At 62.9% G+C, this 113651-nt stretch carries 104 protein-coding genes (1 of these 104 running past the window's edge); 37 read left to right on the top strand and 67 right to left on the bottom strand.

Annotated features, from left to right (window positions below; genetic code table 11):
- Positions 1–843, bottom strand: the 5' portion of a protein-coding gene (locus tag M5G17_RS04660) for a hypothetical protein (RefSeq protein ID WP_273891855.1). Its footprint begins 81 nt before the window's first position; 843 of the gene's 924 nt are visible here — the first part of the coding sequence; it begins with the start codon at positions 841–843; the stop codon falls past the left edge of the window.
- A gap of 219 nt (positions 844–1062) precedes the next feature.
- On the opposite strand from M5G17_RS04660, the gene M5G17_RS04655 reads away from it, so the two are divergent.
- Positions 1063–2070, top strand: coding sequence for an AI-2E family transporter (locus M5G17_RS04655; protein WP_273891853.1), 1008 nt, complete (start codon positions 1063–1065; stop codon positions 2068–2070).
- A 109-nt stretch (positions 2071–2179) separates the two neighbouring features.
- On the opposite strand, the gene M5G17_RS04650 is transcribed toward M5G17_RS04655, so the two are convergent.
- On the bottom strand, positions 2180–3445 hold the full coding sequence (locus M5G17_RS04650) for an Hsp70 family protein (protein ID WP_273891852.1): 1266 nt from the start codon (positions 3443–3445) through the stop codon (positions 2180–2182).
- 160 nt (positions 3446–3605) lie between these two features.
- Here M5G17_RS04650 and cbpA point away from each other — a divergent pair, with 160 nt between their 5' ends.
- Complete coding sequence (gene cbpA / locus M5G17_RS04645) at positions 3606–4565, top strand: curved DNA-binding protein (RefSeq protein ID WP_273891851.1); 960 nt, start codon at positions 3606–3608, stop codon at positions 4563–4565.
- 2 nt (positions 4566–4567) lie between these two features.
- The gene (locus M5G17_RS04640) at positions 4568–4873 is read left to right on the top strand and encodes a chaperone modulator CbpM (RefSeq protein WP_273891848.1); all 306 of its coding nucleotides are present in this window, start codon (positions 4568–4570) and stop codon (positions 4871–4873) included.
- Between the two features lie 45 nt (positions 4874–4918).
- Here M5G17_RS04640 and M5G17_RS04635 read toward each other — a convergent pair whose 3' ends face one another.
- The 7 genes from M5G17_RS04635 to urtA form a co-directional block, all read right to left on the bottom strand.
- On the bottom strand, positions 4919–5446 hold the full coding sequence (locus tag M5G17_RS04635) for a GNAT family N-acetyltransferase (RefSeq protein WP_273891847.1): 528 nt from the start codon (positions 5444–5446) through the stop codon (positions 4919–4921).
- A gap of 5 nt (positions 5447–5451) precedes the next feature.
- Positions 5452–5979 (bottom strand): GNAT family N-acetyltransferase, encoded by a 528-nt coding sequence (locus M5G17_RS04630; RefSeq protein ID WP_273891846.1) that lies wholly within the window; start codon positions 5977–5979, stop codon positions 5452–5454.
- A gap of 37 nt (positions 5980–6016) precedes the next feature.
- Positions 6017–6715, bottom strand: a complete 699-nt coding sequence (gene urtE, locus M5G17_RS04625) for an urea ABC transporter ATP-binding subunit UrtE (protein ID WP_273891845.1) — start codon at positions 6713–6715, stop codon at positions 6017–6019.
- 20 nt (positions 6716–6735) lie between these two features.
- Positions 6736–7596: an urea ABC transporter ATP-binding protein UrtD gene (urtD, locus tag M5G17_RS04620; protein WP_273891844.1), complete on the bottom strand. Its 861-nt coding sequence runs from the start codon at positions 7594–7596 to the stop codon at positions 6736–6738.
- On the bottom strand, positions 7593–8672 hold the full coding sequence (gene urtC, locus M5G17_RS04615) for an urea ABC transporter permease subunit UrtC (protein WP_273891843.1): 1080 nt from the start codon (positions 8670–8672) through the stop codon (positions 7593–7595). Before urtC ends, urtD begins: the two co-directional genes overlap by 4 nt.
- Positions 8672–10171 carry an urea ABC transporter permease subunit UrtB gene (gene urtB / locus M5G17_RS04610; protein ID WP_273891841.1) on the bottom strand — a complete coding sequence of 500 codons (1500 nt, stop codon included), beginning with the start codon at positions 10169–10171 and terminating at the stop codon, positions 8672–8674. Before urtB ends, urtC begins: the two co-directional genes overlap by 1 nt.
- A gap of 144 nt (positions 10172–10315) precedes the next feature.
- Positions 10316–11581 (bottom strand): urea ABC transporter substrate-binding protein, encoded by a 1266-nt coding sequence (gene urtA, locus M5G17_RS04605; protein WP_273891839.1) that lies wholly within the window; start codon positions 11579–11581, stop codon positions 10316–10318.
- Between the two features lie 239 nt (positions 11582–11820).
- On the opposite strand from urtA, the gene M5G17_RS04600 reads away from it, so the two are divergent.
- A complete protein-coding gene (locus tag M5G17_RS04600; RefSeq protein WP_273891838.1) occupies positions 11821–12396 on the top strand; it encodes a hypothetical protein in 576 nt (191 codons plus the stop codon).
- Here M5G17_RS04600 and cycA read toward each other — a convergent pair whose 3' ends face one another.
- The 16 genes from cycA to cbiE form a co-directional block, all read right to left on the bottom strand.
- Entirely contained in the window at positions 12397–13824 is a 1428-nt protein-coding gene (cycA, locus tag M5G17_RS04595) for a D-serine/D-alanine/glycine transporter (RefSeq protein WP_273891837.1), read from the bottom strand.
- A 110-nt stretch (positions 13825–13934) separates the two neighbouring features.
- Entirely contained in the window at positions 13935–14957 is a 1023-nt protein-coding gene (locus M5G17_RS04590) for a FecCD family ABC transporter permease (RefSeq protein ID WP_273891836.1), read from the bottom strand.
- Entirely contained in the window at positions 14954–15904 is a 951-nt protein-coding gene (locus tag M5G17_RS04585) for an ABC transporter substrate-binding protein (protein WP_273891835.1), read from the bottom strand. Before M5G17_RS04585 ends, M5G17_RS04590 begins: the two co-directional genes overlap by 4 nt.
- Entirely contained in the window at positions 15901–16689 is a 789-nt protein-coding gene (locus M5G17_RS04580) for an ABC transporter ATP-binding protein (RefSeq protein WP_273891834.1), read from the bottom strand. Before M5G17_RS04580 ends, M5G17_RS04585 begins: the two co-directional genes overlap by 4 nt.
- Positions 16690–16713: 24 nt before the next feature.
- A complete protein-coding gene (locus M5G17_RS04575) occupies positions 16714–18090 on the bottom strand; it encodes a PepSY-associated TM helix domain-containing protein (protein WP_273891833.1) in 1377 nt (458 codons plus the stop codon).
- Positions 18091–18146: 56 nt separating this feature from the next.
- Positions 18147–20213, bottom strand: coding sequence for a TonB-dependent copper receptor (locus tag M5G17_RS04570; protein WP_273891832.1), 2067 nt, complete (start codon positions 20211–20213; stop codon positions 18147–18149).
- A gap of 78 nt (positions 20214–20291) precedes the next feature.
- Positions 20292–20714 (bottom strand): DUF2946 domain-containing protein, encoded by a 423-nt coding sequence (locus M5G17_RS04565; RefSeq protein ID WP_273891830.1) that lies wholly within the window; start codon positions 20712–20714, stop codon positions 20292–20294.
- 19 nt (positions 20715–20733) lie between these two features.
- Positions 20734–21204 (bottom strand): copper chaperone PCu(A)C, encoded by a 471-nt coding sequence (locus M5G17_RS04560; RefSeq protein ID WP_273891828.1) that lies wholly within the window; start codon positions 21202–21204, stop codon positions 20734–20736.
- A gap of 47 nt (positions 21205–21251) precedes the next feature.
- Positions 21252–21644: a DUF2946 domain-containing protein gene (locus tag M5G17_RS04555; protein ID WP_273891827.1), complete on the bottom strand. Its 393-nt coding sequence runs from the start codon at positions 21642–21644 to the stop codon at positions 21252–21254.
- A 96-nt stretch (positions 21645–21740) separates the two neighbouring features.
- A complete protein-coding gene (locus M5G17_RS04550; RefSeq protein ID WP_273891825.1) occupies positions 21741–22598 on the bottom strand; it encodes an SPFH domain-containing protein in 858 nt (285 codons plus the stop codon).
- A gap of 23 nt (positions 22599–22621) precedes the next feature.
- A complete protein-coding gene (locus M5G17_RS04545; protein ID WP_130262917.1) occupies positions 22622–23059 on the bottom strand; it encodes an NfeD family protein in 438 nt (145 codons plus the stop codon).
- A gap of 58 nt (positions 23060–23117) precedes the next feature.
- A complete protein-coding gene (gene vapC, locus M5G17_RS04540) occupies positions 23118–23528 on the bottom strand; it encodes a type II toxin-antitoxin system tRNA(fMet)-specific endonuclease VapC (RefSeq protein ID WP_273891824.1) in 411 nt (136 codons plus the stop codon).
- Positions 23528–23758, bottom strand: coding sequence for a type II toxin-antitoxin system VapB family antitoxin (vapB, locus tag M5G17_RS04535; RefSeq protein WP_130262919.1), 231 nt, complete (start codon positions 23756–23758; stop codon positions 23528–23530). Before vapB ends, vapC begins: the two co-directional genes overlap by 1 nt.
- 59 nt (positions 23759–23817) lie before the next feature.
- Entirely contained in the window at positions 23818–24564 is a 747-nt protein-coding gene (locus M5G17_RS04530; RefSeq protein ID WP_273891823.1) for a cobalt-precorrin-6A reductase, read from the bottom strand.
- The gene (locus M5G17_RS04525) at positions 24561–25658 is read right to left on the bottom strand and encodes a cobalt-precorrin-5B (C(1))-methyltransferase (RefSeq protein WP_273891822.1); all 1098 of its coding nucleotides are present in this window, start codon (positions 25656–25658) and stop codon (positions 24561–24563) included. Before M5G17_RS04525 ends, M5G17_RS04530 begins: the two co-directional genes overlap by 4 nt.
- Positions 25651–26862, bottom strand: a complete 1212-nt coding sequence (gene cbiE, locus M5G17_RS04520; RefSeq protein WP_273891821.1) for a precorrin-6y C5,15-methyltransferase (decarboxylating) subunit CbiE — start codon at positions 26860–26862, stop codon at positions 25651–25653. Before cbiE ends, M5G17_RS04525 begins: the two co-directional genes overlap by 8 nt.
- A 116-nt stretch (positions 26863–26978) precedes the next feature.
- Between cbiE and cobG the strand changes: the two genes are divergently transcribed.
- The 7 genes from cobG (at position 26979) to M5G17_RS04485 (ending at position 33516) form a co-directional block, all read left to right on the top strand.
- Positions 26979–28313, top strand: coding sequence for a precorrin-3B synthase (gene cobG, locus M5G17_RS04515; RefSeq protein ID WP_273891820.1), 1335 nt, complete (start codon positions 26979–26981; stop codon positions 28311–28313).
- Entirely contained in the window at positions 28306–28932 is a 627-nt protein-coding gene (locus tag M5G17_RS04510) for a precorrin-8X methylmutase (RefSeq protein WP_123565000.1), read from the top strand. Before cobG ends, M5G17_RS04510 begins: the two co-directional genes overlap by 8 nt.
- Entirely contained in the window at positions 28932–29663 is a 732-nt protein-coding gene (locus tag M5G17_RS04505; RefSeq protein ID WP_273891890.1) for a precorrin-2 C(20)-methyltransferase, read from the top strand. Before M5G17_RS04510 ends, M5G17_RS04505 begins: the two co-directional genes overlap by 1 nt.
- Positions 29663–31363, top strand: a complete 1701-nt coding sequence (gene cobJ / locus M5G17_RS04500; RefSeq protein WP_273891818.1) for a precorrin-3B C(17)-methyltransferase — start codon at positions 29663–29665, stop codon at positions 31361–31363. Before M5G17_RS04505 ends, cobJ begins: the two co-directional genes overlap by 1 nt.
- Positions 31364–31466: 103 nt before the next feature.
- Positions 31467–32156 (top strand): hypothetical protein, encoded by a 690-nt coding sequence (locus M5G17_RS04495; RefSeq protein WP_273891816.1) that lies wholly within the window; start codon positions 31467–31469, stop codon positions 32154–32156.
- 60 nt (positions 32157–32216) lie between these two features.
- A complete protein-coding gene (locus M5G17_RS04490) occupies positions 32217–32900 on the top strand; it encodes a hypothetical protein (RefSeq protein WP_273891815.1) in 684 nt (227 codons plus the stop codon).
- Positions 32893–33516 (top strand): hypothetical protein, encoded by a 624-nt coding sequence (locus M5G17_RS04485; RefSeq protein WP_273891814.1) that lies wholly within the window; start codon positions 32893–32895, stop codon positions 33514–33516. The genes M5G17_RS04490 and M5G17_RS04485 overlap by 8 nt, the downstream gene beginning before the upstream one ends.
- On the opposite strand, the gene M5G17_RS04480 is transcribed toward M5G17_RS04485, so the two are convergent.
- From M5G17_RS04480 to M5G17_RS04415, 14 genes are all read right to left on the bottom strand, one after another.
- Positions 33513–34109, bottom strand: coding sequence for a MarC family protein (locus M5G17_RS04480; RefSeq protein WP_130262929.1), 597 nt, complete (start codon positions 34107–34109; stop codon positions 33513–33515). The genes M5G17_RS04485 and M5G17_RS04480 overlap by 4 nt on opposite strands.
- A 44-nt stretch (positions 34110–34153) precedes the next feature.
- Positions 34154–36925 (bottom strand): hybrid sensor histidine kinase/response regulator, encoded by a 2772-nt coding sequence (locus M5G17_RS04475; protein ID WP_273891812.1) that lies wholly within the window; start codon positions 36923–36925, stop codon positions 34154–34156.
- Positions 36926–37060: 135 nt separating this feature from the next.
- Positions 37061–38356, bottom strand: coding sequence for a phosphoribosylamine--glycine ligase (gene purD, locus M5G17_RS04470; RefSeq protein WP_273891811.1), 1296 nt, complete (start codon positions 38354–38356; stop codon positions 37061–37063).
- A 145-nt stretch (positions 38357–38501) separates the two neighbouring features.
- The gene (gene purH, locus M5G17_RS04465; RefSeq protein ID WP_273891810.1) at positions 38502–40109 is read right to left on the bottom strand and encodes a bifunctional phosphoribosylaminoimidazolecarboxamide formyltransferase/IMP cyclohydrolase; all 1608 of its coding nucleotides are present in this window, start codon (positions 40107–40109) and stop codon (positions 38502–38504) included.
- A gap of 79 nt (positions 40110–40188) precedes the next feature.
- Positions 40189–40509 (bottom strand): DNA-binding transcriptional regulator Fis, encoded by a 321-nt coding sequence (gene fis, locus M5G17_RS04460; RefSeq protein WP_003186237.1) that lies wholly within the window; start codon positions 40507–40509, stop codon positions 40189–40191.
- Positions 40506–41519, bottom strand: coding sequence for a tRNA dihydrouridine synthase DusB (gene dusB / locus M5G17_RS04455; RefSeq protein ID WP_130262933.1), 1014 nt, complete (start codon positions 41517–41519; stop codon positions 40506–40508). Before dusB ends, fis begins: the two co-directional genes overlap by 4 nt.
- A 188-nt stretch (positions 41520–41707) precedes the next feature.
- Positions 41708–42973, bottom strand: a complete 1266-nt coding sequence (locus M5G17_RS04450; RefSeq protein ID WP_273891809.1) for a DUF3426 domain-containing protein — start codon at positions 42971–42973, stop codon at positions 41708–41710.
- Positions 42974–43013: 40 nt separating this feature from the next.
- Positions 43014–43892: a 50S ribosomal protein L11 methyltransferase gene (gene prmA, locus M5G17_RS04445; RefSeq protein ID WP_273891807.1), complete on the bottom strand. Its 879-nt coding sequence runs from the start codon at positions 43890–43892 to the stop codon at positions 43014–43016.
- A gap of 152 nt (positions 43893–44044) precedes the next feature.
- A complete protein-coding gene (accC, locus tag M5G17_RS04440) occupies positions 44045–45400 on the bottom strand; it encodes an acetyl-CoA carboxylase biotin carboxylase subunit (protein WP_130262936.1) in 1356 nt (451 codons plus the stop codon).
- Positions 45401–45417: 17 nt separating this feature from the next.
- Complete coding sequence (gene accB, locus M5G17_RS04435) at positions 45418–45876, bottom strand: acetyl-CoA carboxylase biotin carboxyl carrier protein (RefSeq protein ID WP_273891806.1); 459 nt, start codon at positions 45874–45876, stop codon at positions 45418–45420.
- A gap of 99 nt (positions 45877–45975) precedes the next feature.
- Positions 45976–46428, bottom strand: a complete 453-nt coding sequence (gene aroQ, locus M5G17_RS04430; RefSeq protein ID WP_273891805.1) for a type II 3-dehydroquinate dehydratase — start codon at positions 46426–46428, stop codon at positions 45976–45978.
- 171 nt (positions 46429–46599) lie between these two features.
- Entirely contained in the window at positions 46600–48378 is a 1779-nt protein-coding gene (locus tag M5G17_RS04425; protein WP_273891889.1) for a protein-disulfide reductase DsbD, read from the bottom strand.
- 126 nt (positions 48379–48504) lie between these two features.
- Complete coding sequence (locus M5G17_RS27535; RefSeq protein WP_420793607.1) at positions 48505–49284, bottom strand: methyl-accepting chemotaxis protein; 780 nt, start codon at positions 49282–49284, stop codon at positions 48505–48507.
- A gap of 1290 nt (positions 49285–50574) precedes the next feature.
- Positions 50575–52191 (bottom strand): response regulator, encoded by a 1617-nt coding sequence (locus tag M5G17_RS04415; protein ID WP_273891802.1) that lies wholly within the window; start codon positions 52189–52191, stop codon positions 50575–50577.
- Between the two features lie 283 nt (positions 52192–52474).
- Here M5G17_RS04415 and M5G17_RS04410 point away from each other — a divergent pair, with 283 nt between their 5' ends.
- From M5G17_RS04410 to speA, 4 genes are all read left to right on the top strand, one after another.
- On the top strand, positions 52475–53548 hold the full coding sequence (locus tag M5G17_RS04410; protein WP_273891801.1) for a DUF2333 family protein: 1074 nt from the start codon (positions 52475–52477) through the stop codon (positions 53546–53548).
- A gap of 4 nt (positions 53549–53552) precedes the next feature.
- Positions 53553–54089 carry an NUDIX hydrolase gene (locus tag M5G17_RS04405; RefSeq protein WP_273891800.1) on the top strand — a complete coding sequence of 179 codons (537 nt, stop codon included), beginning with the start codon at positions 53553–53555 and terminating at the stop codon, positions 54087–54089.
- A gap of 193 nt (positions 54090–54282) precedes the next feature.
- Positions 54283–54654, top strand: a complete 372-nt coding sequence (locus M5G17_RS04400) for a translation initiation factor Sui1 (protein WP_130262942.1) — start codon at positions 54283–54285, stop codon at positions 54652–54654.
- A 153-nt stretch (positions 54655–54807) separates the two neighbouring features.
- Entirely contained in the window at positions 54808–56721 is a 1914-nt protein-coding gene (gene speA, locus M5G17_RS04395; RefSeq protein ID WP_130262943.1) for an arginine decarboxylase, read from the top strand.
- A 64-nt stretch (positions 56722–56785) separates the two neighbouring features.
- Here the strand turns inward: speA and M5G17_RS04390 are convergent, their stop codons facing one another.
- On the bottom strand, positions 56786–58129 hold the full coding sequence (locus M5G17_RS04390) for an MATE family efflux transporter (protein ID WP_273891799.1): 1344 nt from the start codon (positions 58127–58129) through the stop codon (positions 56786–56788).
- Positions 58130–58276: 147 nt separating this feature from the next.
- Here M5G17_RS04390 and M5G17_RS04385 point away from each other — a divergent pair, with 147 nt between their 5' ends.
- Entirely contained in the window at positions 58277–63241 is a 4965-nt protein-coding gene (locus tag M5G17_RS04385; protein WP_273891798.1) for an alpha-2-macroglobulin family protein, read from the top strand.
- An 82-nt stretch (positions 63242–63323) separates the two neighbouring features.
- On the opposite strand, the gene M5G17_RS04380 is transcribed toward M5G17_RS04385, so the two are convergent.
- Complete coding sequence (locus M5G17_RS04380) at positions 63324–63617, bottom strand: hypothetical protein (RefSeq protein WP_038997361.1); 294 nt, start codon at positions 63615–63617, stop codon at positions 63324–63326.
- A 104-nt stretch (positions 63618–63721) separates the two neighbouring features.
- Between M5G17_RS04380 and pbpC the strand changes: the two genes are divergently transcribed.
- Positions 63722–66076: a peptidoglycan glycosyltransferase PbpC gene (pbpC, locus tag M5G17_RS04375; RefSeq protein ID WP_273891797.1), complete on the top strand. Its 2355-nt coding sequence runs from the start codon at positions 63722–63724 to the stop codon at positions 66074–66076.
- Between the two features lie 98 nt (positions 66077–66174).
- A complete protein-coding gene (locus tag M5G17_RS04370; RefSeq protein WP_273891796.1) occupies positions 66175–67842 on the top strand; it encodes a ShlB/FhaC/HecB family hemolysin secretion/activation protein in 1668 nt (555 codons plus the stop codon).
- A 45-nt stretch (positions 67843–67887) separates the two neighbouring features.
- Here the strand turns inward: M5G17_RS04370 and M5G17_RS04365 are convergent, their stop codons facing one another.
- Together M5G17_RS04365 and M5G17_RS04360 are read right to left on the bottom strand one after the other, a co-directional pair.
- Positions 67888–68295, bottom strand: coding sequence for a response regulator (locus tag M5G17_RS04365; protein ID WP_130262948.1), 408 nt, complete (start codon positions 68293–68295; stop codon positions 67888–67890).
- A 63-nt stretch (positions 68296–68358) separates the two neighbouring features.
- A complete protein-coding gene (locus M5G17_RS04360; RefSeq protein ID WP_273891795.1) occupies positions 68359–68559 on the bottom strand; it encodes a Flp family type IVb pilin in 201 nt (66 codons plus the stop codon).
- Positions 68560–68875: 316 nt separating this feature from the next.
- On the opposite strand from M5G17_RS04360, the gene cpaB reads away from it, so the two are divergent.
- The 8 genes from cpaB to M5G17_RS04320 are packed head-to-tail and all read left to right on the top strand — an operon-like array spanning position 68876 to position 76299.
- The gene (cpaB, locus tag M5G17_RS04355) at positions 68876–69805 is read left to right on the top strand and encodes a Flp pilus assembly protein CpaB (protein ID WP_273891794.1); all 930 of its coding nucleotides are present in this window, start codon (positions 68876–68878) and stop codon (positions 69803–69805) included.
- A gap of 20 nt (positions 69806–69825) precedes the next feature.
- Entirely contained in the window at positions 69826–71082 is a 1257-nt protein-coding gene (locus M5G17_RS04350) for a type II and III secretion system protein family protein (protein WP_273891793.1), read from the top strand.
- Positions 71079–72269: a CpaE/TadZ family protein gene (locus M5G17_RS04345; RefSeq protein WP_273891792.1), complete on the top strand. Its 1191-nt coding sequence runs from the start codon at positions 71079–71081 to the stop codon at positions 72267–72269. The genes M5G17_RS04350 and M5G17_RS04345 overlap by 4 nt, the downstream gene beginning before the upstream one ends.
- Positions 72266–73534 carry a TadA family conjugal transfer-associated ATPase gene (locus tag M5G17_RS04340; RefSeq protein WP_273891791.1) on the top strand — a complete coding sequence of 423 codons (1269 nt, stop codon included), beginning with the start codon at positions 72266–72268 and terminating at the stop codon, positions 73532–73534. The genes M5G17_RS04345 and M5G17_RS04340 overlap by 4 nt, the downstream gene beginning before the upstream one ends.
- Positions 73531–74412, top strand: coding sequence for a type II secretion system F family protein (locus M5G17_RS04335; RefSeq protein WP_273891790.1), 882 nt, complete (start codon positions 73531–73533; stop codon positions 74410–74412). The genes M5G17_RS04340 and M5G17_RS04335 overlap by 4 nt, the downstream gene beginning before the upstream one ends.
- 1 nt (position 74413) lies before the next feature.
- Positions 74414–75301, top strand: coding sequence for a type II secretion system F family protein (locus M5G17_RS04330; protein ID WP_273891788.1), 888 nt, complete (start codon positions 74414–74416; stop codon positions 75299–75301).
- A gap of 13 nt (positions 75302–75314) precedes the next feature.
- Positions 75315–76031, top strand: coding sequence for a tetratricopeptide repeat protein (locus tag M5G17_RS04325; protein WP_273891786.1), 717 nt, complete (start codon positions 75315–75317; stop codon positions 76029–76031).
- Positions 76032–76038: 7 nt separating this feature from the next.
- On the top strand, positions 76039–76299 hold the full coding sequence (locus M5G17_RS04320) for a DUF3613 domain-containing protein (protein WP_273891785.1): 261 nt from the start codon (positions 76039–76041) through the stop codon (positions 76297–76299).
- 10 nt (positions 76300–76309) lie between these two features.
- On the opposite strand, the gene M5G17_RS04315 is transcribed toward M5G17_RS04320, so the two are convergent.
- Complete coding sequence (locus M5G17_RS04315) at positions 76310–77092, bottom strand: response regulator transcription factor (protein ID WP_273891784.1); 783 nt, start codon at positions 77090–77092, stop codon at positions 76310–76312.
- Between the two features lie 136 nt (positions 77093–77228).
- Entirely contained in the window at positions 77229–77699 is a 471-nt protein-coding gene (locus tag M5G17_RS04310) for an A24 family peptidase (RefSeq protein WP_273891783.1), read from the bottom strand.
- A 75-nt stretch (positions 77700–77774) separates the two neighbouring features.
- Here M5G17_RS04310 and M5G17_RS04305 point away from each other — a divergent pair, with 75 nt between their 5' ends.
- Together M5G17_RS04305 and M5G17_RS04300 are read left to right on the top strand one after the other, a co-directional pair.
- Positions 77775–78218 (top strand): TadE/TadG family type IV pilus assembly protein, encoded by a 444-nt coding sequence (locus tag M5G17_RS04305; protein ID WP_273891782.1) that lies wholly within the window; start codon positions 77775–77777, stop codon positions 78216–78218.
- Positions 78215–80914, top strand: a complete 2700-nt coding sequence (locus tag M5G17_RS04300) for a PAS domain-containing sensor histidine kinase (protein WP_273891781.1) — start codon at positions 78215–78217, stop codon at positions 80912–80914. The genes M5G17_RS04305 and M5G17_RS04300 overlap by 4 nt, the downstream gene beginning before the upstream one ends.
- On the opposite strand, the gene M5G17_RS04295 is transcribed toward M5G17_RS04300, so the two are convergent.
- The 7 genes from M5G17_RS04295 to M5G17_RS04265 all read right to left on the bottom strand — a co-directional run bounded on the left by M5G17_RS04295 (position 80899) and on the right by M5G17_RS04265 (position 87287).
- Positions 80899–82623, bottom strand: a complete 1725-nt coding sequence (locus tag M5G17_RS04295) for a TadG family pilus assembly protein (RefSeq protein ID WP_273891780.1) — start codon at positions 82621–82623, stop codon at positions 80899–80901. The genes M5G17_RS04300 and M5G17_RS04295 overlap by 16 nt on opposite strands.
- A gap of 103 nt (positions 82624–82726) precedes the next feature.
- Positions 82727–83287, bottom strand: coding sequence for a DUF4136 domain-containing protein (locus M5G17_RS04290; protein WP_130262961.1), 561 nt, complete (start codon positions 83285–83287; stop codon positions 82727–82729).
- A gap of 19 nt (positions 83288–83306) precedes the next feature.
- Positions 83307–83942, bottom strand: a complete 636-nt coding sequence (locus M5G17_RS04285; protein ID WP_273891779.1) for a DUF4136 domain-containing protein — start codon at positions 83940–83942, stop codon at positions 83307–83309.
- 23 nt (positions 83943–83965) lie between these two features.
- Positions 83966–84715, bottom strand: coding sequence for a methyltransferase domain-containing protein (locus tag M5G17_RS04280; RefSeq protein ID WP_273891778.1), 750 nt, complete (start codon positions 84713–84715; stop codon positions 83966–83968).
- A complete protein-coding gene (locus tag M5G17_RS04275) occupies positions 84712–85017 on the bottom strand; it encodes a MazG-like family protein (RefSeq protein ID WP_273891777.1) in 306 nt (101 codons plus the stop codon). The genes M5G17_RS04280 and M5G17_RS04275 overlap by 4 nt, the downstream gene beginning before the upstream one ends.
- Before the next feature lie 61 nt (positions 85018–85078).
- Positions 85079–85933 carry a MaoC family dehydratase gene (locus M5G17_RS04270; protein ID WP_273891776.1) on the bottom strand — a complete coding sequence of 285 codons (855 nt, stop codon included), beginning with the start codon at positions 85931–85933 and terminating at the stop codon, positions 85079–85081.
- 1 nt (position 85934) lies between these two features.
- Entirely contained in the window at positions 85935–87287 is a 1353-nt protein-coding gene (locus M5G17_RS04265) for a 3-oxoacyl-ACP reductase (protein WP_273891775.1), read from the bottom strand.
- 116 nt (positions 87288–87403) lie between these two features.
- Here M5G17_RS04265 and M5G17_RS04260 point away from each other — a divergent pair, with 116 nt between their 5' ends.
- Positions 87404–88681 (top strand): acetyl-CoA C-acetyltransferase, encoded by a 1278-nt coding sequence (locus M5G17_RS04260; protein WP_273891774.1) that lies wholly within the window; start codon positions 87404–87406, stop codon positions 88679–88681.
- On the opposite strand, the gene M5G17_RS04255 is transcribed toward M5G17_RS04260, so the two are convergent.
- Complete coding sequence (locus M5G17_RS04255; protein ID WP_273891773.1) at positions 88668–89690, bottom strand: bile acid:sodium symporter family protein; 1023 nt, start codon at positions 89688–89690, stop codon at positions 88668–88670. The genes M5G17_RS04260 and M5G17_RS04255 overlap by 14 nt on opposite strands.
- 87 nt (positions 89691–89777) lie before the next feature.
- Between M5G17_RS04255 and M5G17_RS04250 the strand changes: the two genes are divergently transcribed.
- Positions 89778–90566: an AraC family transcriptional regulator gene (locus tag M5G17_RS04250; protein WP_273891772.1), complete on the top strand. Its 789-nt coding sequence runs from the start codon at positions 89778–89780 to the stop codon at positions 90564–90566.
- Positions 90567–91010: 444 nt separating this feature from the next.
- Positions 91011–91904: a PA4780 family RIO1-like protein kinase gene (locus M5G17_RS04245; RefSeq protein WP_273891771.1), complete on the top strand. Its 894-nt coding sequence runs from the start codon at positions 91011–91013 to the stop codon at positions 91902–91904.
- A 6-nt stretch (positions 91905–91910) separates the two neighbouring features.
- Here the strand turns inward: M5G17_RS04245 and cueR are convergent, their stop codons facing one another.
- Genes cueR through M5G17_RS04230 form a run of 3 tightly spaced genes read right to left on the bottom strand, consistent with a single transcriptional unit; the run spans position 91911 to position 95155 of the window.
- Positions 91911–92315, bottom strand: coding sequence for a Cu(I)-responsive transcriptional regulator (gene cueR / locus M5G17_RS04240; protein ID WP_038997336.1), 405 nt, complete (start codon positions 92313–92315; stop codon positions 91911–91913).
- Positions 92312–94714: a heavy metal translocating P-type ATPase gene (locus M5G17_RS04235; RefSeq protein ID WP_273891768.1), complete on the bottom strand. Its 2403-nt coding sequence runs from the start codon at positions 94712–94714 to the stop codon at positions 92312–92314. The genes cueR and M5G17_RS04235 overlap by 4 nt, the downstream gene beginning before the upstream one ends.
- Before the next feature lie 54 nt (positions 94715–94768).
- A complete protein-coding gene (locus M5G17_RS04230; protein WP_130262973.1) occupies positions 94769–95155 on the bottom strand; it encodes a hypothetical protein in 387 nt (128 codons plus the stop codon).
- 147 nt (positions 95156–95302) lie between these two features.
- Between M5G17_RS04230 and M5G17_RS04225 the strand changes: the two genes are divergently transcribed.
- Entirely contained in the window at positions 95303–95500 is a 198-nt protein-coding gene (locus tag M5G17_RS04225) for a heavy-metal-associated domain-containing protein (protein ID WP_273891766.1), read from the top strand.
- Between the two features lie 114 nt (positions 95501–95614).
- Positions 95615–96796, top strand: a complete 1182-nt coding sequence (locus tag M5G17_RS04220; protein WP_273891764.1) for a multidrug effflux MFS transporter — start codon at positions 95615–95617, stop codon at positions 96794–96796.
- Here the strand turns inward: M5G17_RS04220 and M5G17_RS04215 are convergent.
- Both M5G17_RS04215 and M5G17_RS04210 read right to left on the bottom strand, forming a co-directional pair.
- Positions 96780–96944, bottom strand: coding sequence for a hypothetical protein (locus M5G17_RS04215; RefSeq protein ID WP_273891763.1), 165 nt, complete (start codon positions 96942–96944; stop codon positions 96780–96782). The two genes, M5G17_RS04220 and M5G17_RS04215, sit on opposite strands and share 17 nt — an antisense overlap.
- 125 nt (positions 96945–97069) lie before the next feature.
- Positions 97070–98083 carry a zinc-binding alcohol dehydrogenase family protein gene (locus M5G17_RS04210; protein ID WP_273891888.1) on the bottom strand — a complete coding sequence of 338 codons (1014 nt, stop codon included), beginning with the start codon at positions 98081–98083 and terminating at the stop codon, positions 97070–97072.
- A 111-nt stretch (positions 98084–98194) separates the two neighbouring features.
- On the opposite strand from M5G17_RS04210, the gene M5G17_RS04205 reads away from it, so the two are divergent.
- Positions 98195–99106 carry a LysR family transcriptional regulator gene (locus M5G17_RS04205; RefSeq protein ID WP_273891887.1) on the top strand — a complete coding sequence of 304 codons (912 nt, stop codon included), beginning with the start codon at positions 98195–98197 and terminating at the stop codon, positions 99104–99106.
- A gap of 537 nt (positions 99107–99643) precedes the next feature.
- Positions 99644–100360 (top strand): ArsR/SmtB family transcription factor, encoded by a 717-nt coding sequence (locus tag M5G17_RS04200; RefSeq protein ID WP_273891762.1) that lies wholly within the window; start codon positions 99644–99646, stop codon positions 100358–100360.
- A gap of 64 nt (positions 100361–100424) precedes the next feature.
- Here M5G17_RS04200 and M5G17_RS04195 read toward each other — a convergent pair whose 3' ends face one another.
- The 9 genes from M5G17_RS04195 to M5G17_RS04155 all read right to left on the bottom strand — a co-directional run bounded on the left by M5G17_RS04195 (position 100425) and on the right by M5G17_RS04155 (position 110001).
- Positions 100425–101378 carry an adenosine deaminase gene (locus M5G17_RS04195; protein ID WP_273891761.1) on the bottom strand — a complete coding sequence of 318 codons (954 nt, stop codon included), beginning with the start codon at positions 101376–101378 and terminating at the stop codon, positions 100425–100427.
- A 104-nt stretch (positions 101379–101482) separates the two neighbouring features.
- Complete coding sequence (locus tag M5G17_RS04190; protein ID WP_273891760.1) at positions 101483–102838, bottom strand: 8-oxoguanine deaminase; 1356 nt, start codon at positions 102836–102838, stop codon at positions 101483–101485.
- A gap of 115 nt (positions 102839–102953) precedes the next feature.
- On the bottom strand, positions 102954–103634 hold the full coding sequence (locus tag M5G17_RS04185; protein WP_273891759.1) for an SDR family oxidoreductase: 681 nt from the start codon (positions 103632–103634) through the stop codon (positions 102954–102956).
- Positions 103635–103971: 337 nt separating this feature from the next.
- A complete protein-coding gene (locus M5G17_RS04180) occupies positions 103972–104556 on the bottom strand; it encodes an IMPACT family protein (protein WP_273891758.1) in 585 nt (194 codons plus the stop codon).
- A gap of 9 nt (positions 104557–104565) precedes the next feature.
- Positions 104566–105228 (bottom strand): TetR/AcrR family transcriptional regulator, encoded by a 663-nt coding sequence (locus M5G17_RS04175; protein ID WP_273891757.1) that lies wholly within the window; start codon positions 105226–105228, stop codon positions 104566–104568.
- Positions 105229–105290: 62 nt separating this feature from the next.
- Complete coding sequence (locus tag M5G17_RS04170; protein ID WP_273891756.1) at positions 105291–106220, bottom strand: LysR family transcriptional regulator; 930 nt, start codon at positions 106218–106220, stop codon at positions 105291–105293.
- 33 nt (positions 106221–106253) lie between these two features.
- Positions 106254–107273 (bottom strand): AbrB family transcriptional regulator, encoded by a 1020-nt coding sequence (locus M5G17_RS04165; protein WP_273891755.1) that lies wholly within the window; start codon positions 107271–107273, stop codon positions 106254–106256.
- 4 nt (positions 107274–107277) lie between these two features.
- Positions 107278–108642, bottom strand: a complete 1365-nt coding sequence (locus M5G17_RS04160) for an FAD/NAD(P)-binding protein (RefSeq protein ID WP_273891754.1) — start codon at positions 108640–108642, stop codon at positions 107278–107280.
- A gap of 132 nt (positions 108643–108774) precedes the next feature.
- Entirely contained in the window at positions 108775–110001 is a 1227-nt protein-coding gene (locus tag M5G17_RS04155; protein ID WP_273891753.1) for an ATP-grasp domain-containing protein, read from the bottom strand.
- Positions 110002–110459: 458 nt separating this feature from the next.
- Between M5G17_RS04155 and aptA the strand changes: the two genes are divergently transcribed.
- Both aptA and M5G17_RS04145 read left to right on the top strand, forming a co-directional pair.
- The gene (aptA, locus tag M5G17_RS04150; protein ID WP_273891752.1) at positions 110460–111806 is read left to right on the top strand and encodes an omega-aminotransferase AptA; all 1347 of its coding nucleotides are present in this window, start codon (positions 110460–110462) and stop codon (positions 111804–111806) included.
- Positions 111807–111877: 71 nt separating this feature from the next.
- A complete protein-coding gene (locus M5G17_RS04145) occupies positions 111878–113371 on the top strand; it encodes a CoA-acylating methylmalonate-semialdehyde dehydrogenase (RefSeq protein ID WP_273891751.1) in 1494 nt (497 codons plus the stop codon).
- Positions 113372–113651 lie beyond the last annotated feature (280 nt).

Genomic DNA, 113651 nt, shown 5'->3' with positions numbered 1-113651 from the left:
GGCCAGTTCCCGGCAGTCGTCCTGGACCATCCCTATGCGCTGGTCCGTGCCTGAGTTGAGGTTAAGGCTCTGTTTGCCCAGTGAACCGATCTCGAAGGCCATTTCGAAGGGGCCGTAAGGGTTGCGCTGCAACGTCCTCTCGGCTTGCCAGGCCTTGATCTGGCCGTTGCGGATTCTCTCCTTGAGCGTCGGGTCCTTGAAATCAAAGCGGGCCGGCACCGTGGCGTAACGCATCTGGTCGTACTCAAGGACCACCTGCGCACGTTCCGATGGGCCATCCTCGAGCTGCACGATCGACCTGAGCTTGAACGGCCCGCCCGAGACTTTGGCCAGCACGTGGCAGGTGATGATGCTCGACACTTCGCTCTTGTTTGATGCCGCAAGCATGCGATCCTGGAGCGAGGCGGTGGAAAGCGCCTCGATACGATCGCCAAGCTCAAGCTTGAGGGTGACCGGCCCCTTGATCTTTTCCAGCGGCTCCTTCCAGACCTGGAATTGGGGTTCCAGTGCCTGCGGCTCGAGGGTGACATCGACGTCCCAGGAGGTGGCGGCGCGCGCCCGGGGAATTTCGTCGAGAAAGTCGCGCAAGGCTTTGCGCTTGGTGACATCGAGTGAGCGTGAGACGCTGATGACAATGGTCTGCGGGTGGTCGTGATCCAGCTCGACTTCAATGTCCTTGGGGTCGATATGGAGTGCCAAAATGGCGTTGTACAGGTCGTCGCCGTATTGCGGGGCGAGATCACCGTAGAAGGCTCTTACCGACTGCGCAAAGTGCAGGGTGGCGAAATCCTCCGAACAGCCGCCAAGCAGCATCAGGGGGAGCAGGACAAGCAGTTTGCGCATGGTCTGGAACTCTTTGCCTTGAAGGTGGGAAGGCACAGAGGGACTTCTGTTTCGCTTACCTGCGAATGCACCTCAAGGGCGCCGCCATTCCATCGGGGGCGGCAATCATAGAAACATCGCGAGTGCATTGCCAGCCGCAGTGCTGCTGCGTGCCACTATGCCTGCCGGGCGAAGGCTGGCAGACTGCCGGTTTTCCATGCCGTCGCCTTTCGAGGTTGTATGACCTTTACTCAGCGCCAGATCACCCTGGCCAGTTGGATCATCGTCTTCACCGGCTTGTTGCTGGTGTTGCCGCTCAAGTTGTTGCCGAGCCTGCTGGCCGGGCTGCTGGTGTTCGAACTGGTCAACATGCTCACCCCCAAGCTGCAGCACCTGATTGCCGGGCAACGGGCACGCTGGCTGGCGGTAGCGCTGCTCGGTACGCTGGTGGTCAGCACCCTGACGTTGCTGTTTGCCGGTGCCATCAGCTTCCTGTTGCATGAAGCGGAAAACCCCGGCGCGTCGCTGGACAAGTTCATGCTGCTGGTCGACCAGGCTCGTGGGCAGTTGCCGCCGTTCATCGACGCCTACCTGCCGGCCAGCGCCTCGGAGTTCAAGGTGGCCATTGGCGAATGGCTCAAGACCCACCTGGGTGAATTGCAACTGGTCGGCAAGGGCGCGGCGCACATGTTCGTCACCCTGCTGATCGGCATGATCCTCGGCGCCATTGTCGCCCTGCAGCGCATCCCTGATATCTCCAAGCGCAAGCCCCTGGCAGCGGCGCTGTTCAACCGCCTGGCGCTGCTGGTGCAGGCGTTTCGCAACATCGTGTTTGCGCAGATCAAGATTTCCCTGCTTAACACCTTCTTCACCGGGATCTTTCTCGCCGTGGTGCTGCCGCTGTTCGGTGTGCACCTGCCGCTGACCAAGACCCTGATCGTGCTGACCTTCCTGCTCGGCCTGCTGCCGGTGATCGGCAACCTGATGTCCAACACCCTGATCACCATCGTCGGGTTGTCGTTGTCGATCTGGGTGGCGATGGCGGCGTTGGGTTACCTGATCGTTATCCACAAGGTCGAGTACTTCCTCAACGCGCGGATCGTTGGTGGGCAGATCAGTGCCAAGTCGTGGGAGTTGTTGCTGGCAATGCTGGTGTGTGAGGCGGCGTTCGGTTTGCCGGGGGTAGTGGCGGGGCCGGTTTATTACGCCTATCTGAAGAGTGAGTTGCGCCAGCAAGAGCTGGTGTGAACTGAAAATCATCGCCGGCAAGGCCGGCTCCCACAGGGATAGTGTGTAGCAACTCCATTGTGGGAGCCGACCTTGCCGGCGAAAGGGCCGCAACGCGGCCCCAGCCATCTCAGCCGTAACGCTTGCGCGCTTCGATCGCCAAACCGCTGCCAATGCTGCCAAAGATGTTGCCTTCGACATGCCGCGCGTTCGGCAGCATCGCCGCCACGCTCTGGCGCAACGCCGGGATGCCGCTGGAGCCACCGGTGAAGAACACCGTATCCACCTGTGCCACACCCACACCAGCCTTGCCCAGCAACTCGCTGACACTGCCGCGTACGCGTTCGAGCAGGTTGTCGATCGATTCTTCGAACAGCGCCCGGGTCAGCTCGACGCTGAGGCCCGATTCGACCCGCTTGAGGTCGACCAGGCGGCGGTCGTTTTGGGTCAGTTCGATCTTGGTTTCTTCCACTTCCATCGCCAGCCAGTGCCCGGCGCGCTGTTCGATCAGCTTGAACAGGCGGTCGATGCCGTCGGTGTCCTCGATGTCGTAGCGCATGCTGCCCAGGGCCAACTGGGATTTTTGCGAGTACACCGAGTTGATGGTGTGCCAGGTGGCCAGGTTCATGTGGTGACTGGTGGGCATGAAGGCACCGCTTTTCATCCGGCTGCCGTAGCCGAACAGCGGCATCACGCCTTGCAGGCTCAGTTGCTTGTCGAAGTCGGTACCGCCAATGTGCACGCCGCCGGTGGCGAGGATGTCCTGCTGGCGGTCGTCGAGCATGTGCCGCTCAGGGGCCAGGCGCACCAGGGAGAAGTCCGAGGTACCGCCGCCGATGTCGACGATCAGCACCAGCTCTTCGCCCTGGATGTTCGACTCGTAGTCAAAGGCTGCGGCAATCGGTTCGTACTGGAAGGACACGTGCTTGAAGCCGATCTTCTTCGCCACTTCAGCCAGGGTGTCTTCAGCCTCCTGGTCGGCGGCCTGGTCGTCATCGACGAAGTGCACCGGGCGGCCCAGCACCACCTCGTCGAAGGCACGGCCGGCATTGGCCTCGGCGCGCTTTTTCAGCTCGCCGATAAACATGCCCAACAGGTCCTTGAACGGCAGCGCGGTACCCAGCACGCTGGTGTCGTGCTTGATCAGCTTGGAGCCCAGCAGGCTCTTGAGTGAGCGCATCAGGCGGCCTTCATAGCCTTCAAGGTACTCGTGCAGGGCCAGGCGGCCGTACACCGGGCGGCGCTCCTCGATATTGAAGAACACCACCGACGGCAGGGTGATCTTGCCGTCTTCCAGGGCGATCAGCGACTCCACGCCCGGGCGGTGCCAGCCGACGGTGGAGTTGGAGGTGCCGAAGTCGATGCCGCAGGCACGGGCCGGAGATGCTTGACTCATGGGTTGTACTTCCGGGGGAAAAACGGCCGCGCAGTTTATGCCAGCTGGCAGCAGAATCAAGACCGATTATCTGCTTTGCGGCAAACCCATGGGCACCTTGAAAGGCTATGCTTGACCCCAATCTATACCAGCATTCGATTAACCCATGGTGATTCCATAGATGGACTTCAAAGACTACTACAAGATTCTTGGCGTGGAGCCCACTGCGGATGACAAGGCGATCAAGACCGCCTACCGCAAGCTTGCGCGCAAGTATCACCCCGACGTCAGCAAAGAGCGTGACGCCGAGGAGAAATTCAAGGAGGCCAACGAGGCCTATGAAGCCCTGAGTAGCCCGGAAAAACGTGCCGAGTACGATGAACTGCGCAAGTACGGCCAGCATGGCCGGCCGTTCCAGGGCCCACCCGGCTGGCAAAGCCGCGGCTCGTCAGGTGCCGAGAGCTTCGGTGACGGTGGCGATTTTTCCGATTTCTTCAGCTCGATCTTCGGTTCGCGCGGTGGCAACGGCAATCCTTTTGGCCGTGGCCAGCAACGCAGTGCCGGACGGCGGGGGCAGGACGTGGAAATGGAACTGGCGATTTTCCTTGAGGAGACCCTGTCCAGCGAATCCAAGCAGATCAGCTTTCAGGTGCCGCAGCACAACGCCAGCGGCCAGCGCACCGGCTTCACTACCAAGACCCTGAACGTAAAGATCCCGGCCGGTGTCAGCGACGGCGAGAAGATCCGCCTCAAGGGCCAGGGTGCACCGGGCATCGGTGGCGGCGCCAATGGTGACCTGTTCCTGACCATCCGCATGGCACCGCATCCGCTGTTCGATGTCGAAGGTCATGACCTGATCATCACCGTGCCGCTGGCACCCTGGGAAGCTGCGCTGGGCACCAAGGTGGAGATGCCGACCTTGACCGGCAAGGTCAACCTGACCATTCGTCCGGACAGCCAGAACGGTCAGCGCCTGCGGATCAAGGGCATGGGCCTGAGCAACAAGCAGGGCCAGCGTGGCGACCTGTACGCGCAATTGAAAGTGGTGATGCCGAGCCAGTCCGATGCTGCCGCTCGTGAGCTGTGGAGCAAGCTGTCGGAGAAGGCCGCGTTCAACCCGAGGACACAATGGAGTAGCTGATCATGAGCGGTACCCTGATCGTTGAACTGGACATGCAGACCCTCTGCCAGGAAGCCGGTCTACCGGCGGCCTACGTGATCGAAATCGTCGAACACGGCATTGTCGAACCTTCCGGGCGAACGCCGGAAGACTGGCTGTTTGACGATCAGGCGCAGGTGTTGGCCAAACGCGCGGCCAAGCTGCACCACGACCTGCAACTGGAGTGGGAAGGGGTGGCACTGGCTCTGGAGCTGCTGGACGAGGTCCAGCAGCTGCGCAGCGAAAACAGCATGCTCAGGCAGCGCCTGGGGCGGTTAGTGCAGGCCTGATCGCGGGGTGCCTCTGTGGGAGCGGGCTTGCCCCGCGATGAGGCCCTAAAGCAATTTGTAATACAACGCCGTCGCCCGATAAGCCCCATCCGGCCCACAAGCGTAATCCGGAATCTCCCCGGCCTTGCTGTACCCTTGCGAGCGATAAAAAACCTCGGCATCCGACCCGGCCTCGGTATCCAGGTACAGCATGCCCCGCTGTTTCTGCCGCGCCGCCAGCTCCAGTGCCTGCATCAGTTGCTGGCCCAGGCCCAGGCCCCGGCGCCGCGCTGCGCTGTGTACCAGCAATTTCTGCACTTCGGCGCGGTTCAAGCCATTGGGCTTCAGGCACAAGCCCAGTTGCACGCTGCCCAGCACTTCCTTGTCCTTGCCCACTACCCACAGCAGCAACTCGCCGCTGACCAGGCACTGGCGCACTTCTTCAAAGTAGCGCTCAGCCTGCTGCATATCGATATCTGCCAGAAAACCTACCGAGGCACCGTGCTGCACGGCATCGAGCAGCAATGCCACCAGGCCGTCACGGTAATAGGCAAAGCTTTCATGGGTCACACGATTGAGCTGCGCAGCATTCATGGGCGTCATTCCATTGTCGGGGGCGGGGCGTCGGGGTTGAGGATCAATTGCATGAAGGTCAGGTCCAGCCAGCGGCCAAATTTCACGCCGACCTGGGGCATCTGCCCGTTGAGCGTGAAACCCAGGCGCTGGTGCAGGCGAATCGAGGCGGCGTTGCCGCTTTCGATGGCAGCAACCATCACGTGCTTGTTGCAGGTGCGGGCCCGCTCGATCAGCGCTTGCATCAGCGTGGGGCCCAGGCCGTTGCCGCGCTGGTCGCTGCGGATATACACCGAGTGCTCGACGGTATGGCGAAAGCCGTCGAACGCTCGCCAGTCGCCAAACGAAGCATAGCCCAGTACCTGGTCGGCAGCGTCCACCGCCACCAGGATCGGATAACCCTGGGCCTGGCGGGCATCGAACCAGGCCTGGCGATTGCCCAGGTCGACCACTTGCTCGTTCCAGATCGCCGTGGTGTTGAGCACGGCGTCGTTGTAGATGTCGCGAATGCCCGGCAGGTCGGCAGGCACAGCATCGCGCAGCAGGTAAGTCATGGCAGGTTCTCGAACAGGGCACGGTGATAGGTTCAGGTTAAATGGTTACCAGGCCGCGTACACCTTCGGCTTGCATGTTTTCGCCACGTCCGGCCTGGATGATTTCGCCGCGCGACATCACCAGGTACTGGTCGGCAAGCTCGGCGGCAAAGTCGTAGAACTGCTCCACCAGCAGGATGGCCATGTCGCCACGGGCGGCGAGTGTGCTGATGACAGCGCCGATTTCCTTGATCACCGATGGTTGAATGCCCTCGGTGGGCTCGTCGAGGATCAGCAGTCGCGGCTGGCTGGCCAGGGCGCGACCGATTGCCAACTGCTGCTGTTGACCGCCAGAGAGATCACCGCCACGGCGTTGTTTCATCTGCAGCAGCACCGGAAACAGCTCGTAGATGAACGCCGGCACGCTTTTGGCCTGGCTGGCGCCGAAGCGCGACAGCCCCATCAGCAGGTTTTCCTCGACGCTCAGGCGCGGGAAGATCTCGCGGCCCTGGGGCACGTAGGCGATGCCGGCATGTACCCGCTGGTGCGGCTTGAGCGCGGTGATTGCCTGGCCTTCCCAGTGCACGCTGCCTTCGCGGGTGGGCAGCAGACCCATCAGACAGCGCAGCAGGGTGGTCTTGCCGACGCCGTTGCGGCCGAGCAGGCAGGTGACTTCACCGACCTTGGCCTCGAAAGACAGGCCGCGCAGGATGTGGCTGCCGCCGTAGTATTGGTGCAGGGAGTCGATTTTCAGCATGTTGTTGTCCTTGGTTGGCCTCATCGCCCGAGATAAACCTCGATCACCCGTTCATCCGCCTGCACCTGCTCCAGCGACCCTTCGGCCAGCACGCTGCCCTGATGCAGCACAGTGACGTGGTCGGCGATGCTGCCGACAAAGCCCATGTCATGCTCGACCACCATCAGCGAATGCTTGCCGGCCAGGCGTTTGAACAGTTCGGCGGTGAATTCGGTTTCAGCATCGGTCATGCCCGCCACCGGTTCGTCGAGCAGCAGCAATTGCGGGTCTTGCATCAACAGCATGCCGATCTCCAGGAACTGTTTCTGACCGTGGGACAACAGTCCCGCCGGACGCTGCGCCGAGGCTGTCAGGCGAATGGTCTGCAGGACTTCATCGATACGGTCTTTTTGCTCTGCGCTCAGGCGCGCAACCAGGCTGGCCAGTACTGATTTATCGGCCTTCTGCGCCAGTTCCAGGTTCTCGAACACACTCAGGGCCTCGAACACCGTCGGCTTCTGGAACTTGCGGCCGATTCCGGCCTGGGCAATCTGCACCTCGCTCATGTGCGTCAGGTCCAGGGTGTCGCCGAACAAGGCCTTGCCGCTGGTAGGGCGCGTCTTGCCGGTGATCACATCCATCAGCGTGGTCTTGCCGGCGCCGTTGGGGCCGATGATGCAGCGCAGTTCGCCGACGCCGATGTACAGGTTGAGGTTGTTCAGTGCCTTGAATCCGTCGAAGCTGACGCTGATGTCCTCCAGGGTCAGCAGCGTGCCGTGACGCACGTCCAGGCCTTCGCTGCGGCGCTGGCCGAGGCCGATGGCATCGCGGCCGCTGCCGGCGTCGAGCAGCGGTTCGAGCATGAACGCCGGGTGCACTGGTGCTAGCGGGATGGCGCTCATTGTTCGCCCCTTTTCTTCAGTAGACCGACCACGCCCCGTGGCAGATACAGGGTCACCAGGATGAACAGCGCCCCAAGACAGAACAGCCAGTACTCGGGAAAGGCCACGGTGAACCAGCTCTTCATGCCATTGACCAGGCCGGCCCCCAGCAGCGGGCCGATCAGGGTGCCGCGTCCGCCGAGGGCGACCCATACGGCAGCTTCGATGGAGTTGGTCGGCGACATCTCGCTGGGGTTGATGATGCCCACCTGCGGCACGTACAAGGCGCCGGCCAGGCCACACAACACCGCGCTCAAGACCCAGACGAACAACTTGAAACCGCGCGGGTCGTAGCCACAGAACATCAGGCGGTTCTCAGCGTCGCGCAAGGCGGTCAGCACTCGGCCGAATTTGCTTCGGGCCAGGCGCCAGCCCAGGTACAGGCTGGCCACCAGCAAGGCGACGGTGAGCAAAAACAGCACTGCGCGGGTGCTTTGCGCGGTGATTTCGAAACCGAGGATGCGACGAAAACTGGTGAAGCCGTTGTTGCCGCCAAAGCCGGTCTCGTTGCGAAAGAACAGCAGCATGCCGGCGAAAGTCAGGGCCTGGGTCATGATCGAGAAGTACACGCCCTTGATCCGTGAGCGGAAGGCAAAGAAGCCGAACACCAGGGCCAACAGTCCCGGAGCCAGCATCGCCAGGCACAGGGCCCAGGCAAAGTGCTGGGTGCCGGCCCAGTACCAGGGCAGTTCGCTCCACGACAGGAAGGTCATGAACGCCGGCAGGCCATCACCGGCCGCTTCGCGCATCAGGTACATGCCCATGGCATAACCGCCCAAGGCGAAGAACAGGCCGTGGCCCAGCGACAGCAGCCCGGCATAACCCCAGACCAGGTCCAGGGCCAGGGCGACGATGGCGTAGCAAAGTATCTTGCCGACCAGGGTCAGGGTGTAGGCCGAGACCTGCAGGCTGTGCCCAGCGGGCAGCAATGACAGCAGCGGCAGGGCCAGCAATACCAACAGTACAGCGGCGCCAATGGCCAGGGTCCAGCGTGGGCCGGCCTTCTGGCTGGCGGTAACAAGCAGAGGCTGGTTCATCAGTCGATTACCCGTCCCTTGAGCGCGAAGAGGCCTTGCGGGCGTTTCTGGATGAACAGAATGATCAGCGCAAGGATAAGGATTTTGCCGAGCACCGCGCCGATCTGCGGCTCTAGCAGCTTGTTGGCGATGCCCAGGCCAAAGGCCGCCCACAGGCTGCCGGCGAGTTGGCCGACGCCGCCCAGCACCACCACCAGGAACGAGTCGATGATGTAGCTCTGGCCCAGGTCCGGGCCGACGTTGCCGATCTGGCTCAGGGCAACGCCGCCAAGCCCGGCGATACCTGAGCCAAGGCCAAAGGCGAGCATGTCCACGCGCCCGGTGGGTACGCCGCAGCAGGCGGCCATGTTGCGGTTCTGGGTAACGGCACGCACGTTCAAGCCCAGGCGGGTACGGTTGAGCAGCAACCAAGTCAACACCACCACGAACAGGGCGAAGGCGATGATCACCAGGCGGCTATAGGGCAGCACCAGGTTGGGCAGCACCTGGATGCCACCGGAAAGCCAGGCCGGGTTGGCCACCTCGACGTTCTGGGCACCGAACAGCAGGCGTATGGTCTGGATCAGGATCAGGCTAATGCCCCAGGTTGCCAGCAGGGTTTCCAGTGGGCGGCCGTACAGGTGGCGGATCACTGTGCGCTCCAGGAGCATGCCGACTCCCGCGCTGACGGCGAAGGCCACCGGCAGGGCTATCAGCGGGTAGAACGCGATGGCCTCGGGCGCGTAGCGTTGCACCAGGATCTGCACCACGTAAGTGGCGTAGGCGCCGAGCATGAGCATTTCGCCGTGGGCCATGTTGATCACCCCGAGCAGACCGAAGGTGATGGCCAGGCCCAGGGCCGCGAGCAACAGGATCGAACCCAGCGACAAGCCGCTGAAGGCCTGGCCGAGCAACTCGCCAATCAGCAGCTTGCGCTTGACTTGGGCCAGGCTGGTTTCGGCGGCGGTGCGCACGCTGGCGGTGCTTTCGACACCGGGTTCGAGCAGGGTTTGCAGGCGTGTGCGGGCCATGGGGTCGCCAGTCTCGCCGAGCAGGCGCACAGCCGCCAGGCGTACGGCCGGGTCGCTGTCGACCAGTTGCAAGTTGGCCAGGGCCAGGGCCAGTGCAGCATGGACGGAAGCGTCGGCTTCGCCGGCAAAACGCCGGTCGAGGAAGGCGACCTGGGCGGGCTGGGCGCTTTTTTGCAGTTGCCGGGCAGCGGCCAGGCGCACTGCGCTGTCTGTGCTGAGTAGCTGATGGCTGGCCAGGGCGTTATCCACAAGCCCGCGCAGGCGGTTGTTCAGGCGCAGCTTGCGGGTGTCGCCGGGGGCAATGCGGCCTTGCTGCAGGGAGCTCAGCAATTCAAGACGGGCTGGGTCCGGTTGCGCCGCCCAGTCCTGGAGCAGGCGCGCCTGCTCATTGGCCTTGGCGGCGATGAAGTAATCGGCGTCGGCTGCCTGGACGGCTAGCGGCAGCAGCAGGAGCAAGCCGAGGAAGAGGCGCTGGAGGGCCTTGGGCATAGCGGGATCCGTCGCGGTTGTGGAGTGTCTGAGGGCCTCATCGCTGGCAAGCCAGCTCCCACAGATACAGCAGTGCCTGCGGGGATGCGCGGTCCTTGTGGGAGCTGGCTTGCCAGCGATGGGCCGCCAAGCGGCCCCGGTAACTCAGTTGCCCTTCACCGCATAATCCGGCCGCTTGTCGTTGCCCGGGATGAACGGGCTCCAAGGCTGTGCACGCAGCGGCTGTTCGGTCTCCCAGACCACGTTGAACTGCCCGTCATCCTGGATCTCGCCGATCATCACCGGCTTGTGCAGGTGGTGGTTGCTCTTGTCCATGGTCAAGGTGTAGCCGGACGGCGCCTTGAAGGTCTGGCCGGCCAGGGCTTCGCGGACTTTGTCGACATCGGTGGACTTGGCCTTTTCCACCGCCTGGGCCCACATGTGGATACCCACATAGGTGGCCTCCATCGGGTCGTTGGTTACCGCCTTGTCGGCGCCGGGCAGGTTCTTGGCTTTGGCGTAGGCTTGCCAGTCGGCGACGAACTGGCTGTTGACCGGGTTATCCACCGACTCGAAGTAATTCCACGCCGCCAGGTGGCCCACCAACGGTTTGGTATCGATGCCACGCAGTTCCTCTTCACCCACCGAGAATGCCACCACCGGCACGTCGGTGGCTTTCAGGCCCTGGTTGGCCAGTTCCTTGTAGAACGGCACGTTGGAGTCGCCATTGACCGTAGAGATCACCGCGGTTTTGCCGCCGGCGGAGAACTTTTTGATGTTGGCGACGATGGTCTGGTAGTCGCTGTGGCCAAACGGCGTGTAGACCTCTTCGATGTCCTTGTCGGCTACGCCCTTGCTGTGCAGGAAGGCGCGCAGAATCTTGTTGGTGGTGCGCGGGTAGACGTAGTCGGTGCCCAGCAGGAAGTAGCGCTTGGCCGCGCCGCCGTCATCGCTCATCAGGTATTCCACTGCCGGGATTGCCTGCTGGTTGGGTGCAGCGCCAGTGTAAAAGACGTTCGGCGACATCTCTTCACCCTCATACTGCACCGGGTAGAACAGCAGGCCGTTGAGCTCTTCGAACACCGGCAGCACCGACTTGCGCGACACTGAGGTCCAGCAGCCGAACACCACCGCGACCTTGTCCTGGGTCAGCAACTGGCGGCCCTTTTCGGCGAACAGCGGCCAGTTCGAGGCCGGGTCGACCACCACCGGTTCCAGCAGCTTGCCGTTGACCCCGCCCTTGGCGTTGATCTGCTCGATGGTCATAAGGGCCATGTCTTTGAGCGAGGTTTCGGAAATCGCCATGGTCCCCGACAGCGAATGCAGGATACCGACCTTGATGGTCTCGGCGGCCTGGATGCTCCAGCTCAGGCCCATCGCTGCGATGGACGCGCTGAGGGTAAAGGCCTTGATCAGACTGCGACGCTTCATAGTGCTCTCTCCATGCAATGGGATGTTCTATTGGGCAGATGGCGACTTCGCCCAAGAGCGTTAGCAAGGGCTGTGCCGGGTGGTGAGAGGCTGCCTGGGACAGGCGTTTGCAGGAGATCTGCGGCAACAATGCAGCGTGCTTGCACTGTGATGGCGCCTGAACCCGTGCACTGCAAACTTGCCTGCACAGCTTTGGAACGCGCAGGTATGATCGGCGTCTTCAACACCACTCAAGGACGATGGCAGTGATCAAATACGTGGGCGCAGGCATGCTGGCCGGGTTGTGGGCGGCAATGGGGCAGGCGCAGGCTGAACCGTCCTCGTTGTACTTTCGTTGCACCATGACCCCGGCCCAGTACGCTGAGGCCAAGGCCGCTCCACCGGGCGGGGCGCCCGCCTTCGACGACTGGCAGCAATGGTTCGACAGCCAGGGGATGTATGGTCCCGGTAAGGTCAGAAGTGAAGACCTGCGGCCGCTGGTTGCGCAAGACCTGAGCGAGCTGGTCGGTGTCAGCGGCTGGGGCACGTACTCGGAGTACGACGAGAAGGCCGGGGCCTGGCAGTTCGCCCTGTTGCAGTTCAGCGACAACTACGGCGAGATGATCTCGCTGCTGGCGCCACTGCGCAGCGTTGCGCCTTACTGCGCCGCCGACTCCGACAGCTTCATGCTGGTCTACTCATACATCTGGGGCGACGGCGACAATGCCTACCTGACCCTCAACGGCCGCAGCCAGTTCGCCAAGGCGCCCACGCCGGCCCAACGCAAGGAGGCCGACGCGGTGCTGGCCCAATTGTACAAGGCCAACGAGCGTTGATCAGCCCTGGCGGGAGCTGACGCTTTCAAGCTGAGCCTGACGATTGCGCCGCACGAACTGGTAAGTCACGGCCAGCAGCACGAACCACAGCGGCGTGACGATCAGCGCCTGACGGGTGTCGTGCTCAAGACTCAGCAGCACCAGGATGAAGGCGAAGAACACCAGGCACACCCAGCACATGAAGCGCCCGCCGGGCATCTTGTACTTCGAGGCCTGGTGCAGCGCCGCACGCTGTTTGCGGTAGTTCAGATACGACAGCAGGATCAGGGTCCAGACGAACATGAACAGGATCGCCGAGACCGTGGTCACCAGGGTGAAGGCTTCGATCAGATCGGGAACCACATACATCAGTGCGGCGCCCAGCAACAGGCAGGTGCAGGAAAAGTACAGGCCGTTGGCCGGCACCTTGCGGCTGGACAGGTGCTCGAAACTGCGTGGCGCATCACCCTGCTGGGCCAGGCCGAAGAGCATGCGGCTGGTCGAGAACACGCCGCTGTTGGCCGAGGAGGCCGCCGAGGTCAACACCACGAAGTTGATGATACTGGCCGCTGCCGGCAGGCCGGCGAGCACGAACAGCTCCACGAACGGGCTCTTGCCCGGGACCACGTCACGCCATGGCGTCACGGCCATGATGGTGATCAGCGCCAGCACATAAAAAATGATGATGCGCACCGGGATCGAGTTGATCGCGCGCGGCAGGTTGCGCTCCGGGTCCTTGGCTTCGGCGGCAGTGGTACCCACCAGTTCGATGCCGACGAAGGCGAACACGGCAATCTGGAAGCCGGCAAAAAAGCCCATCAAGCCATGGGGGAACATGCCCTGGTCGTTCCACAGGTTGGCAAGGTCGGCGGTGCGCCCGGCGGGCGACTGGAAGCCGGCCATGACCATGTACAAGCCAGTGCCGACCAGGGCAACGATGGCGATGATCTTGATCATGGCAAACCAGAACTCGATTTCGCCGAACATCTTCACCGTGATCAGGTTCAGTGACAACAGCAGGCCGACGCAGGCAAGCGCCGGTGCCCATTGCGGCAGGTCGGGGAACCAGAATTGCGAATAGGCCGAGATCGCAATGACGTCGGCGATGCCGGTGATGATCCAGCAGAACCAGTAGGTCCAGCCAGTGAAGTAGCCAGCCCAGGGCCCGAGCAGGTCGGCGGAAAAATCGATGAACGACTTGTAGTTGAGGTTCGACAGCAGCAGTTCGCCCATGGCACGCATGACGAAGAACAGCATGAAACCGATGATCATGTAGACGAAGATGATCGACGGGCCGGCCAGGCTGATGGTCTTGCCCGAGCCCATGAACAGCCCGGTGCCGATGGCGCCACCGATGGCGATCAGTTGGATATGGCGGTTGGACAGGCTGCGTTGCAGGTGGTCATGCTCATCGGGCGTGGCGTGTTGCGGGGGCAGGTTCGCGGTCATAGGCAGGCATTCCGTTGAGGTCAGTCTTGTTGTGCGCCGCTAGGCTAACACGCGCCTTCCTGGCGCTAGCGCGACAATACGTCTCAAGGCGCGGGCGGTGTTGACCGTGATCAACGTCGGCGCATCAGGCCGATAAAGAACAATCCGCCGATGGCGGCGGTGGCGATGCCGATCGGCAGGTCCTCGGGCGAGATCAGCGTGCGCGCGGCGACGTCGACCCAGATCAGGAACAGGCTGCCCAGCAGCAGACACACCGGCAGCAGGCGGCTGTGCTCGGCACCGACCAGGCGCCGGGCAATGTGCGGCACCATCAGGCCGACAAAGCCGATCGAGCCACTGATCGCCACCAGCACGCCGGTGAGCAGCGAGCAGATCAGAAACGCCAGCAAGCGCACTTTGCGCGCATTCAGGCCAAGGGTCACGGCGGTCTGCTCGCCAGCCATCAGGGCGTTCAGCGAGCGGGCCATGCCCAGCAGCAAGGCCAGGCCCAGCAACACGCTGACGGCCGGGATTGGCAGCAGCTCCCAGCGTGCCAGGCCCAGGCCGCCGAGCATCCAGAACATCACCGCCGAGCTCGCCCGGTGATCCCCCAGAAACAGCAGCAGATTGGCCGCCGCCATCATCACGAAGGCCACCGCTACACCGCAGAGCAGCAGGCGGTCGCTGTCCAGGCGGCCGTGGCGGCTGGCAATGGCCAGTACCAGCAGCATGCTGCACAGCGCGCCGATAAAAGCGGCCAGCGGCAAGGTCAGCACACCGAGCAGCTCGCCGATATGCAACACCACCAGCACCGCCCCCAGGGTCGCCCCGGAGGTGACGCCGAGCAGGTGCGGGTCGGCCAGCGGGTTGCGCGTCACGGCCTGCAGCACCGCGCCGATCATCGCCAGGCCACCGCCCACCAGCGCTGCCAGCAGCATGCGCGGCACGCGGATCAACCAGACGATATGCTCCTGGCCGGTGGTCCACGCCGGTACTTCAGGCGCAATGCCCAACAGCTTGAACAGCAGCACCCGCCAGACCACCTCGACCGGCACCGGGGCCGAGCCGAAGCCCAGCGAGACCACGCAGGACACCAGCAGCAGGCCGAACAGCCCGAGCAGCAACAGCCGGTGCCGAGAGTTTGCCGACCTCATGCGCCGTGCAGGCTCTTGGCGATGGTCTCGATGGCTTCGACGTTCTCAAGGCTTGGCGTGGCTGCCACGTAAGTAATGACCACAAAGCGCTTGTTGCGGATTGCATCCACCGATTGCAGGGCCGGGTGCTGTTCGAGGAACGCCTGCTTCTGCGCGGCGCTGACCTCGCCGTAGTCGACGATGACGATGACCTCGGGGTTGCGCTCGACCACGCTCTCCCAGTTGACCCGGGTCCAGCTGGCTTCGATATCGTTGAGCACGTTGCGCCCGCCGGCTGCGGTTATCAGCGCTTCGGGCATACCCAGGCGCCCGGAGGTCATGGCCCGGTCCTCACCGCTGTCATAGAGAAACACGCGCGGGCGCTCAGCCGGCAAGTGCTGTTGCACCACGGCGATACGCGCCTGCATCTGGCCAATCAACTGCTCGGCACGCGCCTGTACATCAAAGATCCTGCCAAGGTTGCGCAGGTCGGTATAGGTGTCGTCCAGGCTGGCCGCCGGGCGCTTCATGACAAAGGCGCACGACTCGGTCAGCTCATACACCGGGATGCCCAGCGGTGCCAGGCTCTGTGGTGTCAGGTCGCCGCCGACGCGCATGCCGTAGTCCCAGCCGGCGAACAGGAAGTCGACATTGGCATTGAGCAGGGTTTCTACCGACGGGTACTTGGCCGCCAGTTCCGGCAGGCCCTCGAGTTGCTTGCGCAGCTCCGGTGTCACCGCCTTCCAGCCGCTGACGCCGCTGTAGCCGACCATGCGCGAGCGCAGGCCGAGGGCGAGCATCATCTGGGTCATGTTGATGTCGTGGCTCAGGGCATGCTCCGGGGCCTGGGTGAAGGTCACCTGACGGTTGCAGCTCTGCACGGTCAAAGGGTATTGGGTGGCCTCGGCAAATACGCCGGGGCTGGCCAGCAGCAAGGCCAGGCCTGGCAGCAGGGTGGATCGAATCATCGCTGGGTTATCCAGGTAAGGCGTGGGTGGTCAGCCAGAGGGTGGCGGTCGATCAGTGCTCGTACACCGAATACCTCCTGCAGCAACTCGGCAGTCAGTACCTGATCAGGTGTACCGCTGGCGACGATGCGCCCGTGGTCGAGCACGTACAGGCGATCGCAGAAGGCTGCCGCCAGGTTCAGGTCATGGATGCTCGCCAGGGTACCGATGCCCAGGCGTCGCACCTGTTGCAACAGTTCCAGCTGATAACGCGGGTCAAGGTGGTTGGTCGGCTCATCGAGGATCAGCACCTGGGGTTGCTGGACCAGGGCGCGGGCAAGGATCACCCGCTGTTTTTCACCGCCCGACAGGCTGGCGAAGGTGTGGTCGTCGAAGCCCTGCAGGCCGACCGCCTGCAAGGCCTCTTGCACCAACTGGCGATCTTCATGGCTGTCGCCGTCAAACAGGCCCTTGTGCGGGGTTCGGCCCATGGCGACCACTTCTTCGACATTCAGGCCGAAGGCATCGGGAAACTCCTGCAGCACCACGGCGATGCGCTGGGCGCACCAGCGCGACGATTGCTGCCACAAGTCATGCTCGCCCAGGCGTACCTGGCCCCGCTCCGGTTTGTTGAAACGGTAGGCACAGCGCAACAGGCTGGTCTTGCCGCTGCCGTTGGGGCCGATCAGGCCGACGAATTCGCTGGCGCCGACCTGCAACTCAACGTTGCGTAGCTGGAACTGGTGGTGACAGTGGCCGTGGCCCAGGGGCGACCAATGCAGGTCGCTGATACTCAGGGTGCTCATCTAGGTCCTGCGGGCCCAAAAAAATCAGGGGCCTATGTTAACGGATTTGCTGTAGGAGCGGCGGGAACCCAGGCTATCCACCAGCCAAACCAGTAGCATCGAGCCGCCCACCAGCGGGAATACCACCCCCAGCATCAGCATGATCACGGTCGCAGTCTTCCAGCGCGGCAGGTCATGGCGCAGGGGCGGTACGCCAAGGCCACCTTCGGGACGACGCTGCCACCACATCACCAGGCCGCTGACCGAGCCGAGCAGGATCATCAGGCAGATCAGCAACACGATGAGCTGATTGAACGGGCCGAACATCTTGCCCTCGTGCAGCATGACCCCGAGCTCGGTGGCGCGGGCGACGTTGCTGTAATCCTGCCAGCGTACATCCACCAGAACCTTGCCGGTGTACTGGTCGACATGCAGGGTGGCATCGTTGCGCGGGTCGTCGGCGAATACGGCAATGGTGTACACGCCTTCGGCGTTGGTCGGCAGGGTGATGCTGTAGCCAGGTTCGACGCGGCGTGTGGTGGCCAGCTCTTCGACTTGTTGCAGGCTGACCTGCGGCGCTGCCGGTGCGCTGGAGCCCATGCTGTGACCGGCATGCTCGGCGTGGGCGCCCGATTGCGGCATCGGTGTGTTTTCCATGGCCCAGGGCACAGTCTGGCGACTGGCGCTGTTGAGCTCCCGGGCTTGCTGGTCGGATTGCGGTACGTTGTTCCACATCGCCGCCGGAAAGCGGTTCCACAGGTCGGCGTACTGCTTGCCCCAGAAGCCGGTCCAGGTCATGCCGCTGAGCAGCATCAACAGCAGCAGGGCCGAACCCCAGAATCCGCTGACCGCATGCAGGTCGCGCCACAGCAGGCGCCCGCGGGCGTTCAGGCGTGGCCAGAGCACGCCAGCACTGCGTTTGCCCCGCGGCCACCAGAGGTACAGGCCGGAGACCACCAGCACCACGCCCCAGCCGGCGGCCAGCTCCACCAGGCGATCGCCCGTGGTGCCGATCATCAGTTCGCCGTGCAGGGCGCGGGCCACGGCCTGCAGGTTGTTTTTCGCGTCCTGCTCGCCCAGCAGCGTGCCGCGGTAGGGGTCGACGAACACATTCAATTCACGGCCATCGTTGTGCACCACGAACTGCGCGCTGCGATCGCTGGCCAGCGCGGGCAGGTACTGGCTGACCTGGCCTTTGGGGTAGGCCTGCTGCACGGTTTGCAGCAGGCTGTCGGCGTTGTGCCGCTGCTGCCCGGCCTCGACCACCAGCAAGTTGCGGTACAGCAATGGGTCGAGTTGCGGCTTGAACAGGTAGATGATCCCGGTGATCGCCAGCAGGATCATGAACGGTGCAACGAACAAGCCGGCGTAAAAATGCCAGCGCCAGGCCAGGTTGTAGAAGGATACGTGCGGTTTGCTCATGGAGCGCTCCCGTGTTGCCTGGAGAAGGCGCGATCAGTGATCGCGCCCGGGTTGGATCAGAAACTCAGGTCGACCTTGGTCCAGAACGTACGCCCTGGCTCATCGATCGGCTGCGGATCAGTGGCCGGGTAGCCGAAGCCGGCGTTGCCCGCCAGGTTCAGGTGTTCGGCGTAAGCCTTGTCGAACAGGTTGTCGACCCCGGCACTGAGCTTGAGGTTGTTGCTGACCTTGTAGGCACCGTTGAGCGAGAACACGCCGAAACCGCTGCTTTTCTCGTAGTCCTTGCCCACCACGTTGCCGGCGTTCTCGGCGATGCGGTTCTGCGCCGCCACCAGGCGCCACAAGGCCCCGGCGCTCCACACATCGCGGCTGTAGGTCAGGCCCAGGCGGCTTTCCAGTGGGGGCATCTGCGGCAGTGCCTTGCCGTCGCTGCTGTTCTTGCCCCAAGCGTAGGCCAGGGTGGCGTCGGCTTTCCAGTTGCTGGTCAACTTATACGCCGCGCCCAGTTCGCCGCCCATGATGCGTGCATCGATGTTCTGCGCTCGCGAGCTGGGCATGCCCATCATTCCCGGCCGGTAGTCGAAGAGAATGTAGTCGCGGATCTGCCCGACATAGCCCGAGGCCCAGGCGTCGACGGTATCAGTCTGGTACTGGATGCCGAAGTCGAGCTGGGTGGTTTTCTCCGGTTTGATGCTGTCGAAGGCATTGACCGAGCCAGGTGCGCCGGACTTGGGCGAGAACAGCTCCCAATAGTCGGGGAAGCGTTGGGCGTGGCCGAGACCGACGTAGGTGGTGGCGGGAATATCCACCAGGTCGTGCTCGTAGCGGACAAAACCGCTGGGCAGGGTATCGGCGCGGGTATCGCCGCTGGTGGCGCTGGTAGCCCGGTAATCCTTGGCCGAAGCGCGGTCCAGGCGGGCGCCGGTAATCAGACGGTCCTGCTCGGCGGCGTACCAGGTCAACTCGCCGAACACCCCGTAGTTGTGGAAGTCGGCGTCCTTGGTCCAGGCCATGTGCTTGTGGGCATCGATGCCCATGCCGCCGCGCTGGCGGTGTTCGTTGGTTTGCGCATCAATGCCGCTGATCAGTTGCAGGTCATCCCAGCGCCAGGTGCCCTTGATTCGCCCGCCGAGGGTACGGCGATCGACGTTGCTGACCATCGGCATGCCCATCATGCCCATGCCCGAGGGCGTGCGCAGGCTGTAGTTGTCCATCACGTGGTCGGCATAGTTGTAGTAAACCTGGGCTTCGAGCTTGTCAAAGACCTCGCCGATGTTGGACTTCTCGAAGCGCAGGCCAAGGCTCTCGCGCTTGAACTGCGAGCCGTCCATGCCGCGCCCGGCGTAGCGGGCCTCACCGTCGCCCTTGCCGGCGGTCAATTCCACCAGGGTATCGGCGTCCGGGGTCCAGCCCAGGGCGACGTCACCGTTCCACTTGTCCCAGCGCGACGGCACGGTGTCGCCATTACCGTCTTCATAATCGTCGGAGCGCGACTGGTTGCCGACGACGCGCGCATAGCCGTAGCGATTGCCGGCGGCGGCATCCAGCACTTTGTCGAAGCGGCCGTTGGAGCCGCCCAGCAGGCTGGCATTGACCCGGCTGCCAAGCTCGCCGAATTTTTCCGGCTCACGGTCGAAGAGGATGGTCCCGGCCGAGGCGCCCGGGCCCCAGATCACGCTTTGCGGGCCCTTGATAACGGTCAGGCGGTCGTAGGTTTCCGGCGAGATGTACGAGGTGGGGGCGTCCATGCGGTTGGGGCAGGCACCGAGCATCACGCCGCCGTTAGTAAGGATGTTCAGGCGTGAGCCGAACATGCCGCGCAATACCGGGTCGCCATTGGTGCCACCGGCGCGAATGGCCGAGAAGCCGGGAATGGTTTTCAGGTAGTCGGCGCCATCGCTGGCCGGTACCGGTTGGCGTGGGTCCTTGGGGTTGGTGACGATAGTCAGCGGTGAGCTGGGGGCCACGGCGGTTATTACCGTCGGGCTCAATTCAGGCTGTTCATGAACATGCGTGTCATGAGCCTGGCCGGCAGCCAGGGCCAGAGGGCTGAGCAGGGTGCCGCAGATCACGGCAATGGTGCCTTGCAGGGACAGACGAAAAACAGCGGTGCAGCCGGACATAGTGATTCCAACATCGATCAGTCATAAGGGTGCGCGCAGTCGACGGCAGATGCCGGACTTCGGGCGCAGAGAGTGGCTTCAGACGACGATGAGGGCAGGCGGCGCACGGCTGCGGGCGCCGGGGAATACCGTTTGCCGGGCATGACCCTGGCGTGGGGAAACCAGCAGATGGCTGCTGGCGGGAACGGCCTCGGTGTTGAGCAGGCTCAAGGCCTGAGGCAGCGCCGGGCAGTGGAAGAACAGGCTGCAGTAACCGCACTTCTCCCAGATGACCTTGAGCGCCGGGCTGCTGCCATGTTGGCTGTCGGCATGGCAATCGGCGGCGCTGTCCATGGCCATGCTCATGCCTGCCGGCATGGCACGGTGATCCATCGGCATCGACTGGGAAACCAGTGGGCCGATAAAGATCATCAACATGGCGAACAGGCTCAGCCAACCGCCACGAACCGTCCTGGGGTCAAGACGCGCGGGGTGGTTGAACCTGCTGCGGGCGATACTCACGCCGGGCAGCCTTCAGCAATCAATGGCTGTGGGCAGCTTCCTCGGGGGCCTGTTTCTGCACCGCCACCTCGACGGTGATAGCACCGGCGTTCTTGAAGTGCAGGGTCAGCGGGAAGCGCTTGCCGTCAGTCAGCAGGCTGCGGTCCTTGGGCTGCATCAGCATCACGTGGTAGGCGCCAGGGGCAAATTTCAGGTCGCCGCCGGCAGGTACCTCGACGCTCTTTACCTGCTGCATTTTCATCAGGCCGTCTTGGTGCACATGTTCGTGCAACTGGGCGTCGTCGCTGATCGGGCTGTCGACGCTGAGCAGGGTGTCGGCAGTCTTGCCGTTGTTATGCACGACGAAATAGGCCGCAACGTTGGGGGCGTTGGGTGGCAGTTCCTGCGACCACGGGTGAGCGATATGCAACTCGCCAACGGTGTATTCATGGGCGTTGGCAAAGGTCGCCGGCAGCATCAGCGCGGCCAGCAGCAGGGCGTTCTTGAACATGGTGATTCTCCAGTCGATTCAGGTTCGCAACAGGTAGCGTAGTGAACTCAGACCAGAGGGGAGGCGCGGGGGTTGAGGGCCGGCCACTGTTGCCTCGGTGTCGGCTGGTTGATGGCGGGCGGCGCTGGCGATGGTGCGAAATTCTGGTTGGGGACCAGCAAGCGTGGCGGGTGGCCAGGCAATGCCAGCAACGGTGCAGCACCAGAGCAGCACCAGCAGTGCTGCATGCTGGAGTGATCATCGCCTTGCTGCCCGAGGTCGATCTTGCCCAGGGCCATTATTGCGGGATTGGCCTTGGACCCGACACTCGAACAGAAGGCGCCCCACAGCAGTTGTTCGGCCGGGCCCTTGGGGGCGGCGGACGCCAACGGCATGGCCAGCAGATTGAACAGCACTGCAAAGCAGGCGATCCAGGCAATGGCGGGCCGATGTAGGGACATGGAAAGATCCGGTCAGGAATCAGAGGTGGCTATTGTAACGCCCAGTATAGGGAAATTTACCGGGGGTGCGGTGAAGTGCCGCACACCCGGTGCACATCAGGCCTGCTTGTTGCGGCCCATCAGCCCGCGCACGGTTTCTTGCAGGTCGGCGGGCAGCACCACGACCTTGGCGTTGTCGCTGCTGGCAAGGCTCTCCATAGCGCCGATGTAGCGCTCGCCGAGCAGGTACATGGCCGGCGTGATTTCGTTACCGACGGCTTCCTTGACCAGGGTGATCGAACGCGCCGAGGCTTCAGCGAGGTTGATCTGTGCTTCCGCGTCGAGCTTGGCCGCCTGCTGGCGCGCTTCGGCTTCGAGGATGGCCGCCTGCTTGGCGCCTTCGGCACGGGTAACGTCAGCTTTACGCTCACGTTCGGCTGCAGCCTGGCGCTCCATGGCCGCCTGCATGTTCTGCGACGGCTTGATGTCCTGGATCTCGACCGAGCGCACGGTCACGCCCCAGTCTTCGGTTTGCTCGGACATGGCTTCGCGCAGGCGCGCCTTGATCTGTTCGCGGCTCGACAGCGCTTCGTCCAGGTCCATGGCGCCGACAATGGCGCGCAGCGAGGTCATGGTCAGGCTGGTCACCGCGAAGGAGAAATCCTGCACGCCGTAAGCGGCCTTCTGCGGGTCGACGACCTTGGCGAAACACAGGGCGTTGGCGACGATCACCGCGTTGTCGCGGGTGATGATTTCCTGCTGTTGCACGTCGAGGATGATGTCCTTGGTCGGCAGGCGGTAGGCGACCACGTCCATGTACGGGATCAGCAGGTTCAGGCCCGGCTTGAGGGTGATGTGGTAACGGCCCAGGCGTTCAACGATCCACTCCTCGCCTTGGGGTACGATGCGTACGCCCTTGAACAGGGTGATGAGGACGAATGCGGCGATCGTGCCGACGACGATAAGGCTGGTCATGAGTCAATCTTTCCTTTTACTGATCAGGCCCGGGCAACCCGGGCGGTATTGCCTTCGATGGCAGTCAGGCGCACGCGCTCGCCGGCCGGGATCTCGGCATCGGCGACGCACACCCATTCTTCATTGCCGAGGATGGGCTTTTGAAAGCGCACGCGGCCCTTGTGGAATTCGGACACCGTGGCGGTGAGCAGGCCGACTTCGCCGAGCACGCTGTCTGCGGTCCAGCGGGTATCCGGCTGTTTCTTGCGAAACACCTTGAACCACAGCAGCGTGGTGATCGACGAGAACACCACCCACAGCAATACCTGCATGTCGAGTTGCAGGCTCGGTGCGAAAAAGGCGATGAGCGAAACCAGCACGGCGCCGATGCCGAACCAGAGGATGAAGAAGGTTGGCAGGACCAGTTCGAGCACAATCAGGCCGAAACCGAACACCAGCCAGATCCACCATTGCATTTCCATATGGGTGAAGTCTTCCGAGGGAGGAGGGGTGCAGTGTAAGGCAGTGGAGAGGGATGGGCTATGGCGCAGGGTTGAGCCAGTCTTCCACACGCAGCCCCGGAACACGCAAAAACTCACGCATGTTGTTGGTTACCAGTAACAGCCCCAGAGAACGTGCATGCCCGGCAATCATCTGGTCATAGGGCCCAATCGGTGTTCCGGCTCTGGCCAGCTCCGCACGCAACTGACCGCTATGAGCGGCCGCGTGCTCATCGTAACTGAGGACTTCCAGGCGTGCGGCAAAGCCTTCGACTACGGCCAGGTTGCGCTCAGGCGCGGCAGACTTCTCGGCACCATAAGTCAACTCCATCAGCGTCACTGTGCTGATGCAAAGCTGCCTGTGGTGGCGATTGAAGGCCTCACGTATGGCCTGAGGCTTGTTCTTGAGAGTAAAGATGCAGATGTTGGTATCAAGCATGTACTTGAGCATCAGAAGCCCTCGCGCTCCTGATCGGCATTCTGCTCGCGCTCGGCCATGAAATCCGGACTGACGTCCTGCCCTTCGAACCAGCTGTCCCAGGCTTCGCCGGAGGGGGAAATAATTCGGGTTCGACCCACTGCGACTATATCCACGCGCTTCACATCCTCTGGCAGGGCTACGGATTTGGGCAGCCGTATAGCTTGGCTGCGGTTGCTCTTGAAGACGGCACCTTGCTCCATGATCCACCTCGTTGTATATGCCAAATGTATATCCAAGTTTAAAAGAGCACCGGCAACTGTCAACGGGATGTAGCTGAGCCCCCTGCAGGTACTGACGCAAGCGCTTGCAACAGTGCTTGGGTCGTCGAGAAGCTGCGAGTGGCAGGGGGAAGGTCAGGCCTGCGAAGCACCAGCACAGGCACACCACGTTCGCGTGCGACTTGCAGTTTGGGCTCGGTCGCCCCGCTGCCACTGTTCTTGCTCACCAGCACATCGATCTGCCGACGCTCGAACAGCGCGCGTTCGTCTTCCAGGTGGAACGGCCCGCGAGCACCGATCACTTCGCAGCGCTGGTTGCCGGGGCAGGCCTCAAGGGCGCGCAAGGTCCAGAACTGTTGTGCGGGAATCTCATCAAGGTGCTGCAGCGGTTCACGGCCCAGGGTGAACAGCGGGCGCTGAAACGGGCGCAGGGCTTGAATCAGCTCGCCCCAGTCGGCCACTTCGCGCCAATCATCGCCAGCCTGGGCGGTCCATGCCGGACGGCGCAATGCCCAGCAAGGCACGCCGGTGAGCTGTGCGGCACGGGCGGCATTGGCGCTGATCTGCGCGGCATAAGGGTGGGTGGCGTCGATCAGCAGGTCGATGCTTTCCCGGAGCAGGTACGCCGCCAAACCCTCTGCCCCGCCAAAGCCGCCCACCCGTACCTGGCAGTTCAGGTCAGTGGGCACCCTGCCGATCCCGGCCAGGCTGTAGACATGTTCCGGGCCCAGGTTGCGGGCGATGGCCAGTGCTTCGGTGACGCCGCCGAGCAACAGGATACGTTTCATGCAAAGCCCCCGGCATGACCGACAATACCGCCCTGGCGGTCAATGGCGAACACCTCGACCTGCACCTGTGCCGGCACCACGCTGCGGGCAAACGCCAGGGCGTGGGCACAGACCGCATCACCCAGGGCGATGCCGGCGGCGCTGGCCAGGGCCAACGCTTGCTGGCTGGTATTGGCCTGGCGAATCGAGTCTTGCAGGGCCGGGTCGGCGCCAATGGCCGCAGCCCAGCCGGCCAGTTGCGGCAAGTCGATGCTCGAATGGCGGCTGTGCAGGTCCATGTGGCCGGCGGCCAGCTTGCTGATCTTGCCAAAGCCGCCGCACAGGCTGAGTTTATCCACAGGTACCTTGCGCAGGTGCTTGAGCACTGCGCCGACAAAGTCGCCCATCTCGATCAGGGCGATTTCCGGCAGGTTGTAGACCCGGCGCATGGTGTCTTCGCTGGCGTTGCCGGTACAGGCGGCGATGTGCTGGTAGCCGTTGGTTTTCGCCACGTCGATGCCCTGGTGGATCGAGGCGATGTAGGCCGAGCAGGAGAACGGCCGGACAATGCCGCTGGTGCCGAGAATCGACAGGCCACCGAGAATGCCCAGACGCGGGTTCATGGTTTTCAGCGCCAGGCTTTCACCGTCCTGGACGTTGACCGTGACTTCGAAGCCGCCAGCGTAGGTATGTTCGGCCGCCAGGCGTTGCAGGTGCTCGCTGATCATTCGCCGCGGTACCGGGTTTATTGCCGGCTCACCGACCGCCAGCACCAGCCCGGGGCGGGTCACCGTGCCGACGCCTTTACCGGCAACGAAGCGCACGCCGGGGTCTGCCTGCAAGCGCACCTGGCTGTAGAGCAGCGCGCCGTGGGTAACGTCCGGGTCGTCGCCAGCATCCTTGAGGGTGCCGGCTTCGGCGCCGTCTGCCATCAGGCGGCAGAACTCCAGGCGCATCTGCACCACCTTGCCCTTGGGCAGGGTGATGTGCACGGCGTCATCGCTCTGGCCGGCAAGCAGCAGGCGAGCCGCCGCCAGGCTGGTGGCGGTGGCGCAGCTGCCGGTGGTCAGGCCGCTGCGCAGCGGCGCGGGTTGTTCGCGGGTTTCGTCACGCATCGACAGGCTTGACCGCTTCTAGCAGGGTAATCGGCAGGGCCTGGCGCCAGGTGTCGAACTCGCCCAGGGGCTGCGCCTGGGCGATATGGATGCGGGTCAGCTCGCCACCGTGCTGTTCGCGCCAGTTGACCAGGGCTAGCTCGCTTTGCAGGGTCACGGCATTGGCCACCAGGCGTCCGCCGGGGCGCAGTTGCTCCCAGCAGTGTTGCAACACGCCTTCGCGAGTCACGCCGCCACCGATGAAGATTGCATCAGGGCGCTCCAGGCCTTGCAGGGCAAGCGGCGCACGACCGCAGATCAGTTGCAGGCCAGGCACGCCAAGGGCATCACGGTTATGTTCGATCAACTGCTGGCGGCCTTCATCGGACTCGATGGCCAGCGCCCGACAACTGGGATGGGTACGCATCCACTCGATACCGATAGAACCACTGCCGGCGCCAACATCCCAGAGCAGTTCGCCCGGTTGCGGCGCCAGGCGTGCCAGGGTGATGGCGCGTACATCGCGCTTGGTCAGTTGGCCATCGTGTTTGAAGGCGCTGTCCGGCAAGCCGGCCAGGGGCGACAGGCGCGGCGCATCGGGCGCGGCCAGGCATTCGATGGCAATCAGGTTCAGGTCGGCAATCTGCGTGTGCGGCCAGTCTGCGGCCGTTCCGCCCAGGCGACGTTCAGCACTGCCGCCCAGGTGCTCGAAGACCTGCAGCCGGCTCGGCCCGAATCCGCGTTCGCGCAGCAGGGCAGCGATGGCTGCCGGGCTGCTGCCATCGTTGCTCAACAGCAGTATGCGCTCGCCGCTGTACAGGTGGGCATTGAGCGCAGCGAGCGGCCGGGCCACCAGCGACAGCGTCAGGACCTCCTGTAACGGCCAGCCCAGGCGCGCGGCAGCCAGGGCGCAGGAGGAGGGCATCGGCAGGATGCTCATTTCGTTGATATCCAGCCGCCGGGCGAGGCTTGCGCCAACGCCAAAGAACATCGGGTCGCCGCTGGCCAGTACGCACACCGGCTCGCCGCGCAACGCCAGCACCGGCGCCAGCGAGAAGGGGCTGGGCCACCGCAGGCGTTCACCGGTAATGCAACGGGGCAGCAGGTCCAACTGGCGCTGGCCACCAAACACCCGTGAAGCGCCCAGCAGAGCACGCCGGGCCTGCTTGCCCAGGCCGCTGAAACCGTCTTCACCGATACCTACTACTGTCAGCCAGGGCGACATGGATTTCCTCAATTCTACGCAATCCGACCGGCAGGCTTTTCATGCCTTCGGACAAAGCAGGCATAATACCGCGCCTTCTACACTGAAGTGCCTTTTCACGATTGCCGGGTGACCTTTTGAACCAGCCTGTATCGGCCCACCAGCCCCAAGCTTCGCTGCGTCCCTCGGCCTGTCCGGGGTTGTGGCGTATTGTCCAGGCGCTGGACGGCGGGATCTGCCGAATTAAGCTGGCTGGCAGTGCGTTGACGGCGGACCAGGCCGATGCCGTTGCCACTGCGGCCGAGCGTTATGCGGGCGGTGACATCGAAGTCACCAACCGCGGCAACCTGCAGATTCGCGGCATCGGCTGCGACCACAGCGCACTGATCGAGATGCTGCTGGCTGCCGACCTTGGGCCACGTGAGGCCGCCGGCGACGATGTACGCAACCTGATGCTCAGCCCCACCGCAGGCATCGATCCGCAGATGCTGTTCGACACCCGGCCTTTGGCCCGGCAACTGCTGCAGGCGCTGGAAACCACCCCGCGCTTTCATCAGCTCTCGGCCAAGTTCGCTGTGCAGCTGGATGGCGGTGAAGCCTTGGCGATGCTCGATCACCCCCATGACCTGTGGCTCAGCCCCCTGAAGCTGGACGGCGAGCTGTGGCTGGCGTTCGGCTTGGCGGGTTGTCCGGCCAAGGATGCGCCGTTGGGCGCGGTGCCGCTGACGCGGGGGCATGAGCTGGTGCTGGCGGTGCTCAAGGGGTTTCTCGACCTGGCCCGGCCAGAGCAGGCGCGGATGCGCCAACTGTTGACTGAGCATGCGCCAGAGGCATTTATCGCCGGGTTGGCTGTGCCGGTCCGCGTTGATGCGGTGGTTGGGCAATGGCGTCGTGCGCAGGCCTCGGCGAGTTATCTGGGGATTTATCCACAGCTGCAACACGGCTTGAGTGCCGTCGGTGGCGCAGCGCCCCTGGGTCGTCTGAACCCATCGATGCTGCGCGGTGCGGCCCGGCTTGCACGTGAGCAGGGCGACGGTACCCTGCGTATGACTCCGTGGCAGGGCGTACTGCTGCCCAACATCGCGCAGCGCCAAGCCGAGGGCGTCAGCGCCAGCCTGGCCCGCTTGGGCCTGCTGGTCTGCGCGAAAGAACCACTGTCGCGCCTGGTCGCCTGCACCGGTTCCGCCGGCTGTGCCAAGGGCCAGGCCGACACCAAGGGCGATGCCCGCCTGCTGGCCACTTTGCTGGCCCCCGGAGCCCCGGCCAGCGTGCACCTGAGCGGCTGCCCGCGCTCCTGCGCCATGGCCCATATCGCCCCGGCGACCCTGCTGGCGCAAAGCCCCGGCCGCTATGACCTGTTTCTGCGTGACGCAACCCAGCCGGGCTTCGGCGACCTGCGTGCACGCAACCTCACACTGAAAGAAGCCGGCGCATTGCTAGACGCCTGCTCACGGAGCACCCTTGATGATTGATTACATCCGCGATGGTCAGGAGATCTATCGCAATTCCTTCGCGATCATTCGAGAGGAAGCCCGGCTTGATCGCATCCCGGCCGATCTGGAAAAACTCGCGGTCCGCGTGATTCACGCCTGCGGCATGGTCGATGCGATCGATGGCCTGCAGTTCTCCCCGGGTGCCGGCAAGGCCGGGCGCGATGCCCTGGCCGCCGGCGCGCCGATCCTCTGCGACGCGCGGATGGTCAGTGAAGGGATTACCCGCGCGCGCCTGCCAGCCAACAACCCGGTGATCTGCACCCTGCGCGACGAGCAGGTCCCAGAGCTTGCCCGTGAATTGGGCAACACCCGCTCGGCGGTGGCCCTGGAGCTGTGGCGGCCACACCTGGAAGGTAGTGTGGTGGTCATTGGCAACGCGCCGACCGCATTGTTCTACCTGCTGGAAATGCTCGATGCCGGCGCGCCGAAACCTGCGCTGATTCTCGGCTTCCCGGTAGGCTTTGTCGGCGCGGCCGAGTCCAAGGCCATGCTTGCCGCCGACAGCCGTGGCGTGCCGTTCGTGATCATGCAGGGGCGTCTGGGCGGCAGCGCCATGGCCGCCGCGGCGGTCAATGCCCTGGCCACGGAGGTCGAATGATGCAGGCTCGTGGACGTTTGCTCGGCCTGGGCGTCGGCCCTGGCGACCCGGAACTGATTACCGTCAAAGCCCTGCGCCTGTTGCGCGAGTCGCCGGTGGTGGCCTACTTCGTCGCCAAGGGCAAGCGTGGCAATGCCTTTGGCATCATCGAGGGTCACCTGCAGCAGGCCCAGACCCTGCTGCCTCTGGTGTACCCGGTGACTACCGAAGTGCTGCCTGCGCCATTGTCCTATGAACAGGTCATTAGCGACTTTTACGATGCTGCCAGCCTGGAAGTGGCTGCTCATCTAGATGCCGGTCGTGACGTGGCGGTGATCTGCGAAGGCGATCCGTTCTTCTACGGTTCCTACATGTACCTGCATGATCGTCTGGCTGAACGTTATGAGGCGCAGGTGATTCCGGGGGTTTGTTCGATGCTCGGCGGTGCCTCGGTGCTTGGTGCGCCGCTGGTCTATCGCAACCAGAGCCTGTCGGTGCTCTCCGGCGTGCTGCCCCCTGAAGAGCTCAAGCGCCGCCTGGCCGATGCCGATGCTGCGGTGATCATGAAGCTTGGGCGCAACTTCCCCAAGGTTCGCGATGTGCTGGCCGAACTCGGCCTGGCGGAGCGTGCGCTGTACGTGGAGCGCGCGACCATGGCCAACCAGAAGATCGTGGCCCTGGATGAAGTCGACCCGCAATCGTCGCCGTACTTCTCGCTGATCATTGTTCCTGGTGAAAGGTGGCAAGGTTGATGACACGCAATGCACCGGCCATTGTCATTCTCGGCAAAGGCAGCCTGGCCACTGCCCGCAAGATTCAGCAGCTGTACCCGGACGCGCTGATCCATGGCCTTGAAGGCCGGGTCGAAGGCGCCGATCGCAGCTACCAGGAGTTTGGCGCCACCTTGCGCCAGCTTTATCAGCAGGACACGCCGATCATCGCCCTGTGCGCAGCCGGCATCGTCATCCGCAGCCTGGCTGGCCTGTTGCTGGAGAAAGGCGCCGAGCCGCCGGTACTGGCTGTGGCCGAAGATGGCAGCGCCGTGGTGCCGTTGCTCGGTGGCCTGGGCGGGGTGAATGTCATGGCCCGGGAAATCGGCGCCGGCCTGGGTGTGGCGGCAGCGATTACCACCAGCGGCGAGCTGCGTTTCGGTACCTGCCTGCTCAACCCACCCAGCGGTTATGCCCTGGCCGACCTGGAGCTGGGCAAGCGCTTTGTCTCCGATCTGCTGGCGGGTGAAAGCGTGCGCATCGAGGGCGCCGCACCCTGGCTTGAGCAGGCGCAGCTGCCGCAAAGCGAGCAGGCCCAGTTGGCCATTCATGTCGGCTGTGATGCGCGTGAAGCCTCGGCCAATGAGCTGGTGATCTATCCGCGTTGTGTGATGGTTGCGGTCAGTGAAGTCCTGCCGCAGCTGGCCCAGGCCATTCGTGATGGCTTGCAGGCTGCACGGATTGCCGAGCCGGCGCTAGCCTGCCTGCTGGCAGACGACGCGCACATGGCCAACCCGGCCCTGCATGCTGCTGCAGCCGAGCTGGGTGTGGTCGTGCGTTTTGCAGCGGGCGCGGGCGATGCCAGCGCCTTGGCCGCCCAGGTCATCCCGCAATTGCTGCCACCGCAAGCGGTAGCGGATGGCCTGGCCATTGTGGTCGTCAACCAGCCAATCGATGTGCAACAGATCGGCCGCGCCCGCGGTCGTCTGGCGGTGATAGGCCTGGGGCCTGGCGCCGCCGACCTGATGGTGCCAGCGGTCAAGGCCGAACTGGCCCGAGCCAACGATGTGCTCGGTTACGAAACCTATGTGCGCATGGCCGGGCCGTTTCGTCCGGAGCAGGTGCTGCACTGCACCGACAACCGTGAAGAAATGCAGCGCGCCCGGCATGCCTTCGAACTGGCGGCGCAAGGGCGTTCGGTGGTGGTGGTCTCTTCGGGTGACCCAGGCGTTTTCGCCATGGCTGCTGCAGTGCTCGAAGCGCTGCATGAATCAACGGATCCGCACTGGCACGCGGTGGAGCTGGAGATGCTACCCGGCGTTTCAGCTTCCCTGGCGACTGCCGCACAGGCCGGAGCACCTTTGGGTCACGACTTCTGCGTACTGTCGCTGTCGGACAACCTCAAACCCTGGTCGATCATCGAGAAACGCCTAGACCTGGCCTGCCAGGCCGATTTGGCCCTGGCCTTCTATAACCCGATCTCACGCTCACGGCCTTGGCAACTGGGCCGGGCCCTGGAAATCGTGCGCCAGCACCGCGCCGAGCAGACGCCTGTAGTCCTTGGCCGTGACATCGGTAGGCCAGGGCAGACGCTGAGGGTGGTCACGCTCGACGAACTGCAGCCGGACATGGTCGATATGCGCACCATGGTGCTGGTCGGCTCCTCGACGACCTGCGGCTTTGCCCGTGCAGATGGTGGTCAATGGATCTACACCCCGCGCTGGTACCCGGCTCAGGATTGAGTCTGTCAGGGAAGGCTTTCGATCCTGATCAACGAGGATGTCCCCACTAGTGTAAAGCCCCCGCCGATGACGCGCGGGCTTGTCACGAAAAGGACGCTTCAAGATGAACGACACTACAGAAATCCTGAGCACCAATACCGCCGCAGTGCTGGAACAATCGCTGATGGCATTTGGCGCTGGCATGTCGCTGCAAAGCCGCACCGACGTGAAGCATTCGTACCAGTTTGCATCCTTGGTCGCCAGCAAGCTGTATGACCAGGAAGGCCAGGGCGAGGCCTGGTTCAAGCAGTTTTTGAAAGTCCTGCAGGATTGTGGCTGGGTCACTGCACGTCGCAGCTATGAGCGCGAATTCACTTCTTCCAAGACGCTGACAGTCGGCGCTGTCGCCGCCAAGGCGCTGGGCGCTGTGGGGACTGCGGTGATGGGCGGCCCTATCGGCATAGCGTTGAACAAGCTGACCAACGATGCAATGGCCAAGCTGGGCCAGATCGATCAAGCGCAGAAACTGTTCGACCGCAACGTAAAGAGCAAAAAGACCGCCAACCTCGGCCTGGCTTCTTGCATCGAAACCTCCGATGGCGAAGTCGTCCTGGCCATGAGCTGCATGCATTCCGACTCGTCTGCCAAGGACCTGGATGTCTTCGTGCTCGAATGGAACAGCAGTTCTGCCCAGTTCTACACCGGTACGGCGGCACTCTCGTTCAATAAATCTGTGTATGAGCGTGTACGCGCCACCATCGAAGAAAAGCTCGGCGAGCGCGCGATCAACAACGTACTCGACTACGAGATCTGACCGCTCTGGGTGGCTCGCCCGTCGAGCCACCTTGCCATTTCGGTAACAAGGATGATGGAAATGGACGACTACTCGGTATGGACGGCCGGAGGCACCCTGCTGCTGTTCGCGCCCGGGGTACCGCCTGGGCAACGTCAGGCGGTACTCGATTCACTGCTGTACTCCCAGTTGCGCGCCAACAAGGTCGTGGGGTCGCGCTTTTTGCTTTATCCGTCATGGTATGGGCAGTACCGCAAGGAGCTGTCAGCCTGTGGCTGGCTCATCACCCAGTTCTTTCATGATGCTCAGTCTGCAAGCGCCCGCTCGGTGCTGGCGCCCAGCCAGCCGTTGCGCCTGTGGCTGGACAGTCAGTGCGCGAGCGCCGACAGCATCATTGAACGAGGCCTGGCCACCTTGCAGGGCGCGCAGAGCAGCCTGGACGCTTTTCGTAGTTTTACTTTCCAGGGGCATGCGTGCGGCACACGGGTTGCCCTGGAGATTGGCCTGGTTCAGCCCGGTCCGCAGGTCCACTTGTGCAGTATTGCCTTGCAGACCTCGGCAGCGCTGGAGCAGGTCGGCATCGAGCGGCCATTGCTTGCGGGAGCACTGCAGGGGGAAATTCTCGTCAAGGGTCTGTCGGCGCAGCTGGATGAGCAGCAGTTCGAACCGCGACGTGCCCAGTTGCGAGTGCTGATTGAGCGCAAGCAGCAAGAACAACTCTACCTGTCCAACCCTGGCGATGTACAAGGAGGTGATCATGAGTAACCAGCAGGCGGCAGTGATTGGTGCAGGCCTTATGTCGTTCATGCCCGGCCTGACGCCGGCGCAGCGCGGTTCGGTGACGCTGGCAGTGCTGCAAGCCGAGCGGGAAACGCAGTTCGTTCATGAGCAGGGCCAGGTTGAAGACTGGTACAGCTACTACAAGAACAAGCTGAAATATTATGGGTGGGACGCGGTACCACCCAGAGAGGTGCATTGGCCGGGTAACGAGCGATCGGAGATAGTCGATAGCGCACTCAAGGCCATCTCGGCTGTCGCTGGCAGCCAATATGCGCAGTCGACCGAGCTGGCATTGCAGGCGCTCAAGCGAGACACCGGGGCCTTGCTGCATTTTGAGCAACGAACACGCCAGCATGGGCTGTTTCAGCTGTTGCCGTGTGCACCGGCCAGCAACGGCTCGGTGGACATGGTGCTGTATCACGAGGTGCTTGAGCAGTCGCAGGTCAGTGCCGGTTTTCTGTTCAGAAAGCGCAGGCAGCAGCGATTCATGGCCGAGCTGGTGCGCTTCAACACCCGCCTGTTCGATCAACAGTTCAGAAGCAAGGTAGAACGAAGCCTGCAGGCGGTCAGCGTGCGGGAGATCCTCGAGTTGCAGCTCTAGGGCACCAAATAACCCTTGATCCCGGTGAAGATGATCTGCGCCGCCAGGGCGCAGACAAACAGCCCCATCAGCCGGCTGACGATCTGCAAGCCCTGATCACCGAGAATCCGCTCGATGCGGTTCGACAGGTACAACACCAGGCCCACGGTAAAGCTGGCCAGGGCGATACTGACGATGGCCAGCAGTTTGTCGTCCCAGTGCGGCTGCCCCACCCCCATCACCAACAGCGCACCGATGGTGCCGGGGCCGACCGTCAGGGGGATGGTCAGCGGCACGATGGTCACGTCCTGCTGGACGTTGTCGGTCTGCACCGCCGATTTGCCCTGGGCCATGCCCAGCGCGGAGATGAACAGCACGCTGCCGGCGCCAATGCGAAAGGCGTCGACGGTAATCCCGAAAATACCGAAGATCGCTCTGCCGAACAGGTACAGCAGGATGCTGGCCACCAGCACGGCGATCGCGACACGCCAGGCCAGTTGCTTACGCTCCTTGCTGGAGTAGCCGCGGGTCAGGCTGATAAAGCAGGAAAGCACAAAGAACGGGCTGTAGAGCACGAGCATTTTCAGGTACACGCTGAACAACTCATGGAGCATGGTCGAGGCTCGCGTCTAAGGGGAGTGAGGCAAGTGTATGCGAATTACTGGGTTGGAATCTGACTTGATTGGGCTTCGCGACGTGCCACCCAATGTTCAATCAACTCACGCAATTGCGACAACTCTACCGGCTTGGACATGTGTCCATCCATGCCGGCCAGGCGCGCGCGCTCCTTGTGTTCGGCGAGGATGTGCGCGGTCAGGGCGACCACCGGCGTGCGCCGGCGCTGGTTGCTGACTTCCCAGATGCGCAGTTGCTGGGTGGCCGAGAAACCATCGAGCACCGGCATTTCGCAGTCCATCAGGACCAGGTCGTAATGGTTGGCCTTCATCGCCTGCAAGGCCTCTTCGCCATTGCTGGCGGTGTCTGGCTCCAGGCTGAGCTTGCCCAGCATGCCGCGAATGACCTTGGTCGAAATGCTGTTGTCTTCGGCGACCAGAATGCGGAAGTCGCTGGGCAGGTTCAGCGGCGTCGACAGGTTGGCCTGCAGCGGGATGCTCGGTTGGCCTTTGCTGCGCTGGGCGAGCTCTTCGGCCAGGGTGGTCTTGAGGGTGTATCCGGCCACGGGCTTGGCGAGGATGCGTTTGACTCCGGCATTGCGCGCGATGATTTTGCTCGGCGCATTGCTGATGCCGGTGAGCATGATCAGCAGGATGTCGTGGTTGAGGCTCGGGTCTTCCTTGATCTTCGCGGCCAGTTGCATGCCAGTCATGCCGGGCATGTTCTGGTCGAGCAGCACGGCGTCGAAATAGTCACGCAGGTGCGCCTTGGTGCGCAGCAGGGCCAAGGCCTCCTTGCCCGACGGCACGGCGCTGACATTCATGCCCCAGGCGCTGCACTGCTGTACCAGGACCTTGCGGCACGTGTCGTTGTCGTCCACCACCAGCACGCGAGCGCCGCGCAGCGGGCCGTCGAGATCGGTAGGCGGTTGTTCGAGGCGCTGGGCGTCTAGCGGCAGGGTCATCCACAGGGTGTTGCCCATGCTGTGGCTGGTCTTGATGCCGAATTCGCCGTGCATCAGCGTGATCAACTGTTTGGCAATCACCAGCCCCAGGTGGCCGCCGAGCTTGTTGCTGGAGAGGAAATGCTTGCTGTGCAGCTCGGCCTGCAACAGTGCTTCACGCTCCCCCGGGGCAATCGGCTCGCCACTGTCTTGCACGGCAATGCGCAGGCGTGGGCTGTCACCGCGCTGGTCGAGGGCGACCACCAGCAGAATCTCGCCGTGGTCGGTCTTCTTCAGGGCGTTTTCCAGCAGGCTCAACAGGGCCTGGCGCAGGCGGGTCGGGTCACCGCTGATGACGCGCGGTACCTGTGGCTGGGTGAAACTGATCAGTTCGATGTTCTGCTGTTCGGCTTTGGCCCGGAAGATGTTCAGGCAATCTTCGATCAAGGCATTGAGGTCGAACTGCACATCGTCTAGCTCGATCTGCCCGGATTCGAGCTTGGAGATGTCGAGGATCTCGTTGATCAGGGTCAGCAGCTCGTTGCCGGCGCTGTGGATAGTCTGCACGTAGTCGCGTTGCTTGACCGACAGCGGCGTGCCGAGCAGCAGCTCAGTCATGCCCAGTACGCCGTTCATGGGCGTGCGGATTTCATGGCTGATCTTGGCCAGAAACTCGGCCTTGGCGTTGATTTCGGCGTTGCTGGCCGCCAGTTCGCGGCTGGCGCTGAAGCGCTCCTCGCTGATGCGCCGCAAGCGTTCACTGACTGCAAGGTTTAGCAACAGGCCGCTGACGCTGGTCAGCCCCAGCAGAATGAACAACAGCCATTGGGTCGGCGTGCGGGTCAGGCCGAGCAGGGCCGGCAAGACCAGCAGGCAGCCGATGTTGAACGCCAGCATGGCCAGGGCAAACAGTCGCGCCGGGGCATAGCCCTTGTGCCAATGGTAGCTGGCCACCAGCAGCATGCTCAAGGTGCTCAGGGCCATCAAGCCGTAGGTCATCAGGTTCAGCGGCAGGGTGTCGACGAACAGCAGCAACAGGCCGCACAGCGTCACCACCAGCATTTCCACTTGCAGCAGGCGGCTCAGGCGCGGTTGTTCACAAGGCTTGAAGAAGCGCAGGGTGAAGGTCAGGCCGGCCAGTGACGCCAACAAAGCGGTGAGGTAGGCCGCCGGTGTTTGCGCCGAATGCCAGAGGCTCCACCAGGGGCCGCTGAGGTTGAGCAGGATCAGCGCACTGAGCAGCATCAGCCCGTGGTAGACCGCCAGCGCCAGGCTGGTGCTGGAGCGCGAATAGGCATAGCGGATCAGGTTGTGCAGCATCAGCATCAGCAGGCAGCCGAACAACAGGCCGAAGAACAGTGGCTGGCGCTGGTCGGCAGCGGCATGGGCGGCGGACTCCAGGCTGATGGCCGGGCGCAACTGATGCTCCGAAACCAGGCGCAGGTAGACGTCCAGGGTTGTCGGGCTGTTGGGCAACGCCAGCACATGGTCACTGCTGCGCAGGTACGGGGTGCCGCTGTCGTTCTGCCGACCACTGTGGATCTGCTTGATCAGCCGGTCGCCCTCAAGGGCATAGAGGTCAAGGCGCGACAGGTCGGGGGCGAAGACCCGCAGCAGTTTTTCCTGCTGCCCGGGTTCCAGGCGGTAGTGCAGCCACAGCGCCTGGTCGGGCGTGGCGGCGTTGAGTTCGTTGAGTTCGAGGGGGCTGAACTGGTTGCGGTAGCGCTCGGAACGTATGTCGCTCAGATGCAGGCTGGCCTGGTCGTCGAGCAAAACCGCCCAGCCACTGCCTTGTTCGGCCGCAGCCGGGAACAAGCAGAGCAGGGTCAGCAAGCTGACGGTAAGGCCAATGGCGATCCTGAGCCAACGCACGACGAAATCCCTTCTTAGCTAAATGCCGGATGATAACTATGCGCGGCGGGCCAAGCCGAAGGCAAGGCCCGTGGCGGGCCCTGTCGACGAGCCGGGGGCAGGACGCTTGCCGCGGCGCTGCCCACTGGCGCTATTTTACTGCTGATGTTCACCGCGCTCGCGGGCAATGGCACGGTAGCCGATGTCCTTGCGGTAGAAGCTGCCTTGCCAGTTGATCTCGGCAGCCAGGCGGTAGGCTTGTTGCTGGGCGGATTCGACGCTGCTGCCCATGGCCGTGGCACAGAGTACGCGGCCGCCGGTGGCAACCACCACGCCGTCCTTGAGTGCGGTACCGGCGTGGAAGACTTTGCCTTCCAGCTTCGCTGCAGCGTCCAGGCCGTTGATCGCAGCGCCTTTGCTATAGTCGCCAGGGTAGCCGCCGGCAGCCAGGACCACGCCCAGGCTCGGACGCGGATCCCACTGTGCTTCGACCTTGTCCAGGGCCTTGGCGAAAGCCGCTTCGATCAGCAGCACCAGGCTCGATTCCAGGCGCAGCATGACCGGCTGGGTTTCCGGGTCGCCGAAGCGGCAGTTGAACTCGATGACTTTCGGGTTGCCGGCCTTGTCGATCATCAGGCCTGCATAGAGGAAACCGGTGTAGACGTTGCCTTCTTCAGCCATGCCGCGCACGGTTGGCCAGATCACCAGGTCCATGACGCGCTGATGCACTTGGGCGGTGACCACTGGCGCTGGAGAGTAAGCGCCCATGCCGCCGGTGTTGGGGCCGGTGTCGCCGTCGCCAACGCGTTTGTGATCCTGGCTGGTGGCCATTGGCAGGACGTTGTGGCCGTCGACCATGACAATGAAGCTGGCTTCTTCGCCGTCGAGGAATTCCTCGATCACCACGCGCGAACCTGCGTCACCGAAGGCGTTGCCAGCGAGCATGTCGCGTACGGCCTCTTCGGCTTCGGCCAGGGTCATGGCAACGATCACGCCTTTACCGGCGGCCAGGCCGTCGGCCTTGATCACGATCGGCGCGCCTTTTTCACGCAGATAGGCCAGTGCAGGCTCGATCTCAGTGAAGTTCTGGTAGTCGGCAGTCGGGATCTTGTGGCGGGCCAGGAAGTCCTTGGTGAACGCTTTGGAGCCTTCCAGCTGGGCAGCGCCCTTGGTCGGGCCAAAGCAGTCCAGGCCGCGGCTGCGGAACAAGTCGACGACACCGGCAACCAGCGGACCTTCAGGGCCGACGATGGTCAGGGCGACATTCTTTTCGGCGAAATCGGCCAGTTGCTCCAGGGCGCTGACGTCGATGTCGACGTTCTCGCACTTGGCTTCGGTGGCGGTGCCGGCGTTGCCTGGGGCCACGAAGACTTTCTCGACCCGAGGGTCCTGAGCGACTTTCCAGGCCAGGGCGTGTTCACGACCGCCGCTACCGATAATCAAAACTTTCATGTCAAAACCTCGATGAAGCTAATTCGGATAATGCTGGTAGGCGGGGCTCTTGTGGGAGCGGGCTTGCCCCGCGATGCGCTGTAACTGACAGATCGCAATCGCGGGTCAAGCCCGCTCCCACAGAGCCTGGCACCAGGTCCTGGTATCAGTGACGGAAGTGACGCATGCCGGTGAAGACCATGGCAATGCCGGCCTCGTCAGCGGCAGCGATGACTTCGGCGTCACGCATCGAACCACCTGGCTGGATCACCGCAGTGATACCGACCTTGGCTGCGTTGTCGATGCCATCACGGAACGGGAAGAACGCATCCGAAGCCATGACCGCGCCCTGTACCTGCAGGCCAGCATGCTCGGCCTTGAACGCTGCAATGCGGGCGGAGTTGACGCGGCTCATCTGGCCGGCACCGACACCGATGGTCTGACGGTTCTTGGCGTAGACGATGGCGTTGGATTTGACGAACTTGGCCACTTTCCAGGCGAAGATCAGGTCGTTGATTTCCTGCTCGCTCGGCGCGCGCTGGGTAACCACTTTCAGGTCGCCTGCGGTGATCATGCCGATGTCGCGGCTCTGCACCAGCAGGCCACCGGTGACGCGCTTGAAGTCCCAGGCAGCGGCGCGCTCAGCCGACCACTCGCCGCAGGTCAGCAGGCGTACGTTGGCCTTGGCTGCGACGACAGCGCGGGCTGCGTCGCTGACGCTCGGGGCGATGATGACTTCGACGAACTGACGCTCGACGATGGCCTTGGCGGTTTCAGCGTCCAGCTCGCGGTTGAAGGCAATGATGCCGCCGAAGGCCGACTCGGTATCGGTTGCGTAGGCCAGTTCGTACGCCTGGCGGATGCCGCCTTCAGCGTCCGGGCTGACCGCCACGCCGCACGGGTTGGCGTGCTTGACGATGACGCAGGCCGGTTTGACGAAGCTCTTCACGCATTCCAGCGCGGCGTCGGTGTCCGCCACGTTGTTGTACGACAGCTCTTTGCCCTGCAGCTGCACGGCGGTAGCGATGCCGGCTTCGGCCGGTTTGGCCTCGACATAGAACGCCGCGCTCTGGTGCGGGTTCTCGCCGTAGCGCATTTCCTGGGCCTTGATGAACTGGCTGTTGAACGTGCGCGGGAATTCGCTGCGGCTTTCAGTGCTGAGGGTGTCAGCGGCCTGGTTCACGGTGCCCATGTAGTTGGCGATCATGCCGTCGTAGGCAGCGGTGTGCTCGAAGGCCTTGAGCATCAGGTCGAAGCGCTGGGCATAGGTCAGACCGCCGGCCTTGAGGTTATCCAGCACCTGGCCGTAGTCGCTGGCGTTGACCACGATAGCGACGTCTTTGTGGTTCTTGGCCGCCGAGCGGACCATGGTCGGGCCGCCGATGTCGATGTTCTCGATGGCGGTCGGCAGGTCACAGCCAGGCTTTGAGATGGTGGCTTCGAACGGGTAGAGGTTGACTGCGACCAGATCGATCGGCTTGATCCCGTGCTCGGCCATGATGGCGTCGTCGGTACCGCGACGGCCGAGGATGCCGCCGTGGATTTTCGGGTGCAGGGTTTTGACCCGGCCGTCCATCATTTCGGCGAAGCCGGTGTAATCGGCAACTTCCACCGCGGCAACGCCATTGTCCTGGAGCAACTTGAAGGTGCCACCGGTGGACAGGATCTCGACGCCGAGCTGCTGCAGCTCACGGGCGAATTCAAGGATCCCGGTCTTGTCGGAGACGCTGATCAAGGCGCGGCGGATCGGCAGGCGGGTAGTCTGGTCGGTCATTTCAGATTCCATAACGCGGTGAAGTCAAAAAAAGGCGACCTCATCGAATGGGAGCCGCCTTTTCTGGATTGGATTCGTGTTACAGCAAGTCGTACTGCTTGAGTTTCTTGCGCAAGGTGCCGCGGTTGAGTCCGAGCAGCTCGCTGGCCTTGGTCTGGTTGCCCTTGACGTAGTTCATTACGCTTTCGAGCAACGGCGCTTCGACTTCCGAGAGCACCAGGTTGTACACGTCCGTGACGGCCGCGCCCTCCAGATGGGCGAAATAGTTGTGCAGCGCCTTTTCCACACTGCCGCGAAGGGTCTGACCCTCTTCGCTCGGCGTATTCAGGTGCTGTTTCAGGTTGACGTTGTCGCTCACGGGCGTTGTTCCACTCACTAAAGTCTCGGTCATCATCGTCATGCGGCCACCCCTTGTCCGTCCTCTGTCTCAAGGCTCTGTTCACGTTCGCTGAAGAAACCGCGAACGTTGGCGCACTGCGCTTGCGTGTCTTCCAAACGATTGAACCGGGCGCGAAACTCCTTGGCGCCCGGTAGCGTTGCCAGGTACCAGCCGACGTGCTTGCGGGCGATACGTACGCCCATCACATCGCCGTAAAAGGCGTGCAACGCGGTCAGGTGCTCCAGCAGAATTCGTTCCACTTCGTCCAACTGCGGTGCCGGCAGTTTCTCGCCGGTACGCAGGTAATGCTCGATCTCGCGAAAGATCCATGGCCGCCCCTGGGCAGCCCGGCCAATCAACAGGCCGTCGGCTCCGGTCGCATCCAGCACCGATCGAGCCTTTTCGGGCGAAGTGATATCGCCGTTGGCAAAAACCGGGATCGACACCGCCTGTTTGATCGCCGCGATGGTGTCGTACTCGGCTTCGCCGGTGTAGAGGTCGGCACGTGTGCGTCCATGTACAGCCAATGCCTGGATACCGGCCTGTTCGGCGATTCTCGCCACCGTCAGGCCGTTCTTGTTGGCCCTGTCCCACCCCGTGCGGATCTTCAGTGTGACCGGCACGTCCACGGCGGCAACCACCGCGTGGAGGATTTCGCTGACCAGCGCCTCATCTTTCAATAAAGCAGAGCCTGCAGCCTTGTTGCAGACTTTTTTTGCCGGGCAGCCCATGTTGATGTCGATGATCTGCGCGCCAGCCTCGACGTTGGCCCGGGCTGCCGCCGCGAGCATCTGCGCGTCACCGCCGGCGATCTGTACCGAGCGCGGCTCGGGATCACCCTGGTGAATCATGCGCAGGCGCGACTTGCGGCTGTTCCACAGGCTCATGTCGCTGCTGACCATCTCCGACACCACCAGGCCTGCACCCATTCGTCGGCAGAGCTGACGAAATGGCTGATCCGTGACCCCGGCCATCGGCGCGAGGATCAGGGCGTTCTGCAGTGTGTATGGGCCGATGCGTACCGCCGACATAGGAGTTCCCTGTTGTGGGGGCCGATCTTAGAGTTCGAAAAAGGGTGGGCATGATACCCGCTCTCGGTGACCGGATAAAGAAGGATTTGGATAAAATCTGAACAGTTGTGGCGTTATAGCCTGAGGTTTGATTGCCGGGGCAGGTGCCAGTCGGCTGGCGTCAGAGAACCCGGCGCCAGTTGGCCGGGCTATTCCGGCGAGCGGAAGCTCAGGCTGTAGTTGACCGCCTTGGGGCCCGGATCGAGGATGTCCAGGGCGATGTGGATTGGCGTCTGGCTGGGCATTTCGCCCTTGCCGGCCAGCTCACCGCTGAGGTACTCGGTGGGCTTGAAGCGGCGGCTGGCGATCAATTGGCCATTGAGGTCGGCAAAACGCAGCTCCAGCAGCGGGAACGGCTGGGAGAAGGGCGCACGGTTGTAGATGATCGCATCGACGATCAAGGCGCCGTTGAAGTCCGGGTGGCTGCGCACGACCAGGTTGCTGCTCTTGATCCGGGCAATGTCGACCCGTGACGGTACCTGGCAGCCGACGCTCGGGCAGAGGGTCTGGAACCAGGGGCGGTAGCGATCCTGGCGGGCCAACTCGTCGAACTGATACCAGATGTACTGGCCGGCCAGCGCTGCTGCGGCCAGCAGGATCAGCAGGATCCACAGCAGGCGCTTGCCCCAGTTGACCTTGGGTTTCTGCCAGCCCAGCTGGATCGGGTCGTCGACCAGCTCGAGCAGCGGCTCCTTGCGGGCCGGACGGCTGCTGACCGGGCTCAGGCCAGGTTCGCGACGCTCGTCCAGCTCAGGTTCGGGGCTGTCCAGTTCGTCGTCAGGCTCGCGCGCGGACAGGCGCTCGCCTGGCAGTTCGTCGTCATCGGCGCGCAGCGAATGCGCCGGCGGCACCACTGCGTCGAGGTCGTCGTCGAGCACATCGAGCGACAAAGACGGCTCGGTGCGCTCGCCCGGTGCCGGCGCAAGGTCCAGGGCTTCCTGTTCGATCAGTGGCGGTTGTGGCTCGTCCAGCTCGGCGGCCAGTGCGTCGCGTTCTGCCGCCGGGCTGCTGAACAGGCTGTCGGGCCAGTGCTGGTCGTCCTGCTCCGGGCTGTCGCGGTGCGCGCTGAGGCTGTCTTCGCGCGCTGCGACGGCTTTGAATTCGGTGGTTGGCTGGATTTCGCGCTGCTCCAGGCGTGCCAGCTCCTGGTCGAGGTCGAGCTGGTCGAGGTCAAGCTCGGCAGCGCTCCACTCATGCTGGCTGGGCGGCTGCACAGGCGCCACCTGCGGCTCGACCGGCATCGGCGGTGCAGGCGGGTTCTGCGCCGCGTTTTGCTCCAGCAGTTGCTTGGCGGCGTTGAACACTTGCAGGCAAGCGCCGCAACGCACCACACCGCGGGCCACGCTCAACTGATTGTGGCTGACGCGAAAGCTGGTCTGGCAATGCGGGCACTGGGTGACGAAACTGTCGGTCATGCGGCGGTCCGGGTTATGCAGAAGGTTATTCTAGGCGCACTTAGCGGCGTCGACCACTGATGCGTACCCAGCCATCGCGTACCGCGATCGGGTCCAGGTCGAAGTCCTTGGCGTAGGCCGCGGCGACTTCATCGCCTTGCTCTGCGAGAATCCCCGACAGTGCCAGCAGGCCACCCGGACGCACCAGCGCGGACAGTTGCGGGGCCAGCGAGACCAGTGGGCCGGCCAGGATGTTGGCGACCAGCACGTCGGCCTGCATGGCCGGCATGTGCTCGGGCAGGTACAGGGCGAATTTCTCGTCGGCGATGCCATTGCGTCCGGCGTTGTCGCGCGAGGCTTCCAGGGCCTGCACGTCGATGTCGGTACCGACCGCTTCGCGGGCGCCGAGCAGCAGCGCGGCGATGGCGAGGATGCCCGAGCCGCAACCGAAATCGAGCACCTGGGTATCTTTGAGTTCCTGGCCGTCGAGCCACTCCAGGCACAAGGCGGTGGTCGGGTGGGTACCGGTGCCGAAGGCCAGGCCCGGATCGAGCAGCAGGTTGACCGCCTCAGGCTCGGGCGCCACATGCCAGCTTGGCACGATCCACAGGCGCTGGCCGAAACGCATCGGCTGGAAATTGTCCATCCAGCTGCGTTCCCAGTCCTGGTCTTCGATGACTTCAGCCTGGTGCTCCGGCAGCGCGGCGCCGGTCAGCAGTTGCAGGTGGGCGAACACCGCGCTGGCATCGGTGTCGGCTTCGAACAACGCCAGCAAGTGGGTATGCGACCACAGCGGGGTGGTGTTGAGGTCCGGTTCGAAGATCGGCTGATCTTCGGCATCCATGAAGGTGACCGAAACGGCGCCTACTTCGAGCAGGGCATCTTCATAGGTTTCGGCTTGTTCCGGGCTGATGGCCAGACGTACTTGCAGCCAAGGCATGGCGGGCACCTTTGGAAAAATCTACAGGGGCAGCCCGAGGCTGCGAGAAGCCCGCCAGTTTACTTGAGTACGAGGGTTTTGTGGGATCCCACTGTAGGCCAAAAAAAAGACCCCGGTCACAGGACCGGGGTCTTTTTCACTTCACTGCCGAATCACTCCTGGTTAGCCAGTTTGTGTTCCAGATAGTGAATGTTGACGCCACCTTTGCAGAAACCTTCATCACGCACCAGGTCGCGGTGCAGCGGGATGTTGGTCTTGATACCGTCGACGACGATTTCATCCAGGGCATTGCGCATGCGCGCCATGGCTTCGTCGCGGTCCTTGCCGTAGGTGATCAGCTTGCCGATCAGCGAGTCGTAGTTCGGCGGTACCGCATAACCACTGTACAGGTGCGAATCGACGCGCACGCCGTTGCCGCCCGGGGCGTGGAAGTGCTTGACCGTGCCTGGGCTCGGGATGAACTTCTTCGGGTCTTCGGCGTTGATCCGGCACTCCAGCGAGTGACCGCGAATCACCACGTCATCCTGGCTGAACGACAGCTTGTTGCCAGCGGCGATGCTGAGCATCTCCTTGACGATGTCGATACCAGTGACCATCTCCGAAACCGGGTGCTCGACCTGAACACGGGTGTTCATTTCGATAAAGTAGAACGCACCGTTTTCATAGAGGAACTCAAAGGTGCCAGCGCCACGATAGCCGATGTCGATACACGCCTTGACGCAGCGCGCGAAGACTTCCTGGCGAGCCTTCTCGTCGATGCCCGGGGCCGGTGCTTCTTCCAGTACCTTCTGGTGGCGGCGCTGCAGCGAGCAGTCACGGTCACCCAGGTGCACGGCGTTGCCCTGGCCGTCGGACAGGACCTGAACTTCCACGTGACGTGGGTTGGTCAGGAACTTCTCGAGGTAGACCATCGGGTTGCCGAAGGCCGCGCCAGCTTCGCTGCGGGTCAGGATGGCCGAAGCGATCAGGTCTTCTTCCTTGTGCACCACGCGCATGCCGCGACCACCACCGCCACCGGCGGCCTTGATGATCACCGGATAGCCGACTTCACGGCCAATGCGCAGGGCTTCTTCTTCGTCTTCGGGCAGCGGGCCGTCGGAGCCCGGTACGGTAGGAACGCCGGCTTTGATCATCGCGTCCTTGGCCGAAACCTTGTCGCCCATCAGGCGAATGGTGTCGGCTTTCGGGCCAATGAAGGCAAAGCCGGAGTTCTCGACCTGCTCGGCGAAATCGGCGTTTTCCGCAAGGAAACCGTAGCCTGGGTGAATGGCGGTAGCGCCGGTCACTTCAGCTGCGGCGATGATCGCCGGGATGTGCAGGTAGGACTGGCTGGCCGAAGCCGGGCCAATGCACACCGATTCGTCGGCCAGGCCCAGGTGCATCAGTTCGCGGTCAGCCGTGGAGTGTACGGCGACGGTCTTGATGCCCAGCTCTTTACAGGCACGCAGGATCCGCAGGGCAATTTCCCCGCGGTTGGCAATCAGGACTTTTTCCAGCTTCGCAGACATCGTTGGCTCTCCGCAGGTCAAACGATGGTGAACAGCGGCTGGTCGAACTCAACCGGCTGACCGTCTTCTACCAGGATGGATTCGATCACACCGCTGGTTTCAGCTTCGATGTGGTTCATCATCTTCATGGCTTCGACGATGCACAGGGTGTCGCCTTTCTTCACGGTCTGGCCGACTTCAACGAAGGAGGGCGAAGTAGGCGAGGCTTTGCGGTAGAAGGTACCGACCATTGGCGAACGGGCAACGGTGCCGTTGAGCTTCGGAGCGGCGGCTTCGGCAGGCGCTGCGGCAGCAGCAGGGGCGGCGACCGGTGCGGCAACAGGCGCAGCGACTGGAGCCGGAGCGTAGTACTGCTGGGCTGGAGTCTTGCTGTTACGGCTGATCCGGACGGATTCCTCGCCTTCCTTGATCTCCAGCTCGTCGATGCCAGACTCTTCCAGCAGTTCGATCAGTTTCTTGACTTTACGGATATCCATTAATCAGCAACTCCCAAGGTTCGGTCAGGGGCGTAAATATAAAAACGTGTTAGCAAACGTTTCTTGTGAGCCCTGGCCTTACAGGCCAGGTTCTCGTCATCAGGGCTTTGCGTTAGCAGCCAGGTGTTCCATGGCAGACTCCAGGGCCAGGCGGTAACCGCTGGCGCCCAGGCCGCAAATCACCCCTACGGCGACATCAGAAAAGTAGGAGTGATGGCGAAAAGGTTCGCGTTTGTGCACGTTGGACAGATGCACTTCGATGAATGGGATGCTCACCGCCAGCAACGCGTCACGTAATGCGACACTTGTGTGTGTAAAAGCCGCCGGATTGATCAGGATGAAATCCACGCCTTCGCTGCGCGCAGCATGGATGCGGTCGATCAATTCGTACTCGGCATTGCTTTGCAGGTACTGCAGGTGATGGCCGGCGGCGCGGGCGCGCTGTTCCAGATCCTGGTTGATCTGGGCCAGGGTCACGGCGCCATAGACGCCCGGTTCGCGGGTCCCGAGCAGGTTCAGGTTGGGGCCGTGCAGTACCAGTAGCGTTGCCATCTGTGGTTCCTTTTTATCTTTAGGAAACTTTGCGCGGCGACTATGCCGTAAACCGGCAGGCACTGTCCAGTTGCCGACAGTAGCCAGCACGATGACCGATATTCACGCTAAATATGTGACTAATTTATTAATTTCGGTCATCGAAACCGGCTATTTAACGGCCAGAGGAAGTTATAGACCCAGATCGGCGCGAATGCGCGTCAGATGTGCGGCAAATTCGCCGGCGTTTATCTCGCCAACCAGGCGATCGGCCTTGATTTCGCTGCCGTTCGCGGCAAAGAACAACAGTGCGGGTGGGCCAAACAGCTGGTAGCGGTCGAGCAGGGCGCGCTGCTGGGCGTTGCTCTGGGTGATATCGAAGCGCAGCAGCTTGTAATCCTTGAGCTGCGGTTGCACGGCTGGGGCATTGAGCACTTCGTGCTCGATCACCTTGCAACTGATGCACCAGTCGGCGTACCAGTCCAGCAGCACCGGCTGGCCGGCAGCTTTGGCGGCGGCCAGGGCGCTATCGAGCGCTGCGGGTGTGCTGATGGTCTGCCAGTCGCTGGTGCTGCCGGCCTGGGTAGCGCCAGTGCTGCCGGCGCTGCTTGCCTGGGGCAGCGGACGCAGCGGATCGCTCTGGCCGCTGAGGGCGCCATACCAGCAGGCCAGGGCATAGAACAGCAGGGCCAGGCCCAGCAGTTGTGCCAGGCGCTGAAGGCTGGTTTTCACGGTGAACTCCAGGGCGCCAAGGAACACGGCGGTACCGGCCGCCAGCAGGCCGACCAGCAACAGCGTGACCTGGCCCGGCAACACGCGGCTGAGCAGGCCGATGGCCAGGCCGAGCAACAGCACACCGATGGCGTTTTTCACCGTCACCAGCCACGGCCCGCTTTTCGGCAGCCAGGCCGCGCCACCGGTGGCAATCAGCAGCAGTGGTGCGCCCATGCCCAGGCCCAGGGCGAACAGTTTCAGCGCACCGCCCAAGGCATCTCCACTGGCGCTGATGTACAGCAAGGCGCCGGCCAGAGGTGCCGACACGCACGGCGACACCAACAGGCTGGAGAACACCCCGAGGATTGCCGCACCGATCAGCGAGCCGCCTTTGGTCTGGCCAACCAGACGCTCCAGACGGCTGCTGAGCGCGTGAGGCAGTTTGAGCTCGAACAGGCCGAACATGGCCAGGGCGAACAGTACGAAGAACAGCGCGAACGGCACCAGCACCCAGGCCGATTGCAGGCGCGCCTGCAGGTTCAGGCCGGCGCCGAACAGGCCCATCAAGGCGCCGAGCAGGGCGAAACAGGCGGCCATTGGCAGCACATAGGCCAGCGACAGGGCGAAGCCGCGCAGGCCGCCAACCTGGCCGCGCAAGACGACGCCGGAGAGGATCGGCAGCATGGGCAGCACGCAAGGGGTGAAGGTCAGGCCGACGCCGGCGAGGAAAAACAGCAGCAGGCTTTTCCAGTCCCAGCCGGTCTCGGCGCTTGCTGGCGACTTGCCGGCGACGCCGTCGATGCTCAGGCGTGCGGTTTCTGGTGGGTAGCACAGCCCCTTGTCGGCGCAGCCCTGGTAGCCGACCAGCAGGGTGTAGGCGCGTGGTTCGTTGGCCGGGCGGGGAATCTCGATGTCGAGGATGCCGTGGTAGACCTCGACGTCACCAAAGAACTCATCGTGCTTGGCTTCACCGGGCGGGATCTGCGCCGAGCCCAGGGCGATGTCGGCAGGTTCGCTGCGAAACTGGAAGCGGTGGCGGTACAGGTAGTAACCGTCGGCGGCGACGAAACGCAGCTTCAGGGTTTGCCCCTCATCCTGCACCAGGCTCAGCTTGAAGGCTTCGTGCACCGGCAGGAACTCGGCGCTGTTGCTCAGCGACGCGGCGCCCAGCGTGGCACTGGGGCGATTGTCGAGCAGGCCGGCGCCGACGGCGGGCAAGGCCAGTACCAGAAACAGGAGGCAAAGCAGGCGGCGCATGACGATCTCGCTGTGCAAAAGTGCCTGCATGATAACGGACTTTTGTAGGAGCGGGCTTGCCCCGCGATTGGAGTGCCCGGATCGCGGGGCAAGCCCGCTCCTACAGGCGATGGCCGCGACACATTCTCACAGGCGAAACGCCCGCACCGCCGTATTCAACTCCCCGCCAAGCCGAAGCAACTGTTCACCCTGCTCACGACCTTCACCAATGCGCTGCAGGTTGTCTTCACCCAGGTCATGAATCCGCTCGCTGTGATCGCGAATCTCGCTCACCGCGCCGCTTTGCTGGGCGGTGACATCGGCAATGCGTACGGCGGTGGCGGAGATGGTCTGGATCGCCGCGACAATCTCATCCAGTGCACCGTCAGCCGCCTGGGCCTGATCAGCGGTGGCTTCGGCATGTTCAAGCTGGGTGCGCATGCCTTCAACCGAGTCGCGCGCCGCCTGCTGCAAGCGCCCGATCAGGGTCTGGATCTCGCCAGTGGCGCCGGTGGTACGCTGGGCCAGTGAGCGTACTTCTTCTGCGACCACGGCAAAACCGCGGCCCATCTCCCCGGCCCGCGCCGCTTCGATCGCGGCATTCAGGGCCAGCAGGTTGGTCTGTTCGGCAATCGAACGGATCACTGTCAACACACCGCCAATGGTCGCCGACTCTTCAGCCAGTTGCTCGATCATCTGCGCGTTGCCTTGCACCTCATCGACCAGCGCCCGCAGCCCTGCCAGGCTCTGACCGATCACTGCCTGGCCTTGCTTCACCGCCCGTCCGGCATCATGGCTGGCGTCGGCAGCCTGGCTGGCATCGCCGGCTACCTGGAGGATGGTGGCTTCCAGTTCGCCCAGGGCGTCGCGGATCTGTGCGGTATCGCCGGCCTGGCGTTCAGCGCCGTCGTGCAGGGCGCTGCTCATGCCCGCCAGGGCGTGGCTGCTGTCGGCGACCTGCTCTGCGTTGTGGCGCAGGGTGCCGACCAGTTCGACCAGATAGACCCGCAGGCGGTTGAGCGAATCCTGGATGTCGTGCATCTCACGGTTGCTCCTGCCCAGGGCGATTACCTGGCTGAAGTCACCCTCGGCCCAGCGCGACAGGGCCGGCGCGAGGTTGCTCAAGGCCCGGGCCAAGCGCCGCTGCAGGGTATCGATGAGCAGGGCGATGAGCAGGATCAGGCCGATCATCAAGCCCTGAATAACGCGCACCTCACCTTGGATAGTGGCGTGCTGGCTGCGTACGCCCGGTTCGAGCTCGGCGATGGCCTGCTGCACGGCAGCGATGCGTTCATGGGTGCTGGCGGCCAGCTCGGCGCGTTGCTTGATCTGCTCCCGGGTGCGTTGCAATTCGCCGGGGTAGCGTTTGATCAGGCTGTTGAGTTCGCGCTTGAGGGCAATGCCCTGGTCTTCAGCGGCGGTGCTGGCCTGGGCTTCCAGGCCCATCAGTGCGGCAAAGTCATCGGCGCTGGATTCGCTGGCAGCCGTCACCCCGAGCAGGGGCAGTTGCTCAAGTACCTGAGCCTGGGCGGCGATCTGTTGCAGCTCACGCTCGACTTCATCGGCCAGTTCGCTGCGTCCGCTGCTGACCAGCTTGTCCCGGGCAAGCGATAGGCGGGACAGGTGCAATGACGCGCTGAACAGCGCTGGAGCATAAGCTGCGGCGTTAGTGCTGGTACTGCTCTGGGCATAGCTGGCCAGTTGTTCGAGGCTGGCGCCCAACTCGCGTTCTGCCTGCAGCAGCAGGGCCTGGGGATCACCGGCCAGCTTGCCGGCGCCGAGCAGTTCATTGCCGGTGAAGCGCTGCAGGTTTTCCAGGCTCGGGCGCAGGGATGCAGCTAGCGTCGTTGGCAGTTGCTTGAGCTCGCCTTCAAGGGCAGCCGTGGCCTGTACGGCCGTGGCGTGGCGCAGGGCGTCGCCGCTGCTCAGGTAGTCCTGGATATTGCGCGCTGCCTGGTTCTGGAACTGCTGCGACAGCGCAAGGTAGCGCTCCATCAATTGATAGGGGCGCTCAAGAGCGCGCTGCGACCACCACAGGGTCGCACCCAGAGCGATGCACACGGTGACCAGTAACAGGGTATTGAAATTGGTGAGCAGCTTCAGGCGCATGTCCGGTGTCTACCAACGGCCGAATGGTAAGCGCCTGAAGTTATTGCGTTTTCATGACCGGGTTATGACGAGGTAGGTCAATTGCTGAAAAAAGCTGGCACTTGGCCTTTACGCGTCCACCCGTTGTACGCAGTTACGTCCGGCGCCTTTGGCCCGGTACAGCGCCTCGTCGGCAGCGGTGGCCATGCTCAGGGCATCCAGGCCTTCGCTCAGTTGCACCACGCCGGCGCTGAAGGTGCACGACAGGTCACGTGGCTGGGCCGGGTAGTGGATTTCGGCAAAGCGTCGACGGATCTCGTCGAGCACCTTGTGCGCTGCGCCCAGGTCAGTGTTGGGCATGACGATGGCAAATTCTTCACCACCGTAGCGGCCAATGAAGTCAGTCTTGCGCAGGCGCTGCTTGAGGAACAGTGCCAGGCTCTTGATCACCCGGTCGCCCATGGGGTGGCCGTGGCTGTCGTTGACCTTCTTGAAATGGTCGATATCGAGCATGGCGAAGCTCAGAGGCTGCTCTTCGCGACGCGCACGAAAGCTGCAGTCCTCCAGCAGTTGCAGGATGTGAGTGTGGTTGTACAGCCCGGTCAGGCTGTCGCGGACCATGCGTGCCTTGAGGTTGCGCGCACGCGCGGCGCGGTTGCGCACGGTGGTGATCAAGTGGCGCGAGCGTATCGGCTTGGTTAAAAAGTCATCACCGCCCTCGCTCATGGCATCGAGCTGTTTGTCGAGGTCGTCTTCGGCCGACAGGTAAATGATCGGCACGCTGACATAGCGGTCATTGTGACGGATCACCTTGGCCAGCTCGGTGCCGTTGCAGGCCGGCATATACATGTCGAGGATGATCAGGTCGGGCTGAAAGTCGGCGAGCTCGGCCATGGTCTGTATCGGGTCGGTCAGGGTCCGGGTGACGATCCCGGCGCTGTTGAGCAGGCGTTCGGTGTGCAGGGCCTGGGCCCGCGAATCGTCAATGATCAGCACTTTGAAGGGTTCGTACTGGGTGACGCTGGTCAGCAGCTCGACTTTTTCCAGCAGGCTCGAGGCTTCCAGGGTGCCGGTGAGGAACTCCTGGCCGCCCGCACGTACGGCGGCCAGGCGGGTCGGGGTGTCGGTTTCGTGCAGGCTGAAGAACAGCAAAGGTATGCGCTGTTCAAGCCCCTGTTGGGCCTGCGCGGCCAGTTGCAAGCCGACACCGGGGCCGGTGAAGTCGACGTCCATGACGATTGCCGAGGGCAGTCGCTCGCTCATGGTCGCCTGGAATGCGGCGGCGCTGTACAAGGCTTGTACACCCAGACCGAAAAACTCCAGCTGCTGGGTCAGGCGCTCGGCACGGTCGTGGTCCTGAAGCATGATGTACACCGGCTTGCGCAAGGGCGGCAGTGGCACTTGTTCAAGTTGGTCGCCCTGGCGCAGGCCAGTGCGCGACAGGCGCTGCATCAGCCGGTTGAGTTCACTGATCAGTTGGCTGCTCAGGCGTGCGCTGTTGGCCTCGACCGCATTCAGGGCCTGGCCGATGGCTTCGGCCAGTTGGCTGTGCTCGGGTTGCTCGAAGCGTTCGGCATAGCGTTGCAGGCGCAGGTTGGCTTCGCACAGCTCGCCGAGGTCGCCAGTCGACCACTCGCTGCGCTGCAGGCGCTGCCAGATCTCGAGGATTTGCCGGGCCTGATGAATGACCCGTTGGGCAAAGTGTTGCTTGAGGCGCTCACGATTCGGGTCTTCTGGCTCGGTCATGTCCTGACTACTTATAAGGGGTGAGGCTGAGTTCGAGTGATGGCTCTATGCTAGCACCACTTTCCTGGCAATCGAGTGCCTTGTATCAATTAACTGTACAAGTCTGTTTATTCAATTGCTGACTCAAGAGTCGCTTATGCGATCCTGCTGGCTTGATTTATAGTGCAGCGATACTTGCCGACCCCGGCAGGTGGCGCTGGGCACAAAAAGCCCATCGCGCTGGCACGAAGCCCGGGGGCTGCGGTCGAACCCCTTGAACCGACGTGACTCAAAGGACAACGCCATGCTGGACTGGAAAAACCGTACAGGCAAAGCCGAGGCGCGTGAGCGGGTCGAGCCGCGCACCGCCGCTACCCGCAGCTACTTCGGCGGGTTGCTGTTCAGCCGCGCCCTGGGCTCGCTGATCGGCCTGTACCTGCTGGTGTGCGCGGGCCTGGGTTGGTACTGGAGCGAAGAGCCCGATCTGTTCCCGGTGCAGCAGAACGCCCAGGCCGCCGCAGAAAAAACCGGCAAGCAGATGGTGGTCGGCTACACCACCATCGAAACCCTCAAGACCGTGGCCGGTACGCTGCTCAACAAGCCCGGCGGCTACATTTCCAACGACCGTTTCCCGCCAGGCCTGTGGATGGACAACATGCCCAGTTGGGAATACGGCGTGCTGGTCCAGGTGCGCGATCTGAGCCGCGCCCTGCGCAAGGATTTTGCCCGCTCGCAGTCGCAGTCCACCGAAGACGCTGACCTGGCCAAGGCCGAGCCGCGCTTCAACTTCGACAACAAGAGCTGGATCCTGCCGTCGAGCGAATCCGAGTTCCAGGAAGGCATCAATTCGCTGACCCGCTACCAGAACCGCCTGGCCTCGCCGGAACAGCAGGGCGCGCTGTTCTACACCCGCGCCGACAACCTCAACAACTGGCTGGGCGACGTCGCCACTCGCCTGGGCTCGCTGTCGCAGCGGCTGTCGGCCAGTGTTGGTCGGGTCAAGCTCAACAGCACCTTGAAGACCGAGTCGGTGGTCCCGGGGCAAGTGCCGCAGCTTGACGAGGAGGTGGTCGAAACCCCATGGCTGCAGATCGATAACGTCTTCTACGAAGCCCGCGGCCAGGCTTGGGCGCTGTCGCACCTGCTGCGCGCCATCGAGGTCGACTTCGCCGACGTGCTGGCGAAGAAGAACGCCACGGTCAGCGTGCGGCAGATCATCCGTGAGCTGGAAGCCTCGCAGGAGCCTCTGTGGAGCCCGATGGTGCTCAACGGCAGCGGTTTCGGCATGTGGGCCAACCATTCGCTGGTCATGGCCAACTACATCTCGCGGGCCAACGCTGCGGTGATCGACCTGCGTCAACTGCTGACCCAGGGCTGATCCGGTGGCCATCTCCAAGCAGGAGGCGGCGCACCGCGCCGCCTCCGACCTCGAACGGATTGCCTGGGTCGACGAGAACGATCAGTTGCTCGGCGCCTTGCCCCGTGCCGAACTGCGCGAACGCGGCCTGATCGGACGTGGTACCTACATCCTGCTGTTCAACTACGCCGGTGAGCTGTGTGTACACCGGCGTACCGAAAGCAAGGCGATCTACCCGGGGTACTGGGACGTGGCGGCCGGTGGCATGGTGCAAGCGAATGAGAGCTTTGCCGAATCGGCAGCCCGCGAACTGGAAGAAGAGCTTGGGGTAAGCGGGGTCGAGCTCACCGCCCACGAGTGCTTTTTCTTTGACCAGCCGGGCAACCGGCTCTGGTGCGCGGTGTTCTCGGCGGTCTGGGACGGGCCTTTGCGCCTGCAGCCCGAAGAGGTCAGCGAGGCGCGCTTCATCCCCGTCGAACAAGCCTTGGCCGACAGCCGGCAACAGCCGTATTGCCCCGATTCGCTGGCGGCTTTGCAACGCTACATCGACCGTCGAGCCTGACGTCGCAAATCACATGCAAAATGGCGCAGTTTTGTACTTAGCATTCGCGACATTTATCGTTACACTGCGCGGCCTTTAAGGCTGCCGCACGCTTCATGCGGCAGTTGCGCTGCCCCTGCCAGAGTGGGGCTTCGCGGTCGGTACCCCGCCAGGGGCGTCGACCAGTTTTTATCCTCACCGTAGAGGATCAAAAGTGGCCAAGAAAGCCGCATCATTCGCCGCCCTGGGTGGCCTGGTGTTCTCCACCGATGCAGGTCGGCATTGCCCGGACTGCAGCAAACCCATAGATGCCTGCATCTGCAAACAGACGCTCATCCCCGAAGGCGATGGCATTGCTCGCGTGCGTCGCGAAAGCAAGGGCCGTGGCGGCAAGACGGTGACGACCATCAGCGGCGTGCCGCTGCCCCTGGAACAGCTCAAGGATCTGGCCGGCACGCTCAAGCGTCGCTGTGGAACCGGCGGCGCGTTGAAAGACGGGGTCATCGAAATCCAGGGCGATCATGTCGAGCTGTTACTGGCCGAGTTGATCAAACAGGGCTTCAAAGCGAAAAAATCCGGCGGCTGAACGCTGCAACGCGATTTTTTGCCATTGGCTTTCTAAACTCGTTCCCGTCGTCAGGGTCTATCCCTGAGCACGGATAATCGTCACTTTCAGGTTTTACACTGCGCCCGCCCCATGCCGGCCGGTGTTATTCGACTTTCTATATAGGGGACTTCAATGTCCGTACGACGCACACGCAAAGACGATGGCAGCCAATGGACAGTTGCGGACAGCCGCAGTGTTTACGGCATTCGCCATTGGGGGGCCGGTTACTTCGCAATCAACGAGGCCGGGCGCGTCGAAGTCCGCCCGAACGGGCCAGGCAGTGCGCCGATCGACCTGTTCGAACAGGTAGACGAGTTGCGCAAGAGCGGCCTGTCGCTGCCGCTGCTGGTACGTTTCCCGGACATCCTCCAGGACCGCGTGCGCCAGCTGACCGGCGCCTTCGATGCCAACATCGCGCGCCTGGAGTACCAGAGCCAGTACACCGCCCTGTACCCGATCAAGGTCAACCAGCAAGAAGCGGTGGTCGAGAACATCATCGCCACCCAGAACGTCTCCATTGGCCTGGAAGCGGGCTCCAAGCCCGAGCTGCTGGCCGTGCTGGCGCTGGCGCCGAAGGGCGGCACCATCGTCTGCAACGGTTACAAGGACCGCGAGTTCATCCGCCTGGCATTGATGGGCCAGAAGCTGGGGCACAACGTTTTCATCGTCATCGAGAAAGAGTCGGAAGTGGCTCTGGTGATCGAGGAGGCAGCCGAGCTCAAGGTCAAGCCGCAGGTCGGCCTGCGCGTGCGCCTGTCGTCGTTGGCGTCGAGCAAGTGGGCCGATACCGGGGGCGAGAAATCCAAGTTCGGCCTGTCGGCGGCGCAACTGATTTCGGTGGTTCAGCGTTTCCGCGATGCTGGCCTGGACCAGGGCATCCGCCTGCTGCACTTCCACATGGGCTCGCAGATCGCCAACCTGGCCGACTACCAGCACGGCTTCAAGGAAGCCATCCGTTATTACGGCGAACTGCGTGCACTGGGCCTGCCGGTCGATCATATCGACGTCGGCGGCGGCCTGGGCGTGGACTATGACGGTACCCACTCGCGTAACGCCAGCTCGATCAACTACGATATGGACGACTACGCCGGTGTCGTGGTTGGCATGCTCAAGGAGTTCTGCGATGCCCAGGGCCTGCCGCATCCGCACATCTTCTCCGAGAGCGGCCGTGCGCTGACCGCGCACCATGCCATGCTGGTGGTACAGGTGACCGACGTCGAGAAGCACAACGACGAAGTACCGGTGATCGATAACAAGCAAAGCCTGCCCGAGACCGTACAGTGGCTGGTTGACCTCTTGGGCCCGACCGATATCGAGATGGTCACCGAGACCTACTGGCGCGCCACTCATTATATGAGTGACGTGGCTGCCCAGTACGCCGACGGCAAGATCACCCTGGCCGAGAAAGCCCTGGCCGAGCAGTGCTACTTTGCCGTTTGCCGGCGCCTGCACAACTCGCTCAAGGCCCGTCAGCGCTCGCACCGCCAGGTGCTCGACGAACTCAACGACAAGCTGGCCGACAAGTACATTTGCAACTTCTCGGTGTTCCAGAGCCTGCCCGATACCTGGGCGATCGGCCAGGTCCTGCCGATCCTGCCGTTGCACCGGCTGGACGAAGAGCCGCTGCGCCGCGCCGTGCTGCAAGATTTGACCTGCGACTCGGACGGCAAGATCAATCAGTACGTCGACGAGCAGAGCATTGAGACCAGCCTGCCGGTGCACGCCATCAACGAGGGTGAGGACTACCTGCTGGGGATCTTCCTGGTCGGTGCCTACCAGGAAATCCTCGGTGACATGCACAACCTGTTTGGTGACACCGACTCGGTGAACATCTACCAGAACCCGAACGGCAGCGTGTACCACGCCGGGATCGAGACCCACGACACCATCGAAGACATGCTGCGCTACGTGCACTTGTCGCCGGAGGAGTTGATGACGCACTACCGCGACAAGTGCGCCAGCGCCAAGATCACGGCCCGTGAAAAGACCCAGTTCCTTGATGCGCTGCGTCTGGGGCTGACCCGCTCGTCTTACCTGTCGAGCTGATGCCATCGCGGGGCAAGCCCGCTCCCACATTGTGGGAGCGGGCTTGCCCCGCGATGCACCTAGACTATCGCCGCCCGAACCACCCATCACGCCGCTGCAACCGCCAGCCCATCACCCCCAGCGTCACCCCGCGCAAGGCCATGAACAGCAGAAACCCCAACCACAGGCCGTGGTTGCCCAGGTCCCGGGCGACATAGGCGAACGGCAGGGCGATGACCACGCTGAGCAGCATTGCATTGCGCATCTCCCGTGCCCGCGTGGCGCCGATGAACAAACCATCCAGTAGATAACTCCACACCGCAATCAACGGCAGCAGCGCCAGGTAGGGCAGGTACTGGTAGGCAGTGTCGCGCACGATGCTGATATCGGTCTGCATATTGATGAACAGATGCCCCCCCAGCAGAAACAACACGGCAAAACCGCTGCTGGCCAGCAGCGACCAGCCGCAGGCGACGGTCAGCGAACGCCGTAGCGCCTGGCGATCACCGGCGCCGATGGCATGCCCGCACAGCGCCTCCACTGCATGGGCCAGGCCATCGAGGGCATAAGCGGTAAGCAGCAGGCCGTTGAGCAGTAAGGCGTTGGCCGCTACGGTTGCTTCACCCAGGCGCGTGCCTTGCACGGTGATCAGGAAGAACACCGCCTGCAGTGCCAGGCTGCGAATAAAGATGTCGCGGTTGACGCCGAGCAGCGGTCGCCAGCTCTGCCAGCGTGCCAGGCGCGCCCAGGCAATCTTCCCGGGAAAGGCGCGCAGGGCCGGGCGGGTCAGGGCCAGGCCGAGCAGGGCGGCGCTCCATTCGGCAATCACCGAGGCCCGCGCCGAACCGATCACGCCCCAGTCCAGGCCGAGCACGAACCACAAATTGAGGGCAATGTTGAACAGGTTGGTGGTCAGCAGGATCGCCAGTGGCGCCTTGGCATTCTGGGTGCCGAGGAACCAGCCGACCAGGGCAAAGCTGGCCAGCGCCGCCGGCAGGCCCAGCAGGCGGGTCTGGAAGAAGTCGTGAGTGGATTGCTCCAGCGCCGCCGTGGGTTGCATCAGTTGCAGCGCCAGCTGGCTGAATGGCAGCGCCAGCAAGCCCAGCAATAGAGCAAACAACAGTGCCAATAGCAGGCCTTGCAGCAACACCTGGCGTAGTCCTGCGCCGTCGGCGCGCCCCGCAGCCTGGGCGGCGAAGCCGGTCGAACCCATGCGCAGAAAGCCCATGACCCAGGCCAGGAAGGTATACAGGCTGGCGCCCACGGCCACTGCGCCAAGTTGATGGGCATGGGGCAGATGGCCGATTACGGCGCTATCGACCAGGGCCACCAGGGGCACGGAAATATTTGAAAGTATCATCGGCGCGGCCAGCGCCCAGACCTTGAATTGGGTCGGGCGGTCGCGCCAGTCGGTCAGCAAACGGGACATGGAAGCTCCTGGCGAGCCGGCATTGTAGCCGCTGCGGGCACTAAATCGTGCGAAGGCGGTCTAACATCCGCGCGCCCTATCACCGTTGCGATGCGGTTAATATATAGTGCACACCTAAGATTCCGCTGCCCGAGAGTTACTACTCCCATGCTCAACAAAGGATTGTTGCTGGCCTGCGCGCTGGCCTTGCTCAGTGCCTGCGATTCGTCTGCCCCGGACAAACCGGCCTCGGCTCCCGCCGAACCACCTGCGCAGACTCAGGACCAACCCGCAGCCCCGGCTCCGGCCGCACCGAGCGCACCGGCAGCGCAACCGCAAGCGGAAAAACCCGCTGTGGCCAAGGACGATGCCGCGACCCTGGCCAAGCGTTATGCAGGCCGTGAACTCAAAGTGGCGGATGTCTCGGAAGTACAGGTCGATGGTGCCAGCGCCCTGGCCCTGACCTTCTCGATACCGCTGGATGACCAGCAGAACTTCGCCGACAAGGTGCACCTGGTCGATACCGTCAAAGGCAAGGTCGACGGTGCCTGGGAGCTCTCTGCCAACAAGATGGAGCTGCGCCTGCGTCACCTGGAGCCGCAGCGCAAGCTGGTGCTGACCATCGACGCCGGCCTGCTCGCGGTCAATGGCAAGCGCCTGCCCGCCGAGTCGATCAGCCGCCTGGAGACCCGCGACATGCAGTCGACCATCGGCTTCGCCAGCCGTGGCTCGCTGCTGCCGACCCGCCTGGCCGAAGGCTTGCCGGTGATCGCCCTGAACGTCAACAAGGTCGATGTCGAATTCTTCCGCATCAAACCTGAAAAACTGTCGCCGTTCCTCGCCGCCTGGGGCCGCAACAGCAGCCTGTATTACTACCAGTCCAAGGAAACCCTGGACATGGCCGACCTGGTCTACGGCGGCCGCTTTGACCTCAACCCGGCAAAGAACACTCGCGAAACCGTGCTGCTGCCAATCGCCGGCATCAAGCCGCTGCAGGAGCCTGGCGTATACCTGGCGGTGATGCGCGCTTCGGGTACCTACGACTACTCGCAACCGGCGACGCTGTTCACGCTCAGTGACATCGGCGTCTCGGCGCACCGTTACCAGAACCGCCTGGACGTCTTCACCCAAGGCCTGGAAGGCGGCAAGGCGCTGAGCGCTGTCGAGTTGGAGCTGCTCGACGGTGAAGGCCGCGTGCTGGCCCAGGCCAAGACCGACAGCGACGGTCATGGCCAACTGCCGACACCCCCCAAAGCTGAAACCCTGCTGGCCAAACAGGGCGTGCACACCACCATGCTGCGCCTGAACAGTGCGGCCCTGGACCTGGCCGAATTCGACATCACCGGCCCCCAGGCTAACCCACTGCAGTTCTTTGTGTTCGGCCCGCGAGATCTCTATCGCCCGGGCGAAATCGTGTTGCTCAATGGCCTGTTGCGCGACAAGGATGGCCGTCCGCTCAAGCCGCAACCGGTGACCGTGGAAGTGCGCCGTCCGGATGAGCAGATCAGCCGCAAGTTTGTCTGGGAGGCCGATGCCAATGGCTTCTATCAGTACCAGCTGCAATTGGCCGAAGAGGCGCCGACCGGGCGCTGGCAGTTGCTGTTCGACCTCGGTGGCGGCAAGAAGCAGGTGTTCGAGTTCCTTGTCGAAGACTTCCTGCCCGAGCGCCTGGCGCTGGAGCTTAAAGGCAGCGACAAACCGCTGAGCCCGGATCAAACCGCGCAGATCAAGGTCAATGGTCGCTACTTGTACGGCGCCCCGGCCTCGGGCAACCGCCTGAGTGGCCAGGCCTACGTGCGCCCGCTGCGTGAAGCGGTACCGGCACTGCCGGGTTACCAGTTCGGCTCGATCACCGAGGAGGAACTGAGCCAGGACCTGGAGCTGGACGAGGTCACCCTGGACAGCGCCGGCAAAACCACCCTGAACATCGAAAGCAAATGGTCCGAAGCCCGTTCGCCGCTGCAACTGACCGTGCAGGCCAGCCTGCAGGAGTCCGGTGGCCGGCCGATCACCCGCCGCCTGGAGCAACCTATCTGGCCGGCCGCGCGTCTGCCTGGCTTGCGTGGCCTGTTCGAAGGTGAAGAGACCGACGGCGAAGGCCCGGTGGAATTCGAGGTGCTGGTGGCCGACCCCCAAGGTAACAAACTGGCGGTCAACAACCTCAAAGTGCGGCTGATTCGCGAGCGTCGCGACTACTACTGGAACTACTCGCAGAGCGACGGCTGGAGCTACAACTACAACGAGAAATACCTGACCCAGAATGAAGAGACGGTCAATGTCAAAGCCGGCTCCACCGCGCGGGTGAACTTCTTGGTTGACTGGGGCCCTTACCGCGTCGAGGTCGAAGACCCACAGACCGGCCTGGTATCGAGCGGGCGCTTCTGGGCCGGTTACCGCGCCCAGGACAACGCCGATGGCGGCGCTGTGCGCCCGGACCAGGTCAAGCTGGCCCTGGATAAACCGTCGTATGCCGATGGTGCCACCGCCAACATCACCGTCACGCCGCCTGCCGCGGGCACCGGTTACCTGATGGTCGAGTCCAGCGAAGGCCCGCTGTGGTGGGAAGAAATCGACGTGCCGGCCGAAGGCAAGAGCTTCGCCGTCAAGCTCGATCCGAAGTGGGCGCGCCACGACCTGTATGTCAGTGCCCTGGTGATTCGTCCGGGTGAGCGCAAGGTCAACGCCACGCCAAAACGCGCTGTCGGTGTGCTGCACCTGCCGCTCGATCGCCACGAGCGCAAGCTGGCGGTGACCCTCACGGCCCCTGAGAAGATGCGCCCCAAGCAGCCGCTGACCGTCAAGGTACAGGCACGCAATGCCGACGGCAGCGTGCCCAAGCAGGTGCATGTGCTGCTGGCGGCGGTGGACGTGGGTATCCTCAACATTACCGAATTCGCCACTCCCGATCCGTTCACCGGCATGTTCGGGCGCAAGGCTTATGGCGCTGACCAACTGGACATCTACGGGCAGTTGATCGAAGCCGGGCAGGGCCGCCTGGCCAGCCTGGCCTTCGGTGGTGACGCGGCTATGGCCAAAGGCGGCAAGCGCCCCAACACCACGGTGACTATCGTCGCCAAGCAAAGCGCCCCGGTTATCCTCAACGACAAGGGCGAGGGTGAAGCCACGGTCGATATCCCCGACTTCAACGGTGAACTGCGCCTGATGGCCCAGGCTTGGACCAACGAGCGCTATGGCATGGCCGAGGGCAAGACCGTGGTCGCCGCGCCGTTGATTGCCGAGCTCTCGGCGCCGCGCTTCCTCGCCGGTGGCGACCGTACCACCCTGGCCCTGGACCTCTCCAACCTGTCGGGCAAGGCGCAAAACGTTACCGTGCGCCTGAGCACCGAAGGCCAGTTGAACCTGCTCGGTGAAGCCCAGCAGACCCTGAGCCTTGCCGAGGGCAAGCGCGTCACCCTGCTGGTACCGGTACAGGCCACCGGTGGCCTGGGCCAGGGCAAGGTCAAGGTCGAAGTGCAGGGCCTGCAACTGCCGGGCGAGTCGGCCACGGCCTTCAGCCGCGACTGGACCCTGGGCGTTCGCCCGGCCTACCCGGCGATGCTGCAGCACTACCGGGTGGCCCTCAAAGACCAGCCATGGACCCTGCCGGACGCCGACCTTGCGCTGTTCGAACCTGCCGGGCTTGAAGCTTCATTGGCGTTGTCGAGCCGGCCTCCGCTGAACCTGGCCGAACAGATCCGCGCCCTCGAAGCTTATCCGTATGGCTGCCTGGAGCAGACCACCAGTGGCCTGTACCCATCGCTGTACGCCGATGCCGCGACCCTCAAGCGTCTTGGCATCAAGGGCGAAGCGGCGGATGTACGCAAACGCAAGATCGAGATGGGCATTGAGCACCTGCTGGGCATGCAGCGCTACAACGGCAGCTTTGGCCTGTGGAGTTCCGATGACCAGGAGGAGTTCTGGCTGACCGCCTACGTCACCGATTTCCTCCTGCGTGCCCGCGAGCAGGGTTACGCGGTACCGCCCGAGGCCCTGAAAAAGGCCAGCGAGCGCCTGCTGCGTTACCTGCAGGAGCGTAACCTGATCGAGGTCAACTACAGCCAGAACTCCGAACACAGCCGTTTCGCCGTGCAGTCGTATGCTGCCCTGGTGTTGGCGCGTACCCAACAGGCGCCGCTGGGTGCCTTGCGCAGCCTGTTCGAGCGGCGCAGCGATGCACGCTCGGGCCTGCCGTTGGTACAACTGGCGATCGCCCTGGACAAGATGGGCGACAAGCCACGCGCGCAACAGGCGCTGCAGGCGGGCCTGGCAGTCACGCGTAGCGACAACACCTGGATGGGCGACTACGGCAGCTCCGTGCGTGACCAGGCGCTGATCCTCTCGCTGCTGGCCGAGAACAACCTGGCCAGCGACAAGATCGATGGCCGCCTGTTCGAGTTGGCTGACCAGATGGCCGCCAACCGCTGGTTGTCGACCCAGGAGCGTAACGCGCTGTTCCTTGCCGGTCGTGGTCTGCTGGGCAAGCCTGAAAGCAAATGGTCGGCACGCCTGGACAGCGCTGGTGAGGTGCGCGAATTCAGTCCCGAGCAATCGGGGATGAAACTCGAGGGCGCGCTGCTGGCCTCACCATTGACCATCCAGAACGAAGGTAGCGAGACGCTGTTCCAGCAACTGACCCTGTCCGGTTATCCGCGCCAGGCCCCGGTTGCCCGTGGCAGTGGCATGACCATCCGCCGCGAGTTTCTCGGCATGAATGGCCAGGCGCTGGACATCAAGGCGCTCAAGAGCGGTGATCTGGTGCTGGTGCACCTGGCGGTGACGGCCAATACCCAGGTACCGGACGCGCTGGTGGTCGACCTGCTGCCGGCGGGCCTGGAACTGGAAAACCAGAACCTGGCACAAAGCGCGGCGAGCCTTGAGAACGCCAGCAGTGCGGTGAAGGAATGGCGTGAGTCGATGCAGAACGCCAATGTGGTGCATCAGGAGTTTCGCGATGACCGTTACGTGGCGGCACTGAACATCGACGGCTACTACACCACCCACCTGCTGTACCTGGCCCGGGCGGTAACCCCGGGGACCTACAAGGTACCGCCGCCGCAGGTCGAGTCGATGTACCGGCCCAACTACAACGCGGTGGGTGAGGCCCCCGCGGAGCTGGTCGTCAAAGGCCGCTGACAGCAGCGGTAGGAGCGGGCTTGCCCCGCGATAAGGCCACACTGGCCCTATCGCGGGGCAAGTTGGGTCGTCGCACTTTAAATCAGTGAATGATCCAGCTCAGCACCCACAAGCCCAGCACCAGCCAGATGATGCCGAGTATGATCGAGGCGCGCATGAAGGCGCGGATCGCCGAGTACAGCAGCATCAGGCCGATGATCAGGGCGAGGATGCTGACCAGCGATGTGTCCATGCCCAGGGTGCGTGACAGGCCCTCGATGAAATTGCCACCGGCGTTGGCCAGCAGGTTGAACAACCCGCTCAGGCCGTCGACGATAAAACGGATCACCGCGCCCAGCGCCTGGCCGAGCCACTCGAAAAAACCTTCTACATGCATAGTTGCTTCCTGATGATCAATTCGGCGAATGCGCCATTGCCACGCCTTTGGCCATGCCCGGGCCGGTTCGGTTCCCTGCGTACTCGTCACGCCAGGAGGGCCTGATGCACATCTTAGCTCGCCTGCGTGGCGCCTTCGGAAAACCACTGGGTCGGCTGTTTGCCGTCGCGCTGCTGCTTGTCGCCCTGTTATGGCTCGCCGATCGCATCTGGCCGTTGCCGATGCCGGCCGATGATCTGGCCCGGGTAGTATTGGCCGAAGACGGCACGCCGCTGTGGCGCTTTGCCGATGCCGACGGGGTGTGGCGTTACCCGGTCAGTGCCGAGCAGGTTTCGCCCTATTACCTGGAGGCATTGCTGACCTACGAGGATCGCTGGTTCTACCAGCATCCGGGGGTCAACCCGCTGGCACTGGCGCGGGCGGCCTGGCAGAACCTGCACGGCGGCCGGGTGGTGTCCGGCGGCAGCACCCTGTCGATGCAGGTGGCGCGCCTGCTCGATCCGCATTCGCGCACGCTGCCTGGCAAGCTGCGTCAGTTGTGGCGTACTGCGCAGCTGGAGTGGCACCTGTCGAAGGCGCAGATCCTCGAGATCTACCTCAACCGTGCCCCCTTCGGCGGCACCTTGGAGGGCGTCGCCGCAGCCAGTTGGGCCTACCTTGGCAAGTCGCCGATGCACCTGACACCTTCAGAAGCGGCCTTGCTCGCGGTACTGCCGCAAGCGCCCAGCCGCTTGCGCCCGGACCGCCATCCCGAACGTGCCCAGGCTGCGCGGGACAAGGTGCTGCAGCGCCTGGCCGAGTATCAGGTCTGGCCGCAGCAGCGAGTCGCCGAGGCCGAGGAAGAGCCAATGTTGCTGGCGCCACGGCAGGAGCCGGCCCTGGCACCCTTGCTGGCGCGGCGCCTGAACCGGCCGCACAGCCCACCATTGATTCGCACCACCCTCGATGCTTCGTTGCAACGGCGTCTGGAAGACCTGTTGCTGGGCTGGCGGGCGCGCCTGCCAGAACGCACCTCGGCGGCGATCCTGGTGGTCGAGGCGCAGAACATGGCGGTGCGCGCGTACCTGGGCTCGGTCGACCTCAATGACGAGCGCCGCTTTGGCCATGTCGACATGATCAGCGCGCTGCGCTCACCAGGGTCGACCCTCAAGCCCTTTCTTTTTGGTATGGCCATGGACGACGGGCTGATCCATTCCGAGTCATTGCTTCAGGATGTGCCGCGGCGCTATGGCGATTACCGCCCGGGCAACTTCTCCATGGGCTTCAGCGGACCGGTGGCGGCAAGTTCTGCCCTGGCCATGTCATTGAATCTGCCAGCAGTGCAGCTGCTTGAAGCCTACGGGCCGAAACGCTTTGCCGCACAGATGCGCAGCGGCGGCGTGCCGCTGATCTTGCCGCCGCTGGCCGAGCCGAACCTGTCATTGATTCTTGGCGGCGCTGGCAGCCGCCTGGAGGACCTGGTCGGTGGGTATGCAGCGTTTTCCCGCGATGGCTTGAGCGCGCCGATTCGCTTGCAACCGGATGATCCATTGCTTGAGCGGCGTCTGCTGTCGCCGGGCAGTGCCTGGATCATCCGGCGCATCCTCAGCGGTCAGGCCCGCCCGGATCGCGATCCTCATGCCGAGCTGGTGCAGCGTCCGCAACTGGCCTGGAAGACTGGCACCAGCTATGGCTTTCGTGATGCCTGGTCGATTGGCGTGGGCCCGCGCTACCTGATCGGTATCTGGATCGGCCGCCCGGATGGTACGCCGGTGCCGGGGCAGTTCGGCCTGGCTTCGGCGGCGCCGTTGATGCTGCAGGTGCATGACGTGCTGAGCAACCGCGACAGCCAGCGCGGCATCGCTGTGCCGGTGGCGGCGGTGCCGGCCAACGTGGGCGTTGCGGCGATCTGCTGGCCGCTCGGGCAGCCCATGGCGCGCCAGGACCCGAACTGCCGGCGCCAGCGCTTTGCCTGGACCCTGGACGGCACTACGCCGCCGACCTTGCTGGCCCAGGACCAACCGTTGAGCGTAGGCTTGCGCGAAACGGTCTGGGTCAATGCCCAGGGCTTGCGCGTCGATGCCACCTGCGCCGGCGCCCAGGCCCGGGACATTGCCCTGTGGCCGTCACCCCTGGAACCCTGGTTGCCCCGGGTGGAGCGGCGCGAGGCGCGCCTGCCCAAGGTCGATGCGCAGTGCCCGCCGCAGGTGCCGCCCAGTGCGCCACCGTTGTCGATCGTGGGGGTGCGTCAGGGTGACCAGTTACGCCGCCCGGCCACCAGCAGCGAGCCGTTGCGTTTCAAGGTATCGGCCCTTGGCGGTAACGGTCGTCATTGGTGGTTCCTCAATGGCGCGCCACTGGGCGAAACCACGGGTCAGGAAAACCTCACGGCGAGCTTCAGCCAGGCGGGACGCTTCGAGCTGAGCGCCCTGGATGAAAGTGGCGAAACGGCCCGGGTCGAGTTCCAGGTCAATGAGTGACAGCGCAGATTAGACGTTGCCGGGGCCAGCACCTACGCTTGGATTGACGAGGTCGCCGCCCTGGCGGCCTTGTACTGTTCGGGATCATGGAGTGTCCGATGCGTGTGCTGGCTGTCGCGATAGTTGGGTTGTCCTGGGCGAGCCTGACCACTGGCGAACCCCTGCCGCGTTTTCTCGATAGCCACGAAATTGAACGAAACCTGCCTGCGGCCAATTTGCCGGCCGATGCCTACCGGCCGAGCAACCCGCAGGTGTTGGTGCCCGTTCCGCTCAGCCAGGCCCAACCGCTGCGACGGGACACACGGATCCTGCTACGCAAGGTGCGTTTCGAAGGCGGCAGCATTTATCCGTTGAGTGACCTGCGCGACAACTATCAAAGTCTGGTCAACCGCGACGTCAGTCTGGGCGAGCTGATCGATGCGACCCAGCGGCTGACCCAGCGCTATCAGCAGGACGGCTACCTGCTGTCCCATGCCTATCTGCCAGAGCAGGACTTTGCCGATGGCCGGGTGCGGGTGGTGCTGGTCGAAGGCTATATCGACGATCTTGAGCTGCACGGTGAAATTGGCCCGGCGGCGGCCTATGTGGAACAGCTGGTGAGCAGGCTCAAGGCCGAGCGACCGCTGACCCGCGCCACCTTTGAGCGTTATGTCGCCCTGATGAGTCGTCTGCCGGGTTTCAGCCTGCAGGCGCGACTGTCTCCTGCACAGGCCGGCCATGGCACCAGCCGCCTGATCGTCGAGGCCACGCGTCGACCGCTCAATGGCACCCTGACTGCTACGGATGGCACGCGTGATGATCCCCAGGCGTTGCTCACCCTGAGCAGCAACGCGCAGACGGCGTTTGCCGAACAGTTCAGTGTCACGGCCCTGGCGCCACGTGGGGAGGATCACGAAAGCTACTTTCGCCTGGATTACTCACAGTATCTGGACGATCAGGGTAGCCAGTTGCACCTGTCGGCATCACGGTACGACAGCGACCCCAGTGCCCAGGTGCTGCTCGCTGACCGGACCCAGCTCAAGGCCCACCGCGAGAACGACCGCTTCTCGGCCGGCCTGAGCCAGGTGCTGCTGGCAGCACCCGGTGAATCGCTCAACGTTTCCGCGCGCTTCTACATGGTCAACGATGACGTGGAGTACCGCGCAGTCGAAGGCCCCTTGCGCCTGAGCAATCGCACCGATGTGCGCGCCCTGGGGTTTGAAGGGGAATGGCGCAAGGCTGACGCCGAGCAGTTGCGGATTGTCAGTGGCGGCGCCTATCAGGGCCTTGATTACCTGGGGGCGAAAACCAACAGCGACTTTGACCTGGACTTCCTGCGCTTGCGCCTGTCCGGGTTGCAGAGCGACCGACTGTTCGGCAACTGGCAAGGGGTGGCCTCGGCGGCCTTGTACTGGAGCGGCGACAGCCTGCCCGACAGCGAGCGGGTGGTGTTCGGCGGGCAGAGCTTCGCCCGTGGTTATCCCGCCGACCAGGCCCTGGGCGACAAAGGCTGGGGTCTGGCGTATGAGCTCAACTACAGCTTCAACGGCGCTGGCCGCTGGGTAAGGCTGCTGCAACCCTACGCCGTACTGGATACCGCGCGCACCTGGTTCAATGAAGTCGACCTGCGTGATTCGCACCTGTCTTCAGCGGCGTTGGGGGTGCGCGTTGGCGATGGGCGTTTCTACAACATCGCTCTGGAGCTGGCCAAGCCACTGTCAGACGTTGCCCTCGACAGCTTTGACCGGGAGCCGCGGGTAAGTTTGAGTTTCAGTGTGCAGTTGTAGGTCGTTATCGCGGGGCAAGCCAGCTCCCACAAGCCCCACGGTGCTTTACTGCACCAACTGCATCCGTGGCTTGGGGAACAGGTTGTCCAGGGTCTCCAGCAGGCGGGTGTGGTAGATGGGCTTGCGGAACAGGTCCAGCACCTGCAGGCGCAGCAGGTCGCTGATGTCATCCATGTCGGCATGCCCGGAGGTGACGATCACTGGCAGGTGTTGCCTGGCGGTGTGCTCGCGCAGGCGCCTGATCAGTGAAATACCGCTTTCCTCCGGCATGCGCAGGTCAGTGATGACCAGTGCCACGTCCGGGTGGCGGGTGAGCTGTTGCAGGGCGAGTTTGACCGAGGTGGCCGTGTGGCAGCAAAAACCCTCGCCCTCGAGCAGTTCGGCAAGTTCGAGCAAGGCGTCCTCTTCGTCATCCACCAGAAGTAGCTGTTGCCGGGGGGAAGAGGTCGGCATCGGGTAGTCCTTTAGACGGCTTGATTGAAGAAAGTGGGAGTAACCGCTGCAGTCCCTGGCGCCTCAAGGCGTGGTGCTTTGCGCTTTGGTCATGGCCCCCTGAACCTTGGTCATGACGGACGACACACTCCCGGAAATGGGGGTGATGAACGCCGTCAGTACCACCGCTACCATCGCCGCGGCAATCGCATACTCGATGCCGGAGGCGCCATCCTTGCGGTAGAAGAACTCTTTGCAGCTTTTGAGGACGCGGGCAAGACGCATGGCATTTCTCCTTGCGCTCAGGGCGCAGGTGGCAGGGGTTATGGATGATTCCCCTTTGCCATCACAGCATCGTCAAGAGGATAAAACTCGGCAAATGTAAGAAAGCATTAATGCCAAAGTGATAAGTAGAAAGCCGACGCCAATAAGCTGCTGTTTTAGGGGGGTGTCGGTTTTGCGACGGAAAAAAATCTGACGGGTAATGGCATTTTGTCTTAGCTGCGCTACGGTCAAATAGCGAAATAGTTGTTTCCGACTGCAGTGCTGTGGGCCCTTTCACAAAAGGCCGAAGGACAGCTTGGGGAGAGGGAGGGCCGGCATGAGCAGTCGCATTACCATCATCCTCGCTGGTTTCTTTCTGCTCGGTGCAGTGCTGGCCGGCTATTGGGGCCTGGTCCTCAGCCAGCCACCCGGTGAACCGGTCGCCGCACCTGTTGCCGCCCCCGCACCCTCGCCGGTCAGCCAAGTCGCGGCCGAGGCGGTTGACGAACTGCGCACGCCGGTGGTGGTGTTGCGTCGCGATGTTGCCGCCGCTGTTGCGCTCACCGCCGAAGATCTGCTGCTCGAGCATTTGCAGGTGGCTCCGGCCGGTAGTTTCCAAAGCCTTGAACAAGTGATCGGACGCAGCAGCTGGCGAGCCTTGAGCGCCGGTACCTGGCTTGCGCAGAACAGCTTCGAAGCGGGTGGCCCGCTGGCACGGATGATCCATCCCCATGAGCGGGCGGTGGCAGTGGCGGTGGACGAGGTGATTGGTGCTGCCGGGCAACTGAGCCCGGGGGACTATGTGGATGTCTTGCTGTTCTTGCGTGAAACCACCAGTAACCCGCAGGCCTCGGCCCAGGTGGTGCTGCCTGCACTGCGCCTGCTCAGTGTCGGCGAGCAGTTGGGACTGAGCAATGACGGCCAGCCGGTGCAGGCGCCGGTTGATGAAAAAAACCGCTCACCGCAACCGGCCAACACCTTGCGTACGGTCGTGCTCGCGGTGCCCGAAGCGTTGGCCAGCCGCTTGTTGCTTGCCGCTGGAGCCGGCAGTTTGCGCCTGGCAGTACGCAGTGCCGAAGAGCAGCGCCTGGCCCGCTACTGGGCTGACCCCAATAGCAGTGGCAAGGAAATCGAAAGCGCCAATCGCCAACTCTATCGCTTTAGCCAGTTGGCCCAGGCCCCCGCCGTTCAACCACTGGCCAGTGCCGCGCCGCCGCGCGGCATGGAGATTATTCGCGGCAGTCAAGCCAACCCGCCAACCCCCTGACCAAGCAAGGATGCCCTTCAATGAGCAGTCGTTCCGAGCGGGTGATCAAGCAGGTGCTCTGTGTCCTGCTGTGCTGCGTGCCGCTGTTGCCCAAGGCGCTGGCAGCGCCCAAGGGCTGCGCGGCGCTTGCGCAAATGCCAGCGGTGATCGAAATCGATCAGGGCCTGCAGCAAGAACTGCGCTTGCCGGTGGCGATCACCCAGGTAGCCATTGGCGACCCGAAGATTGCCGATGTGCACGCCAGTGGTGAGGATGGTGTGATACTCACGGCAGTCGGCCCCGGCGCCACCAGCCTGATGCTCTGGACCGCCTGCGCCCCGGCGCCGCGCCAGGCGATGCTGTTCATCAAAGGGGTGGCCAGCACCGAGATGGCCGAAAGTGCGAGGCCTCCGTCCGAGGACCCACTGCTGCCCAGCCAGGTGCAGGCCGATATTCGTTTCGTCGAAGTCAATCGCACCAAGTACAAGGAAGCCGGGGCGCGGCTGTTCTTCAAGGGCTCGAACAACACCTTGATCGGCTCCCCGGGCGCGGTCCCGAACACCTCCGTGAGCCCGGGACAGGTGCCCACTTTGCCTGGCATGCCGAACATCCCCCTGGACAACGGCGTGTTCAACATTATCTGGGGCGGCGGCAGCAGTCGCTTTCTGGCGGCGATCAATGCCCTGGAGAACAGCGGTTTTGCCTACACCTTGGCGCGCCCCAGCCTGGTGGTGCTCAGCGGCCTGACCGCAAGCTTTCTGGCCGGTGGCGAGATCCCCATTCCGGTGCCCAGCAGTGGCAGCGACAACGTGTCGATCGAGTACAAGGAATTCGGTATTCGCCTGGCATTGTCGCCAACCGTGGTCAGCCGCAATCGCATCACCCTCAAGGTCGCTCCGGAAGTCAGTGAACTGGACTACAACAAGGCGGTGAACATTGCCGGGACCCTGGTGCCGGGCCTGACCGTACGGCGCACCGACACCAGTATCTCCCTGGCCGATGGTGAAAGCTTCGTCATCAGCGGTTTGATCAGCAGCCAGACACGGTCGGCGGTCGACAAGTTTCCGGGCCTGGGCAATATCCCGGTGCTTGGCGCGTTCTTTCGCCAGTCGGCATTGGTGCGTGATGAAACCGAACTGCTGATGATCGTCACACCGCATCTGGTTCAGCCACTGGCTGCCGATGCTCAATTGCCGTCGCTGCCGGGGGAAGGGTTACGCACCTTCGACCCGAGCTGGGGGCGCTTGTTTTTCCTGGAAAACGGCGACTTTGAAGGTCGCAGCGGGTTATCCCAATGAGTGAAAGCCTGAGCCAGACCTTCCTCGCCATCACCCGCGACGCCGCTGACCTGCAGTGGTTGCAAGGGGCGCTGGCACCGCTGGGGCAGGTGGTCGGCGCTGGCAACGGCAGCCTTGACGAACTGCTTGCGCTGGTCGATGTCACCTTTGCCAACCTGGTGTTCGTCGGCCTGGACCGCGAGCAGGTGGTCAGTCAGTGCGCGTTGATCGAGGGCGTGCTGGAAGCCAAACCGATGCTGGCCATCGTTGCCCTGGGCGACGGCATGGACAACCAGCTGGTGCTCAATGCCATGCGCGCCGGCGCGCGGGATTTCGTGGCTTATGGTTCACGCTCAAGCGAAGTCGCCGGTCTGGTGCGGCGCTTGGGCAAGCGCCTGCCGCCGGTGGCCAGCAACCCCAGCCTGGGTGGGCTGACCGTACTTTATGGGGCGCAGTCGGCCGCCGATGGCGCTTTACTGACCACGCACATGGCGCGGGTGGTGCAGACCAGTGGCCAGCAAACATTGTTGCTGGATCTCGGCTTGCCGCGCGGAGACAGCCTGGCCTTGCTTGGCCTGGAGGCCTCGTTTCATTTCGGTGATGCCCTGCGCCACTTGCGCCGCCTCGACAACACCCTGATCGACAGTGCCTTTACCCGTGAAGGCTCGGGCCTGCGCTTGCTGGCGTACGCCGAGAGCGACGAGCCACTGGAGCGCACCAGCGCCGCCGAGCTGTACATGCTGCTCAGTGCCCTGCGCCAGCATTTTCAGCACATTGTCGTGAACCTCACCGGGCAGGCCGACAGCGAAGCCCTACGTACGTTCGTCAGCCACTGCGACAAGCTGATCTGGTACACCGACCAGAACGTGCTCGATTGCCGGCGTAACCTTGAAGTGTTGACCCAGTGGCGCGAGAAGGGCATGAAACTTGAACATGCGAGCCTGTTGGTGGACCGTTACCTGCGTGGTGTTGCGCCGGACTCCGAAGCCCTGGGCAAGCGTTACGCCTTACCCATATTGCGGGTCCTGCCTTACAGCCCGCAGGTGCGCATGAACGCCAAGAACCAGGGGCTGACCTTGTTCGAACTGGCCCCACGCGAAGAGCTCACTCAACACCTCAAGGCACTTGGTGAACGCCTGGCACGGCGCTCCGAGAACAACCCGCCGGTCAGCGCCAGCTGGCTCAATCGCCTGTGGGGGCACAAATGAGCGGCGATGAACTGTTCGGCGGCCCCCGGCATAACCTGGGCGCCGATCCGCAAGGGCTCAAGCGGGCCCTGCATCGCTATATCATCGATGCCATCGAGGACAGCGGACGCAACCTGCTCGAAGGCTCGCGCCCGGCGCTGGCGCAGTTTGTGGTCGAGCAGGTCGGTGACTATATCGCTCGCTTGCACCTGGCCCTGTCGCGTTACGAGATGGAACGCCTGGCCGAGGAAATCGTCGACGAGCTGACCGGCTTTGGCCCGCTGGAGGTGTTGCTGCGCGATGCCAGCATCACCGAAATCCTGGTCAACGGCCCGCACCGGGTGTTCATCGAGCGGGCCGGTCTGCTGCAGCAAACCGACTTGCGTTTTATCGATGCCCATCATGTCGAGCGGGTCATGCAGCGGATTCTCGCGCCCCTGGGCAGGCGCCTGGATGAGTCTTCGCCGATGGTCGATGCGCGCATGCCTGACGGCAGCCGGGTCAATGCCATCATCCCGCCGGTAGCGCTGGACGGGCCGTGCCTGTCGATCCGCAAGTTCCGCAAGGACATGCTCAAGAGCGCCGACTTGCTGGCCACGCGCACCATCGATCAGGGCATGCTCGACTTCATCCAGCTGGCCGTCGCACGGCGCTGCAATATCCTGGTCAGTGGCGGCACCGGCATCGGCAAGACCACGATGCTGAATATTCTCAGCCAGCTGATCAGCCCCCATGAGCGGCTGGTGACCATCGAGGATGTGGCTGAACTGCAACTCGACCACCCGCATGTGGTGCGCCTGGAGACCCGCCCGCCGAACGCCGAGGGGCATGGCGAGATCAAGGCCAGCGAACTGATTCGCAACGCCTTGCGCATGCGCCCAGACCGCATCCTGCTCGGCGAGATTCGCGGCGTCGAAGTGCTTGATGTGCTCACCGCGATGAATACTGGCCACGACGGCTCGATGAGCACCGTGCATGCCAATACTGCCCAGGATGCCTTGCTGCGCCTGGAAACCCTGGTGGGCCTGACCGGCCGCCAGGTGGCCGAGAAAACCCTGCGGCAGATGATCTGCGCGGCGCTGGACGTGGTCATTCAATTGACCCGCCTGGCCGATGGCCGCCGCTGTGTCAGTGAAGTGCTGGAGGTGGTGGGGGTGCGTGATGACGTGTATGTCACCAACACCTTGTTTCGCCTGGACCGGCGCAACGGCGATGGCTTTTTGCGTGAGGCACCGAACCCGGCCGGGGACAAATTGCGCCGGGACTATTCGGAGCTGCAACCGTGATCGCCGTAGTGTTGGGTCTGATCTGCCTGGCATTGCTGGGGGCGTCTGTACGCTTGTTCTACAGCGGTATGCGCAAGTCAGGTGAAGAGCGCGTTCTCCAGCGTCTTGGCCAGGTCCAGGAACGCCCTGCGCTGTCGCCCACTGGCCGCGACTGGCTGGAGCGCCTGCTGCAGCGTGCCGGTATCGAGCGGGGCAAGGATGTGCTGCTGGTGTGGATGTTGGGCGGCGCCCTGGTCGCACTGCTGGGGGGGCGTTTTTTGGGCTGGACGGCGGGCCTCGGGCTGTTGTTGCTGGCGCCTGTGCTGACCTGGCTGTACCTGGGCTGGCGCTATCGTCGCCGGGTGCAGCGGATGATCGAGCAGTTGCCGGTCTTGCTAGATCACAGTGTGCGCAGCCTCAAGGCCGGGCGCACCTTGAACGACGCCGTGCTCGGTGCCATCGATGCTGCGCGTGACCCTTTGCACGGGGCATTGCAGCGGGTACGGCGCAATGTGCACATGGGCATCAGCCTGGACGATGCAATGAACGACCTGGCCGAGTTGTACGAACAGGATGAACTGCGCCTGTTCGCCCTGGGCTTGCGTATCAATCATCGCTACGGCGGCAACGCCAGCGAGTTGCTGGAGAACCTGATCAAGCTGATCCGCGAGCGCGAACAAGGTAGCCGTCAGTTGCGCGCCATGACCGGTGAGACGCGTATGACCGCGACCGTTCTAGGCCTGTTGCCGGTGGGCATGGCCGGCTACTTTCTGATCAGCAACCCCAACTATTTGTTGGCGATGTGGCAGGACGGTAACGGTCAGTTCCTGCTGCTTGGGGCTTTTGTCCTGCAGGTGGTGGGCTGTCTGGTGTTGTGGCGCATGTTGCGGAGTATCTGAAATGGCCTTGCTGCTCTGTGCCCTGTTGTTGTTCGCCGCCTTTGCCTTGTTGGTCGGCCAGTTACTGCGCGAGCGCCGTCGCCAACACCTGGTTGCCCTGCGCCTGCAGGGCCAGTTGGGCGGTGACAATCGCCTGGGCAACTGGCTGCAGCAGATCGGCAGCAGCCGTCTGGGTCAGCGTGTGCTGAACCTGGACGGCGAGACCCGCCTGCTGCTCGATCGCATCGGCTGGCGGCGCAGCAGGCAACGCGCGGTGTTCGCCACCTGTCAGATTGGTGTGCCATTGCTTGCCCTTGGCTTGGGCGTGGCGGTGCAGCAGACGCTGTATCACACCAGCCAGGTGCCCTGGCTGGTGTTGCCGTTATGCGCCATGGGCGCGGGCTATCTGCTGCCCAAACGCCTGCTGGCGCTGGCCGCCGGGCGTCGCCAGCAACAAGTCGCTCGCGAAGTCTCGACCTTCATCCCCTTGCTGCGGATTCTCTTCGAGTCGGGCCTGGCGGTTGAGCAGGCCTTACGGGTATTGAGTCAGGAGTCGCGAAAGTTGTTGCCGGTGTTGAGCGAGGAGTTGCGGGCCATCCTGGTGCGGGTCGACTCGGGCCTGGCCTTGGCCCCGGAGCTTGAGAAAACCGCGCAACGGCTGGGGGTCGATGAGTTCAGCGACGCCTGCGTGATTCTTCAGCAACTGCTGACCCAGGGCGGGGGCGCGATGAAGTCGCTGCTGGCGCTCAAGCAATTGCTCGATGACCGTCGCCTGACACACTTGCAGGAGCGAATCTCGAAGATGTCCGGGAAGATGTCGATGGTGATGATGGTGTTTTTGTTTCCGGCCTTGCTGATTGTGCTGGCCGGTCCCGGCCTGAGTGCCTTGGGCAGGGCATTGGGTTCATGAAGGGAGGCAATGCATGAAAGCAGTCATGGTGGTCATGAGTCTGATGCTGCTCGGCGGCTGTGCGACGTCAGGGGAGGGCCCCTGGTTGGCCTTGCCTGGCGTGTCGGCCAGTTGTGCCAAGCCCGATTCGGCCCAGCAACTGGCCCTGAGCATGGCCGACGAAATGCTCGCCGAAGGGCGTCCGCACGCAAGCCTGGCGCATCTTGAAGCCTTGCCGGCGAACATGGCCGAAGTGCGTTTGCGCAAGGCCAAGGTGTCACGCCTGTTGGGGCGCAGCGAGGCCGAGCCGCTGTACCGCAGCCTGCTCGGTGGCTGCCTGGCCGCCGAGGGGGAACATGGGCTTGGGCAATTGGCGGCGGCTCGCGGCGACAATATCCAGGCTCAACGCCACCTGCTGCGGGCGGTGCGCCTGGCGCCGACCGATGAAAAGGTGCGTAACGATCTGGGCGTGGTTTACCTCAACCTCGGTAATGTCGAACAGGCGCGTTTTGAGTTCCTCACCGCCATCGAACTCAAGGACAACAACACTCTGGCGGCAGTCAATCTGGTGAGCCTGTTGCTGTACCAGGACAGGTTTCAACAGGCGGCCGACCTGGTCAGCCGCTTGCACCTGACCCCGGCACAGTTCAGCGAAGCCCGGGCACGCGCCGAGCAGTTGAAGCAACCTGCCGCCAGAACCGACCAGGTTGCTGTGGTGAAAACCCTGGATACCAATGTCAGCCAACAGTGAGGTCGTCATGCACAAATCACTGCTCCTGCTCGCTTTAAGTGCACTGCCGTTAACGGCCCTGGCATTGGAAGCCGGGCCTTCGTCCAAGGCTCAGCAGACCACCGAGGCCTGGCTGCAGTTGCAGGCGCGCAACCTGGAAGCGTCGAAGATCCCGCAGACGGCCACGCCCAAGGAACGCGACCAGAGCATGCAGCGCTGGCTGGACAGCTACAAGTATGTGATCCCGGACTTCTACCGCTGGGAGAAGGTCAGCTCTTCCAACAAATGACAAGGCGCACTCAGTGCGCCGTGATTCGCTGATGCAGGGCAGAGGAGCCGGGGGACAGCGCCAGGGCCAGTTGGGTGCGGTTGTGCATGTGGGTCAGGCGCAGCACCTGCGACACGTAAAGCTTGACGGTGTTTTCGGTGATGCCCAGCTCGCAGGCAATCTGGTAGTTGGTCTTGCCCTTGCTGACCAGCCGCGCCACGTCCAGTTGGCGCGGTGAAAGTTTATCGAACAGGGCCGGCAACTGGTCCTCTGGCGCTTCGGGCTCGACGTCAGTGGCTCGCCGATGTGCGCCGAGCCCACGGGCTTTGTCCAGGTCCTGGTAAAGGTCGTCGATCGATTCGGCGAGAAACTGCAGCTTCTGGTTCAGGTCACCCAGGTGTTGGTAGCTCTTGCGACGCTCAAGCACAGCGGCTTCCTGGCGTTGCACGCCTTCGAGCAGCTCTTGCAGGTCGACGGGTTTCTGGTAGTAATCGGCAAAACCTTCGCGCAGTGCACGGATCACATCCTGCTTGTCGGCGCGCCCGGTGAGCATGATGGCCTCGAACAGCCGATGTGACCCGGCAATGGCCTTGAGCGCTCGCATCAATTCGATGCCATCGCAGTCGGGCATGTGCAGGTCGCACACCACCAGGGCGATCTCCTGATCCGCGCTGAACTGTTCAATGGCCTGGGTACTGGACTGGCAGGGCACGCACCGGTAACCACTGCTCTGGAGAAACTCGCATAACTCTTCGACGATCAATGGCTGGTCGTCCACGACCAGCACCTTGAGCTCACTGACTGGCTTGTTCACTCGCAACTCCCTGTTCTGTTCGCCTTCAGGTAACCGGTACCAGGCTGCGCCTGGATCCATTCCCGGCACCCTAGAAAGTAGTCGCACTTTTTGACTATGTACAAGGTTTGTACATCCTTTTGTTCACGTCATTCGACTAATGAATCCAGACGGCTGCCAACAAGAAGCCGACCAACAGGAAGGGGGCGAAGGGCTGTTTTTTTGACGACTCTTCGCTCAATTGCTTAAGACGGTTCTTAACCTTCTGACTTAAAAGGGACCACAACCAGCGGCGGCTGAGCAACCAGGCCACGACGGCCACCCCGGCGCCGATAAAGGTGCCCAGCAGGTGCATGCGATCCGTGGCCAGGGCCAGGGCCCCGAGCAGTTTCACATCGCCGGCGCCCAGACGGCCGAGCAGGTAACCGGGCAGGGTCAGCAGCATGACCAGGGCCAGCGCCCAGCCCGCTTCACTGGCGTCGGCGCCTATCCAGGTGTGCCCGGTAACGAACAGATAGGCCAGGGCGCAGGCGGCAGCGCCGAGGGTCAGGGTATTGGCGATCTGGCGTTCGCGCAGATCTTGTTCAGAGCACAAGGCAAGCCACAGCAGCAGAACAATGCTTTGCATTGGCGAAAGGCCATCCCTTTGTGGTGAATGATTCTATGCTGTCTTTCAGGTGTCACTGTCAGGGTAGACGCGATCATGAAAGCAAGCCTGTGCAAGCAGCAAAAAGGCGCGGCAGCCCTCGAGTTTGTCATGGTCTTCGTGATCTTCTTTGCGGTGTTCTACGGGGTGCTCAGTTATGGCTTGCCCATGCTGATGCTGCAATCGTTCAACCAGGCCAGCAGCGAAGCGGTGCGCCGTTGTGTGGCGCTGGACCCTGCCAGCGCAACCTACAACGCTGACGTCAACACCCTGGCCAAGCGCGTGCTCGGTGAGCAACTGGCGTGGATGCCGGCGTCGTTGAATTTCCAGGTCAACAGCGATGCCAGTGTCACGCTCAGCCCCGGCAAGCTGCTGACGGTGAAGATCGATTACGCCAAGGCCAAGCTGACCTCGGTATTGCCGGTGCTGGACCTACCGGGCATCGGTGAGGTCCCGCGCTTGCCCGACAGCCTCAAGGCCGAAGCGAGCCTGCAACTGTGAGTGGCGGCCAGGGCTTGTTCGAGCGCTGGCGCGGGCGTGCCACGCCAGCCGAGGTGCCCCTGCCACCACCGGCGGACGTGCCAGCGGTGGGCCTGCAGTTGTGGCTAGATGGTGCCGGTCGGGTGCAGCGCCTGGCCGGTCCTTTGCGTGCGGCCCTGGCGCTGGTGCCTCAAACCGGCGTACGCCTGCACGACTACGTACAACCCTATAGCCTGCTGGCCCTTGAAGGAGAGCCGGCGGATTGGCAGGGGCAACTGCTGGAGCTGGACTTCAAGGCGGCTGGCGGCCATACCTTGCACACGCGCGGCTGGCTACTGGCGCAGCAGGGAGGCTGGTTGCTGCAGCTGTTCGATATCGGCGACCTGCTGCAGCATCGTCAGCAGGCCCTGGCCGCCGAGCGTCAGCAGCACCTGACCGCGCACCTGGCGTGTGCCTTGCGTGGGTGCAGCATTGAGCACTTGCATGCGGTGGCCGAAGAACAGCTCAACTGGTTGCAACGCCATTGGCGTGCCAGGGGCGCGCGCTTGCTGGTGCAAACCGACCAGGGCTGGCAGACCTACGCCAGCAGCGGCGATGCCTTGCATTGGCTGGGGGATGAGCAGTTTGCCCCGTTGCTGGACCGCCAACTGCCCGCCAGCATCCTCTGCAGTGACACCGAGCCTGGGTTGCAGGCCGTGTTGCCGGGTGTGTCTGCGCACCTGTTGGGCTATGCGCAAGGGCAGGTCAACCAGGCCTGGCTGATCTGTATCGAGGCGCAGGAGGTGCTGCAACCTGCGAATGCCCTGTTGGTGGCTGCGGCGTTCATCGAGCCGTTGCTCGCTCGCCTGGCCGCCCATCAGTTACATCAACAGAGCGAGCGACTGGACAGCCTGCAACTGCAATTGGGGGCCGGCTGGTGGCAATGGCGTCTGGATGATCCGCAGTTGCACCTGGACCCGGCACTGGCAAGCAGCCTGGGCATACCGCCCGCGCTGACCGTCAATCAATGGCTGAGCCGCGTGCACCCGGCCGACCGCGAGGCGGCGCAACTGGCCTTCGGCGAGCTGCAGCGCCAGGGCTGTGCCTTGCAGTTGAACCTGCGCCTGCTGGATCACAGCAGCAGTACGCCGCCGCGCTGGTACCGCGTGTGTGGCCAGGTACACGGCAGTGGTGGCCAGCGGCGGGTCCAGGGTTTCATGCTCGACATCAGCGATATCAAGGTGCAACAACTGCAGGCCAGTGCCGCCCAGGCGCGCCTGGAAAACCTGATCGCCAGCTCACCGGCCGTGATCTACATCCAGCGCTACCACGAGGGCGCGTTGCTGGCCGAGTTCTTCAGCGCCAGCCTGCAGCCTATGCTCGGCTGGCAGCCCTTGGCAGACGAGGCACTGCAGCCTGGCCAGTGGCTGCATGCCGATGACCAGCCGCTGTGGCTGGAGCGTACCCGCACGCTGCTGCGCGAAGGTCAGAGTCGCAGCCGCTACCGCCTGCGTGACCAGCACGGGGGCTATCACTGGGTACTCGATGAAGCGCGTTTGTTACGCGACGACCTGGGCTTGCCGGTCGAGGTGGTGGGTATCTGGCTGGACATCAGCGAGGCGACCGAAGCGAGCGAAAATGTGCGTCGCAGCGAGGAGCGCTACCGTGTGCTGGTCGAGGATTCGCCAGCGATGATCTGCCGCTACCGACAGGACCTGAGCCTGGTGTTCGGCAACCAGCCATTGGCCGATTACCTGGAGTGCACGGCGGCGCAACTGGCCGGCCTGAACCTCGGCCAGTGGCTATCCGAGGCCCAGCGCCAGGCCTTTGTCGAACGCCTGGCAGGCTTGACCCCGCAGCAGCCGGTCAGCAGCGCCGAGATCTGCCTGCAACTACCGGGACGTGAGCATGCTTGGTGGGTATGGTCCGATCGCGGGCTATTCGACGAGCACGGGCAACTGCAGGAAATCCAGGCGGTGGGCCGCGACAACACGCAAGTCCGGCGCGCCCAGCAGCAACTGCTGCAGAGCGCGAAAATGGCCACCCTCGGAGAAATGGCTACTGGCCTTGCCCATGAGATCAACCAGCCGCTCAACGTCATGCGCATGGCCGTGGTCAATGCGCTCAAGCGTCTGGAGAACGGTGATGTTCAGGCCGACTACCTGCAGGACAAGCTCAAACGTATCGATGCTCAGGTACTACGCGCCTCTCGGGTGGTCGATCACATGCGCGTGTTCGGCCGTCGCTCCGAGCTTGAGCAGCAGTTGTTCGAACCCTGGCAAGCGGTGGACGGTGCCTTGTCGTTGCTGGCGGACGGCTTGCACGGCAAGGGTGTGGAGTTGCGCGTGCAGGCGCCGGAGCACGGCGTTCCGGTATTAGGGCATCAGGACCAGTTGGAACAGGTGTTGATCAACCTGATGGTCAATGCCCGCGATGCCTTGCTGGCCCGCCGCGAGCACCAGCGCGAACTGCAGCCCTGGATTGCCCTGCGCCTGGAGCAGGATGCGCGGCAGGTGCGCCTACTGGTTGAGGACAACGGCGGTGGCATTGAACCGGGGTTGCTCGAACGCATCTTCGAGCCGTTCTTCACCACCAAGCCGGTGGGTGTTGGGACCGGCCTGGGGCTGTCGGTGAGCTACGGCATCATCGAAAGCATGGGCGGCAGCCTGAGTGTCGAGAATGGCGAGCAGGGCGCGCGGTTCTGCATTGCCTTGCCGCAGGCTCAGATCATCAGTTGAGCGCGACCGCTGTGACAGCTGAGGTTGGCGCCAATCTCCACCTGGTTCAGGTCGATGCCAAGCAAGGTCAGCAGGTTGTTGATGATCGGGTCGAGCAGGGAACCGAGCAAACTGCCGATCAGCCCTGAAACGGTATTGAGCAGCAGGCTGACCAGCGGAATCTGCGGGGTCAGCTCCAGGCCTTCAAGGGTGGCGCGGACACTGGCAACGATGTTTTTCGAACTGAGCAGGTGATTGGCCGAATCTTGCTCAAGCTCCGGTGGCTTGAGGTAGGTGAAGGACTCGTTCTGGCTGAACACCGGTGAGTTGGCGCCCAGGCCAATATCAATGCCCAGTACGCTGAGCAGCACCAGCGGGCTGGCGTCGACCGGTTTTTTCGAAGAGAAGAAGTTGCTGCTGTTGATCGTGCCGATCAGCACCTTGACCGCCGCGGCTTCGTTGCGCACGGTCAGGCTCTTGCTGGCGGCCGAGGCGCAGTTGTAGCCGGTGACGTGACTGCTGGCGCTGGCGACTTCCAGGCCCAGATCGAGGCTGGGGTTGGGCAGCACCTGGATGATCCCAAGGTTCAGGCCACCCAGCAACGGGCCCAGGTCGAGCTTGATCAGGATGCGTGTCTGGGCAGTGCGTACATAGATCTGTTCGGGATCTTTCGGGTTTGCCGTGGCTTTGGCCGGATTGCCCACTGCGGAAAACTGCGGCGGTTCGATGATCTTGACCCGGGTCGAAATGTTGGCCAGGCCCAGCAGGTTGACTGGCAGGGTGACTTCGGCCCCATGGGCGCTGTTGGCCAATTGCACCATGCCCTGGACCAGTTGCAGGGCCTGCAATTTTGCATCCAGCCCGGCACTGCTGCCGCCATTCTGGATATCGAGCAAATCGCCGAGGACGATGCCGCCGGCGTTCTGGGCCAGGACACTGAGCTGGGCCAGGCCGCTGACATCCACCAGCGGATTGTTCTGCGCCGCTACCTTGGCCATGACCTCAAGGGCTTCGCCAACATTAAGGGTTTTGCTCAGCAGCTCGGTGTAGTTGCCAGCGCTGACCTGGGCCTTGATCGCCAGGGCGTCGAGGTAGTTGAGCAGGTTGACGTTGGCCTGCAACAAGCCCTGCCATTGGGCCAGGCTCAAATTGACCTGGCCGCCGAGCAAGCTGCTCATCAGTGAGTTGAGCAGCGCCGAGCGCGAAGAGTCGATGTTGAGCAAGGTGCTGCGAATGTTCAGGCGGGCCAGCGGCGGCACGGGCTGGGCTGCGGTGGCCTGGGCGCTGAGGCGGGTGGTGGGGTCAAAGGTGGCAGAGGCCACCAGCGAGCGGATGCCTGCGGCAAGACTGGTGTCCAGGGTTAGGCCGGCCGTCACGCGGATCGCATCGGCCTTGCTGGCATCCACGCTGAACTGCCGCAAGCTGCTTGCGCCGGTCTGCAGGTTGCCGCATTCCACTTGCAGGCTGCGGTTGCCGCCCGGCGGGTGGTCATTGCGTGTTGCGGCGCGGCTGGCCAGTGCCTGCGCGCTGGGGCCGGTGGGCAGGCATGTGCCCTTGCCGTTGACGGCCTCCAGCGCCGCCATGTCGGCTACCCGCTGCAGTTTGCGTTGCTCCAGAAACAAGCGTCCGCTGTCGACCACCATCAACACGAACAGTAGCGCCATGCCCAGGGTCAGGGCGGCGATCAAGCCGATGGCGCCACGTTGCCGTGCTGGAAAGCGAGAAGACACGAGCACTCCTTTGCCGGCCGTTGGCCGCGCGGGGCAGCAGCAGTGCCAAGGAGTGTAGCCAAGATAATGGCCAGTCGCCGGTATGGTGACTGGCATGCGAGGCTTAGCGTGGCGGGTAGTTGGCCATCAGTTTGGCGACGGTGTCGTTGATCGCCGAGTTGCGTTCCTGCGGGCTTGGCGGGTAGTTGTTCATGATCTGTTCGGCGCTGCCGCGCCACACCAGCTTGCCGTCGCGACCGTCGAACAGATCGACCTGGATGGTTGCCACCTTGTAGTCGACGCTGCGGGTTTCGTTGTACATCGGCCCACCCCAGTAGCCGCCCCAGTACCCACCCCAGGCGCCGCCGTAGTTGGTGGTGACCTGTTGCTGGCGATTCTCGACGATCAGGTAAGCCTGGACCTTGAGGTCACCGCGGCTGTTGCCCTGGGCCGGGCGCAGGCCGCGTTGATCGAGCTGGTTGGCCACAGCCTGGCGGATGCGTTGCTCGGTGAGGTCGCTCTTGATCCGTGGATCGTCCGGGCGGTACTGCAACCCCGGTTCCTGCCAGACCCAGCTACGGTAAGCGGCAAAGTCGCGGCTGGCATCGAAGTCCTGGGTGACGTTGTTGCTCTGGCAAGCACCGAGCAACAACAGGAGCGAGAGTAAAGCGAGACGCTGCAACATGATGGTTCTCCGTATACCTTTAGCTGGGAGGATAGCTGGCCAGCGCTTTTTGCACCGATTCGCGCAGGGCATCGGCGCGCTTGCCCTGGGAGTCCTGGCTGGCGGTTTCGGCGCTGGCGCTCCACACCGGTTGGCCGTCGCGGGCGTCGTACAGGTCGACGCGCACCACCATCACTTCGACTTCGTAAGTGCGCACCAGCGGCACGCTGCCGTACACCCCGTAGCCGTTGTGATAACGACCGTAACTGCCGTAGCCACCATACGCGCCGTAGGGGTAGTTGTCGTAGGGGCTATAGTCTTCGCGGACCTGACGCAAGCGCCGCTCCAGGCGCAGGTCGGCACTGACCAGCAGGTCGCCTGCCTGGCCGTTGCGTGCGGGGCGCAGGCCACGCTGGTCCAGAGCATTGCTCACCGCATCGGCCAGTTGCGCAGGTTCGGCATAGCTGCTGCCTGCCGGCAATTGGTCGTTGCGCCAGGCCCAACTGCGATAGCGCCCGTAGTCGCGGGGCGCTGCGGGGTAGGCGCTGGCATCGAAACTTTTGGCCGCTTGCGCTGGGGCCGGTGGCAATGGCCGGGAGCTGGCGACATAAGGGTTGCTGCCCTGGCAGGCGGCCAGGGTCAGGCAGAGCAGGCCCAGGGTCAAACGGTACGGCATGTCACCCTCCCGGCGGGCGTGGTTCAGCGCGGTCGACAGATCCAGTGCAGGTAGCGGCCAAGACCGGCGAAGGCCGGATGACGACGGTGTGCCAGTTCCATTTCCAGCAGGTCGAGCAGTTCGGCCTTGGCCTGGAAATCACGCGGCATGTAGTCGTGGAACACCCGCACGCCACTTTCACTTTCGACCTGCCACAAGTCTTCAAGTTGCGCCTTGAGCGCACGTGGATCAAGTGGTTTTTGCGGGGTCAGGCTCTGCTTTTCTCCGGCCAGTTCATTGCTGCGCAACTTGCGAAAATGGCCCTTGAGCAGGTTGCGATAAACCAGCGCGTCACGGTTGTAGAACGCCAGCGACAGCAGGCCGTCGGTGCAGGTCAACTGATGCAATACCGGCAGGATGGTCTCGGGTTCGGCCAGCCATTCCAGTACCGCGTGGCACAGCACCAGGTCGTAGGGTTCGGTCAGCTGGCCGAGCAGCTCCTGCCAGGGGGCCTGGATGAAAGTGGCCTGCTGGCCGGCGTCGGCAAAGCGCTCGCGGGCGCCTTCGAGCATTGGCGCTGCGGGCTCGGCCAGAGTCACCTGGTGCCCGCGTTGGGCCAGCCACAGCGACATGTGGCCCAGGCCGGCGCCGATATCCAGGACCCGTAGCGGGCGATCGGGCAAGGCTTCGGCGAGGTCGGCCTGCAACACCGCGAGGCGGATCGCACCCTTGGCGCCACCGTAGATCTTCTCGGCAAAGCGGGTGGCCAGTTCATCGAAATGACGGTCGTTCATTTGCCAAATCGCCTTTCGCTGTCGGCCAGTTTGCTTTTCACCACCTGCTCCATGTCCAGGCCCAGTTCGCTGCACAGCAGCAACAGGTAGAGGACGATGTCGCCGACCTCTTGACCGGCGTGCTCCAGTTGCTCGGGTGGCAATTGGCGCGACTGGTCTTCAGTCAGCCACTGGAAGATTTCCACCAGTTCGGCCATCTCGACGCTGGCGGCCATGGCCAGGTTCTTTGGGCTGTGAAAGCCGCGCCAGTCATTGCTGTCGCGGATGTGGTGCAGGCGTTGGGTCAGTTCTTGCAGGTTCATCAGGGCTCTCCTCAAGCGGCATAGCTTCAGGCGGGCGCCGTTGCAACGCAAGAGGGCACTGTCAGCTCAAGGGGCGCCAGGCGCCGCGCATGTGCACAAGCTCGCCGTGGCCGTCGAGCCGCAACTGGCCCTCGGCCGCAGCGGGGCTGGCATTGAGGATCACCTCGCTGGGCAGGCGCACCGGTTTTACGAAGCCCACCTCGATCTCATAGCCACTGACCGGCAGGTGCCCGCGCAGGGCCGCCAGGGCCATGGCCTTGCTCCACATGCCGTGGGCAATGGCGGTGGGGAAGCCAAACAGCCTGGCGCTGGCGGCGCTCAGGTGGATCGGGTTGTAGTCGCCGCAGACCTTGGCGTACCGCCGGCCGATATCGCTGTCAGCGTACCAGCGCGTCAGTTCGCTCAAGGGCAGGGCCTCAGGCGCTTCGACTGCGGTCGGTTCGCCAGCCAGTTTCAGGCCCCGGCAGAGCATGCGGCTGGTCTCGGACCAGAGCAGGCCCAGACCGTCCTCGGCTTCGGTGATCAGGTCACAGGTGGCGCCTTTTTCATGGGCTTGCAGGTTATCCACATGCACGCGCAAGCGCAGGCGGCTGATGCCGCCCAGCGGGCGCAGCACGCGAATGCGGTTGTGCAGGTGCACCAGCCCCAGCAGCGGGAAGGGAAAGTCTGCGGCAGTCAGCAGTTGCATCTGTAGGGCGAAGGCCATGACGTGGGGGAAAGTCGGCGGCAGGTGCCCGTCGTCGCTGAAATGGCAGAGCTTGCGGTACGCCTGCAACTGCTGCGGATCGACGCTCAGCTGGCAGCGCAAACCGCTGCTGGGCAAGCTGTCACCACTGATCTTGCGTTTGCGCGCGGCACGCAGGTACAGCCCGGAGAGTGCAGCGGTACGGCTCACCTCAATCCATTTGCGCGTCATCTCAGGCCCCCATCACGGCTTGACCGCAGACCCGCAGCACCTGGCCATTGACCGCGCCACTGCCCGGTTGCGCCAGCCAGGCCACCGCTTCGGCGACATCCTCGGGCAGGCCGCCCTGGCCCAGTGAGCTCATGCGCCGCCCGGCTTCGCGCAGGGTGAAGGGGATGGCCGCGGTCATGCGGGTTTCGATGAAGCCGGGGGCCACGGCATTGATGCTGGCGCCGCGCTCGGCCAGCTTCGGCGCCCAGGCCTGGGCCAGGCCGATCAGCCCGGCCTTGCTGGCGGCGTAGTTGGCCTGGCCGCGGTTACCGGCGATGCCGCTGATCGAGGCGAGCAGAACGATGCGCGCGTTGTCGTGCAGGGCGCCACTGTCGAACAGTGCCTGGGTCAATAGTTGCGGGGCCTTGAGGTTGACCGCGAGCACCGAGTCCCAGAACTCCGGGGTCATGTTGGCCAGGGTCTTGTCGCGAGTGATGCCGGCATTGTGCACGACGATGTCGATGCCCTCGGGCAGGCCTTCGAGCAGTTGCGCCGGAGCATCGGCGGCGCAGATGTCCAGGGCCAGGCTACGCCCGCCCAAGCGTGCGGCCAGTGCCTCGAGGTCGGTCTTGGCCTGGGGCACATCAAGGAGGATCACCTCGGCGCCATCGCGGGCCAGGGTTTCGGCAATCGCCGCACCGATGCCCCGGGCCGCACCGGTGACCAGCGCCTTGCGCCCGGCCAGCGGCCGGCTCCAGTCCTGGACCACGGCGCCGCAGGCTTCCAGGCGCAGTACCTGGCCAGAGATGAAGGCACTTTTAGGCGACAGAAAGAAACGCAAGGCGCCTTCGAGCTGGTCTTGCGCCGCTTCGCTGACATACAGCAGTTGCAGGGTGCCGCCGGCGCGCAGTTCCTTGGCCAGGGAGCGGCTGAAGCCTTCAAGGGCGCGCTGGGCGACGCGGGCCAGCGGGTCGTCGAGCTGCTCCGGAGCGCGACCGAGAATGACCAGATGCGCGCTCGGCGCCAAGCTGCGCAACAGTGGCTGGAAGAACTCGCGCAGTTGCTTGAGCTGGTCGATATCGTCCAGTTCGCTGGCGTCGAACACCACCGCCTTGAGTTTCGGCCCAAGCCCGGCCACCCACTCGCTGGCCTCAAGCTCTGGGCAGGCAAAGCTGTAGAGCTCGTCGGTGAGGCGCTTGGCGAAGCTTTCGACGGTTTTTGCCAGTGGCCCGCCGCCCAGTAGCAGGGCACCCTCGATCGGCCGCAGGCGACCGGCCTCCCAGCGCTCCAGACGGGCCGGGCTGGGCAGGCCGACGGCGCCTACCAGGCGGCGGCCAAGGTCGGAGTTGGCGAAGTCGATATAGCGGTCGCTCATATGCGGTTCTCCCTGAAATAGCTCCAAAGTGTGGACCATGATTGGCCATTGGTCGTTCGCCCGGGGAAAAAACACCTACTCTGTAGCGGACCGTTTCGTAAAAGAGGAAGTTACGTATGCGCTCATTGCGCCGGGTCGCGATCATTGGCGGTAATCGGATTCCTTTCTCCCGCTCCAACGGCCCCTATGCCAAGGCCAGCAACCAGGCGATGTTCACTGCCGCCCTCGAAGGGCTGACCGAGCGCTACGGCCTGCATGGCTTGCGCTTGGGCGAGGTGGTGGGTGGGGCTGTGCTCAAGCATTCGCGTGACATGAACATCAGCCGCGAAAGCGTGCTCGGTTCGCGTTTGTCCCCGCAAACACCGGCCTACGATGTGCAACTGGCCTGTGGCACGGGGCTGGAAACGGCGCTGCTGGTGGCCAACAAGATTGCCCTGGGGCAGATCGACAGCGGCATCGCCGGGGGTGTCGACAGCACTTCCGATGCCCCCATTGCGGTCAATGAAGAGCTGCGTCAGATCCTCCTCCAGGCCAACCGGGCGAGCACCACCGGCGAGAAACTCAAGGCCTTTTTGCGCCTGCGTCCCGGGCATCTGAAGCCGGAGTTGCCGCGTAATGGTGAAGCGCGCACGGGCCTGTCCATGGGCCAGCACTGCGAGCTGATGGCACAGACCTGGAAAATCGCGCGACAGGATCAGGACCAACTGGCCCTGCTCAGTCACCACAACCTGGCGGCGTCCTTTGCCGATGGCTGGCACGACGACCTGCTGACCCCCTTTTTGGGCCTGACCCGCGACAACAACCTGCGCCCCGAGCTGACCCTGGAGAAGCTCGCCAGCTTTAAGCCGGTGTTCGAGCGCAGCGACAAGGGCACGCTGACCCCGGGTAACTCGACCCCGCTCACCGACGGAGCTTCAGTGGTGCTGCTGGGCAGTGAAGACTGGGCTCGCGAGCGCGGGCTGCCAGTGCTGGCCTACCTGGTCGATGGCGAAACGGCTGCCGTGGATTTCGTCAAAGGTCACGAAGGGCTGTTGATGGCGCCGGCCTACGCCGTACCAAGGTTGTTGGCCCGCAATGGCCTGACCCTGCAGGACTTCGACTATTACGAAATCCACGAAGCCTTCGCCGCGCAGGTGTTGTGCACCCTCAAGGCCTGGGAAGACCCCGAGTACTGCAAAAGTCGCTTGGGCCTGGAGGCGCCTTTGGGGTCGATCGACCGCAGCAAACTCAACGTCAAGGGCAGCTCATTGGCCGCCGGGCATCCCTTTGCGGCAACCGGCGGGCGCATTCTGGCCAACATGGCCAAGTTGCTGGCCAGTGCTGGCAAGGGCCGTGGCCTGATCTCCATCTGCGCCGCTGGCGGTCAGGGCGTGACGGCGATCATCGAGCGTTGACCGACGCGGGCTGACTGACCAGCGGGGCCGGGCGATTGGCGTAGTGCTCGGCCATGATCGAGCAGACGATCAGTTGCAGCGGGTGGTAGATCATGATCGGCAGCAGGATCAGCCCCAACCCCGGGTGTGCGCCGAAAATCAGCGCGGCCATCGGCGCACCTGCAGCCAGGGATTTCTTGCTGGCACAAAATACCGCAGCCACCTCGTCCGCCGGGCTGAAGTTCAGCACCCGGGCGCTGTGGGTGGTGAGCAGCAGGATCAACGCTAGCAGCAGGGCGCTGCCAACCAGAGCAATGGCAATTACCGAGCTGCCTTGCTGCTGCCACATTCCCGAGACCATCGAGTTGCAGAACGCCACGTACACCAGCAGCAGGATCACCAACTTATCCACGATATTGGTGTAGCGCTTGTGCCGGGTAAAGAAGCGCCCGAACCAGGGCCGCAGCAATTGGCCAAGCACCAGTGGCAGCAGCAACAGTGCGCAGAGATCGAGCAGGGTGGCGCCCAGGTCGATGCCGTCGCTGCCACTGCCGACCACCAGGCTGACCAGCCAGGGGGTGAGGAAGATGCCGAGTACGCTGGACAGGCTGGCGTTGAGGATCGCCGCCGGCACGTTGCCGCCAGCACTGCCGGTCAGCGCCACCGACGAGGAGATGGTCGAGGGCAGGGCGCAGAGGTAGAAGAAACCGAGCATCAGCAGTGCTGGCAACTGGTTGCCAAGTACTTTATTGCCCAGCCACCACAGCAGCGGAAAGACCATGAAGGTGAAGCCCTGGACCATCAGGTGCAGGCGCCAGTTTTTCAGGCCGTGACCGATCTGCTCGCTGGACAGGTTGATGCCGTGCAGGAAAAACACCAGGAACACACCGACATTGATCACCACTTCAGCGTGCATGGCGCCGCCGCTGCGGCCGAACTGGGGGAACAGCCAGGCGAGGAAGGTGGCCAGGAACATGCCGCACAGAAACCAGTCGGTTACCACGCGTTTGAGGTGTTGGAGCACTTGCATAGGCGGGCCTGCGAATCATTTTGTATTCATTGAGCCCAGAGGCTACGCTCGGCAGGTGTTTACCGTCTTGCGATATAAGGCCAACTGATGCCGAGTAACGGACAACAACCCCCGGCCCGGGCGATTCCGCAACTACAGCGCTTGCCCCGGCCACTGTATGCGCGCGCCGAAAGCCTCGGTGCCGGTTCGTGGACGCCGCGCCATCAGCATGACTGGGTGCAGTTTTCCTATGCGATCAGCGGTGTGCTCGGGGTCTATACCGCCGAAGGCAGTTACTTCGCCCCGCCACAGTGGGGCGTATGGATTCCGGCCGGGGTCGAGCATGAGGTGGTGACCTCGATGCAGGCCGAGATGCGCAGCCTGTATGTGCGCCGCGAAGTGGCCAGCTGGGCGCCGGCGCAGTGCCGGGTGCTGGAAGTAACACCGCTGGCCCGCGAGCTGATCAAGCAGTTCTGCCTGTTGCCGGTGGCCTACCCTGAAGGCGACAGCGCCGAGGCGCGGTTGGTGGCGGTGTTGCTCGACCAGTTGCGGGCGCTGCCACAGGTGAGCTTTTCGCTGCCTTTGCCACAGCAACCGCGCTTGCTGCAATTGTGCAACGAACTGCTCGCCCACCCTGAACAGGCACAAACCCTTGGGCAGTGGGCACAGCGCCTGAACACTTCGGAGAAAACCCTGACGCGTCTGTTTCTGCGTGAAACCGGCTTGAGCTTTCGCAGTTGGCGCCAGCGCATGCGCCTGTTGTCGTCGCTGACTGCCCTGCAGGCCAGGCAGAGTGTGACCGAAGCCGCGCTGGGCTGCGGTTACGACTCCACTTCGGCCTACATCGCCGCGTTCAAGGGCTTGTTCGGCTTCACCCCAGGCGAGCTGCGCCTGTAACCGTCAGGTTTTCGGTCTCAACACGCTCTCTCGCCATGCACCAAAGCTGGCAACGCCGCTCTAACAGGCTATGGCACGTTGCAACAAATGTGGCTCGATCTCAAGGGCGCAAAAAGCCTTACGACAGGGTGGGGACCAGAATCACCGGCAAGGCGGCGATTACGGCAAAGGCCCAGAATTTTTCTTGTAAACGTACGAGTCTGCTGCAGACTACATCCGCCGTGTGCTCTGGAAATAAAGTGTTACTTGCGGGTATTGCCCCGTATTTATTAGCGATTGGCGATTTTTGTGACCGATTGGTCGCCTTCGGCCATAAAAAGAATGGCAAGTCAGGCAGATAGCCGTTACAACGCAGTGCGGCTTGCTTCAGCGATACGCAGGTTTTCGGACCTGTGACCTATAACAATCACGTGTTTGGCCAGACAGGACCCCCGACAAAAACCGATGAAGACTCCAAAACGCATTGAACCGCTGGTTGAAGATGGACTGGTCGACGAGGTACTGCGACCGCTGATGAGTGGCAAGGAGGCCGCAGTGTATGTGGTCCGCTGCGGTCGGGAGCTACGGTGCGCCAAGGTCTACAAAGAAGCCAACAAGCGCAGTTTCCGCCAGGCCGCCGAGTACCAGGAAGGCCGCAAGGTGCGCAACAGTCGCCAGGCCCGGGCCATGGCCAAGGGCTCCAAGTTCGGCCGCAAAGAGGCCGAAGACGCTTGGCAGAACGCCGAAGTGGCCGCGCTGTTCCGCCTGGCCAATGCCGGTGTACGGGTGCCCAAGCCTTACGACTTTCTCGATGGCGTGCTGCTCATGGAGCTGGTGGCCGATGAACACGGGGACGCCGCGCCACGCCTGAACGACGTGCACCTGGAGCCTGAGCAGGCCCGGGAGTACCACGCTTTCGTGATTCGCCAGATCGTGCTGATGCTCTGCACCGGGCTGGTGCATGGCGACCTGTCGGAGTTCAACGTGCTGCTCGGCCCTGATGGCCCGGTCATCATCGACCTGCCGCAAGCCGTGGACGCCGCGGGCAACAACCATGCGTTCAGTATGCTCGAGCGCGATGTCGGCAACATGGCCGCCTACTTCGGGCGTTTTGCCCCGGAGCTCAAGCAGACGCGCTACGCTCGCGAGATGTGGGCCCTGTACCAGGCAGGCACGCTGCTGCCGGAAAGCCCGTTGACCGGGGTATTTGCCGATGACGAGCACAGCGCCGATGTGGATGGGGTGATGCGCGAGATCGACGCTGCGCGCTTTGATGACGCTCGTCGGCGTGCGGCGAAGGCCGACGCCGAGCGGGGCACGGTCAAAGACGAAGAACCGGCGCCGCCTTGGCTGCAGTAAATCTCGTCAGTGACAGCAACTGCCGCCGGCTGCCAGGTCTTTGAGGATCGGGCAGTCGGGGCGGTCGTCGCCCTGGCAGTGAGCGACCAGCTCGCTCAAGGTATCGCGCAAACTCACCAACTCCTCGATCCGCCTGTTGAGGTCGTCAATGTGCTGGCTGGCCAGGGCCTTGACGTCGGCGCTGGCGCGCTGGCGGTCCTGCCACAGGGTCAGCAGGCGGGCGACTTCTTCCAGAGAAAAGCCCAAGTCTCGCGAGCGCTTGATGAACGCCAATTGGTGCAAGTCATCCTGTTGGTACAGGCGATAGCCGCTGTCGCTGCGCAGGGCTGGCTTGAGCAGGCCAATTGACTCGTAGTAACGGATCATTTTCGCACTCAGGCCCGAGCGGCGGGCAGCCTGGCCGATGTTCATGGGGCTTGGTCCTCGGGCGGGGTAGCGGGTTTCCAGGTTTTCAGCAGTAGCGCATTGCTGACCACACTGACGCTCGACAGGGCCATGGCCGCGCCGGCCAGTACCGGGTTGAGCATGCCGAAGGCGGCCAGCGGAATACCGATCAGGTTGTAGATAAACGCCCAGAACAGGTTCTGGCGGATCTTGGCGTAGGTCTTGCGGCTGATTTCCAGGGCGGCTGGCACCAGCCGCGGATCGCCGCGCATCAGGGTGATACCGGCGGCCTGCATGGCCACGTCGGTGCCGCCGCCCATGGCAATGCCGATGTCGGCGGCGGCCAGCGCCGGCGCATCGTTGATACCGTCACCGACCATGGCGACCACGCCGGACTGCTTGAGCGTGGCAACGGTGGCGGCCTTGTCGGCAGGCAGCACTTCGGCGTACACGTCGCTGATACCCAGGGCTTCACCCACCACCTTGGCACTGCCGCGGTTGTCACCGGTCAGCAGGTGGCTGCTGATACCTTGCCCGGCCAATTGCCGTACTGCTTGCCCGGCGCCAGGCTTGAGGCTGTCACCAAAGGCGAACAGGCCCAGCACCCGTGGCTGTGGGCTGCGCTCGATCAACCATGACAGGGTACGGCCTTCGGCTTCCCAGGCCTTGGCGCTGCTGGCCAGCTCGCCCGGTTGCAGGCCGCTTTCATCGAGCAGGCGGCGGTTGCCCAGGGCCAATTCGCGACCCTCGAGGCTGCCGGCGATACCGCGTCCGGTCAGCGACTGGCTGTTGCTGATATCGGCCACCACCAGGCCTTGCTCTTCACAGGCATCGAGCACCGCCTTGGCCAGCGGGTGCTCGCTGCCGCGCTGCAGGGCTCCGGCCCATTGCAACAGTTGCGCCTGCTCGCCCTCCAGCGCCTGGCTGTGGACAATACGCGGGCTACCGGAGGTCAGGGTGCCGGTCTTGTCGAACACCACGCGGTTGACCGCATGGGCGCGCTCCAGGGCCTCGGCGTCCTTGATCAGGATGCCATGGCGGGCGGCGACGCCGGTACCGGCCATGATCGCGGTCGGTGTGGCCAGACCCAGGGCGCAAGGGCAGGCAATGACCAGCACGGCGACGGCGTTGATCAGTGCGGTTTCAATCGGTGCTCCGCTCAACCACCAGCCCACCAGGGTGATCAGCGCCAGCACCAGCACGGCCGGGACGAACACCTGGCTGACCCGGTCGACCAGTTTCTGGATCGGTGCCTTGGCGGCCTGGGCGTCTTCGACCAGGCGGATGATCCGTGCCAGTACGGTTTCCGTGCCCAAGGCCAGGGTGCGCACCAGCAGGCGGCCTTCACCGTTGATCGCGCCACCGGTGACCTTGTCGCCGGGTTGCTTCGGCACTGGCAGGCTTTCACCGCTGATCAGCGCTTCGTCGGCGTGGCTCTGGCCCTCGACCACTTCACCGTCGACCGGGAAACGCTCACCGGGCTTGACCAGCACCAAGTCGTGCAGGCGCAGTTCGCTGATGGCGACATCACGCTCCTGGCCGTCGACCAGCAACAGCGCACGCTCCGGGCGCAGAGCTTCCAGGGCGCGGATGGCACTGGCGGTCTGGCGCTTGGCCCGGCTTTCCAGGTATTTGCCGAGCAGAATCAAGGCAATCACCACCGCCGAGGCTTCAAAGTACAGGTGCGGCATGATCCCGGGGCTGGCCGTGGCCCATTCGTAGATACTCAGGCCGTAACCGGCGCTGGTACCCGTGGCCACCAGCAGGTCCATGTTGCCGGCGCCAGCGCGCACGGCTTTCCAGGCAGCAACATAGAAACGCGCGCCGAGGATGAACTGCACTGGCGTGGCGAGAACGAACTGCGCCCAGGCCGGCAGCATCCAGTGGATGCCAAAGGGTTGCAGGACCATGGGCAGCACCAGCGGCAGGGCCAGCAGCACGGCCAGGGCTACTGCCCAGCGCTCCTTGTGCAGGCGGCGTTCGGCGTCGGCCTGGTTGACCTTGGCGCTCTGTGGCAGGCTTGCCGAGTAGCCGGCATGGCTGACAGCATCGATCAGCACGCTGCTGTCGACCGGGCCAAACAGCTGCAGGTGGGCGCGTTCATTGGCAAGGTTGACGGTTACCTGCTGCACCCCCGGGACCTTGGCCAGGGCGCGCTCGACGCGTCCGGCGCAGGAGGCGCAGGTCATGCCGCCAATCTGCAGTTCCAGGGTCTGGGATGGCACGCTATAGCCGGCTTGTTCAACGGCTTCGACCAGCGCCGGCAGGCTGTCGGCCGGGGCCTGGACCCGGGCCTGTTCGGTGGCCAGGTTGACACTGACCTGTTCGGCACCGACGACCTTGCGCAGGGCGCGCTCGACCCGGCCAGCACAGCTGGCGCAGGTCATGCCGGCAATCGGCAGGTCGAACGTGGTAGATGCGGACATGGGGCATTCCTCCTTGGACAGGCCTCAAGCATCAACCTTGCCATGCGGGGAAGGTCAATAGCCCAAGCCGGCTCTGATCAGCTTGAGGCCATTCTGGTCCATGGCGATGCGGTATTTATTGATCTCACCGGCCTTGAGGGTCAGTTGTTGACTGCGCTGGTTTTCCAGGCCGTTCTGGCAACCCGGCATCTGTGCCGGCAGCAGGCGCAGGCGAACCGCGACCTTGCCCGGTGGCAAGTTGAACGAGGTCGTCTGCTCCTGGAACAGCCGCGCAGACAGCTGGTCATCAAGGTACACACCGATCTCGCATGAGGTCGCCACTTCCAGGCGTTCGCGGGAAATGGTCAGAATGCTGTAGTCGGCGTTGCCCTCGGCACTGGCCTGGGGTACCAGACCCATTACTCCCAGCAGGCCGATCAGACCTAAAGCTGCCCTGCGCATGAAATCAAACTCCTGCTTATCAATCGTCAGGCCTGCAGCTTGGCGCAGCGGCACGATGATTTCCAGCCCGGCAGACAATCAATGAACTTGACCTTGCCCCGGTGGCAAGCTTGAGACTGCGCTCAAACCCCACAGGAGGCTGTTGCAATGCAAGTATTCACTGTTCAAGGAATGACCTGCGGCCATTGCGTCAAGGCTGTCACTCGCGCGGTTTTGGCCCAGGATGCAGAGGCCAAGGTTGAGGTCGATCTGGGCCAGAAGCAGGTAAAAGTAAAGAGCGAGTTGCCGACTGAGGATATTCTCACGGCGATTCGCGAAGGGGGCTATGCCGCCGAAGCAGTCTGAGCACTGACGCTTGCGCGGTGGATAAAAGATTCATCGCGCAGGCGTAACTCGGCCAGCGAAACCCCGGCAGGGCGGTTAGACTAGCGGACTTGCTTAGCCTGCTACGGATTTCCGATGAACCTGCGAACCATCCTGATTCTCGGCGCCCTGAGTGCCTTCGGGCCCCTGGCGATCGACTTCTACCTGCCCGGCTTCCCGGCCATGGCTCTGGCCTTCGGCACTGACGAGAAGCACATTCAGACCACGCTTGCGGCGTACTTTCTTGGCCTGTCGCTTGGCCAACTAGCCTACGGGCCGGTGGCCGACCGCTTTGGCCGGCGCGTCCCGCTGCTGGTTGGGGTCACGCTGTTCACCCTGGCGTCACTGGCCTGCGCCTTTGCGCCGACCCTTGATGCGCTGATCCTGGCGCGCTTCGTTCAGGCCCTGGGCGGTTGCGCCGGGATGGTACTGTCGCGCGCGATTGTCAGCGACAAGTGCGATGCGGTGGGGTCGGCCAAGGTCTTTTCGCAGTTGATGCTGGTCATGGGCCTGGCGCCGATCCTTGCGCCGATGCTGGGCGGGGTGATGGTCAACCTCTATGGCTGGCAGTCGATCTTCCTCGCCCTGACCCTGTTCAGCGCCCTGTGCACCCTGGCTGTGGCCCTGGGACTGCCGGAAAGCCTGCCGGCCAACCAGCCGCGCCCGCCCTTGTCCGGTTCGCTGCGCCAGTACGGGCGCTTGTTCAAGGAGCGCATCTTTCTTGGCCACGCCTTGACCGGCGGCATTGCCATCGCCGGGATGTTTGCCTATATCGCCGGCTCGCCGTTCGTATTCATCAAGCTCTATGGGGTGCCTGCCGAGCATTACGGTTGGTTGTTCGGCAGCAACGCGGCGGGGTTCATTCTGGTCGCGCAGGTCAATGCGCGGTTGCTGGCCAAGCGTGGCCCAGCCTTGCTGCTGGCGCGTGCGGTGTGGGTTTACCTGGCGGCAGGCCTGACCCTGCTGGGCATCAGTGCCTTGCACCCGGCGGCGCTGTGGCCGTTGCTGATTCCACTGTTCGTTTGCATTGCTAGCTTGGGCTGCATCATCCCCAATGCCTCGGCCTTGGCCATGAGCGGGCAGGGGGCACGGGCCGGTAGCGCTTCGGCGCTGCTCGGTTGCCTGCAGTTCAGTGTCGCCGCCGGTGCGGCAGCGCTGGTCGGCGTGCTGCATGACGGCACGGCGGTACCGATGGCCATCGTCATCAGCTTGTGCGGCTTGGCGGTGGTCAGCGTGGCGATGCTCACCCGGCGACTGAACCTCAGCCGCTGCGTTTGAGCGGATGCGGGGCCTGGAGCCGCGCTTGCAGGGTGCTGACGAAGGCGCGGGCTTCGGCCTCGCTGCGAAAGCTGACGACATGCTGGTCTAGCTGAACCTGCCATGGGCAGCCGGGCTTTTTTGCTGATGCACTGACCTGGATATTCATATCTGCATACCTGAGGTTGGCGTTGGCTGATGCATTGTAGCGCCGGCCACAGGTAGCGGAATGACCTGGATCAGTTGTCGGACTGACGGTCGCGCCCACCCCGCAAGTACGGTGGGCGCGCTGTTTCAAAAGCCTTCGAGGACGATCTTGCCCTTGGCTGCGCCGCTTTCGAGCAGGGCGTGGGCGCGGCGCAGGTTGGCGGCGTTGATGGTGCCGAAGTGCTCACCCAGGGTGGTTTTCAGCGTGCCGTTGTCGATCAGATCAGCCACCCGGTTGAGCAGGTGGTGCTGCTCGATCATGTCCGCGGTTTCGAACAGCGAGCGGGTGTACATGAACTCCCAGTGCAGCGACAGGCTCTTGCGCTTGAGCTTGCTCACATCCAGTTGCTTGGGGTCATCGATCAGCGCCAGTTTGCCTTGCGGCGCCAGGGCTTCGACCAGTTGATCCAGATGCTGGTCGGTCTGCGTCAGGCTCGCCACATGAGTTACCTGGTCGATGCCCTGGGCCTTGAGGGCAGTGGCGAGCGGCTGACTGTGATCGACCACCTGATCGACACCGAGCTCACGCACCCAGTCCTGGGTCTGTGGGCGCGATGCAGTGCCGATGACGGTGAGGCCGGTCAGTTGGCTCGCCAGTTGGGTGAGGATCGAGCCGACACCGCCGGCAGCGCCAACGATCAACAGGCTTTGGCCCAGATCCTGTTGGCCTTCGGCAATCTGCAAGCGCTCGAACAGCAGCTCCCAGGCGGTGATGGCGGTCAACGGCAGTGCAGCGGCCTCGGCAAAACCCAGGCGCTTGGGCATATGCCCGACGATTCGCTCATCCACCACGTGCAGTTCGCTGTTGCCACCAGCACGGGCGATGGAGCCGGCGTAATACACCTTGTCTCCCGGCTGGAACAGGCTGACATCGCTGCCCACCGCTTTGACCACCCCGGCGACATCCCAGCCCAGGACCTTGGCCGCGCCACCTTCTGGCTGGACGTTCTGGCGAACCTTGGTGTCGACCGGGTTGACCGAGATCGCCCGCACTTCTACCAGCAAGTCGCGCGGACCGGGCTCGGGAGCTGGCAATTCGATGTCCTTCAGCGCAGCCGCGTCGCTGATCGGCAGGCAGTGGTAATAGGCAATGGCTTTCATGAGCAGTTCTCGAGGCAGAGTCAATGTGGCCATGATTGATGCTTTCACTTGCCAGAAAAAGCCGCTAAAACAACAGATTCTTTCAATGATTTTTTGATAATAGAGGGTGGGCTGGTGCGTATCGACGATCTGCAACTGTTCGTCCGGGCCGCCGAAACGGGCAGCCTGTCAGCGGCGGCACGCCTGCTGAACCTGTCACCGGCAGTTGCCAGTGCCTCGCTCAAGCGTCTTGAGCAGCAACTGGGCGTGCGCTTGCTGGCCCGTTCGACCCGCAATCTGCGCTTGACCGCCGAGGGTGAAAGTTATTTGCAACATGCCCGATCTGCGCTGTCGAGCCTGGAGCAAGGACGACGGGTCCTGGCCCATGGTCAGGATCAGGTCGGTGGCACCCTGTTGTTGTCGGCGCCGTCGGACTTCGGCCGAAACGTGCTGCTGCCCTGGCTCGACGAACTGCAACGCGAGCACCCGCAGCTCAATGTGCGCCTGTTGTTGGGCGATCGTAATGCCGACCTGTTTCGCCAGTCGGCGGATATCGCCTTGCGTTATGGCGCCCCGGAGGACTCCAGACTGGTGGCCTTGCCCCTGTGCCTGGATAACCGGCGGGTGTTGTGTGCGTCTCCTGCCTATCTGGCCCGTTGTGGGGAACCGGCACAGATTGCTGAATTGGCACAGCACAATTGCCTGTTGTACCAATTGGGCAATCGCATCCACGACCACTGGCGATTTGGCCAGGGGGCCAGTGCCGCGAGCGTGGGCGTGAGCGGTGATCGTTTCTGTGATGATGCCGATGTGGTTCGGCGCTGGGCCGTGGCTGGGGCGGGGATTGCTTACAAGTCTTGGCTGGATGTTGCCGGTGATGTGCAGGCGGGTCGCTTGAAGTTGTTGTTGCCGCACCTGCGTGGTGAGCCGGCGCCCTTGAACTTGATGTGTACCCACCGGGCGCAGTTGGGCAAGCCGGTGCAGTTGTTGCGGGATTTAATTAGAGCACGTTGCCAGGCGATGTTTGAAATGTTGGACAATTAAATTGAACGGAAAAATCTTCGCTGCTGTGCCTACATGTTAAACACTATTAATTGTAAGTTGGAGCAAAAATTGTTGTAGGTTTTATCGGGTTGTTGGTTGTTGTTGATAGCCCGGTTGTTGATAGCGAGATACGTGTTGTGGGGGCTGGCGTGTTCCACTGGAAATGCCTGCGCTGTGCTGAGCGCAGAGGCCCTGGCTGAGGTTGCCAATACCATGGGGCTGGTCGAAATATTGTTTGCGCTACCCGGTTTATAATGGATCCAGCAGTCATTTCCAGCGAGAGATACTTCCATGTCCAGGCTGGCAAGGGTTGTCTCTCAACCAGACGTTACCTGGCTTTGCCCCGGGTCGAGTTTCGCTGAAGTGTGCTTGGTCGCAAATACGCTGAAAGACTTTTGTATATTCTTATTGCGACGAGATGACGGCGACGTTGATAACGTTGACTTCCTGGCTCTCTGGCATCGGACACCTCGCAGTAAATGCTGCCGACATGGTTAATCAATCGATATCAGACATGATCTCGCAGGGAGTTGAGATATGAAACCAGTAACGAGTATCAGCCAGATCGCCAGCTTGCTGGCCGACCCGAAACGCAGTGCCATGCTTTGGGCCTTGATTGATGGCATGGCGCGTCCGTCCGATGAGCTGGCCAGCATGGCAGGCCTGACCCCGTCCTCGGCCTGCGCTCACCTGGCCAGATTATCCGCCAGTGGATTGCTCAAGCTGGAGCCAAGGGGGCGTAAACGCTATTTCAGGCTGGCCGCACCGGAAGTCGGGGCCGCCGTCGAAGCGCTGGCCAGCGTCCAGGTAAACATGCCCGAAGGCAGTCCCGAGCAGGCGGTGGGCGGTATCCCCCTGTCCATGCGCCGGGCGCGATTGTGCGGGGATCACCTGGGAGGCGAGTTGGCTGCGGATCTGTATCAGCGCTTGTTCGATGCCGGCTGGCTGGAAGGTAGCGAGCAGCAAATCGAAGTCACCAGTATTGGACGTACACAGTTTGCCGCTTACGGGATTTTCATCGGCGCCCTGGCCCAGCATCAGCGTCGCAGCTTCAGCAGTTGTCGCTGTTGCAGTGAATGGAGCGACCACCGTCCTCACCTTGGTGGCGCGCTGGGCAGCAGCTTGCTCAAGCTGTTCCTGCAGTCTGGCTGGATACGTGAGAGTGAAGCGTCACGGATGTTGCAGATCAACGCCCAAGGTTTGGCGCATATCAACCGTATGGCCCAACTGCCGGTATTGAAAACCGCAGGCTGAGCCAGGCAAGGCGTCGTTGCGCGGTGCGGCAGCACTTGGGCTGCCACACCGTTGCGGCTATTGGTCAGGGTTTGACCAGGCGCGCGTCCAGGCTGTTCTGTGCCAGGCGCCGGGCCTGATCCTGGGTCATGCCCAGGTGTTCATGCAGGGCCTGGAAGTTCTCGGTGACATAACCACCAAAGTACGCGGGGTCATCGGAGTTGACCGTGACCTTCACGCCACGCTCGAGCATGTCGAGGATGTTGTGCTGGCTCATGTGGTCGAACACGCACAGCTTGGTGTTGGACAGCGGGCAGACAGTCAGCGGGATCTGCTCGTCGATGATCCGCTGCATCAGGCGCTCATCTTCGATGGCGCGTACGCCGTGGTCGATGCGCTGGATTTTCAGCAGGTCGATGGCTTCCCAGATGTACTCGGGCGGGCCTTCTTCGCCAGCGTGGGCAACGGTCAGGAAGCCTTCGCTGCGGGCACGGTCGAACACGCGCTGGAACTTGCTTGGCGGATGGCCCATTTCCGAGCTGTCGAGGCCGACGGCGATGAAGGCATCGCGAAACGGCATGGCCTGGTCGAGGGTCTTGTGTGCTTCCTCTTCACTCAGGTGGCGCAGGAAGCTGAGGATCAGGCCACTGCTGATACCCAGTTGTTGCTGGCCATCCTTGAGGGCGCCGCTGATGCCCTTGAGCACTACTTCAAAGGGAATACCGCGGTCGGTGTGGGTCTGCGGGTCGAAGAACGGCTCGGTGTGAATCACGTTCTGCGCCTTGCAGCGCTGCAGGTAGGCCCAGGTCAGGTCGTAGAAGTCCTGCTCGGTGCGCAGTACATCGGCGCCCTGGTAATAAAGGTCGAGAAACTCCTGCAGGTTGTTGAACGCGTAGGCGCCACGCAGGGCTTCGACATCGTTCCAGGGCAGGGCGATCTTGTTGCGCTCGGCCAGGGCGAACAGCAACTCGGGCTCCAGCGATCCTTCCAGGTGCAGGTGCAATTCTGCCTTGGGCAGCGCGTTAAGCCAGTCGTACATGGTTTTGCTGTCTCATCAGGTGCGGTTGTCGCCATTCTACACAGCGCCAGCGACCCACAGAAGCAGCGCCGCAGTACCCAAAGGGTAGCGGCGCTGGCCAACCCTTAGCCTGCGATCAGTTGCGCCGCCGCCTGACGGTGATCGGCGATCAGGGCCTGGACATCCAGGCCTTCGATCTGGCCGTCGATAACTCGCCACTGGCCGCCGACCATGACCCGGTCAGCACGGTCGGCGCCGCACAGCAGCAGGGCCGAGAGTGGGTCGTGGCTGCCGGAGAAACGCAGTTCGTCGAGCTTGAACAGGGCAAGGTCGGCCTGCTTGCCCACCGCCAGCTCGCCAATGTCGCTACGCCCAAGTAGCTGTGCCGAGCCGCGGGTGGCCCAGCCCAGGACACGTTCCGGGGTAATCGCTTCGGCACCATAACGCAGCCGTTGCAGGTACAGGGCCTGGCGCGTTTCGAGGATCATATTGGAGGCATCGTTGGAGGCCGAACCGTCCACGCCCAGGCCCACCGGTGCGCCGGCCCCGGTCAGGTCCAGGGTCGGGCAGATGCCTGAGGCCAGACGCATGTTCGAGCTTGGGCAATGGCAGATGCCGGTACCGGCAGCGCCCAGGCGGGCGATCTCGTCCGGATTGAAATGGATGCCATGGGCCAGCCAGGTGCGGGGGCCGAGCCAGCCGACGCTATCCAGGTAATCCACCGTGCGCAGGCCGAAGCGCTGCAGGCAGAAGTCCTCTTCGTCGAGGGTTTCGGCCAGGTGAGTATGCAGGCGCACGTCCAGTTCTTCGGCCAGCTCGGCGCTGGCGCGCATGATTTCTGGCGTGACCGAGAATGGTGAACAGGGTGCCAGGGCGATCTGGATCTGCGCGCCTTCATCACGTTCGTGGTAACTGTGGATAAGTCGCTGGCTGTCGGCGAGGATCACTTCGCCCTGCTGCACCGTCTGCTGTGGCGGCAGGCCGCCGTCGGCTTCGCCCAGGCTCATGGAACCGCGGGTGAGCATGGCGCGCATGCCCAGTTTGCGTACCGCTTCGACCTGCACATCGATGGCGTTTTCCAAGCCTTCGGGGAACAGATAATGGTGATCGGCGGCGGTGGTGCAGCCCGACAACAACAGCTCGGCCAGGGCCACGCGGGTCGCCAGTTCAAGCTTGGCCGGGGTCAGCCGGGCCCAGACCGGATAGAGGGTTTTCAGCCAGGGAAACAAAGGCTGGTTGACCACTGGCGCCCAGGCACGAGTCAGGGTCTGGTAGAAGTGGTGGTGGGTGTTGATAAGTCCCGGCAGCACAACGTGTTCGCGGGCATCGAAGACTTGTCCACAGGGGCTGGCCGGGCTTTGGCCAAGGCCGAGTACTTGCTGGATACGGCCGTCTTCAATCACCAGGCCGCCACGGGCGTCGAGGGAATTGGCTGTGAAGATGGCGAGGGGGTTTTTTAACCAGATGCGGGTCGCAGGCATGGTGCCGGCTCCTCTGAAAGTGGGTTCAGGTTAGCCAGCTCAGTGTTGCCCTGTCTGCTGATCCAGGTCCGCCGCGGTGGGCGAGGTGTCGAGTCTACACCCACCGCGCGAGGGTTCACCAGATCAGGCTGTCGCCTTTGTAATTGATGAAGTGCAGGCCGCCCTTGCCGGCGTTAGCATTGATCTGCTCAAGCATGCCCTGGGTGCTGGTCAGCACGTCGATCTCGGCGTTCTCGCCGCCCATGTCAGTTTTCACCCAGCCCGGGTGCATGGCCAGGACGGTCTGTGGTGGTTGTTGCAGGGTGACGAAGCTGTTGATCATCGAGTTCAATGCCGCCTTGCTGGCCTTATACAGACACATCTCGCTGCCGTCGGGAATGGCGACGCAGCCAAGGATCGAACTCATGAACGCCAGCACACCATCGTTTTGCAGTTGAGGGGTGAAGCGCTGGGCAACGCGAATGGGCGATACCGCATTGGTCATGAACAGATCGCCCACATCGGCCAGTTGCGCAACTTCGGCGTTCTGTTCGCGAGGTCCCATGACACCGGCATTGACGAACAGCAGGTCAAACGACTGACCTTGCAGCCGTTGGCCGAGCGCATCAAGTTGCTCACCGCTGTTCATTTCCAGAGTTTCGACTTGTACCCGCGGCAGGGCGCTCAGGGTGTCGGCCTTGGCCGGATTGCGCACGGTGGCGATCACATTCCAGCCGTCTTCCACCAAGCGTTGCACCAAGCCAAGGCCCAGGCCGCGCGAGGCGCCGATGATCAGGGCGGTTTTGTTCGTGGACATGGAAAACTCCTCTGAGGGGATAGCAAGGATTGATCAAAGAATAACCAGTCTAGCCAAGCCGTGGCCCCGTACGCTGTTGGCGCAGGGGTGCACGGCTTATCCACAGCTTGCTCCACAGTATTTGTGTGCAAGCTCACAAGCGCGGTAAAAGCCGTTCCGTGACCGGTTTCAGGCGCCATAGCTGGGGATAACTTACTGATTTTTCGGCAGTTGAAGCGTTGTCATCAAATCTTGATCAAAATATGATCGTTCTTCTGCAGACCCCGTGGGCCAAGGCTCGCAGGCGAATGCCCAGAGCTTATCCACAGCCGGGCCCACAGTGAATGTGGGCAAAAGTTCAGGCGCGCTCCAGCAAGATCCGGCCACGGCTGAGGTCAGCCAACTGGCGCTGCAGCAGTTCTATCTGTTCCTCGCCCAGGGCCAGGCGCAAGTCCACGCCATTAGCAGTGAATTGTTCATCCAGCACCAGGCCATCGGCTTCGGCCACGCGTAATTTGAGCAGTGCCAGTTCGCTGAAGCTGCAACTGCAGGTCAGCTCGCTGCGGCTGACCAGCAAGCGTTTTTCGGCCTGCTGCAGACACTTGTTGGCGCCACCACCATAAGCCCGGGCCAGGCCGCCGGTGCCCAGCTGGATGCCGCCGTACCAGCGGATCACCAGCACCACCACCTGATCGCAATCCTGGGCCTCGATGGCGGCCAGGATTGGCCGCCCGGCGGTGCCACCGGGTTCGCCGTCGTCGCTGCTGCGGTACTGTCCGCCCAGTTTCCAGGCCCAGCAGTTGTGAGTGGCGGCCAGGTCGCTATGGTGTTCGATGAAACCCATGGCGTCGGCCGGGCTGCTGATCGGTGCAGCCAGGGTGATGAAACGGCTCTTGCGAATCTCTTCGCGAAACTCGCAGGTGTCGAGCAGGGTAAAAGGCATAAGGCAGGTTCAGTCGCGAAGTGTCAGGCCACAGCCCTTGAGAATGATGTGGATAAGATTGTTGCTGGCATCTTCCATGTCCTGCTTGGTCAGGCGGCTGCGGCCGGTGACCTGGCAGATCTGGGTGGCGAAGTCGGCATAGTGCTGGGTGCTGCCCCAGAGCAGGAAGATCAGGTGCACCGGATCGACCGGGTCCATCTTGCCGGCGTCGATCCAGGCCTGGAACACTGCGGCACGGCCCTTGAACCAGGCGCGGTAGTCTTCACTGAAGTAGTCGCTCAGGCACTGCCCGCCACTGATGATTTCCATGGCGAAGATCCGCGAGGCCTGCGGATTGCGCCGGGAAAACTCCATTTTGGTGCGGATGTAGCTGCTCAACGCCTGGGCCGGGTCATCGTCGACGGTCAGGGCGTTGAAGGTGCTGTCCCACAGTTCGATGATGTTGCTCAGCACCGCCACGTACAGGCCGAGTTTGTTGGTGAAGTAATAGTGCAGGTTGGCCTTGGGCAACCCGGCCTTGAGGGCGATGGTGTTCATGCTGGTGCCCTTGAAGCCGTGGCGGGCGAATTCGTCCTCGGCGGCCTGGATGATGGCCTGCTCGTTCTTCTGGCGAATGCGGCCGGCGGGCTTGCCCGGGGCGTGGGAGCGATGCGCAGGGACTTCAAAGGTCATGAACGGTTCCAGACAAGGCAATGGGTATCTCTTATGACTGGCTAACCTACCAGCATTAGCCCTCAGCGAGTAGCCGCCAGGTTTTCGAGGAAGCTTTCCAGCACCAGGTGCGGGCGCCGGCCTTTGCGCGTTACCCAGCACAGGCTCAGGTCGTAGAAGCGTTCGACGGGCTTGAGTGCACGCAGCCGGCCTTGTTGCACCCAGAAGCTCGCATAGTGGTCCGGCAGGTAGCCAATATAGCGTCCGGTCAGAATCAGAAAGGCCATGCCTTCGCGGTCCGAGGCGCTGGCGGTGCAGTTCAGTGCCTGGTAATGGGCCTGGACATCGGAAGGCAGACGGAACGTCGGAGCAATGGCATCCTGGCTGTTGAGACGCTTGTCCTCCAGTTGCCGGTCATCGGCATAGAACAGCGGATGGCCGACCGCGCAGTAGAGCAGCGAGCGCTCGCTGTACAGCGGTTGGTATTCAAGCCCCGACAACGGGCTGGTCTGCGGTACCACGCCGACATGCAGACTGCCATCAAGCACGCCCTGTTCGACCTGGCTGGGAGCGATCATGCGGATCTGGATACGCACGTCCGGGCCACGGTCCTTGAGCTGGGCCAGGGCGTGGGTAATGCGCATGTGCGGCAAGGTCACCAGGTTGTCGGTCAGGCCGATGTTCAGTTCGCCGCGCAAATGCAGGTGCAGGCCGTTGACCTCGGTGCGAAAGCTTTCAAGGGCGCTGAGCAGTTGCAACGCCGACTGATACACCTCGCGGCCTTCCTCGGTCAGCGAAAAACCGGCACGCCCCCGCTGACACAGGCGCAAGCCCAGGCGCTGCTCAAGGTCGCTCATCTGCTGGCTGATGGCCGAGCGGCCGATACCCAGCACGTTCTCGGCGGCAGAAAAGCCACCGCACTCCACCACGCTACGGTAGATCTTCAGCAGGCGGATATCGAAATCGCTGACCTGGGCCAGGGTTTGTGGACGTTTCACGCAGTGCCTTTGCATTCAGGGACATGAAAGTCACACAACATACGCTGATCAGACATTCTCGCGCCAGCGCCGAGCCTGTACGAGCAGGGCCGGGGCGAAGTGCAACACGACCATCCGCAGCAAGTGATGCGTCAGGACGAAAACCACATTCAGCCCACCGCTGAAAGCGACGATGGCGATTGTCTCGATGGCGCCGGGCATGTAGGCCAGCCACAAGGTGAGTGGGTCGTTGTTCAGCACTCGGGCAGCGATCCCGGCAAAGGCTGCGGCGACCAGCAGCATCAGGCCCACGGACATTAGCCCGGCTCGGCCGTGGCGAACCAGTTCTGCCGGGCTGATCTGCCTGAACCTGGCGCCGATCATTACACCAAGGAGCAGTGCTGCACCATCGACGCTCCATTGCGGCATATGGAAGGCATGCAGCAATCCAAGCTTTACATAGACCCCTGTGGCAATGATCGCTGTCAGCATGAATGGAGCGGGAACACCGAACTTCAGCAGCAAGCGGCCAAGCACAATGCATAGCATGATCAGCGACAGCAGGGTCAGCGCGGTAACGATGGTCCATGGGCTGCTTGCGCTGACAGGCGCTCCGGCATTTGCCGGTATGCACAGACTCACCAACAGTGTGATCGACAGCAGGCGCACCAGGTGAACAACGATTACTTTGCTGGAGGCACGTTCAGACTCAAGCAAATCGAATACCGCGGCCAAGGCGCCAGGATAGACGGCAAGCAGTGAATCCTTGCGGTTCCATGCCGAGGCTTTCTGTAACCACACGGCGGCCACGGTAATCTGCGTTGCCAGGCACAGGAGCAACAAACCGATACTTGGCAGCATGGTTGCGACTGTCTGGTTGTCCCAGGCCTCGAACATCAGGCCGGTGGCAATGCCCAGGACGATCTGCACGTAGCCCATGCCCAGGCGAAGCTGCGGAGCGACATTGAATTTGCTGACGACAATTGCCGTCGCCACTATCGAACCCAGCAGCAGACCATGGGGGACGCCAGCGTACTGCAAGGCAGAACCTGTCACGGCTGCGATCAGCAAACACACGAATGTTTTCATAAGCTCAGGTGCTCAATGCACGAAGACTTCGGTAGATGGTTTCAGCCTGCATTTGCAGGACGTCGATATTGCTGACGGCATAGAACACACCTGTGGTCGGAGCGCCAATGGCAAAGATATTAGACGGCCCCTGGCGGTTAATGACACGACAATCGTCATAACGTACGGCGATGCCGCCGTACTGATGCTCAATACAGATACCGGATGCAGCGAGGTTCTGGTAGAGCGCACCTTGCATCGAATCGCCTGCGCCGGTGGCATTGACCATGTTGGCGAACCGGCAATTGAATTCACGCCCGCGTGCCAGAAAGCCGTCTGGTTTCACACTGATATCGGACAGGCCGGTTCGACAGGCCAAGCGTCCCGAATGCATATGCTGGTGAATCTTGACCCAGTTTTCCTTGGGGATGGGCACCCGTAGTTGTCTCCAGGCACCGCGAAAGCGTTTTACGAAGACTTTCCTTTCGCGCTCGCTGAGCAGGTTCCAGATCATCGGTACGATCAGGTTGGTTGACGAGAACACCGAGTAGATATCCTCACGGGCCAGCGAAGCCTGGGTGTGATCGCGCATGAGGTCATCGAGTGTGGTGTCGATGCCCTGCGCCTCCAGTTCTTCATCGAACAGCGCCCGCACCGTTTTCAATGCCGAGCCACCGCAGCGCAGGCGATGCTTGATGGTGTGCTCATTGAGTACCTTTAGTGCCCTTGGCTGATAGCTTTCGCTGTAGTTGGGAATCTTGCTGCTACGAGTCAACATCGTTACATGATTGTCAGGATCGGCATCGAGCAGTGTCAGGGCAACGTCGATGGCCGAGAGTTGGTTGCCGAGAACGCCGATGCTGTCAGAACGAATATCGGCAAGCCGCGTTGTCGGGTAGGGGTTGTTGATGTATCCCGCAGCGCCCTTGAGTCGATAGAAGTCGGTGGGTTCGGCATTCCCCGTTGCCAGCACCACAGCCTTGTATCCGGGGTGTGCACCCGACACGGTGCTCAGGTCATAACGCCCTTGGGACGCAGTCATCCCGGTGATGTGTTCACGGTAATACTGAATCGATGTGTGTTCGCGCAGTGACGACTGCACGGACTCTTCGAGGAACTTGCCGAACAGTGGTCGAGGTTGATAGCCATTGCCCTGGGCCATGCCATGAGTCTGCAACCACCGTTTGAAATCACCCTGTTCGCGCAGGTACATCAAGTTGGCGGGGCGGTTGACCAGGTTGCTGAGAATATCCTGCTGGTAAGCCTGACCTGATCCGCTACTGCCGGCTGTATCGAACACATCGATCCTCAGTGCCGGTGTCAGGTACTTGAGCCGTTCAAGAACGATTGCACCGCTATAGCCCAGTCCAACGACTGCTACCTTGCCCATATCCAATCCTTGATGTGGTGTTGCTCCAGGCGTGATAACGCCCGTTGCAGGGTGTCAACCAGCCAGGTCATGGCTGGCGACGAAGCCCGGCTGTCGGGGTGTCCTTCAGTTGGCGTACGAAGGGATGCTGGCTTATGACCAGATGAAGGTATCCCTGACCCAACTGTCGAGTTGCATGAGATGGTCGCTGACTTCTTTCTCACTGTTGCCCTCGACAATCGCCGAGACGATTTCGCCATTGGTCATTCTCATTCCGGAGTAATCCGCGCCCTTTTGGGCCGTGACGGAGCAATAGCGAATGAAGGGCAAGTCAATAGATGTCGGGAAGTCAATCAGCTTGCCAGTGCGCGGAGGGACATTCAGTTGGCCCAGCAAGTGGCGTTGAGGGAGCAGTGATTTCAACGAAGCCGATTTGCCGCCACGCTCGGCATCGATCAGGGTCAGGCGCGGATTCAGCCCATAAGCCAGGGTCAATTCCTGATTGACGCTACAGCCTCCCAGGCGACAGGCGATTTCACAGACGATGAGGTCGTCGCCGTCGAGAAACACTTCAAGGTGGAACAGCAGGTTGCCCAGGTTTGGCAATGCCTGCTCGATGATGCGACGGGTCAACTTCACGCTTTGAGCATGCAGCGGATTGCTTTGAGCCAGCATCTGGAAACCGAGACTTTGCCCGTCAAGGAAGTCCAGGCAGGTGACCGTCGAACGTACCGGGGAAATAATCACCGGGTTACCATCGATGTAGAGGCCATTGACGTTCAGCAACGGCGCATCGAGGTACTTTTCGACCATCAGGTTATGCAGTGTTGTGCCGTCCTGCTGCTGCAGGTAGTCGCGCAAGTTGTAGATATCGCGTAACACACGAACGCCCCCCGAACCTCGACCATCACGAGGTTTGACTACCACCGGGTAACCGTACCGCTCGATGAAGTCGTTGATTTCGCAGGCCGAGCCGACTACGGCCATGGGGTTGATGCGAATGCCGTGCGCTGCGAGCTTCTGCTTCATGAGGAATTTGTCACGGTACAGCAGCGTCATGGCCTCATGGCGCGTGCGCAAGCCATTGAGACGATCCTTGATCCGCGCCACCCGCAGCAGGTCGACTTCAGCCAGTGCAATGACCGTGTGGGTGCCCAGTGCTCTGGCCGCCGCCAGGGCATCGATTTCAACCAGAGCCGACTCATTGAAATCGGGGTAAAGCCTGAAAGATTCGATCAGGGTGGGGAACTGCTGGTGAAGCGCAGTTTTGCCGGCTATGTCGCTGTAAATCAGCGAATGGTTGCCCAGTACGTTCAACCATTCTTGTTCAGAATGCTGCAGGAGGATTTTCACGGGGCAGAACAGGATTACAGGGTTCAAAGGATTTCCTTATCGTGATTGTCTTGGCGCGACAGATGCACAAGGCCGCCCATGGTGCGCATGTAGGTACGGTGTCAGGCCGACTTGCGCGCTCTTGCGCTCTTGGAGTGGGATTCTCGAAGGTTATCTGTACGCGAGCGCTGTAGGTCTGTAGGAAGTATTGGGAGGTGTGATGGCTTTGGGCTAGAGGGGTTTGACGTTAGACAGGGTGAGACTCATCTATCGTGACTGTAGGTAAAGCCACATTAATGTAGGGGGGATTTTCGCAACTCATTGATTGACGGCAAGATATTTGATCTCTCGCAATCGAGCCGCAACCAAGGTGACGCCAGAAGTCAAATGTTTAACAGAGGGCAAACTAAGGATTATAAATTCCAGATTTTCCAAACCTTACGTCCATGCCAAGTTAGCGCTATCAACACTTGTCGCTGCCTAATTGCCCTGCGAGGACTTGCCCGATGAATTTGCCTGAAAACGCTCCTGTCGGTCTGGCTAGCCAGCTCAAGCTGGACGCCCACTGGATGCCCTATACCGCCAACCGCAATTTTCAGCGCGATCCTCGGCTGATCGTCGCCGCCGAAGGCAGCTACCTGACCGACGACAAGGGTCGCAAGATCTATGACGCGCTGTCCGGCCTGTGGACCTGCGGCGCCGGTCACACCCGCAAGCAGATTCAGGAAGCGGTATCGCGCCAACTGGGCGTGCTCGATTACTCGCCTGCCTTCCAGTTCGGCCACCCGCTGTCATTCCAGTTGGCCGAGAAGATCACCGACCTGACCCCGGGCAACCTCAACCACGTCTTCTATACCAACTCTGGTTCCGAGTGCGCGGACACCGCGGTGAAGATGGTCCGTGCCTACTGGCGCCTGAAAGGCCAGGCCACCAAAACCAAGCTGATCGGCCGTGCCCGTGGCTATCACGGGGTGAACATCGCCGGCACCAGCCTGGGCGGCGTCAACGGCAACCGCAAGCTGTTCGGCCAGTTGCTCGATGTCGATCACATTCCGCACACTTTGCTGCCGGGCAACGCCTTCACCAAGGGCATGCCGGAAGAGGGCGGTATTGCCCTCGCCGATGAAATGCTCAAGTTGATCGAGCTGCACGATGCCTCGAACATCGCCGCACTGATCGTCGAGCCGTTGGCAGGCTCCGCCGGCGTGCTGCCGCCACCGAAGGGCTACCTGAAACGCCTGCGCGAAATCTGCGATCAGCACAACATCCTGCTGATCTTCGACGAAGTCATTACCGGTTTTGGCCGCATGGGTTCGATGTTCGGTGCCGATGCCTTCGGCGTTACCCCGGACCTGATGTGCATCGCCAAGCAAGTCACCAACGGCGCCATCCCGATGGGCGCGGTGATCGCCAGCAGCGAGATCTACCAGACCTTCATGAACCAGCCGACCCCGGAGTACGCGGTGGAATTCCCCCACGGCTACACCTACTCGGCGCACCCGGTCGCCTGCGCCGCCGGTATCGCCGCGCTGGACCTGCTGGAGAAGGAAAGCCTGGTGCAATCGGCCGCCGAACTGTCGCCGCACTTCGAGAAAGTGCTGCACGGGGTGAAGGGCGCGAAGAACATCATCGACATTCGTAACTACGGCCTGGCCGGTGCGATCCAGATTGCCGCCCGTGACGGCGATGCCATCGTGCGCCCGTACGAGATCGCCATGAAGCTGTGGAAAGCCGGCTTCTATGTGCGCTTTGGTGGCGACACCCTGCAGTTCGGCCCGACCTTCAACAGCCAGGCGCAGGAACTGGACCGCCTGTTCGATGCAGTCGGCGAAGCCATCAACCAGGTCGATTGATCGTCCCTCTCTATATAAGCAGTGGGCGCGAGTGAACTCGCGCCCAGGCATACCCCTTACTGGAGTTTTGCATGAGCACTGTTCAACACCTGATCAACGGCGAACTGGTCGCTGCTGACGCGCGCACCGCCGATGTCTTCAACCCGTCCACCGGCCAGGCTATCCACAAGGTCGTCTTGGCCAGCAAGCAAACCGTGCAGCAGGCCATCGACTCGGCCAAGGCCGCCTTCCCGGCCTGGCGCAACACGCCACCGGCCAAGCGTGCCCAGGTGATGTTCCGCTTCAAGCAACTGCTGGAGCAGAATGAAGCGCGTATCTCCCAGCTGATCAGCGAAGAGCACGGCAAGACCGTGGAAGACGCCGCCGGTGAACTCAAGCGCGGTATCGAGAACGTCGAGTTTGCCTGCGCCGCCCCGGAAGTGCTCAAGGGCGAGTACAGCCGCAACGTCGGCCCGAACATCGATGCCTGGTCCGACTTCCAGCCGCTGGGCGTGGTGGCCGGGATCACCCCGTTCAACTTCCCGGCCATGGTCCCGCTGTGGATGTACCCACTGGCCATTGCCTGCGGTAACTGCTTCATCCTCAAACCATCGGAGCGTGATCCGAGCTCGACCCTGCTGATCGCCCAGTTGCTGCACGAGGCCGGCCTGCCCAAAGGCGTGCTCAATGTGGTGCACGGCGACAAGGAAGCGGTTGATGCGCTGATCGAGGCGCCTGAGGTCAAGGCCCTGAGTTTCGTGGGTTCCACGCCTATCGCCGAATACATCTATGCCGAAGGTACCAAACGCGGCAAGCGCGTCCAGGCACTGGGCGGGGCGAAAAACCATGCGGTGCTGATGCCGGATGCCGATCTGGACAATGCTGTCAGCGCACTGATGGGCGCAGCCTACGGTTCTTGCGGCGAGCGCTGCATGGCCATCTCCGTGGCCGTTTGCGTTGGTGACCAGGTGGCCGATGCGCTGATCGCCAAGCTCGAACCGCAGATCAAGGCACTGAAGATTGGTGCCGGCACTTCCTGTGGCCTGGACATGGGCCCACTGGTGACCGCTGCGGCCCGTGACAAGGTGGTTAGCTACATCGACGACGGCGTGGCTGCCGGTGCGCAACTGGTGGTCGACGGTCGTGGTTATCGGGTTGCAGGTAACGAAGACGGCTACTTTGTCGGCGGCACCTTGTTTGATCGCGTGACGACCCAGATGCGTATCTATAAAGAAGAGATCTTCGGGCCAGTACTGTGCGTGGTGCGCGTAGACAGCCTGGAAGAGGCCATGCGCCTGATCAACGAACACGAATATGGCAACGGCACCTGCATCTTCACCCGTGACGGTGAAGCGGCGCGTCTGTTCTGTGACGAGATCGAAGTGGGCATGGTCGGCGTCAACGTTCCGCTGCCGGTACCGGTGGCTTATCACAGCTTCGGCGGTTGGAAGCGTTCGCTGTTCGGTGACCTGCATGCCTATGGCCCGGATGGCGTGCGTTTCTACACGCGCCGTAAAGCCATTACCCAGCGCTGGCCGCAACGTGCCAGTCATGAAGCATCGCAGTTTGCGTTCCCTAGTTTGTAAGGTAGGCAAGTAAAGGAGGGGCGGGCCGCTAGGCCCGCCCCTTTGTCTTCGGGCTTTTTGACCGTTGCGACAGTTTTATTGAAGTAAGCCCTTGACGCGCCATTTAATCTCTCTATAATTCGCACCTCTTCCGGCGCAGTCGGAACTGAAAACTCCTTGAGTTTCAAAGAGTTAGCGGTTCAGGATGGTGTTGGAGGGGCTTCGATCGAAAGGTCGGTAGCGGTGAAAAAGGTGGTTGACAGCGGATTGAAACGCTGTAAAATTCGCCTCCCGCTAACGA

Source organism: Pseudomonas rubra, from assembly GCF_028656935.1.
Taxonomy (GTDB): domain Bacteria; phylum Pseudomonadota; class Gammaproteobacteria; order Pseudomonadales; family Pseudomonadaceae; genus Aquipseudomonas; species Aquipseudomonas rubra.
The sequence above is the reverse complement of the archived record's forward strand: the minus strand, read 5'-3'. Positions and strand labels throughout refer to the sequence as shown.

Coding starts and splice junctions, on each gene's coding strand:
- M5G17_RS04655 (WP_273891853.1), top strand. CDS start 1,063: ATGACCTTTACTCAGCGCCAGATCACCCTGGCCAGTTGGATCATCGTC.
- M5G17_RS04650 (WP_273891852.1), bottom strand. CDS start 3,445: ATGAGTCAAGCATCTCCGGCCCGTGCCTGCGGCATCGACTTCGGCACC.
- cbpA (WP_273891851.1), top strand. CDS start 3,606: ATGGACTTCAAAGACTACTACAAGATTCTTGGCGTGGAGCCCACTGCG.
- M5G17_RS04640 (WP_273891848.1), top strand. CDS start 4,568: ATGAGCGGTACCCTGATCGTTGAACTGGACATGCAGACCCTCTGCCAG.
- M5G17_RS04635 (WP_273891847.1), bottom strand. CDS start 5,446: ATGAATGCTGCGCAGCTCAATCGTGTGACCCATGAAAGCTTTGCCTAT.
- M5G17_RS04630 (WP_273891846.1), bottom strand. CDS start 5,979: ATGACTTACCTGCTGCGCGATGCTGTGCCTGCCGACCTGCCGGGCATT.
- urtE (WP_273891845.1), bottom strand. CDS start 6,715: ATGCTGAAAATCGACTCCCTGCACCAATACTACGGCGGCAGCCACATC.
- urtD (WP_273891844.1), bottom strand. CDS start 7,596: ATGAGCGCCATCCCGCTAGCACCAGTGCACCCGGCGTTCATGCTCGAA.
- urtC (WP_273891843.1), bottom strand. CDS start 8,672: ATGAACCAGCCTCTGCTTGTTACCGCCAGCCAGAAGGCCGGCCCACGC.
- urtB (WP_273891841.1), bottom strand. CDS start 10,171: ATGCCCAAGGCCCTCCAGCGCCTCTTCCTCGGCTTGCTCCTGCTGCTG.
- urtA (WP_273891839.1), bottom strand. CDS start 11,581: ATGAAGCGTCGCAGTCTGATCAAGGCCTTTACCCTCAGCGCGTCCATC.
- M5G17_RS04600 (WP_273891838.1), top strand. CDS start 11,821: ATGGCAGTGATCAAATACGTGGGCGCAGGCATGCTGGCCGGGTTGTGG.
- cycA (WP_273891837.1), bottom strand. CDS start 13,824: ATGACCGCGAACCTGCCCCCGCAACACGCCACGCCCGATGAGCATGAC.
- M5G17_RS04590 (WP_273891836.1), bottom strand. CDS start 14,957: ATGAGGTCGGCAAACTCTCGGCACCGGCTGTTGCTGCTCGGGCTGTTC.
- M5G17_RS04585 (WP_273891835.1), bottom strand. CDS start 15,904: ATGATTCGATCCACCCTGCTGCCAGGCCTGGCCTTGCTGCTGGCCAGC.
- M5G17_RS04580 (WP_273891834.1), bottom strand. CDS start 16,689: ATGAGCACCCTGAGTATCAGCGACCTGCATTGGTCGCCCCTGGGCCAC.
- M5G17_RS04575 (WP_273891833.1), bottom strand. CDS start 18,090: ATGAGCAAACCGCACGTATCCTTCTACAACCTGGCCTGGCGCTGGCAT.
- M5G17_RS04570 (WP_273891832.1), bottom strand. CDS start 20,213: ATGTCCGGCTGCACCGCTGTTTTTCGTCTGTCCCTGCAAGGCACCATT.
- M5G17_RS04560 (WP_273891828.1), bottom strand. CDS start 21,204: ATGTTCAAGAACGCCCTGCTGCTGGCCGCGCTGATGCTGCCGGCGACC.
- M5G17_RS04555 (WP_273891827.1), bottom strand. CDS start 21,644: ATGTCCCTACATCGGCCCGCCATTGCCTGGATCGCCTGCTTTGCAGTG.
- M5G17_RS04550 (WP_273891825.1), bottom strand. CDS start 22,598: ATGACCAGCCTTATCGTCGTCGGCACGATCGCCGCATTCGTCCTCATC.
- M5G17_RS04545 (WP_130262917.1), bottom strand. CDS start 23,059: ATGGAAATGCAATGGTGGATCTGGCTGGTGTTCGGTTTCGGCCTGATT.
- vapC (WP_273891824.1), bottom strand. CDS start 23,528: ATGCTCAAGTACATGCTTGATACCAACATCTGCATCTTTACTCTCAAG.
- vapB (WP_130262919.1), bottom strand. CDS start 23,758: ATGGAGCAAGGTGCCGTCTTCAAGAGCAACCGCAGCCAAGCTATACGG.
- M5G17_RS04530 (WP_273891823.1), bottom strand. CDS start 24,564: ATGAAACGTATCCTGTTGCTCGGCGGCGTCACCGAAGCACTGGCCATC.
- M5G17_RS04525 (WP_273891822.1), bottom strand. CDS start 25,658: ATGCGTGACGAAACCCGCGAACAACCCGCGCCGCTGCGCAGCGGCCTG.
- cbiE (WP_273891821.1), bottom strand. CDS start 26,862: ATGTCGCCCTGGCTGACAGTAGTAGGTATCGGTGAAGACGGTTTCAGC.
- M5G17_RS04510 (WP_123565000.1), top strand. CDS start 28,306: ATGATTGATTACATCCGCGATGGTCAGGAGATCTATCGCAATTCCTTC.
- M5G17_RS04505 (WP_273891890.1), top strand. CDS start 28,932: ATGCAGGCTCGTGGACGTTTGCTCGGCCTGGGCGTCGGCCCTGGCGAC.
- cobJ (WP_273891818.1), top strand. CDS start 29,663: ATGACACGCAATGCACCGGCCATTGTCATTCTCGGCAAAGGCAGCCTG.
- M5G17_RS04495 (WP_273891816.1), top strand. CDS start 31,467: ATGAACGACACTACAGAAATCCTGAGCACCAATACCGCCGCAGTGCTG.
- M5G17_RS04490 (WP_273891815.1), top strand. CDS start 32,217: ATGGACGACTACTCGGTATGGACGGCCGGAGGCACCCTGCTGCTGTTC.
- M5G17_RS04485 (WP_273891814.1), top strand. CDS start 32,893: ATGAGTAACCAGCAGGCGGCAGTGATTGGTGCAGGCCTTATGTCGTTC.
- M5G17_RS04480 (WP_130262929.1), bottom strand. CDS start 34,109: ATGCTCCATGAGTTGTTCAGCGTGTACCTGAAAATGCTCGTGCTCTAC.
- purD (WP_273891811.1), bottom strand. CDS start 38,356: ATGAAAGTTTTGATTATCGGTAGCGGCGGTCGTGAACACGCCCTGGCC.
- purH (WP_273891810.1), bottom strand. CDS start 40,109: ATGACCGACCAGACTACCCGCCTGCCGATCCGCCGCGCCTTGATCAGC.
- fis (WP_003186237.1), bottom strand. CDS start 40,509: ATGACGATGATGACCGAGACTTTAGTGAGTGGAACAACGCCCGTGAGC.
- dusB (WP_130262933.1), bottom strand. CDS start 41,519: ATGTCGGCGGTACGCATCGGCCCATACACACTGCAGAACGCCCTGATC.
- M5G17_RS04450 (WP_273891809.1), bottom strand. CDS start 42,973: ATGACCGACAGTTTCGTCACCCAGTGCCCGCATTGCCAGACCAGCTTT.
- prmA (WP_273891807.1), bottom strand. CDS start 43,892: ATGCCTTGGCTGCAAGTACGTCTGGCCATCAGCCCGGAACAAGCCGAA.
- accC (WP_130262936.1), bottom strand. CDS start 45,400: ATGTCTGCGAAGCTGGAAAAAGTCCTGATTGCCAACCGCGGGGAAATT.
- accB (WP_273891806.1), bottom strand. CDS start 45,876: ATGGATATCCGTAAAGTCAAGAAACTGATCGAACTGCTGGAAGAGTCT.
- aroQ (WP_273891805.1), bottom strand. CDS start 46,428: ATGGCAACGCTACTGGTACTGCACGGCCCCAACCTGAACCTGCTCGGG.
- M5G17_RS04425 (WP_273891889.1), bottom strand. CDS start 48,378: ATGCGCCGCCTGCTTTGCCTCCTGTTTCTGGTACTGGCCTTGCCCGCC.
- M5G17_RS27535 (WP_420793607.1), bottom strand. CDS start 49,284: ATGAGCAGCGCCCTGCACGACGGCGCTGAACGCCAGGCCGGCGATACC.
- M5G17_RS04415 (WP_273891802.1), bottom strand. CDS start 52,191: ATGACCGAGCCAGAAGACCCGAATCGTGAGCGCCTCAAGCAACACTTT.
- M5G17_RS04410 (WP_273891801.1), top strand. CDS start 52,475: ATGCTGGACTGGAAAAACCGTACAGGCAAAGCCGAGGCGCGTGAGCGG.
- speA (WP_130262943.1), top strand. CDS start 54,808: ATGTCCGTACGACGCACACGCAAAGACGATGGCAGCCAATGGACAGTT.
- M5G17_RS04390 (WP_273891799.1), bottom strand. CDS start 58,129: ATGTCCCGTTTGCTGACCGACTGGCGCGACCGCCCGACCCAATTCAAG.
- M5G17_RS04385 (WP_273891798.1), top strand. CDS start 58,277: ATGCTCAACAAAGGATTGTTGCTGGCCTGCGCGCTGGCCTTGCTCAGT.
- M5G17_RS04380 (WP_038997361.1), bottom strand. CDS start 63,617: ATGCATGTAGAAGGTTTTTTCGAGTGGCTCGGCCAGGCGCTGGGCGCG.
- pbpC (WP_273891797.1), top strand. CDS start 63,722: ATGCACATCTTAGCTCGCCTGCGTGGCGCCTTCGGAAAACCACTGGGT.
- M5G17_RS04370 (WP_273891796.1), top strand. CDS start 66,175: ATGCGTGTGCTGGCTGTCGCGATAGTTGGGTTGTCCTGGGCGAGCCTG.
- M5G17_RS04365 (WP_130262948.1), bottom strand. CDS start 68,295: ATGCCGACCTCTTCCCCCCGGCAACAGCTACTTCTGGTGGATGACGAA.
- M5G17_RS04360 (WP_273891795.1), bottom strand. CDS start 68,559: ATGCGTCTTGCCCGCGTCCTCAAAAGCTGCAAAGAGTTCTTCTACCGC.
- cpaB (WP_273891794.1), top strand. CDS start 68,876: ATGAGCAGTCGCATTACCATCATCCTCGCTGGTTTCTTTCTGCTCGGT.
- M5G17_RS04350 (WP_273891793.1), top strand. CDS start 69,826: ATGAGCAGTCGTTCCGAGCGGGTGATCAAGCAGGTGCTCTGTGTCCTG.
- M5G17_RS04345 (WP_273891792.1), top strand. CDS start 71,079: ATGAGTGAAAGCCTGAGCCAGACCTTCCTCGCCATCACCCGCGACGCC.
- M5G17_RS04340 (WP_273891791.1), top strand. CDS start 72,266: ATGAGCGGCGATGAACTGTTCGGCGGCCCCCGGCATAACCTGGGCGCC.
- M5G17_RS04330 (WP_273891788.1), top strand. CDS start 74,414: ATGGCCTTGCTGCTCTGTGCCCTGTTGTTGTTCGCCGCCTTTGCCTTG.
- M5G17_RS04325 (WP_273891786.1), top strand. CDS start 75,315: ATGAAAGCAGTCATGGTGGTCATGAGTCTGATGCTGCTCGGCGGCTGT.
- M5G17_RS04320 (WP_273891785.1), top strand. CDS start 76,039: ATGCACAAATCACTGCTCCTGCTCGCTTTAAGTGCACTGCCGTTAACG.
- M5G17_RS04310 (WP_273891783.1), bottom strand. CDS start 77,699: ATGCAAAGCATTGTTCTGCTGCTGTGGCTTGCCTTGTGCTCTGAACAA.
- M5G17_RS04305 (WP_273891782.1), top strand. CDS start 77,775: ATGAAAGCAAGCCTGTGCAAGCAGCAAAAAGGCGCGGCAGCCCTCGAG.
- M5G17_RS04290 (WP_130262961.1), bottom strand. CDS start 83,287: ATGTTGCAGCGTCTCGCTTTACTCTCGCTCCTGTTGTTGCTCGGTGCT.
- M5G17_RS04285 (WP_273891779.1), bottom strand. CDS start 83,942: ATGCCGTACCGTTTGACCCTGGGCCTGCTCTGCCTGACCCTGGCCGCC.
- M5G17_RS04280 (WP_273891778.1), bottom strand. CDS start 84,715: ATGAACGACCGTCATTTCGATGAACTGGCCACCCGCTTTGCCGAGAAG.
- M5G17_RS04275 (WP_273891777.1), bottom strand. CDS start 85,017: ATGAACCTGCAAGAACTGACCCAACGCCTGCACCACATCCGCGACAGC.
- M5G17_RS04270 (WP_273891776.1), bottom strand. CDS start 85,933: ATGACGCGCAAATGGATTGAGGTGAGCCGTACCGCTGCACTCTCCGGG.
- M5G17_RS04265 (WP_273891775.1), bottom strand. CDS start 87,287: ATGAGCGACCGCTATATCGACTTCGCCAACTCCGACCTTGGCCGCCGC.
- M5G17_RS04260 (WP_273891774.1), top strand. CDS start 87,404: ATGCGCTCATTGCGCCGGGTCGCGATCATTGGCGGTAATCGGATTCCT.
- M5G17_RS04255 (WP_273891773.1), bottom strand. CDS start 89,690: ATGCAAGTGCTCCAACACCTCAAACGCGTGGTAACCGACTGGTTTCTG.
- M5G17_RS04250 (WP_273891772.1), top strand. CDS start 89,778: ATGCCGAGTAACGGACAACAACCCCCGGCCCGGGCGATTCCGCAACTA.
- M5G17_RS04245 (WP_273891771.1), top strand. CDS start 91,011: ATGAAGACTCCAAAACGCATTGAACCGCTGGTTGAAGATGGACTGGTC.
- cueR (WP_038997336.1), bottom strand. CDS start 92,315: ATGAACATCGGCCAGGCTGCCCGCCGCTCGGGCCTGAGTGCGAAAATG.
- M5G17_RS04235 (WP_273891768.1), bottom strand. CDS start 94,714: ATGTCCGCATCTACCACGTTCGACCTGCCGATTGCCGGCATGACCTGC.
- M5G17_RS04230 (WP_130262973.1), bottom strand. CDS start 95,155: ATGCGCAGGGCAGCTTTAGGTCTGATCGGCCTGCTGGGAGTAATGGGT.
- M5G17_RS04225 (WP_273891766.1), top strand. CDS start 95,303: ATGCAAGTATTCACTGTTCAAGGAATGACCTGCGGCCATTGCGTCAAG.
- M5G17_RS04220 (WP_273891764.1), top strand. CDS start 95,615: ATGAACCTGCGAACCATCCTGATTCTCGGCGCCCTGAGTGCCTTCGGG.
- M5G17_RS04215 (WP_273891763.1), bottom strand. CDS start 96,944: ATGAATATCCAGGTCAGTGCATCAGCAAAAAAGCCCGGCTGCCCATGG.
- M5G17_RS04210 (WP_273891888.1), bottom strand. CDS start 98,083: ATGAAAGCCATTGCCTATTACCACTGCCTGCCGATCAGCGACGCGGCT.
- M5G17_RS04200 (WP_273891762.1), top strand. CDS start 99,644: ATGAAACCAGTAACGAGTATCAGCCAGATCGCCAGCTTGCTGGCCGAC.
- M5G17_RS04195 (WP_273891761.1), bottom strand. CDS start 101,378: ATGTACGACTGGCTTAACGCGCTGCCCAAGGCAGAATTGCACCTGCAC.
- M5G17_RS04190 (WP_273891760.1), bottom strand. CDS start 102,838: ATGCCTGCGACCCGCATCTGGTTAAAAAACCCCCTCGCCATCTTCACA.
- M5G17_RS04185 (WP_273891759.1), bottom strand. CDS start 103,634: ATGTCCACGAACAAAACCGCCCTGATCATCGGCGCCTCGCGCGGCCTG.
- M5G17_RS04180 (WP_273891758.1), bottom strand. CDS start 104,556: ATGCCTTTTACCCTGCTCGACACCTGCGAGTTTCGCGAAGAGATTCGC.
- M5G17_RS04175 (WP_273891757.1), bottom strand. CDS start 105,228: ATGACCTTTGAAGTCCCTGCGCATCGCTCCCACGCCCCGGGCAAGCCC.
- M5G17_RS04170 (WP_273891756.1), bottom strand. CDS start 106,220: ATGCAAAGGCACTGCGTGAAACGTCCACAAACCCTGGCCCAGGTCAGC.
- M5G17_RS04165 (WP_273891755.1), bottom strand. CDS start 107,273: ATGAAAACATTCGTGTGTTTGCTGATCGCAGCCGTGACAGGTTCTGCC.
- M5G17_RS04160 (WP_273891754.1), bottom strand. CDS start 108,642: ATGGGCAAGGTAGCAGTCGTTGGACTGGGCTATAGCGGTGCAATCGTT.
- aptA (WP_273891752.1), top strand. CDS start 110,460: ATGAATTTGCCTGAAAACGCTCCTGTCGGTCTGGCTAGCCAGCTCAAG.
- M5G17_RS04145 (WP_273891751.1), top strand. CDS start 111,878: ATGAGCACTGTTCAACACCTGATCAACGGCGAACTGGTCGCTGCTGAC.